The 115,343-nt window shown below is 41.1% G+C and carries 98 protein-coding genes, 1 tRNA gene and 3 pseudogenes (2 of these 102 running past the window's edge); 58 read left to right on the top strand and 44 right to left on the bottom strand.

Annotated elements, in window-relative coordinates; genetic code table 11:
- The 9 genes from NSTC731_RS13195 to NSTC731_RS13155 all read left to right on the top strand — a co-directional run.
- A protein-coding gene (locus tag NSTC731_RS13195; protein ID WP_445631200.1) for a M24 family metallopeptidase crosses the window boundary here: on the top strand, window positions 1-1,052 show its 3' portion. Its footprint begins 37 nt before the window's first position; 1,052 of the gene's 1,089 nt are visible here — the last part of the coding sequence; its start codon lies beyond the left edge, outside the window; its stop codon occupies window positions 1,050-1,052.
- Between the two features lie 5 nt (window positions 1,053-1,057).
- The gene (gene galK, locus NSTC731_RS13190) at window positions 1,058-2,140 is read left to right on the top strand and encodes a galactokinase (protein WP_445631199.1); all 1,083 of its coding nucleotides are present in this window, start codon (window positions 1,058-1,060) and stop codon (window positions 2,138-2,140) included.
- Window positions 2,130-2,516, top strand: coding sequence for a signal peptidase I (locus tag NSTC731_RS13185; RefSeq protein WP_445631198.1), 387 nt, complete (start codon window positions 2,130-2,132; stop codon window positions 2,514-2,516). The genes galK and NSTC731_RS13185 overlap by 11 nt, the downstream gene beginning before the upstream one ends.
- Before the next feature lie 1,102 nt (window positions 2,517-3,618).
- Entirely contained in the window at window positions 3,619-4,809 is a 1,191-nt protein-coding gene (locus NSTC731_RS13180; protein WP_445631197.1) for an efflux RND transporter periplasmic adaptor subunit, read from the top strand.
- A gap of 14 nt (window positions 4,810-4,823) precedes the next feature.
- The gene (locus tag NSTC731_RS13175; RefSeq protein WP_445631196.1) at window positions 4,824-8,117 is read left to right on the top strand and encodes an efflux RND transporter permease subunit; all 3,294 of its coding nucleotides are present in this window, start codon (window positions 4,824-4,826) and stop codon (window positions 8,115-8,117) included.
- A 134-nt stretch (window positions 8,118-8,251) separates the two neighbouring features.
- Complete coding sequence (locus NSTC731_RS13170; protein ID WP_445631195.1) at window positions 8,252-8,416, top strand: hypothetical protein; 165 nt, start codon at window positions 8,252-8,254, stop codon at window positions 8,414-8,416.
- A 783-nt stretch (window positions 8,417-9,199) separates the two neighbouring features.
- Complete coding sequence (locus tag NSTC731_RS13165) at window positions 9,200-9,475, top strand: hypothetical protein (RefSeq protein WP_445631194.1); 276 nt, start codon at window positions 9,200-9,202, stop codon at window positions 9,473-9,475.
- Between the two features lie 436 nt (window positions 9,476-9,911).
- Window positions 9,912-10,721 (top strand): phytanoyl-CoA dioxygenase family protein, encoded by an 810-nt coding sequence (locus NSTC731_RS13160; RefSeq protein ID WP_445631193.1) that lies wholly within the window; start codon window positions 9,912-9,914, stop codon window positions 10,719-10,721.
- 169 nt (window positions 10,722-10,890) lie between these two features.
- Complete coding sequence (locus NSTC731_RS13155; protein ID WP_445631192.1) at window positions 10,891-11,907, top strand: glycoside hydrolase family 43 protein; 1,017 nt, start codon at window positions 10,891-10,893, stop codon at window positions 11,905-11,907.
- Here the strand turns inward: NSTC731_RS13155 and NSTC731_RS13150 are convergent.
- Window positions 11,901-12,221 (bottom strand): annotated as a pseudogene (locus NSTC731_RS13150) (DUF4383 domain-containing protein); the annotation flags it as partial. The gene NSTC731_RS13155 and the pseudogene NSTC731_RS13150 sit on opposite strands and share 7 nt — an antisense overlap.
- A 280-nt stretch (window positions 12,222-12,501) precedes the next feature.
- On the opposite strand from NSTC731_RS13150, the gene NSTC731_RS13145 reads away from it, so the two are divergent.
- The 9 genes from NSTC731_RS13145 to NSTC731_RS13105 all read left to right on the top strand — a co-directional run bounded on the left by NSTC731_RS13145 (window position 12,502) and on the right by NSTC731_RS13105 (window position 24,106).
- A complete protein-coding gene (locus tag NSTC731_RS13145; RefSeq protein WP_445631191.1) occupies window positions 12,502-12,633 on the top strand; it encodes a hypothetical protein in 132 nt (43 codons plus the stop codon).
- A 658-nt stretch (window positions 12,634-13,291) separates the two neighbouring features.
- Window positions 13,292-15,727: a UDP-galactopyranose mutase gene (gene glf / locus NSTC731_RS13140; RefSeq protein WP_445631190.1), complete on the top strand. Its 2,436-nt coding sequence runs from the start codon at window positions 13,292-13,294 to the stop codon at window positions 15,725-15,727.
- 419 nt (window positions 15,728-16,146) lie between these two features.
- On the top strand, window positions 16,147-18,351 hold the full coding sequence (locus NSTC731_RS13135) for a family 1 glycosylhydrolase (protein WP_445631189.1): 2,205 nt from the start codon (window positions 16,147-16,149) through the stop codon (window positions 18,349-18,351).
- A 126-nt stretch (window positions 18,352-18,477) separates the two neighbouring features.
- Window positions 18,478-19,464, top strand: coding sequence for a UDP-glucose 4-epimerase GalE (galE, locus tag NSTC731_RS13130; protein WP_322736221.1), 987 nt, complete (start codon window positions 18,478-18,480; stop codon window positions 19,462-19,464).
- A 119-nt stretch (window positions 19,465-19,583) separates the two neighbouring features.
- Entirely contained in the window at window positions 19,584-20,540 is a 957-nt protein-coding gene (gene uvsE / locus NSTC731_RS13125; RefSeq protein ID WP_445631188.1) for a UV DNA damage repair endonuclease UvsE, read from the top strand.
- Between the two features lie 82 nt (window positions 20,541-20,622).
- A complete protein-coding gene (locus NSTC731_RS13120; protein WP_445631187.1) occupies window positions 20,623-21,495 on the top strand; it encodes an isoaspartyl peptidase/L-asparaginase family protein in 873 nt (290 codons plus the stop codon).
- 251 nt (window positions 21,496-21,746) lie between these two features.
- Window positions 21,747-23,018: an ATP-grasp domain-containing protein gene (locus NSTC731_RS13115; protein ID WP_445631186.1), complete on the top strand. Its 1,272-nt coding sequence runs from the start codon at window positions 21,747-21,749 to the stop codon at window positions 23,016-23,018.
- A gap of 14 nt (window positions 23,019-23,032) precedes the next feature.
- A complete protein-coding gene (locus NSTC731_RS13110; RefSeq protein WP_445631185.1) occupies window positions 23,033-23,239 on the top strand; it encodes a hypothetical protein in 207 nt (68 codons plus the stop codon).
- Between the two features lie 138 nt (window positions 23,240-23,377).
- A complete protein-coding gene (locus tag NSTC731_RS13105) occupies window positions 23,378-24,106 on the top strand; it encodes a DUF72 domain-containing protein (RefSeq protein ID WP_445631184.1) in 729 nt (242 codons plus the stop codon).
- A gap of 20 nt (window positions 24,107-24,126) precedes the next feature.
- Here the strand turns inward: NSTC731_RS13105 and NSTC731_RS13100 are convergent, their stop codons facing one another.
- A complete protein-coding gene (locus NSTC731_RS13100) occupies window positions 24,127-25,590 on the bottom strand; it encodes an MFS transporter (protein ID WP_445631183.1) in 1,464 nt (487 codons plus the stop codon).
- A 922-nt stretch (window positions 25,591-26,512) separates the two neighbouring features.
- On the opposite strand from NSTC731_RS13100, the gene NSTC731_RS13095 reads away from it, so the two are divergent.
- From NSTC731_RS13095 to NSTC731_RS13075, 5 genes are all read left to right on the top strand, one after another.
- On the top strand, window positions 26,513-28,258 hold the full coding sequence (locus tag NSTC731_RS13095; RefSeq protein ID WP_445631182.1) for a KAP family NTPase: 1,746 nt from the start codon (window positions 26,513-26,515) through the stop codon (window positions 28,256-28,258).
- Between the two features lie 224 nt (window positions 28,259-28,482).
- Complete coding sequence (crtO, locus tag NSTC731_RS13090; RefSeq protein ID WP_445631181.1) at window positions 28,483-30,183, top strand: beta-carotene ketolase CrtO; 1,701 nt, start codon at window positions 28,483-28,485, stop codon at window positions 30,181-30,183.
- A gap of 263 nt (window positions 30,184-30,446) precedes the next feature.
- Window positions 30,447-30,653, top strand: coding sequence for a high light inducible protein (locus tag NSTC731_RS13085; RefSeq protein ID WP_445631180.1), 207 nt, complete (start codon window positions 30,447-30,449; stop codon window positions 30,651-30,653).
- A 146-nt stretch (window positions 30,654-30,799) separates the two neighbouring features.
- Entirely contained in the window at window positions 30,800-31,369 is a 570-nt protein-coding gene (locus NSTC731_RS13080; RefSeq protein ID WP_445631179.1) for a hypothetical protein, read from the top strand.
- 1,360 nt (window positions 31,370-32,729) lie between these two features.
- The gene (locus tag NSTC731_RS13075; protein ID WP_445631178.1) at window positions 32,730-33,194 is read left to right on the top strand and encodes a cupin domain-containing protein; all 465 of its coding nucleotides are present in this window, start codon (window positions 32,730-32,732) and stop codon (window positions 33,192-33,194) included.
- A gap of 407 nt (window positions 33,195-33,601) precedes the next feature.
- Here NSTC731_RS13075 and NSTC731_RS13070 read toward each other — a convergent pair whose 3' ends face one another.
- On the bottom strand, window positions 33,602-34,327 hold the full coding sequence (locus NSTC731_RS13070; RefSeq protein ID WP_445632079.1) for a gamma-glutamyl-gamma-aminobutyrate hydrolase family protein: 726 nt from the start codon (window positions 34,325-34,327) through the stop codon (window positions 33,602-33,604).
- The gene (locus NSTC731_RS13065; protein ID WP_445631177.1) at window positions 34,327-36,087 is read right to left on the bottom strand and encodes a Rieske (2Fe-2S) protein; all 1,761 of its coding nucleotides are present in this window, start codon (window positions 36,085-36,087) and stop codon (window positions 34,327-34,329) included. Before NSTC731_RS13065 ends, NSTC731_RS13070 begins: the two co-directional genes overlap by 1 nt.
- A gap of 249 nt (window positions 36,088-36,336) precedes the next feature.
- On the opposite strand from NSTC731_RS13065, the gene NSTC731_RS13060 reads away from it, so the two are divergent.
- Both NSTC731_RS13060 and NSTC731_RS13055 read left to right on the top strand, forming a co-directional pair.
- Window positions 36,337-36,612, top strand: coding sequence for a UBP-type zinc finger domain-containing protein (locus NSTC731_RS13060; RefSeq protein ID WP_322673005.1), 276 nt, complete (start codon window positions 36,337-36,339; stop codon window positions 36,610-36,612).
- Between the two features lie 652 nt (window positions 36,613-37,264).
- Entirely contained in the window at window positions 37,265-37,402 is a 138-nt protein-coding gene (locus tag NSTC731_RS13055) for a hypothetical protein (protein ID WP_445631176.1), read from the top strand.
- Between the two features lie 878 nt (window positions 37,403-38,280).
- Here NSTC731_RS13055 and NSTC731_RS13050 read toward each other — a convergent pair.
- Together NSTC731_RS13050 and NSTC731_RS13045 are read right to left on the bottom strand one after the other, a co-directional pair.
- Entirely contained in the window at window positions 38,281-38,619 is a 339-nt protein-coding gene (locus tag NSTC731_RS13050; RefSeq protein ID WP_445631175.1) for a XisI protein, read from the bottom strand.
- Window positions 38,610-39,020 carry a XisH family protein gene (locus NSTC731_RS13045; protein WP_375476922.1) on the bottom strand — a complete coding sequence of 137 codons (411 nt, stop codon included), beginning with the start codon at window positions 39,018-39,020 and terminating at the stop codon, window positions 38,610-38,612. Before NSTC731_RS13045 ends, NSTC731_RS13050 begins: the two co-directional genes overlap by 10 nt.
- Window positions 39,021-39,423: 403 nt before the next feature.
- Between NSTC731_RS13045 and NSTC731_RS13040 the strand changes: the two genes are divergently transcribed.
- The 4 genes from NSTC731_RS13040 (at window position 39,424) to NSTC731_RS13025 (ending at window position 45,813) form a co-directional block, all read left to right on the top strand.
- On the top strand, window positions 39,424-40,155 hold the full coding sequence (locus NSTC731_RS13040; RefSeq protein WP_445631174.1) for a hypothetical protein: 732 nt from the start codon (window positions 39,424-39,426) through the stop codon (window positions 40,153-40,155).
- Window positions 40,156-40,221: 66 nt separating this feature from the next.
- On the top strand, window positions 40,222-41,160 hold the full coding sequence (locus tag NSTC731_RS13035) for a DUF1822 family protein (RefSeq protein WP_445631173.1): 939 nt from the start codon (window positions 40,222-40,224) through the stop codon (window positions 41,158-41,160).
- Window positions 41,161-41,277: 117 nt separating this feature from the next.
- Complete coding sequence (locus tag NSTC731_RS13030) at window positions 41,278-41,430, top strand: hypothetical protein (RefSeq protein WP_445631172.1); 153 nt, start codon at window positions 41,278-41,280, stop codon at window positions 41,428-41,430.
- A 285-nt stretch (window positions 41,431-41,715) separates the two neighbouring features.
- Window positions 41,716-45,813, top strand: coding sequence for an nSTAND1 domain-containing NTPase (locus NSTC731_RS13025; protein ID WP_445631171.1), 4,098 nt, complete (start codon window positions 41,716-41,718; stop codon window positions 45,811-45,813).
- Here NSTC731_RS13025 and NSTC731_RS13020 read toward each other — a convergent pair.
- Window positions 45,803-46,309 carry a DUF3368 domain-containing protein gene (locus tag NSTC731_RS13020; RefSeq protein WP_445631170.1) on the bottom strand — a complete coding sequence of 169 codons (507 nt, stop codon included), beginning with the start codon at window positions 46,307-46,309 and terminating at the stop codon, window positions 45,803-45,805. The genes NSTC731_RS13025 and NSTC731_RS13020 overlap by 11 nt on opposite strands.
- Complete coding sequence (locus NSTC731_RS13015) at window positions 46,306-46,554, bottom strand: UPF0175 family protein (RefSeq protein WP_445631169.1); 249 nt, start codon at window positions 46,552-46,554, stop codon at window positions 46,306-46,308. The genes NSTC731_RS13020 and NSTC731_RS13015 overlap by 4 nt, the downstream gene beginning before the upstream one ends.
- Before the next feature lie 363 nt (window positions 46,555-46,917).
- Between NSTC731_RS13015 and NSTC731_RS13010 the strand changes: the two are divergent.
- From NSTC731_RS13010 to NSTC731_RS12995, 4 genes and pseudogenes are all read left to right on the top strand, one after another.
- Window positions 46,918-47,334, top strand: a pseudogene (locus NSTC731_RS13010) (XisH family protein).
- Entirely contained in the window at window positions 47,322-47,657 is a 336-nt protein-coding gene (locus NSTC731_RS13005) for a XisI protein (protein WP_445631168.1), read from the top strand. Before NSTC731_RS13010 ends, NSTC731_RS13005 begins: the two are co-directional and overlap by 13 nt.
- Window positions 47,658-48,024: 367 nt before the next feature.
- Window positions 48,025-48,588 carry a hypothetical protein gene (locus NSTC731_RS13000; protein ID WP_445631167.1) on the top strand — a complete coding sequence of 188 codons (564 nt, stop codon included), beginning with the start codon at window positions 48,025-48,027 and terminating at the stop codon, window positions 48,586-48,588.
- A gap of 189 nt (window positions 48,589-48,777) precedes the next feature.
- Window positions 48,778-49,680, top strand: a complete 903-nt coding sequence (locus NSTC731_RS12995) for a M48 family metallopeptidase (RefSeq protein ID WP_445631166.1) — start codon at window positions 48,778-48,780, stop codon at window positions 49,678-49,680.
- A gap of 229 nt (window positions 49,681-49,909) precedes the next feature.
- Here the strand turns inward: NSTC731_RS12995 and NSTC731_RS12990 are convergent.
- The 3 genes and pseudogenes from NSTC731_RS12990 to NSTC731_RS12980 all read right to left on the bottom strand — a co-directional run.
- Window positions 49,910-50,980: pseudogene (locus NSTC731_RS12990) on the bottom strand (transposase); the annotation flags it as partial.
- A 388-nt stretch (window positions 50,981-51,368) separates the two neighbouring features.
- Window positions 51,369-51,439: transfer RNA gene (locus NSTC731_RS12985), tRNA-Cys, on the bottom strand.
- A gap of 557 nt (window positions 51,440-51,996) precedes the next feature.
- Window positions 51,997-52,356, bottom strand: a complete 360-nt coding sequence (locus NSTC731_RS12980) for a helix-turn-helix domain-containing protein (RefSeq protein WP_445631165.1) — start codon at window positions 52,354-52,356, stop codon at window positions 51,997-51,999.
- Between the two features lies 1 nt (window position 52,357).
- On the opposite strand from NSTC731_RS12980, the gene NSTC731_RS12975 reads away from it, so the two are divergent.
- From NSTC731_RS12975 to NSTC731_RS12945, 7 genes are all read left to right on the top strand, one after another.
- Window positions 52,358-52,771 carry a hypothetical protein gene (locus tag NSTC731_RS12975; RefSeq protein WP_445631164.1) on the top strand — a complete coding sequence of 138 codons (414 nt, stop codon included), beginning with the start codon at window positions 52,358-52,360 and terminating at the stop codon, window positions 52,769-52,771.
- 2 nt (window positions 52,772-52,773) lie between these two features.
- A complete protein-coding gene (locus NSTC731_RS12970) occupies window positions 52,774-53,499 on the top strand; it encodes a hypothetical protein (RefSeq protein ID WP_445631163.1) in 726 nt (241 codons plus the stop codon).
- 168 nt (window positions 53,500-53,667) lie between these two features.
- On the top strand, window positions 53,668-54,348 hold the full coding sequence (locus tag NSTC731_RS12965) for a hypothetical protein (protein ID WP_445631162.1): 681 nt from the start codon (window positions 53,668-53,670) through the stop codon (window positions 54,346-54,348).
- A 69-nt stretch (window positions 54,349-54,417) separates the two neighbouring features.
- Window positions 54,418-54,975, top strand: coding sequence for a hypothetical protein (locus NSTC731_RS12960; protein ID WP_445631161.1), 558 nt, complete (start codon window positions 54,418-54,420; stop codon window positions 54,973-54,975).
- Window position 54,976: 1 nt separating this feature from the next.
- Window positions 54,977-55,219, top strand: a complete 243-nt coding sequence (locus NSTC731_RS12955; RefSeq protein WP_445631160.1) for a hypothetical protein — start codon at window positions 54,977-54,979, stop codon at window positions 55,217-55,219.
- A 3-nt stretch (window positions 55,220-55,222) separates the two neighbouring features.
- Window positions 55,223-56,665 (top strand): ATP-binding protein, encoded by a 1,443-nt coding sequence (locus NSTC731_RS12950; protein ID WP_445631159.1) that lies wholly within the window; start codon window positions 55,223-55,225, stop codon window positions 56,663-56,665.
- A 211-nt stretch (window positions 56,666-56,876) separates the two neighbouring features.
- A complete protein-coding gene (locus NSTC731_RS12945) occupies window positions 56,877-57,323 on the top strand; it encodes a hypothetical protein (RefSeq protein ID WP_445631158.1) in 447 nt (148 codons plus the stop codon).
- A gap of 65 nt (window positions 57,324-57,388) precedes the next feature.
- Here NSTC731_RS12945 and NSTC731_RS12940 read toward each other — a convergent pair whose 3' ends face one another.
- Window positions 57,389-58,048: a hypothetical protein gene (locus NSTC731_RS12940; RefSeq protein WP_445631157.1), complete on the bottom strand. Its 660-nt coding sequence runs from the start codon at window positions 58,046-58,048 to the stop codon at window positions 57,389-57,391.
- A 192-nt stretch (window positions 58,049-58,240) separates the two neighbouring features.
- Between NSTC731_RS12940 and NSTC731_RS12935 the strand changes: the two genes are divergently transcribed.
- Window positions 58,241-58,930 (top strand): recombinase family protein, encoded by a 690-nt coding sequence (locus NSTC731_RS12935; RefSeq protein ID WP_445631156.1) that lies wholly within the window; start codon window positions 58,241-58,243, stop codon window positions 58,928-58,930.
- A gap of 172 nt (window positions 58,931-59,102) precedes the next feature.
- Here the strand turns inward: NSTC731_RS12935 and NSTC731_RS12930 are convergent, their stop codons facing one another.
- The 3 genes from NSTC731_RS12930 to NSTC731_RS12920 all read right to left on the bottom strand — a co-directional run bounded on the left by NSTC731_RS12930 (window position 59,103) and on the right by NSTC731_RS12920 (window position 60,433).
- Window positions 59,103-59,525 carry a hypothetical protein gene (locus NSTC731_RS12930; protein WP_445631155.1) on the bottom strand — a complete coding sequence of 141 codons (423 nt, stop codon included), beginning with the start codon at window positions 59,523-59,525 and terminating at the stop codon, window positions 59,103-59,105.
- Between the two features lie 114 nt (window positions 59,526-59,639).
- A complete protein-coding gene (locus NSTC731_RS12925) occupies window positions 59,640-60,008 on the bottom strand; it encodes a hypothetical protein (protein ID WP_445631154.1) in 369 nt (122 codons plus the stop codon).
- Window positions 60,008-60,433, bottom strand: coding sequence for a hypothetical protein (locus NSTC731_RS12920; protein ID WP_445631153.1), 426 nt, complete (start codon window positions 60,431-60,433; stop codon window positions 60,008-60,010). The genes NSTC731_RS12925 and NSTC731_RS12920 overlap by 1 nt, the downstream gene beginning before the upstream one ends.
- Before the next feature lie 200 nt (window positions 60,434-60,633).
- Here NSTC731_RS12920 and NSTC731_RS12915 point away from each other — a divergent pair, with 200 nt between their 5' ends.
- Both NSTC731_RS12915 and NSTC731_RS12910 read left to right on the top strand, forming a co-directional pair.
- A complete protein-coding gene (locus NSTC731_RS12915; protein WP_445631152.1) occupies window positions 60,634-61,512 on the top strand; it encodes an HNH endonuclease in 879 nt (292 codons plus the stop codon).
- A gap of 47 nt (window positions 61,513-61,559) precedes the next feature.
- A complete protein-coding gene (locus NSTC731_RS12910) occupies window positions 61,560-62,231 on the top strand; it encodes a tyrosine-type recombinase/integrase (RefSeq protein ID WP_445631151.1) in 672 nt (223 codons plus the stop codon).
- Between the two features lie 337 nt (window positions 62,232-62,568).
- Here NSTC731_RS12910 and NSTC731_RS12905 read toward each other — a convergent pair whose 3' ends face one another.
- From NSTC731_RS12905 to NSTC731_RS12875, 7 genes are all read right to left on the bottom strand, one after another.
- A complete protein-coding gene (locus tag NSTC731_RS12905; RefSeq protein WP_445631150.1) occupies window positions 62,569-62,874 on the bottom strand; it encodes a GTPase in 306 nt (101 codons plus the stop codon).
- A 189-nt stretch (window positions 62,875-63,063) separates the two neighbouring features.
- Window positions 63,064-63,474: a hypothetical protein gene (locus tag NSTC731_RS12900; protein ID WP_445631149.1), complete on the bottom strand. Its 411-nt coding sequence runs from the start codon at window positions 63,472-63,474 to the stop codon at window positions 63,064-63,066.
- A 105-nt stretch (window positions 63,475-63,579) separates the two neighbouring features.
- Window positions 63,580-67,140: a plasmid replication protein, CyRepA1 family gene (locus NSTC731_RS12895; RefSeq protein WP_445631148.1), complete on the bottom strand. Its 3,561-nt coding sequence runs from the start codon at window positions 67,138-67,140 to the stop codon at window positions 63,580-63,582.
- A 243-nt stretch (window positions 67,141-67,383) separates the two neighbouring features.
- Window positions 67,384-67,557 (bottom strand): hypothetical protein, encoded by a 174-nt coding sequence (locus tag NSTC731_RS12890; RefSeq protein WP_445631147.1) that lies wholly within the window; start codon window positions 67,555-67,557, stop codon window positions 67,384-67,386.
- 405 nt (window positions 67,558-67,962) lie between these two features.
- Window positions 67,963-68,840 (bottom strand): IS630 family transposase gene (locus tag NSTC731_RS12885; RefSeq protein ID WP_445626187.1). Its coding sequence is split into 2 segments (ribosomal slippage): window positions 67,963-68,508 and window positions 68,511-68,840, totalling 876 coding nucleotides; the frame shifts between segments, so codons are not numbered across the junction.
- Window positions 68,841-68,875: 35 nt separating this feature from the next.
- Window positions 68,876-70,009, bottom strand: coding sequence for a site-specific integrase (locus NSTC731_RS12880; RefSeq protein ID WP_445631146.1), 1,134 nt, complete (start codon window positions 70,007-70,009; stop codon window positions 68,876-68,878).
- Window positions 70,010-70,436: 427 nt separating this feature from the next.
- A complete protein-coding gene (locus NSTC731_RS12875) occupies window positions 70,437-71,027 on the bottom strand; it encodes a chromophore lyase CpcT/CpeT (RefSeq protein WP_445631145.1) in 591 nt (196 codons plus the stop codon).
- Window positions 71,028-71,393: 366 nt separating this feature from the next.
- On the opposite strand from NSTC731_RS12875, the gene NSTC731_RS12870 reads away from it, so the two are divergent.
- Window positions 71,394-72,620, top strand: coding sequence for a tetratricopeptide repeat protein (locus NSTC731_RS12870; RefSeq protein WP_445632078.1), 1,227 nt, complete (start codon window positions 71,394-71,396; stop codon window positions 72,618-72,620).
- Window positions 72,621-72,684: 64 nt separating this feature from the next.
- On the top strand, window positions 72,685-73,485 hold the full coding sequence (locus NSTC731_RS12865) for a Uma2 family endonuclease (RefSeq protein ID WP_445631144.1): 801 nt from the start codon (window positions 72,685-72,687) through the stop codon (window positions 73,483-73,485).
- Between the two features lie 515 nt (window positions 73,486-74,000).
- Here the strand turns inward: NSTC731_RS12865 and NSTC731_RS12860 are convergent.
- The gene (locus NSTC731_RS12860) at window positions 74,001-75,008 is read right to left on the bottom strand and encodes an aldo/keto reductase (RefSeq protein ID WP_445631143.1); all 1,008 of its coding nucleotides are present in this window, start codon (window positions 75,006-75,008) and stop codon (window positions 74,001-74,003) included.
- A gap of 299 nt (window positions 75,009-75,307) precedes the next feature.
- The gene (locus tag NSTC731_RS12855; protein ID WP_322705210.1) at window positions 75,308-75,610 is read right to left on the bottom strand and encodes an RNA recognition motif domain-containing protein; all 303 of its coding nucleotides are present in this window, start codon (window positions 75,608-75,610) and stop codon (window positions 75,308-75,310) included.
- 534 nt (window positions 75,611-76,144) lie between these two features.
- Here NSTC731_RS12855 and ilvA point away from each other — a divergent pair.
- Window positions 76,145-77,656, top strand: a complete 1,512-nt coding sequence (gene ilvA, locus NSTC731_RS12850) for a threonine ammonia-lyase, biosynthetic (RefSeq protein WP_445631142.1) — start codon at window positions 76,145-76,147, stop codon at window positions 77,654-77,656.
- Between the two features lie 153 nt (window positions 77,657-77,809).
- Here the strand turns inward: ilvA and NSTC731_RS12845 are convergent, their stop codons facing one another.
- The 3 genes from NSTC731_RS12845 to NSTC731_RS12835 all read right to left on the bottom strand — a co-directional run bounded on the left by NSTC731_RS12845 (window position 77,810) and on the right by NSTC731_RS12835 (window position 81,237).
- The gene (locus NSTC731_RS12845; protein WP_445631141.1) at window positions 77,810-78,847 is read right to left on the bottom strand and encodes a hypothetical protein; all 1,038 of its coding nucleotides are present in this window, start codon (window positions 78,845-78,847) and stop codon (window positions 77,810-77,812) included.
- A 10-nt stretch (window positions 78,848-78,857) separates the two neighbouring features.
- On the bottom strand, window positions 78,858-79,103 hold the full coding sequence (locus NSTC731_RS12840) for a hypothetical protein (RefSeq protein ID WP_099099597.1): 246 nt from the start codon (window positions 79,101-79,103) through the stop codon (window positions 78,858-78,860).
- A gap of 601 nt (window positions 79,104-79,704) precedes the next feature.
- Window positions 79,705-81,237 (bottom strand): TonB family protein, encoded by a 1,533-nt coding sequence (locus NSTC731_RS12835; protein ID WP_445631140.1) that lies wholly within the window; start codon window positions 81,235-81,237, stop codon window positions 79,705-79,707.
- Between the two features lie 342 nt (window positions 81,238-81,579).
- Here NSTC731_RS12835 and NSTC731_RS12830 point away from each other — a divergent pair, with 342 nt between their 5' ends.
- The 3 genes from NSTC731_RS12830 (at window position 81,580) to NSTC731_RS12820 (ending at window position 84,896) form a co-directional block, all read left to right on the top strand.
- On the top strand, window positions 81,580-82,233 hold the full coding sequence (locus tag NSTC731_RS12830) for a MotA/TolQ/ExbB proton channel family protein (protein WP_335197448.1): 654 nt from the start codon (window positions 81,580-81,582) through the stop codon (window positions 82,231-82,233).
- A complete protein-coding gene (locus NSTC731_RS12825; protein ID WP_094352241.1) occupies window positions 82,217-82,621 on the top strand; it encodes an ExbD/TolR family protein in 405 nt (134 codons plus the stop codon). Before NSTC731_RS12830 ends, NSTC731_RS12825 begins: the two co-directional genes overlap by 17 nt.
- Before the next feature lie 340 nt (window positions 82,622-82,961).
- Window positions 82,962-84,896 (top strand): type I restriction enzyme HsdR N-terminal domain-containing protein, encoded by a 1,935-nt coding sequence (locus NSTC731_RS12820; protein ID WP_445631139.1) that lies wholly within the window; start codon window positions 82,962-82,964, stop codon window positions 84,894-84,896.
- A 2-nt stretch (window positions 84,897-84,898) separates the two neighbouring features.
- On the opposite strand, the gene NSTC731_RS12815 is transcribed toward NSTC731_RS12820, so the two are convergent.
- Window positions 84,899-85,486, bottom strand: a complete 588-nt coding sequence (locus NSTC731_RS12815) for a Uma2 family endonuclease (RefSeq protein ID WP_445631138.1) — start codon at window positions 85,484-85,486, stop codon at window positions 84,899-84,901.
- A 154-nt stretch (window positions 85,487-85,640) separates the two neighbouring features.
- Between NSTC731_RS12815 and NSTC731_RS12810 the strand changes: the two genes are divergently transcribed.
- A complete protein-coding gene (locus tag NSTC731_RS12810) occupies window positions 85,641-86,096 on the top strand; it encodes a nuclear transport factor 2 family protein (RefSeq protein ID WP_445631137.1) in 456 nt (151 codons plus the stop codon).
- Window positions 86,097-86,514: 418 nt separating this feature from the next.
- Here the strand turns inward: NSTC731_RS12810 and NSTC731_RS12805 are convergent, their stop codons facing one another.
- The 3 genes from NSTC731_RS12805 to NSTC731_RS12795 all read right to left on the bottom strand — a co-directional run bounded on the left by NSTC731_RS12805 (window position 86,515) and on the right by NSTC731_RS12795 (window position 88,549).
- On the bottom strand, window positions 86,515-87,207 hold the full coding sequence (locus NSTC731_RS12805; RefSeq protein ID WP_445631136.1) for a hypothetical protein: 693 nt from the start codon (window positions 87,205-87,207) through the stop codon (window positions 86,515-86,517).
- Window positions 87,208-87,400: 193 nt separating this feature from the next.
- A complete protein-coding gene (locus tag NSTC731_RS12800) occupies window positions 87,401-87,556 on the bottom strand; it encodes a hypothetical protein (protein WP_445631135.1) in 156 nt (51 codons plus the stop codon).
- Between the two features lie 30 nt (window positions 87,557-87,586).
- Window positions 87,587-88,549 (bottom strand): orange carotenoid protein N-terminal domain-containing protein, encoded by a 963-nt coding sequence (locus tag NSTC731_RS12795; RefSeq protein ID WP_445631134.1) that lies wholly within the window; start codon window positions 88,547-88,549, stop codon window positions 87,587-87,589.
- Window positions 88,550-89,306: 757 nt separating this feature from the next.
- Here NSTC731_RS12795 and NSTC731_RS12790 point away from each other — a divergent pair.
- Together NSTC731_RS12790 and NSTC731_RS12785 are read left to right on the top strand one after the other, a co-directional pair.
- Window positions 89,307-89,519 carry a high light inducible protein gene (locus tag NSTC731_RS12790; RefSeq protein ID WP_445631133.1) on the top strand — a complete coding sequence of 71 codons (213 nt, stop codon included), beginning with the start codon at window positions 89,307-89,309 and terminating at the stop codon, window positions 89,517-89,519.
- A gap of 69 nt (window positions 89,520-89,588) precedes the next feature.
- Window positions 89,589-89,828, top strand: a complete 240-nt coding sequence (locus NSTC731_RS12785; RefSeq protein ID WP_445631132.1) for a hypothetical protein — start codon at window positions 89,589-89,591, stop codon at window positions 89,826-89,828.
- A 489-nt stretch (window positions 89,829-90,317) separates the two neighbouring features.
- Here NSTC731_RS12785 and trpE read toward each other — a convergent pair whose 3' ends face one another.
- From trpE to NSTC731_RS12770, 3 genes are all read right to left on the bottom strand, one after another.
- Window positions 90,318-91,847 carry an anthranilate synthase component I gene (gene trpE, locus NSTC731_RS12780; RefSeq protein ID WP_445631131.1) on the bottom strand — a complete coding sequence of 510 codons (1,530 nt, stop codon included), beginning with the start codon at window positions 91,845-91,847 and terminating at the stop codon, window positions 90,318-90,320.
- Window positions 91,848-91,941: 94 nt separating this feature from the next.
- Complete coding sequence (locus tag NSTC731_RS12775) at window positions 91,942-92,367, bottom strand: photosystem I reaction center subunit II PsaD (protein WP_445631130.1); 426 nt, start codon at window positions 92,365-92,367, stop codon at window positions 91,942-91,944.
- Window positions 92,368-92,613: 246 nt separating this feature from the next.
- On the bottom strand, window positions 92,614-94,623 hold the full coding sequence (locus tag NSTC731_RS12770) for a DICT sensory domain-containing protein (RefSeq protein WP_445631129.1): 2,010 nt from the start codon (window positions 94,621-94,623) through the stop codon (window positions 92,614-92,616).
- Between the two features lie 725 nt (window positions 94,624-95,348).
- Here NSTC731_RS12770 and NSTC731_RS12765 point away from each other — a divergent pair.
- The gene (locus NSTC731_RS12765; RefSeq protein ID WP_445631128.1) at window positions 95,349-97,640 is read left to right on the top strand and encodes an amylo-alpha-1,6-glucosidase; all 2,292 of its coding nucleotides are present in this window, start codon (window positions 95,349-95,351) and stop codon (window positions 97,638-97,640) included.
- A 161-nt stretch (window positions 97,641-97,801) separates the two neighbouring features.
- On the opposite strand, the gene NSTC731_RS12760 is transcribed toward NSTC731_RS12765, so the two are convergent.
- The 5 genes from NSTC731_RS12760 to NSTC731_RS12740 all read right to left on the bottom strand — a co-directional run bounded on the left by NSTC731_RS12760 (window position 97,802) and on the right by NSTC731_RS12740 (window position 100,177).
- The gene (locus NSTC731_RS12760; protein ID WP_445631127.1) at window positions 97,802-98,479 is read right to left on the bottom strand and encodes a DUF1877 family protein; all 678 of its coding nucleotides are present in this window, start codon (window positions 98,477-98,479) and stop codon (window positions 97,802-97,804) included.
- A gap of 117 nt (window positions 98,480-98,596) precedes the next feature.
- Window positions 98,597-98,881 carry a hypothetical protein gene (locus NSTC731_RS12755; protein WP_445631126.1) on the bottom strand — a complete coding sequence of 95 codons (285 nt, stop codon included), beginning with the start codon at window positions 98,879-98,881 and terminating at the stop codon, window positions 98,597-98,599.
- Window positions 98,871-99,005 carry a BrnT family toxin gene (locus NSTC731_RS12750; protein WP_445632077.1) on the bottom strand — a complete coding sequence of 45 codons (135 nt, stop codon included), beginning with the start codon at window positions 99,003-99,005 and terminating at the stop codon, window positions 98,871-98,873. Before NSTC731_RS12750 ends, NSTC731_RS12755 begins: the two co-directional genes overlap by 11 nt.
- A gap of 218 nt (window positions 99,006-99,223) precedes the next feature.
- Window positions 99,224-99,553, bottom strand: a complete 330-nt coding sequence (locus NSTC731_RS12745; RefSeq protein WP_194045128.1) for a DUF2973 domain-containing protein — start codon at window positions 99,551-99,553, stop codon at window positions 99,224-99,226.
- Between the two features lie 306 nt (window positions 99,554-99,859).
- Window positions 99,860-100,177 carry a DUF2605 domain-containing protein gene (locus NSTC731_RS12740; RefSeq protein ID WP_322698212.1) on the bottom strand — a complete coding sequence of 106 codons (318 nt, stop codon included), beginning with the start codon at window positions 100,175-100,177 and terminating at the stop codon, window positions 99,860-99,862.
- A gap of 842 nt (window positions 100,178-101,019) precedes the next feature.
- Here NSTC731_RS12740 and thrS point away from each other — a divergent pair.
- The 3 genes from thrS (at window position 101,020) to NSTC731_RS12725 (ending at window position 104,793) form a co-directional block, all read left to right on the top strand.
- Window positions 101,020-102,855 (top strand): threonine--tRNA ligase, encoded by a 1,836-nt coding sequence (thrS, locus tag NSTC731_RS12735; protein WP_445632076.1) that lies wholly within the window; start codon window positions 101,020-101,022, stop codon window positions 102,853-102,855.
- A gap of 735 nt (window positions 102,856-103,590) precedes the next feature.
- Entirely contained in the window at window positions 103,591-104,130 is a 540-nt protein-coding gene (locus tag NSTC731_RS12730; RefSeq protein WP_445631125.1) for a hypothetical protein, read from the top strand.
- Between the two features lie 420 nt (window positions 104,131-104,550).
- Window positions 104,551-104,793 carry a hypothetical protein gene (locus NSTC731_RS12725; protein ID WP_445631124.1) on the top strand — a complete coding sequence of 81 codons (243 nt, stop codon included), beginning with the start codon at window positions 104,551-104,553 and terminating at the stop codon, window positions 104,791-104,793.
- A 69-nt stretch (window positions 104,794-104,862) separates the two neighbouring features.
- Here NSTC731_RS12725 and NSTC731_RS12720 read toward each other — a convergent pair whose 3' ends face one another.
- On the bottom strand, window positions 104,863-108,072 hold the full coding sequence (locus tag NSTC731_RS12720) for a HEAT repeat domain-containing protein (RefSeq protein WP_445631123.1): 3,210 nt from the start codon (window positions 108,070-108,072) through the stop codon (window positions 104,863-104,865).
- Between the two features lie 359 nt (window positions 108,073-108,431).
- Here NSTC731_RS12720 and NSTC731_RS12715 point away from each other — a divergent pair, with 359 nt between their 5' ends.
- Window positions 108,432-109,289: an Rpn family recombination-promoting nuclease/putative transposase gene (locus NSTC731_RS12715; protein WP_445631122.1), complete on the top strand. Its 858-nt coding sequence runs from the start codon at window positions 108,432-108,434 to the stop codon at window positions 109,287-109,289.
- On the opposite strand, the gene NSTC731_RS12710 is transcribed toward NSTC731_RS12715, so the two are convergent.
- The 4 genes from NSTC731_RS12710 to NSTC731_RS12695 form a co-directional block, all read right to left on the bottom strand.
- Window positions 109,275-109,613 carry a hypothetical protein gene (locus tag NSTC731_RS12710; protein ID WP_445631121.1) on the bottom strand — a complete coding sequence of 113 codons (339 nt, stop codon included), beginning with the start codon at window positions 109,611-109,613 and terminating at the stop codon, window positions 109,275-109,277. The two genes, NSTC731_RS12715 and NSTC731_RS12710, sit on opposite strands and share 15 nt — an antisense overlap.
- 211 nt (window positions 109,614-109,824) lie before the next feature.
- Window positions 109,825-112,350, bottom strand: a complete 2,526-nt coding sequence (locus tag NSTC731_RS12705; RefSeq protein WP_445631120.1) for a cyclic nucleotide-binding domain-containing protein — start codon at window positions 112,348-112,350, stop codon at window positions 109,825-109,827.
- Window positions 112,351-112,839: 489 nt separating this feature from the next.
- Window positions 112,840-113,487, bottom strand: a complete 648-nt coding sequence (locus tag NSTC731_RS12700) for a response regulator transcription factor (RefSeq protein WP_445631119.1) — start codon at window positions 113,485-113,487, stop codon at window positions 112,840-112,842.
- A 3-nt stretch (window positions 113,488-113,490) separates the two neighbouring features.
- The gene (locus NSTC731_RS12695) at window positions 113,491-114,711 is read right to left on the bottom strand and encodes a sensor histidine kinase (RefSeq protein ID WP_445631118.1); all 1,221 of its coding nucleotides are present in this window, start codon (window positions 114,709-114,711) and stop codon (window positions 113,491-113,493) included.
- Between the two features lie 359 nt (window positions 114,712-115,070).
- Between NSTC731_RS12695 and NSTC731_RS12690 the strand changes: the two genes are divergently transcribed.
- Window positions 115,071-115,343: the 5' portion of a hypothetical protein gene (locus tag NSTC731_RS12690; RefSeq protein WP_445631117.1), read on the top strand. Its footprint extends 105 nt past the window's final position; only the first 273 of its 378 coding nucleotides appear in the window; its start codon is at window positions 115,071-115,073; its stop codon lies off the right edge, out of view.

Raw genomic sequence — 115,343 nt, 5'->3', positions numbered from 1 at the left:
GGCAAACCTTGCATGAATCAGAAGTGCAAGGCCTGCGTTTGCGTGGTACAGACTGGTTTGCTTGGGTGACAGCTGGCGCTTCTAATACCGTGCTGCTGACTGCTGAAACTGGCGTAGCAGAAGTATTAGTAACTACTGAAGATGCCTGGGTATTGACGGATGAAATTGAAGCCCAGCGTCTTCAGGATGAAGAACTGCCAGCTAATTTTAAGGTATATGCGAACCCTTGGGCTGATTATGCTGCCCGTGAGTCTTTCGTTCGTGATGTAACTGGCGGCGGGAAAGTAGTTAGCGATCGCCCCATCTCCAATTTAGAACAGCCGTTACCCGTAACTCTGCAAAAACATAAACGGGTAATGATGTCAAGTGAATTAGAGCGATATCGTCAAGTCGGGCAAAAAGCTAGTCAGGCAATGACAGAGGTACTCAAAGCCGCCAAGCCAACTTGGACAGAATATCAATTAGCGGGTGCGGGTGCAGAGGCGTTATGGGCGCAAGGGTTACATCCAGCGCTGACACTAGTAGCGGGTGAGAGGCGTTTACCGCTATACCGTCATGCAACAGCCACCGGAGAACAGATTGGACAGCAAGCGATGCTGGTGTTTTGCGCGAGAGGTTACGGTTTGTATGCAAATCTGACTCGATTTGTTTGTTTTAGTGAGCTTTCAGGCGAACGGGCCGAATTGCATTCCCATGTGCGCGAAATAGAAGCAGTAATTTTGAATTTGTGCCAACCCGGAACCACTCTCGATGCAGTTTATCACGCGCTAGCTCAGGCTTATGAGCAGCATGGATTTCCTAATGCCATCCGCGAACACCACCAGGGAGGAACCACTGGATATTTAGCGCGAGAAATCGTTGCCAATCCAACTACTACTGATGCTTTGACAGAAGGTATTGCTGTCGCTTGGAATCCCAGTTTACCAGGGGCAAAGGTTGAAGATACTTTTGTGATTCTCAAGGATGGAAAGTTAGAAAATCTGACTTTCGATCCAAATTTTCCTAATGTTGAAGTAGAAGGAAGGTTACGCCCTGTACCTTTGTACAATTAAAAATTATGGATTTTCAACAAGTATTCGGTAAACCACCTGAAACTGAAGCCAGTGCGCCAGGAAGAGTAAATTTACTCGGCGAACATACTGACTATAACGATGGCTTCGTTCTGCCAACTGCGATTCCTCAGGGTACGACAGTACAGCTAGGTTTTAGTAGCGATTCCCAGCATCACTTTTACTCGGAAAATTTAAACGAGCAAGTGAGCATTTCAGATATCAATCATACCCCGTCTGGATTTGCTAGTTATATTTTTGGCTGTATTGAGCTTTTGCAAAAAGCAGGATACACAATACCGCCGCTTTGTGTATACGTCAACTCGTCGGTTCCTATGGGTTCGGGTTTGTCTAGCAGCGCGGCTTTGGAAGTAGCAACGCTGCGGGCATTACGCCAACTTCTGAAGCTTCCCATTGATGACGTTGAAATTGCCCAATTTGCCCAGCAAGCAGAAATTCACTATGCTGGCGTGCAGTGCGGCATCATGGATCAGATGGCTTCTAGCTTGGCTGATACTGAGCATATATTGTTTTTAGATACTCGGACTTTAGAACGCCGGGTGATACCTTTGCCTGAGAATGCAGAGATTTTGGTTATTGATAGCGGCGTCCCTCGCACCCTGGCAAGTAGCGGTTATAATCAGCGTCGGGCTGAGTGTGAAGAAGCGGCGCGATCGCTAGGAGTTAAAGCACTACGAGATATTACTGATGTTAACGTAACAGAAAAACTACCCGAACCTCTACGGCGGCGTGCCCGTCATGTGGTTACAGAAGATAACCGCGTCTTGGAAGTATTACAGGGAGTAACATCTGAGCGATTTGGCAAATTGATGAACGCATCCCACGCCAGTTTGAGAGACGATTACGAAGTGTCTGTACCTGCACTAGATACTCTAGTCGAATTATTGCAAAAAACTCCGGGAGTGTTTGGTGCAAGACTGACAGGTGCTGGATTTGGTGGTGCTTGTGTCGCTTTAGTTGTGGCTGGTGAAGCCAGAAGTATTGCAACCCATATCCTTGAACAATATAAGCAAGTCGGTTACAACGGGCAAATTTTGGTTCCTTCTTTGGAGTTAAGTGATGCAGCCTAAAGTTGTTTATGGAAACGCAGGCGTTGAAGGTGTAAATCGTTGGGGATGGTTCATGGGTCACTTTATCACCCCTGAAGACGATCCGCGTTCCACGGAAATGCTAGAAGTAAAATGGGCTGTTCACAAAGCAGGTGACAGTAGAACTGAATGGGCAGTAAATAACCAAGCTGCGACGCTTTCAATTCTCATTCACGGGGAATTTCGCCTGCAATTTGAAGATAGAGAAATTTTATTATCTCGTGAAGGTGATTATGTTCTTTGGTGTGCAGGTGTGTCCCATTGGTGGGTTGCTGAGTCCGACTGCACTATTCTCACTGTCAGATGGCCTTCAAAACCAGGTGATAGTGTTGAATTAGCCGGAGTGTCAAAGACTTAGTTTGCTAAGTAATTGAGCATAATTAATTTTAATTAGGTTTGATGCTCTCTGATTTTTCAGGGCTACTTTGCTTGTCAACATCAGATTTAAGATACAAAGTCAGATACTTAAGTAGGTTGGCTTAAATAATTATCGTTGCGATCGGGTAGAAGCATAAGGAAAGAGGGTTTGAGCCTTGTTTACTTTTCTTTACACAGTTTGCTTTTATTGTGCCGACTTACTTATCATTTTCAAAAATCTTTGATATCTACCCTACAAACTTAATTATCTCTATCTTTGGTATTTTTTTTAATCCGTTGAACTCACGTAGTATGAATCCAGAGATTTTTTGGAGATGAGTTTGCTTGACGTAAAGCCGTGATTCTAATGAAAGATGCATCTAATGCGATCGACAAAATATCTAGACATATAGAAAGTTTATTGCAAATTTCAAGTTAGTGAAGTACACAACCTAAGTCTCAAAGCCAGGTATAAAACTTGTTTTATATCATGTCCGCCAAATTATCCATAATAAAAAACCCCACCCCGCCAAAGCTGTGCTTTGTCTCCCCTCCCGAAGAGCCTACGGTGTACACACAAGTCTGAAACAGTTCACTCATTTGAGTTTAAGCGTAAGTTTTACCCCTCCCTAACCCTCCCCTTGGAAAGGGGAGGGAACTGTATTTCTAGTTTCCCCCCTTTCCAAGGGGGGATTAAGGGGGGTAATTCGACGGAGGGGTTGGAGGCTTTCAAGGGCAGGCTTTTAGGCTTTCGATAAATAGTTGAGAATGTTCTCAATTATTGAACGTAGTTTTAAGTTCTCAGACAATGGTTTTGGTTTTAAAATCCCAAAAATTTGTCTAATCAAAAAAACCTGCCCCAGAAAGGGGGTTGGAGGTGGGGTGATTCGAGTTTAATAAGTAATCAAGCGGACATCATATTACTTCTGAATTCTGCTGTCTTGCAACAAAGCTGGAGGCTTTCTTAATCCCTTGGATTGAGACGTAAAAATTATCCAGTGTATAGATTTAACTAATCAGCATTTTATTTCATGCTAAAACGCGATTATCTACTTAAATACTTAAACTGTTTACTCGCAAATCCAGTATTAGTTATCGTACTAATGCTTACAACATTGACGAGTGGTTGTCAAAAAAACGATCCGGCAGCTAATGCTCAAAGCCCGCCAGCATTGCCAGTAAAACTTCAAAAAATTGACGCAGGCACAATCGAAGAAAGTTCCGAGTTTGTCGGGTCGTTGGAGGCGCAGCAAAAGGTCATATTACAGCCACAAATTCAAGGACGAATCGAATCGATTTTGGTGTCGAGCGGTCAGCGAGTGCAACAGGGTACGCCGATCGCATCTTTGAGTTTAGATCAGGCTCAGGCCAATGTCACCAGTTCGATCGCAGCTGCTAATTCGGTGCAAGCAGCATTGGCTACTGCTCAAGCAGAGCAACAACAAGCCGAAGCCCAACGCACCAAAGCAGCTGCAAATGTTCAACTGCAACGCACACAATTCAATCGTAGCCAACAGTTGGTCAACGAAGGAGCCATAGCAAGACAAGAGTTAGACATTGCTAGAAATAATTTACAAACTGCTCAAGCAGACCTGCAAACATCCGAAAAGCAAGTCGCAGCAGCTAGAGCAGCCGTCCGCCAAGCACAGGCAAATATCCGCCAAGCTCAAGCAAGCACGGCTGCGGCGCGAGTCAGCCTCAATTTTAAGCAGGTGGTAGCACCCATTACTGGCGTAGTCGGTGAATTTCCGGTCAAGGTTGGAGATTATGTCAACATCGGACAAACAATTACCACACTCACACAAAACGATTCACTGGATCTCAATCTTTCTATACCCTCAAATCGGTTGCGCCAATTACGAACGAACTTACCCGTGCAGTTAATCGATCCCACCACCCAGCAAGTAATTGGTACAGGTGCGATTAGCTACATTTCTCCAAATGTAAGTTCTAATCAACAGTCTGTTTTGAGCAAAGCCCGCTTTCGGAATTCACAAGGGCGATTGCGCGATGGACAATACGTTAGAGCTCGCGTGATTTGGAATCGACAACCAGGTATTTTGATTCCCACCGTTGCAATTTCTCGCGTTGGTGGACAAAGTTTTGTGTTTGTCACCGAAAACAAAACCGTCAATGGACAACAGCAGCAAGTTGTGCATCAGCGTTTAGTGCGCCTGGGAGATATTCAAGGGTCCAATTATCAAGTTATCGATGGGCTTAAATCCGGCGAAACGATTGTAACTTCTGGCATTCTCAAACTTAGAGAAGGCGCACCAATCCAACCAGTATCATAAATCCAGGATAATTTATGATTTTTTCGATCGCCAATACCTTCATTAAACGCCCGGTATTAACTACCGTTTGCACTCTACTGATTCTGATTGTCGGTGGGGTGTGTATTCCGTTGTTGCCGCTTAATTACTTGCCAGATATTGCACCGATTCGCGTTCAAGTCTCAGCTTCTTATACTGGGGCGGATGTGGAAACTGTCGAAACTGCGGTGACAACTACGCTGGAGCGACAAATTAACGGTGTAGAGGGAATGCAGTACATGACCTCGAACAGTTCCGCAGGTAGTAGTCAAATTTCGGTATATTTTGGGTCGCAGATAGATAAAAATATTGCTCAAGTTAACGTCCAAAATCGTCTCGCCCGTGCTACACCTCGCCTACCGACAACGGTGCAACAATTCGGCGTGACAGCACAAACATCTTCTACAAGTATTTTGTTAGTTTATGCTCTTTACCCCGAAAATAATGAGTATGACGCGCTGTTTATTAGTAACTATATCGATCTGAATTTGCGAGATCAACTGCTGAGAACGCCGGGAGTTGGAGATTTAACAATTTTTGGTGAAAAGCAATATGCAATGCGGTTGTGGCTCGATCCGAATGCGCTGGCAAGTCGAGGCTTAACTGTAGCAGATGTCTCTACAGCATTGCGATCGCAAAACATTCTCGCCGGAGCCGGAACGTTAGGTCAATCGCCTATCCCTCCAGGTCAAAGTTATGAAATTCCGTTGCGAGTCAATGGGCAATTTAAAGATGCGTCAGAGTTTGAAAATCTAGTTATTCAAGCCGGAAGTAATGGCAGTTTAATTAAACTCCAAGATGTAGGTCGTGCAGAACTTGGCTCGGAGACTTACAGCAGCAATGCGAGAAATAATGGTAAGCCGTCGATTGGGATCGCAATTTATCAATTACCTGGTAGTAACGCCCTGGATGTCTCGAAAAACGTTCAGGCTCAGATGAATGAGTTGATGAAAGACTTTCCACCGGGCTTAAAAGCTGAGATTGTCTACGATACCGTTGGATTTGTGCAAGCGTCACTCGAAGAAGTATTGAAAACACTAGTTGAAGCGATCGCTCTTGTCGTACTGGTGATTTTTCTGTTTCTGCAAAACTGGCGAGCCACAATTATTCCCTTGGTTGCCATTCCCGTTTCACTGATTGGGGCGTTGGCATTTGCTTATGTGTTTAGATTCTCGTTGAATAATTTAACGTTATTTGGCTTAATTTTGGCAACAGGATTAGTGGTAGATGATGCGATTATCGTTGTGGAAGCGATCGCCCGCAAAGTTGAACAGGGAATGCGACCACTGCAAGCATCAGTCGAGGCAATGGATGAACTTACCGGAGCGGTAGTTTCAACGTCGTTGGTATTGATGGCGGTTTTTATCCCGGTGGCATTTTTTCCCGGTTCGACAGGAAAAATGTATCAACAGTTCGCGTTGATTATTGCTTTTTCAATTGCCATCTCAACGTTTAATGCTCTTTCCTTTAGTCCGAGTATATCGGCAATTTTGCTCCGCCCGCCTCGCCCTGCACGCGGCCCCCTTGGTTGGTTTTTTAGTCGTTTCAATCAAATTTTACAATGGATTATTGACAAGTATTTAGCGACGGTGAATTTTCTGATCCGCCTTCGTTATGTGGTAATTGGATTATTTGTGGTTGGTTTAGCTGCCACTTATTTTATGTTTACCCATGTTCCCACCGGATTTGTTCCGAGTGAAGACCAGGGAATTGTCTTAGGTATTATTCAAGGGCCAGATGGAGTTGCCCTCAACTATACCGACCAAGTAATTACAAAACTCGAACAAATTCTCGAAAAAGAACCAGAGGTGAGTAACGTTTTCGCCACTTCGGGATTTGGCTTTGCAGGTAGTGGTTCAAATCGCGGTGTCTTCTTTGCAAAACTCAAGCCGTGGGAGGAGCGCACTCAACCCAATCAAACTGCCTCTGGAATTTTAGCCCGAATCAATAAAGAATTTGCAACGATTCCAGAAGCTATTATTACCGCAGTCAGTCCCCCACCAATTCAAGGCTTTAGTACGTTAGGGGGATTTGAGCTACAGCTAGAAGACCGAACTAACGGAAGATTAACAATCAATGATTTTTATGCGAATGCTCAAGCGGTAATCGCCCAAGCCAATCAAAAACCAGCGCTCAAAGGCGGCGTTTTTACTCAGTTTACTGCTAGTACACCACAGTTTCAAATTGACTTCGATCGCACTCGTTTAGAAGCACTTAACATCGATTTTCAACAAGCTGTCACCACGCTTGGAACTGCAATTGGCTCCCAGTATGTTAACGATTTTACCTTGGGACAGCGTAGCTACCGCGTATATGTTCAGGCAGATGCTAACTATCGGCGATCGCCTGATGATATTCGGCGGCTTTATGTGCGATCGGCAAATAACCAAATGGTTCCATTGAGTGAGGTTGCAAAAATCACACCTACTACAGGCCCATCTGTAATTTCCCATTACAACGGCTTCCGCGCGATCGATTTGCAAGGTAGAGAAGCGTCGGGCTACAGTAGTGGACAGGCAATTCAGGCAATGCAGCAAGCCGTGACTGAAGCAGCAACACCAGGTGTTGGCAGTGATTGGATTGGCACTGCCCGCGAAGAATTAAGTGCAGGTAACTTGGGGATTTTGATTTTTGGCTTCGGGATCATTATGGTATTTCTGACGCTGGCTGCTCAGTATGAAAGTTATATCGATCCGGCGATTATTCTCTTAACTGTACCGTTAGCGTTGTTAGGTGCATTGAGTGCCTTATCTTTGCGCGGTTTGGTTAATGATGTCTACGCAAACGTGGCGTTAGTGATGCTGATTGGATTAGCGTCAAAGAACGCGATTTTGATCGTCGAGTTTGCCAATCAAGCCCTAGAAGAAGGCGCGACAATTCGACAAGCAGCCGTAACCGCAGCGCAAGAAAGATTCCGACCGATTGTGATGACTTCAAGCGCCTCCTTGCTAGGATTTTTCCCCCTGGTAATCGCCACCGGAGCCGGTTCTGCCTCGCGTTGGTCATTAGGAACAGCCTTATTTGGCGGGTTACTCGTAGCAACAATTCTGAGTTTGCTGATTGTTCCAGTCCTGTACGTAATCATCAAAACTTTGGAAGAACGCTTCTTGAAGAAAAAACCTGCTAATCCTTCCCAACCGCCATCTGGGGATGGAAACGAAGATGGAAAATCAAGAGCGATGCCAACTCCAGTCGGAGACGCTGCGCCAGCGACGAACGCTCATCAACATTCATCTGTAATTATCAGGCAGAATGCTGATGATCGCAAACGTAATGATTCGAGTAAGTAATACCAATTTGAAAAAAGAATGCGACAAATAGATCATTTGTAGAGACGCGATTCATCGCGTCTTCAACCAAGGATGTGTTGCAATCATTAATTGAATTGGTATAAAAAAGCAAGAGGGTTAAGGCAAGAAACGCGATGAATCGCCGTCAAGACAAAAGATTGGTTATTGTAGAGACGGCGATTTATCGCGTCTTTGTGATGATTTATCGTATCTTTAGCGATCTAAAATTTTCATTAAAAAAGTTTAACCAAACCGTATTGGGCGTCAGCCTGCCGTTAGGCAAGCGCATAGAGGCTTAGTACAGCATTTCATTAATTCATAGCGAATTAAATTTGGCAATACACGACAATGCTAATGCATCGGCTTGCATTGTTAATACATCGGCGGCCTTGTTAATGCATCGGCTTGCATTGTTAATACATCGGCTTGCATTGTTAATACATCGGCGGCCTTGTTAATGCATCGGCTTGCATTGTTAATACATCGGCTTGCATTGTTAATACATCGGCGGCCTTGTTAATACATCTGACTTTTCACGTTATGTGGAAAAGTCCACCAAAAACCTAACCCCCTAACCCTTTCAAGGGCAGGCTTTTAGGCTTTCGATAAATAGTTGAGAATGTTCTCAATTATTGAACATAGTTTTAAGTTCTCAGACAATGGTTTTGGTTTTAAAATCCCAAAAATTTGTCTAATCAAAAAAACCTGCCCCAGAAAGACCCCCTAACCCCCTTCCCGACACGGGAAGGGGGAAAGTTCAAAGTCTCTCTCCTCTTAGGAGAGAGAAATAGAAGAGAGGTTTTCCAGATGGCGTGAAAAATCAGGTTAATGCATCGGCTTGCATTAAAAACACTACGCTTTTACGCAAAGCTGTACTTAGAAAGCTGGTTTCATTTGTTCTCTGTTTGTATGAAACCACCCTAGAGCGAGGAGGGGGTTGGGGGTAGGGTTCAGTACCAACTCAACCCAGAATCGGTATTATTACAAGAGGTAAAGATTAAGCTGTAACTTTGGGAACCACTGACACAATGTAGAGTATCTCTTAATAATTTAGCAAAGCTATAAGCATTGGAGCAAAGCAAATGAACGCTAAATTAATCGCTTTTTCTGGCTTTGTGACAGCATTTGTAGGTGCAGGAATTGGCTTTATTATTGCTAATTTACTTCCTTGCCCCTACACAAGTCAAATGTATAAAGATTTAGAGCAAAAATATGCGATCGTTGGTGCAGTTGCAGGCTTGCTAATTGGTTCTAGTCAAGAAATGATTCGAGAACTCAAGCAAGAGCGCGATGCAGAAGAAGAATTGCTGCGGGATTTGAACAAAGCTATTCACTCAAGTACAGATCGAGAAAATTGATGACAATTTTTTGACAATAACTAACAGCTATAGCAAAAATTCCGATCGCAATTCTGGAAAACTGCAAAGCAAAACACCATACAAACAAGTGGTAACTCTGGAATTGGGCTAGCAGTCGCACTTCCCCTCGCCCGTAAAGCTGCCGATGTGCTGATGTATGCAGGTGTGTAGATTGGTGGTTTGGTGAGTCCAACTGCACTCTTTTGACTATTAGATGCCTTTTAAACGGCAGGCGATCGCGTTGCATTGTCTGGAGTGTCAAAGAGTTTAGTTATGTTAAGTAATTCGTTATAATTAATATAAATTAATTGTTACAGAGGATTGGCATAAGCCACCAATTTTAAAAATAGTGCGCTACTATCGACAAGCAATAAAAAATCTCCTAGAGGTCTGATATTAATACGCCTCTAGTTATAAGTTGAAGAGGATAAAAAAGATGGTTCAAAGTATAGGCGGTATAGCGAAATATTCAGCTACCGACCTAGACCGATTTGCTCAAAAACTGAATCAAGACGGAATTTGTGTGATTCCCGGTGTTTTTGAGCAAAAATTAATTGACGAGTGGGCACAAGCTTTTGAAAAATTATTTCACGAGCGTCAAAATCAACCGGGTGGGTTGGCTCCTCGTGAAGTTTCCCGCTACTATCTAACCTTGCCTTGGATTTACCCATTTGCGAATGAATTAGTTTTTGCTAACCCAGTAATTATGGGTATCTTAGATCGCGTATTTTACCAAGAATACGTGATGGTTCAGATGGGAGTTGATGTCCCATTCCAGGGTTCAGATTATCAGGAAACCCATCGGGATTTTCGCCCATTATTTAGCGATCGCATAGTTACACCACTGTACGCCCTCGCAGTTAACTTTCCCCTTGTAGAAGTAACCGCAGACAACGGCCCGTTCCAAATGGCACGCGGTACCCATGTTATACCGCGTGAAGAAGGATTAAAAAAGGTTGCCAGTGGTGAAATTCCGATGGAATCTTTTTATATGCAGCCAGGTGACGTAATGGTGCGATCGCCTTTAGCACTACATCGGGGTTCCCCAAATCGGACAAACCACCCAAGACCGATGGTAGTCATGGGCTATGCTATGCATTGGTTGCACACACCAAAGGTAGATTTGACTCTCCCACAAGACTATTATCAAAGCCTCCCAGAAAAACTAAAGCAGATGCTACGGTGTCAGCTAGTAGAAAGCTTACCTAAGAACAAAGTCGAAACTTACGTGAATTTCAAATACTAGTAGTTCGCCAAGCAAACTTGGCGGGGTAAAGGGGAAGGGGGAAGGGGGAAAGAGTTTAAATCCCTTACCCTTTACCCTTTTCCCTTTCCCCAGCCCTCACCCAGCATTTTTGGGTTGCCAGACTACTAGTGGAAGAAAGATTTTTGTCATTATTCGATAGATAATTAAGATGCAAACCTACACTAATCCAGTCTACAAAGGTTATTTTGCCGATCCTTTTGTTTGGCAACACGAAGGCGTATATTATGCGATCGGCACTGGCGCAGCAGAAGCAGAAGGAACGGTAGATGAAATAGCGGACGCACCAAATGTTAACTCCAATAAAAAATCCTGTGTCTTTCCTCTGTTACGCTCTTTCGACTTTGTGAATTGGGATTATGTTGGGAACGCGCTACAGCGGCCAGATCCCGCCCTTGGCGATAATTTTTGGGCCCCCGAAGTTGCTTACTGCAATCGCCAATTTTATCTCTACTATTCTGTAGGGCATGAAGACAAAAATCATCAGTTACGTGTAGCTACAAGCGATACTCCGTTAGGGCCATATCAAGATGTTGGTGAGCCAGTCGTAGATCCAAAATCTTGTCCTTTTGCGATCGATCCGCACCCATTTCAGGATGACGATGGACAGTGGTATTTGTTTTACGCCCGTGATTTTCTGGATACATCCGATGGAGTGCGTGCTGGCACAGCATTAGTTGTAGACAAACTCCAAACCATGACTAAACTTGCTGGTGAAGGGAAAGTGGTTTTACGGGCGCGATCCGATTGGCAACGTTTTTTAGCTAACCGTTTGATGTATGGTGAAATCTATGATTGGCATACTTTAGAAGGTCCCTGCGTTCGTAAGCATGAAGGTAAATACTACTGCTTTTATAGTGGTGGACGCTGGGAAACTGAGAACTACGGCGTAGATTATGGCGTTGCTGACAACGTGATGGGCCCTTACTCTGATGCAGGTAACGAAACCGGGCCACGGGTGCTAAAGTCTGTTCCTAATTTTGTCATCGGGCCGGGACATAATTCTATTGTTCTTGGGCCAGATGGTAAGACTGAGTATGTTGTCTACCATGCTTGGACGAAAAACATGGATATGCGGCAAATCTGCTTAGATATGCTGATATGGAAACCAGAAGGACCATCTTGTAATGGCCCTACCTGGACACCGCAGACTATCAGCAACTATTGAAGATTTTGCGATACATTAACACCGCTAACTTTGGCTGGTATAACAACGCTATAGTAGCCAGCTGCGATCGCTGCTAATGCATTAAGCAAAACATTAGCACCGAACAATGGCATTAAGCCAAAAAATGTCTTACCCAAAGGCAACAATCCAACGATTGCCAGCAAGGCATAAGAAACTGCAAAACCACGATTGAATAGACGCGCAGTGGTAGTATTGTTGTAAGAAGTAATTCCTAACAATCCTACGGCGCAACGTACAATGTTATGCAAAAAGTTGGTAGGAATTGCACCAAAGATATAACCAAAACCCGCAGATACTTGCATTCATTACTCGTAATTCCTTTGACTAATGGAGTGATAACTAAAGTTTTAGCTAATATGAAACTTGCAATTATCTGTCACAGGTTTCAATGTATTCTCTGTCAGTAGATTTAAGATTGAGTTTGAGATTTTACATCTCAATTAATAATTTTAATTAAAAATATAATTACATCATTAATAAAGAAGCGCTCAACTTTTCAATCCAGAAAATTTGCTAGTTAATTTATTAATCTTGAATGCTACTAAAAAGCAACATTATGAGTTTTGAATATCAATGCTTATACTTGCTGCATTACCTATTTTCTTAGAGAAATATTTAGATAAAAGCGATCGCTTCACGGATTGGCATCATTGGAAGCGATCGCGTGAGGTTTATGAATTGAATTACGAGCAATTGTACATATAGCCAAAAAGCTTTTAACCTACCCAAGGCTGAGAGAATATATATATCATCAGGGTGAAATTTATAATACTTGTTTTTCAGAAACCAACAATAAAAGAAATTACTTCATTTACTATAGGTTATAAAATAATTGTTACAACAATATGTATCCTAAATGACAAAATAATGTAGATATTGTAAATAAATATTTTTTTATGTTTAAAAAATAGCTAGTTCGTATATACTGTCATATTCTCCAAATTAATATGAATAACAAAGCAAATTAATAAATAACCAGAGATTATTAATTTTAATACTAGAAATAATTATTTTCATGATGTTGTGTACGAAACCGAACAGACAAACATAATTATATTTGCATAGGTTTATAACTAAAAAAACGTTACATAAATCAATAATCAATGAATTTCAGCTCAAGATATAGTGCTTAAGACTTAATCAAGAAAGTAATTTTATATTTATTTGGATAGATGAAACAATTAGATATAAAACAGTATTTTATTCTTGGTGCAACAAAGTATTGATGAGACCGATTCAATATTGAAAAGCAGCAAAATATGTTGCAAGCTTTTGCCTGGAAGTAAGCTTGGTGTTGCTTTACATAGAAAAGGTATTAGCGTTTAGCTAGTCAGAATTAATAATTTAAATAATGAGACGAACTATGGCAAGTGAAAAATCTCAAGTCAAAAACAACGGTGTCAGCAATGTTATTTCGTCGAAGCAGCGTAAAACAAAGCGATCGCAGCTAGCCCAAACGCAATCATCGAGTACATCACTGCTGAATTTAACTTCGTCTAACAAAAAAGTTCAATCAACAGAAACCTTTAAAGACACGCCTGATATAGTTTGTTTATCTCATTTGCGTTGGAATTTCGTCTATCAAAGACCACAACATCTTCTTAGTCGCTGCGCCCAAGGAAAGCGAGTGTTCTTTATTGAGGAACCAATTTTCTCTGAAGAACCGTTGGCAAGGTTAGATGTAAACCAAGATTCTCATGGAGTAGTTGTGGTTGTACCACAGCTGCAACAAGGTTTAAGCGAAGAAGCAATCAACGCAAATTTACAAGCACTAATTAATAATTTATTTGCAGAGCATAATATCAACAAATACATTTGTTGGTATTACACACCAATGGCGATCGCTTTCACGCGCCACTTGCAACCCCAAGCCGTGGTGTATGATTGCATGGATGAATTGTCTGCATTCCACGGCGCATCACCTACTTTAAAGAATTACGAAGCCGAACTATTCAGCCGTGCAGACTTAGTATTTACAGGGGGACAAAGCCTTTACGAAAGTAAGGTGAACCAGCACCCCAACGTTTATGCCTTTCCCAGCAGTGTAGATGTCCCCCACTTTGGTCAGGCGAGAAATCTTCAAGAACCAGAAGATCAAGCTCATATTCCCCATCCTCGCCTTGGATTCTTTGGCGTAATTGACGAACGGATGGATATTGAACTGCTTGCTGGTATTGCCGAAGCCCGTCCTGACTGGCATCTAGTAATTATTGGGCCAGTTGTCAAAATCGATCCCGCAACTCTGCCACAGCATGAAAATATCCATTATCTCGGTGGCAGAGACTATAAACAGCTACCTGCCTATTTAGCAGGGTGGGACTTGGCAATGTTGCCGTTTGCGCGTAATGAGTCAACACGTTTTATTAGCCCTACCAAAACTCCAGAGTATCTTGCCGCAGGTAGGCCTGTAGTATCTACCTCAATTCGTGATGTAGTGCGTCCTTATGGAGAGTCAAAACTGGTGCGAATTGCAGACACAGTTTCTGAGTTCGTTACCGCCGCAGAACTTGCAATGCAAGAGGATACCCCAACCTCAGAATGGCTGAGTCGAGTAGATGCCTTTTTAGAAAAGATTTCTTGGGATCGCACTTGGGCATCAATGATGAAGCTGATTGACTCTGCCATTGCAGCGCGTAATGGTGAAGACAAAGCTAACTCCACAGGTGCGGCTGGTAAACAAGCACCAAATGTGATTACCAGAGATTTTGTCTTCGATTACTTGGTTGTCGGTGCTGGTTTTTCTGGTAGCGTCATTGCTGAACGTTTGGCAACTCAAGGTAAAAAAGTGCTGGTTGTAGACAAGCGCAACCACATAGGCGGCAATGCCTACGATCGTTATGACGATCATGGCGTTCTCATACACAAATACGGCCCCCACATCTTTCACACCAATTCCCGCGAAGTTTTTGAATACCTCTCGCGGTTTACTAAGTGGCGGTCTTACGAGCATCGCGTCCTTGCCAGTGTAGACGGGCAACTTGTTCCGATTCCGATCAACCTCGACACCATCAACAAGCTGTATGGCATGAATCTCAATTCATTTGAGGTGGAAGAGTTTTACAAATCGCTTGCTGAACCAATGGAATACATCCGCACTAGTGAGGATGTGGTGGTGAGCAAAGTTGGGCGAGAACTGTATGAAAAGTTTTTCCGAAATTATACGCGCAAACAATGGGGACTCGACCCATCGGAACTTGACAAATCAGTAATTGCCAGAATTCCCACCCGTACCAATCGTGACGATCGCTATTTTACCGATAGCTACCAAGCGATGCCGCTACACGGCTTTACCCGGATGTTTGACAATATGCTAAATCATCCGAACATCAAGGTAATGCTAAACACTGATTATCAGGAAATTCAAAAAGCTATACCTTGCCGGGAGATGGTATATTCCGGGCCAGTTGACGAATTCTTTGATTATCGCTACGGCAAACTACCATATCGTTCGCTTGATTTCAAGCATGAGACGCATAATACCTCAGTGTTTCAATCAGCACCAGTCATCAACTATCCCAATGAACAGCTTTATACGCGTGTGACAGAATTTAAATATTTAACTGGTCAGGAACACTCTAAAACAAGTATTGTTTATGAGTTTCCCAAAGCTGAAGGAGACCCTTATTATCCCGTACCGCGTTCTGAGAATCAGGAAATTTACAAGAAATACAAGGTGCTGGCAGATGAAACTCCAGGGATCTATTTTGTGGGGCGGCTAGCAACCTACAAGTACTACAACATGGATCAATGTGTTGCTCAAGCTCTAGCTGTGTACAAACAAATTGCAGTTAAGGCTTGAATAATTTGTAATTCGTAATTGTTATGGACATTAGGGTATGTTTTCAAATTACTCGTTTAGCCTCCTAATTTTTTAGATCCTCCTAAATGCCCCGATAAATTGGGGGACTTTAAGAGATTCTTAGCCCCCCAATTTATCGGGGGTTAGGGGGATCTAAGACTTTGAAAACACGCCCTAGTTCTAACGCACTGAAAATTTAGCATGGTGCGTTAGCCTCCGGCATAACACACCCTACTGGCGTGTCAAGGCTAAATTTGTGCATTAGCAAACTCTTGTGGGGTGGGCATCTTGCCCGCCCGGACGGGTGTCCTCACCCGTCCCACAAGAAAATTTATTGCAACATTTAAGGTTTGCCACGCCACTACAAAACTGAAAAAGAACGCATCAAATAAATAAAATATCAGCTTGAGTTGTAAATTATGGCTTTTGCTTTCAAGACACTCAACACTCCTAAATCAAAACTTGCCCTAGAAGTTTGGGCTGGTGTCGAGTGTACGGTTAATCGTGTGGGTGAAGAGTATTTCGATCAGTTAGAACGCAATGGCCATGCAACCCGCTTGGATGACCTAGATTTATTCGCCCAACTTGGCATACACGCTATCCGCTATCCAGTGCTTTGGGAGAGGATAGCGCCAAATGGTTTAGAGAATGCTGATTGGTCGTGGGCGGATGAACGGCTGGGACGCTTGCGCGAACTCGGCATCCGTCCGATTGTGGGATTAGTGCATCATGGCAGTGGGCCGCGTGATACCAGCTTGGTAGATCCAGAATTTTCTGAGAAACTAGCGGTGTTTGCTCGTGCAGTTGCAGAACGCTATCCTTGGATAACACATTACACACCTGTAAACGAGCCACTGACAACAGCGCGATTCAGTGGGATGTATGGTCACTGGTATCCTCACGGAAAGGACGATTTAACCTTCGCCCGTGCATTGTTAGGAGAGTGTAAAGCGATCGCTCTTTCGATGCAGGCAATCAGAGAAGTCAATCCCAACGCCCAACTCGTACAAACTGAGGATTTGGGTAAAACTCATAGTACGCCAAAGCTGGCTTATCAAGCAGAATTTGAGAATGAACGTCGCTGGTTGAGTTTGGATTTATTATGCGGTCGAATCAACCCAACTCATCCGATGTGGAGTTACTTGCGCGACTGTGGCATCAGCGAGACTGAACTTGAAGAATTTTTGCAATATATCTGTCCACCCGACATTATCGGCATTAACCATTACCTGACAAGCGAACGCTTTTTAGATGAAAACCTAGAAAACTATCCAGCTTGGACGCATGGTGGCAATGGTCGAGACAAGTATGCAGATGTAGAGGCAGTGCGAGTTTGCGCTGAGGGTTTGGCAGGGCCGCGAACATTGCTCAAAGAGACATGGGAACGCTACAAACTACCCTTTGCTGTCACCGAAGTTCACCTGAGTTGCACCCGTGAGGAGCAGCTACGCTGGCTCAATGAAGTGTGGAATGCAGCCCAAGAATTACGAGACCAGGGCGCAGATGTTCGTGCTGTGACTGTTTGGGCACTTTTGGGCAGCTACGATTGGAATAGTTTAGTGACTCGCTCGGCAGGATACTACGAGCCAGGTGTGTTTGATTTGCGCTCGCCACAGCCTAGACAGACAGCGATCGCTAAGATGGTGCAGGATTTAGCCACTGGGCATAAACCCAATCATCCATTACTTGATACACCAGGATGGTGGCATCGACAAGAGCGCCTATTATACCCAGCCGTCAGTTGTCGCATATCTCCCCCATCTCTCCCGTTTTCCTCCCCTGCTTCTCTTCGTCCCTTGGCGATCGTGGGAGCTACAGGAACTCTAGGCAAAGCTTTTGCTCGGTTGTGTGAAGTGCGAGGAATTTCATATTGCCTGCTAAGACGGCAAGATATGGATATTGCCAATCCTGCTTCCGTCAATAAAGTACTTACCGAGTTACAACCGTGGGCAGTTGTGAACGCTGCGGGATACGTGCGCGTGGACGATGCCGAACGCGAACCCGATGTTTGTTTAAAGGTAAACGCTGAAGGGGCAGCGATTTTAGCTGCTGCTTGCGCTCAACATAATGTGGCGCTGCTAACTTTCTCTTCAGATTTGGTATTCGATGGTGCTGAGTCTAATCCTTATGTCGAAACTGATACCGTTGCGCCCCTCAATATATATGGGTGCAGCAAAGTTTTGGCAGAAAAGCTGGTATTGCAGGCTCATCCAGCATCGCTAGTGATTCGCACCAGCGCATTTTTCGGCCCGTGGGATGATTATAACTTTGTGACGATCGCCCTACGACAATTAGCTGCTGGTAATACTTTTGTCGCAGTCGAAGATGCGATCGTCTCGCCTACTTATGTACCCGATCTTGTCCATACCAGCCTTGATTTGCTGATTGATGGCGAGAATGGTTTGTGGCATTTGGCTAACAAAAGTGCTATAGCTTGGTCTGACTTAGCGCGACTGGCGGCGAAAAAAGCAGGTGTGAGTGTCAGCAGTCTAATTGCTCGTCCGACACAAGAACTTGGTTGGATTGCTCCCCGCCCAGCTTACAGCGTTCTTGGCAGCAATCGAGGTGAATTAATGCCACACCTTGATAATGCAATTTCTCGCTACTTGGAAGAAAGAAATTAGTGGTCTGGTTAGCAATCTAATTTTAAGGGTAGACAAGGGGACAAGGGGGAATTATTGAACGAAGTCTCTCCCTTGTCTACCTTGTCTCTTCCCCATTCCCCATTCCCGATTCGCCATCGCAAAATTATGTCAACTATTTTAGTAACGGGAGGAGCCGGATATATTGGCTCCCATGCTGTATTAGCTCTGAAAAACGCAGGTTATGAAGTAATTGTTTTAGATAATCTGTCGAACGGACATCGAGAACTTGTAGAAGAAGTTTTACAGGTAAAATTGATTGTTGGAGATATGAGCGATCGCTCTCTTCTTGATGACATATTTTCAACTCACAATATAACTGCGGTTATGCATTTTGCTGCTTATATCGCAGTGGGTGAATCTGTCACCGATCCAGCCAAATATTACCAAAATAATGTTGCAGGCACTCTGACACTTTTAGAAGCAATGATTGCTGCATCAGTTAATAAATTTATCTTTTCTTCTACTTGCGCTCTTTATGGTGTACCAAAGTTTGTTCCTCTTACCGAAGACCATCCGCAAGATCCCATTAGTCCTTATGCTACTAGCAAGTGGATGGTAGAGCGGATATTATCAGATTTTGATGCAGCCTACAATTTGAAGTCTGTACGTTTTCGCTATTTTAATGCCGCAGGTGCTGACCCTAATGGGTTGCTGGGTGAAGACCACGAACCTGAAACTCATCTCATACCATTAGTACTACTAACTGCTTTTGGTAAGCGTGAATCTATTCTGATTTTCGGTACTGACTACCCTACCCCAGACGGAACTTGTATCCGCGATTATATTCATGTGACTGACTTGGCACAAGCCCATATTTTAGGTTTGGAATATCTACTCAAAGGTGGAGAGAGCGAAGTATTTAATCTAGGAAATGGCAGTGGTTTTTCAGTCAGAGAAGTGATAGAAACTGCTAAAGAGATAACAGGCAAAGAAATTAAAATAGAAGAACGCGATCGCAGGCCAGGGGACCCTCCTATTTTAGTTGGCAGCAGCGACAAAGCAACTAAAATATTGGGTTGGCATCCAGAGTATCCTAATTTGAACGAAATTATCGCCCATGCTTGGCAATGGCATCAACAACGACATAAATAAAGACATTTTAAAACATCCTGTAAGGCTTAGGAATTCATTCTTTCGGTACTCGTAAACCAATGGTAGAACTTGTTTAAATTAAAGAATGGCTTAAAACAAGTATCAGTTAGTATTAGTTAATGAGCGTAATCGAGTTTCAAAATTTACCTAATGCACAGCAGTGTCAAAAAAGTATACTGCCCTCTTTAGGGCTAGTTTGCATCACCTCGGACAAACAAGTGCGCTTTCGGACAATGACACGCACCCGATACTTAAAACTTTCCCTTAGCGATCGCGAAAGTGCCCTGAGTGAACTGTATCGGCATAATTTACAACGCTTACATGATGCTCTCTCCTTTTGTCAGCAGAATAAAATTCAACTTTATCGGATGTCTTCTAATTTATTTCCCCTAAGTGACTTAGAAGACAAAATCGGCGCAAATATATTAGAAGCAATGAGCGCTGATTTAGCAGCAATTGGTCAACGAGCGAATGCATTGGGCATCAGAATGGTGTTGCATCCAGATCAATATGTAGTGCTGAGTTCTGATTCCCCGGAAGTAGTACAGGCAAGTATCAATAATTTAGCAGGACATGCACGTATACTTGACTTACTGGGATTACCGCGATCGCCTTGGTCATTGATGAATATTCATGGTGGCAAATCTCAACGGGCTGAACAACTAGTAAAAGTAATTTCCGAACTACCAGAAAACATCAAAAGTCGCTTGACTTTAGAAAACGATGAATACGCCTATAGTGCCGATGAAATTTTAGCAGTATGTCAGCAAGCTGATGTGCCGATGGTATTTGATGCCCATCACCATATTTGCCACGAAAATTTGGATAGCTACGATCGTCCGAGTGTAGCATCCATGTTTTACGCAGCGCGAGAAACTTGGAAAAATCCAGATTGGCAATTAGTCCATATTTCCAATGGTGAGCAAGCTTTCAATGACCGAAAACACAGCGACTTGATTACCGATATGCCTCACGTCTACTACCAAGCACCGTGGATTGAAGTCGAAGCCAAACAAAAAGAAGAAGCGATCGCACTTTTGCGTTCTGGGTGGCTAACGAACAATAATTGTATGTAAATTTGCGATCGCTACAACTAATTGACGAACCTGTGAAGGCGATTGCAGTCCGACAAAATTCATACTAACAAGAAGAAATTATATGACACCGACCATCATTGTCCACGGTGGAGCAAAAACCATCACAGACGACAAAGTTGCAGCCAATAATGCAGGCTGTACAGCAGCAGTAGAGGCTGGTTGGGCTGTGCTAATTAGTGGGGGTACAGCCGTCGAAGCTGTGGAAGCAGCTACTCGTGTTTTGGAAGCTGACCCGACATTTAACGCTGGTCTTGGCGCAACTCTCAACAGCGACGGAGAAGTGGAGTTAGACGCGGCAATTATGGAAGGCTCTTTAAGTTGGGGAGCAGTTGCAGCAGTTCAAGGTATACGTCATCCCATCTCGGTTGCCCGAAAAATTATGGATGAAAAACCCAGGCTGCTAGTAGCGCGGGGTGGAGAACGTTTCGCCATAGATTGTGGTGCTGAAATGTGTAAAAAAGAAGACTTAATAGCCGAAGAACAATGGCAGCAGTGGAAGGAAGATCGGGAAGTTATCGATCGCCCCAACACCATAGGTTGTGTAGCTTTGGATACTAGCGGCCTCTTAGCTGCTGGTACTTCAACTGGCGGGACTACGAAGCAGCAGCAAGGTCGCGTCGGTGACACTGCGCTTGTTGGCTGTGGCTTGTACGCTGATAATAAATTCGGTGCTTGCTCAACAACAGGCGATGGCGAGTCGATTATCCCCGTGGTTTTGGCTAAAACTGCGATCGATTTTTTGAGTGGCGATCGGCATCCAGATGAAGCCGCACAAATGGCAATTGACGCTTTGGTTTCTAAGGTTAAAGGTGAAGCTGGGTGCATCCTCATAGACCGTCAAGGACGCGTTGGCTGGGCGTATAACTCATCACACATGGCTTGTGCTTATATGACCGCAGGACAAGACAAGGTGGCTGCATTTACTAAGAAATAACTCCTACCAATTCGTAATTCGTAATGACGCTCCTGCATCGCTAACGTAATTCGTAATTGGTAATTTGTAATAGCCTGAGCAAGGTTAATCCTAACGTAATCCGTAATTCAGAAAGTAACATTTGATCTAGATTTTAAAGTTTGAATGTGTAGCTTTATTTTTTGAAATTGATGTTACTCATAAAAAAAAAGGAGACTTGTTTGCTATCAACAACCGCATCCCTCGATGAATGCGGTTTCTCGGAGGACTAGATGAATTCAAAATATAACTTTCAATACTTTCAAGGGAATTCTCTTTCTGACTTGTTTGCTCTTGATATCACAGATGCATCTTATGGGTTTATCCTGAATTACCCTGCAACTGCCAGTTGGGCTGCTTATCCTAACCGAAAAAAATATTTTCTTCAAGATGGCAGTAGTGAAGCCACCAAAACCTCCTTCGACAAGATTTGTCAGAAGGAACCGTGGAAAAATCTGGCTGTATTAGGCGATCGCATTCCTGGAATTGTGATTATTCCACCATCAAAATCTCTGCTTGAATACTGGCAAGAGCATTTTGGCTTCAGCGACTCCAATCGATCGATGATGGATTGCTCAACTTATTTGGATGACCTCAGCCACAGCGAACGCTTTGACAAACTGATCGCGTTATTTCCTTTTGATTGCCTAAAACCTGAAAAACACGCTGTTGATTCAGACACTCATTACCGCTTACTCAGCAAAGTAACTTTAGCCGAATTGGGGGTGCAATGTCCAAAATACGAAAGCTACAATTTACATAAAGTCAATCTCGAAGAGATTCAATTACCACAATTTCCCTACTTAATTAAAACGTCCCACGGACTCTCAGGGGAAGGCACTTATATCGTCAAAAGCCTCAACGATTTGAACTACTGCTTTGAGGAAATCAGGAAATACCTCAATATTAAGTCGCTCGATTGGATTATTGTCTCGGAGTTCGTCAAAAATGAGGTGCAGAATTACTGCGTACAGTTTTATGTCAACAAAGCGGGAGAGATAACCCTCATTGGCACTACCAGCCAACTCGTCACTCCAGAAGGTAACTATTTAGGCGGACTAATTGACTACCGCAACACTGACACGAGCAAGTTCTTTGAGATGATTGCTGCCATTGGTCAGTATGCTTACAAACAAGGTTATTTTGGCGTGATTGGGTTCGATGTGCTAGAAGATCGAGACGGAGAATGTTATGCGATCGATGCCAATTTCCGAGTTAATGGATCGACTCCGTTGTGCTTGCAGCGTCACACCCTACTGGGACTAGGAAAGGAAGTTGCTAAATATTCTAGTAGCTACCGTATGGAAGGTACATTAGATTCAATTTTAGTCACCTTAAAACCAGAACTAGATCGCAAGGACTTAATCGTTCTGTCGGCTTTAGAAAGGGTCAAATACGGAAAAATCTACACCGAAATATATGCGATCGTCACTGGAGAAACTATCCAGGAAATGCAGCATATCGAGCAGAAATTACAGGATAAGGGATTGCGAGCGAATCCTTAAACAGGAGGCGAGACATGAAATTTCAAATAGAATGTAATACAGGCAAAATTAGCAAAAGATGTTTAATTTGTCAGCAAACCTCTCAAGCAGATGAAGCTAGGTTAATTGTATGCAATGACCAAGGCGAAAGCTATGGAGATATATGCCATCAATGTATAGCTCAGGGCGGTAATTGGGTTAAATGTCAACTCCAAAAATTCAGCCAGAAACTACTAGCTTGAAAATTATTTTAAGGATATTAAAGGTTTGTAGTAAGCGGCTGTAGCCTTTAAAATAGGGCTATAGTCGCTTACTACAAGCAAATTTAATTAATTTTACATTCAATAACATTAGGAGAATAATATAACTGAGATAACTAAATGAGTAAACTACAAATCGGTACTAGTGGTTGGGTTTATAAGCATTGGATGGATATTTTCTATCCACCACATTTGGCTAGTGACCAGCAACTATCATTTTACGCCCAACATTTTGCTACTGTAGAAATTAACTTTTCCTTTTATCGTTTGCCAGAACGGTCTGTCTTTGAAACTTGGTGTAGGCAAACACCATCTAACTTTATTTTTGCTGTTAAAGGTAGCCGCTATCTCACCCACATGAAGAAATTAAAAGACCCGATAGAGCCGCTATCTCGCCTAATGGAACGCGCATCTGGATTGCAAGAAAAGCTCGGCCCTATTTTATTTCAATTTCCTCATACTTGGCAGATTAATATTGAACATCTTCAGCCCTTTTTAGAATTACTGCAAACCTACCCTCAACAAAGATTTACAGTTGAATTTCGTCATTCAAGTTGGCTGATTCCACAAATTTATCAACTACTAGAAAGTACAGGTGTAGCTCTTTGTCTACCTATCAGCCCAACAGTTCCTCTTGATATCTGTTTGACTGCCCCTTGGACTTATATCCGTATGCACAGTGGGCAATGGAACGTAGGTTATACCGATGAAGAATTATCTACATGGGTTGAACGTATCCGTTCATTTCTAATCCAAGAAATTGACGTTTACGTGTATTTCAACAACGACCCCGATGGAAACGCTATTCGTGATGCTCAACGACTCTATAGTTTGCTGGGATGTTGTTGAAATACATAATTGAAAACTGATTATTCCACTTCTATCAGATCGGTTGACTGCTTCATTGGGAATAAGAATCGCATTAGCTGGCCTAGTGGTATAGAGCGTTGCTCCTGAACAAAAACTAAGGGTACAAGTGCAGCCATGCGTAGTAAGCCTGAGATAACAAACAACCCCAGCAAACCCGCAACACCGGACAGAGTTGCTAGAAAGCTACCGACAGTAATACCCATTGCTCCAGTGATACCAGCAATTGCAGCTGCGATCGCAAAATAACTCGACTGATGACCCAACGGTGCTATTCCCATCATCAAATTGTTGGTACACAAATCAATTGCTGCCCACGTTGCGCCAGCTAGTATGTGCAACAAGGGTAGCCAGATCCAAAAAGAAATGCGATCGCTTCCAACCAAAAGCCACAGCAGAGGTGTCACCGCCACCAAGACTCCCACTAATAGTAGTAGTGGGCGATTCCCAATCCGGTCGGCCAGTTTACCCCACAAAAGCAGCATTAGCATATTCGCACCAGTTCCTAAGCCGTGATAAATCGTTACTACACTAATATCTATATCCAGGTTATCCAGCATATAGAGGTTAAAGAAAGGATTGCTGATGTTAACAGCAAAGCACCAAATGCTCAGGTAAAGCACAAACTTCAAAAAATTAGCATCTTTAAACAAGCTCAAATCTATTCCTTGGGGCTGTGAGTGTGATGTGTCTGAATCCCCAACTTTTAAAAGCTGCGGGTTTATATCAGTCATCCAGAACTGACAGCCCACACTGATTAGCCCTAATATGATTCCTATAACCAAGACAGTGCCATAACCTTGAAGGGTTCCACCAGGCCAAGCTGATACCGCTAAACCTAGTAGAGGCACACCAACAAGGTTAGTCAAGCCGAGAATACTATTGCGAAAGCCGAAATATCGCCCCCGTAACCGTTGAGGTACTAACACAGCTGACCACCCAAGCCAAGGCGCACGACCAAAAGCTTCGATGATATTAGCTACTAAGAGAATTGCCAATGTCAACTGTACTACTTGGTATCCAGTAATACGAGATGAAGTAACCAACCAAATCGCTGGCAGAAGAACCAACCATAGCAGCCGCGACGGGATGAAAATACACATAAAATACCAACGGAAGCTGGTACTTCGATTTACCAAATACGCTCCCAGTGGTTGGAGCAGATTCACCATCTGAGGGATGGCGGCGAGTAGACCAATTTCGGCTGCCCCAGCGCCTAACTCTAGCAAGAAATTACTGAGCAACGCGCCGCCGATGATACTATAAAGAACCGCAGCAAAGACACTTTCAAAAGTTAACGCCCTGAGACTTTGGCGAATTTCTGGCTTAGGAATTTTTAGAAACAGTTTTGGAGTTGGGAAAAGTACCGTCTCTGTTAATGCCCTATCCTCTGAGATTTCTTGAATAGGGACAGGGGGAAGAGAACTAGCTTCTACTGAAATGTCATCTTCTTGGGGCTGAACCATATTATCTAGTTAATATTTAAAGATTTAAATTGTTATAGCTCTGATTAACCAAAATTAGTAAAACTTATATATGATTTCGTCAATAAGTCTAAGGCATTGCAATTGCTTACTTGTCCAGAAGGCTATAGGACTCATATTTGATTTCTGAAAAAGCTCAGTAGAACTATGAAGCCTTCTTTCCCCTTGCAAGAGTGCCTATTGCCTATTCCCTGTCTACGCAAATCAGTATGCCTACACCACGCTCCGCGAACAGAAATCAAAGCGAATTGCTATAGTTCATAGTAAGTATTGACTATAAATTGCTTTAACAGAAATCACTAACATATAACTGCGGTTTGGCTTCTATAAAATAAGTCAGTTCTTTAACGTATTGCTTACAGATTTCGCTAGAAGCTTTCGGATAAAATAAATTTAGCAGTTAATTAATATTCTCCGAATATAAAATAATAGGATTTTTTCAAAATCATTCTTGAGAATTAATACCTTTATATAGAAATCCTAAGATTTAGCTTATACTAGTACACATAGATAGAAATCATGCTGCATTTATATAGCTAATAGTTGAATTTAAATTGAACTTCTTTAAGTCACGTTCTTAAATGATGTATAGAAAAAATTTACCAGATATGCTATTTATAGCAGTTTCCAGCCAGATAAGGTATAGAAAAAATAATTAACTACAGATGAAAATATATCCTTGTAGGGGTTCATATCTGTGCGCTCCTACCCATATACCTCATTCAAAGGAGAATAGCTATATCTTATGTCTATTTAACCTCCTCACCCCAGCGATGCTAAATATCTAATCTATAACCAATTACATAAGTCTTGATAAAATTATTTCACCGGAAATTTCTATCGTGAGGTATGACTGCTTATCCTTATAAATGTGCCAGGATCGCAACATTAGTCAAATTTTTTTATGGCACAGACAGAAATTAACGACATATCGGCAGATAGCTCCTTAGTCGATCCAGAAAAAGACCTTTTAGGACATGCGAACTTTGCCAAGTATTTAGCGGAAAGTATTTGCAGAATGACCTATCCTGAAGGTTTCGTTATTGCAGTTTACGGTTCTTGGAACTCTGGCAAATCTACACTATTAAACTTTGTAGTTCACTATCTTCAGCAAAAGCCAGAGGAGGAGAAACCAATCATCGTTCCTTTTAATCCCTGGTTATTCTCTGGACACCAAAATATTACAAGGCGCTTTTTTGATCAATTAAAAAATGTTTTAAGCCAACAGTCATCTGTGCCAAAAGGCTTGAGAGAGAGAGTAGCTGATTTTGCCGCTGTTATTTCAGACATTCCTTTACCTTATGCTCAAACAGGCAAAGCATTAGCGGCATTATTGGATGAGAAGGACAAGGAAGCTGGTGAATTAAAAGAAGAAGTAGAAAACACATTAGTACAGCAACAACGGCGAATAGTTGTAACAATTGACGATATCGATCGGTTGGCTGCGGAAGATATTAAGCAGTTATTTCGTATTTTCAAAGCAATGCGGAATTTTACTAATCTTGTCTATCTTATGGTTTTTGATAAAGAAGTTGTAATCAGAAAAATTGCAGATACTAAAGAAATATCTGAAGAAGCATATTTAGAAAAGATTATTCAAGTTAGTTTTGAGTTACCTAATCCTGATAAAATCTCGCTTCGGAGGCTGCTTTTTGAAAAGCTGAATTATATATTTTATCAAACACCAAAACAACAAATTAACCAAACTCGCTGGGGTGATATTTACTTTCAAGGAATAGAACATTTTCTTACTAGTATCCGCGATATTACTCGTTTTATTAACACTTTAACAGTGACGTATCCAGCAGTAAAAGATGAAGTAAACCCTGTTGATTTCCTTGCCATTGAGTCTTTGCGAGTCTTTTGCCCAAAAATTTATAGTATAATCCATCAAAATCCTCATATTTTTGTAGGAGAGGTAAAGCTTTCAATAGACGAACTCAAGAATCTTCTGAATACCTGGATTGCTCAACTGCGAGATGAAGACAAGCAGCCTATTAAAAACCTGCTAATGCACCTTTTTCCTAAGTTAAAATTCATTATGGATAATACTTCTCTAGATGAAAAGCAATTGGAATGGCGCGAACAGCTACGTGTGTGTAGTTTAGAAATATTTCCTATTTACTTTCGTCTGTCGTTATCAGCAAGTGAATTGTCTAATATTCAGATAAAAATTATCCTTGGTTTGGTGGAAAATACAGAAAAACTTAGAAATTATCTGATAAAACTTGCTAAACAAAAACTTCCAAATGGCACAACGCAAGCCAGGGTGTTCATAGAAAATCTAGAAAATTCCACCGAAGAAATTCCTGTGAATTACATCCCTTCAGTTGTAGAAGCTTTGTTTGATCTCAGCGAGCAATTATTATCTCAAGATGATGAATCTCATAGCATTCTTGCTTTTAGCAATGAAGTTATTATTAGTCGTTGTATCTCGCAACTCTTGCGTCAAATCAATGAAATATCCCGGTTTGAGTTGCTCAAAAAAGTAATTATCCAAGGGAAAGCGTTACCAATAATTAATCATGAAATTGCAATACTAAAAGAGCAACAAAGTCAATATGGTACAGATAAATCTAATTATGAAGAAAAATGGCTTGTGAACGCACAGCACCTCAAAGAACTAGAAGAAATAACTAGAAAAATATAGGTAAAAACTGATACCATCTATCAAAAATATAAAATCTGGATTTATTTATAGTGTTTCTTAGTTGGGTACAACATAGTAACAAAAGTGGGTTAAAAATAAATTTCCTTCTTGGCGATCAAAATACTACTACTAGATATATAAATATTCTATAACCCACGAAAGATTTAGATATCTGCAACACTTTCTAATATCAGGGAATATACTTTACTTACCACATTGCAGTCATGGAATCGTATGACGTTGTAATTATTGGCGCTGGTCATAATGGCTTAGTTTGTGCTGGCTACCTGCTAAAAGCTGGTTACAGCGTCCTGTTATTAGAAGGGCGATCGCTCCCTGGTGGCGGTTCTACAACTGAAGAACTTATGCCTGATGAAGCACCTGGTTTTAAATTTAGTCCTTGCGCGATTAACCATCTGTTTATTTTCTTAGGGCCAGTCATCCAAGAGTTGGAACTGCATAAGTACGGCTTGGAATATCTTAGCTGCGATCCAGTTGCCTTTTGCCCTCATCCAGATGGGAAGTATTTCTTAGCTCACAAATCGGTGGAAAAAACTTGTGCCGAAATTGCCCGTTACAGTCAGCGTGATGCTGAAAAATACGCTGAATATGCCGATTTTTGGCAGCGCTTTATCACAGGAATTGCTCCTTTCTTCAATGCACCACCCAAATCAATTGTTGATATTGCTGGTAATTACAATCTCAATAGTCTGCAAGACTTATTTTCCCTTCTAGGTGGCTCTAACACAACCCTTGATTTACTCCGTACCTTACTCAGCAGTGCCACAGATAATATTAACGAGTACTTCGATTCTGAGTTTGTCAAAGCACCTCTGGCTAGACTCTCAGCCGAACTAAGTTCCCCTCCCTCACAAAAAGCTATGTCCTTTGGGGCGATGATGATGATGTTGCGTCATAATCCCGGTATGGCAAGACCGCGTGGTGGTAGTGGTGGACTTGTGGAAGCTTTGGTGAAAATGGTAAAAGCTGAAGGTGGTACGATTCTCACCGACCAAAAGGTAGAAAAAGTATTGGTAGATAATGGTAAAGCAGTTGGTGTGCGGGTTGCTGGTGGCAAAGAATATCGTGCTAACAAAGGTGTAATTTCAAGTATTGATGCCAAGCGCTTATTCTTGCAACTGATGGATAGTAGCGATGTCGATAATAGCGATGGCAACTTGCGCGAAAGGTTAGACCGCCGCATCGTCAACAACAATGAAACCATCCTCAAAATTGATTGTGCTTTATCTGAACCGTTGCGCTTTGTCCACCACAATCATCAAGATAATTATCTAATGGGCTCTATTCTGATTGCTGATTCCGTCAATCATGTAGAACAAGCTCATAGTCTGATTACTCTGGGTAAAATTCCTGATGAAGATCCATCGATGTATGTGGTAATGCCTACCGGACTCGATCCATCGATGGCACCAGAAGGCAAGCATACATTATGGATAGAGTTTTTTGCACCTTATCAAATTGCTGGTGCAGACGGTACAGGTTTAAAAGGTACGGGTTGGACAGATGAACTAAAAAACAAAGTTGCAGACAAAGTGATTAATAAACTGGCGCAATATTCCCCCAATCTGCAACATTCAATCATCGCTCGTCATGTGGAAAGTCCGGCTGAGTTGGGAGAAAGGCTAGGGAGTTACAAAGGTAATTATTACCACATTGATATGACCTTAGAACAAATGCTTTGCTTCCGTCCGTTGCCGGAATTAGCTAACTACAAAACACCAATTGATAACTTGTATCTTACTGGTGCTGGAACTCATCCGGGTGGTTCAATTTCCGGTTTGCCGGGACGTAACTGTGCGCGTGTGTTTTTGCATAATGAGCAACCCATCGCCCAGAAAATCAAGGAAGCCGGAGGTTCCATCAAATCTGCTCTTACATCTGTCTTAAGGAGTGAATCAGACTAAGAGACTGTTTATAAAAAAAGTAAATAGCATTAGGAGATTGCGTCATTTGAAAGTTGATTATGAAGTATTTAAACGGCTACAAATGATGTTTGGTAAGCTTTTTGGAAAAAGTTGCTAATGCTTTTTAGTCGAAACTATCAAAAGTCTAGACAATGCCCTGAGATACTTCCCGTGACGCTTTTAGATTCCCCAATAGACAGAGAACTGCAACCGTAATAGTAACTAAGATGTGGGTGTAGTAGAGTTATTCAGGAATATTTGCAATGGCAGCTGAAACTAACAAAGTGGTTGAATTATCTACTGAAGCTAAAGCCTATAATGGTGTCGATCGCAATGCTTGGATTTTTGGATGGAATCCGCAACAAGAGTTGTGGAATGGGCGTTTAGCGATGATTGGCTTTATTTCTTACGTACTTTGGGATTTAGCTGGCTATAGTTTAGTGCGTGACGTACTCCACTTGGTTCGCTAATTCTTCACTGATGATTTATCCCCCCTTGGGGAAATAATTCAATAAATAACAATTTAGGAGCGTTGTAATAAACTTACTCGTGAATTATAGTCTAATGCCGAGGCTATATATGGACGCACGAATACAATAATCTAAAGGAGAAAAATATGATAACTAAAAACACAATACATGCATTAGGAGTATTTGCGAATTCTCAAGAAATAGAGCAGGCAATTAATGAATTGAAAACTGCAAATTTTCCTATGGAAAAAGTTTCTGTTATTGCTAAAGATGTAGAGCAAGGTGAAAACTTAGGTGAGGCGCAGATAAGCGATCGCATTGGCGATCGAGATGTCGATACAACTGGAGCCGTAGGAGATACGCTGACAGCAACTACTTGGGGTAGCGCGTTACTTGGTTTGAGTAGTTTGGCACTTCCCGGTTTAGGAGCTGTGCTAGCAGCAGGTTCCGTAGGTGTAGCATTGGTTAGTAGCATCGCAGGTGTTGCTGTGGGAGCCGCAGCAAATCAGAATTTACTGAAGGCATTAGGCGATTTAGGTATACCCGAAGACAGAGCCAGAGTTTATAGCGATCGCCTCCAGCAGAGTTATTATTTGCTCATATTAGAAGGCTCAGAAGAAGAAATTCATCGCGTTGAACCCATATTACGCGATCGGGGTATTGATTATTGGGGCGTTTATGATTCCCCGCAGGCTTCAAATGGTGGGGCAAATTAGCGCTTTTTTCAAACAAAATGTTTTTCACAAATGTTGCTATATCTGTGCATTGAATCCGAATTTTTAACAAATTCCAATGACGGTTCTTATGCGGATTATCTTAGAAAAAAGAACGGAGTAAACCTGATGGGTACACAGCAGCATACCTGTGACGACCAACTGCTGAAAACTTTTGTAGTATTTTGATCGAGAATTTGCACATAAGTTTCGTTCAGAATATGTCCAGGTAATTCAAGGGAAATTCTTGAATTAACGTGAGTTCGACGAGTGCTATTTTGACCTCTCCCCCAGCCCCTCTCCTACCAGGAGAGGGGAGCAAAAGTCAGTTTTAATTATATCTAGTTATTTCTATCTTTGTTGTTAATCCTAAAGTTAGATGTAATTTTTCTGGTTAGAGGCAAAATTGTAATAAATAATCAAACAGGATAAAATCATGAAAACTGAGAACATAACTAATTCTAACAACATCGAACGAACAACACTTGAAGGTGGAAGTAAAGAAGCTCTAAATCAAAAAACCTCTATCCAATTTCTACTTAGCATAACTTTGGGAGTATTAACAATTGTTCTAGTTGCTGCAAGTGCTTATTACGGACTTATTCGGTTTTAATCTGATTTATTAAAGTAAGAAGTTTTGGTTTTTTTGAGCGCATTGAATCTTTCAAATATAACAAGATCCTCAGCAAAATGTATGGTAGTGCTTTTAGTTTATCAAAAGCCCTTATTGGGGTAAAAGCACTGCCATACTTTTCTTATGATGGAGGAGCAATTCTAGTTTTGGCAAATAAGCTGTTCCACAAATAACCTTGCATATATTGGGCGGGCGAGACGCCCACCCCACAATAAATGTACAATTTAAGATTATGCAAACTAGATGTGGTTTAGCTTAAAACAGCAGTAAGTAGGTGGACACAATTATTTATAAGACGCATTTCGACTCCGCTCAATGCTCAGTAGCCCGACTAAAAGAGGGTTGAGTTTCGACTACGCGGAAGTTGAGCGTAGTCGAAACTCAACTTCCGCGCAGTCGAAACCCGGTAATTTCAAGTTAGGTTTAATTTAGTCCTTCTACTTAGAACGCTATCAACTCAATCCCATAGCACGGTTAATTGGCGGAGTATGGATTGGAGGAGAAGCTTGGCGGTTCTCTGAAGTTCCTATTTTTGGTAGCGAACAAGCTTTTAAACAAACTCAAAATGAAAACCTACGATTGGATTGTAAAAAACTTACCTATTGAGGGATGTTGAAGTTTATAATGTACAACAGAATAGAAATATAATCTAGTAGCGATCGATTGAAGAAACGCTTAAGCCTTGAAATTAGAGATTTAAAAATAACCTTTTTATAAGTAGGAGTATTGATGAGTTTACCAGTTAAAGAAATTGTGTTAATGCCAGGAGAAGGTAATCATCTAACTACTGGTAATAGCGAAATAACATTTAAAGTAGTTGGTGCAGATACTCATGGTCATTTGGGATTGTTTGAAAACTTAATACAACCAGGTGGAACTGCCCCGGTACTGCATATTCATCGGCAAATGGAAGAAATGTTTTATGTATTAGAAGGAGAAGTAGAAATTCAAGTTGGTAATCAGATAGTGCAGGGGCAACCAGGGGCATTTGTATTAGTTCCACGTAATACGCCTCATACATTCGCTAATCGAGGAACTGTGCCTGCAAAATTATTAATCATGTTTTGTCCAGCAGGAGAACGCGAAAAGTATTTTGAAGGGTTAGCCGAACTGCTCAAGGAAGGACAGACTCAAGACCGAGATGCTCTTGTAGAATTGATGCGAAAATTCGATCAGGAGCCAGTAGAGATTTAATTCTTGACGGTGTTGGTTGAAAGTATCAACCGAAAAGTATCAACTGAGGAAGAACAACACTCAATACGGTTCGGTTAAAGGGGAAAGGTATTGGTTTTGAATATCTTAATGGCATTCGTGTCTTATATGTGCAGCCTGAACGAGAGCTAGAAAAAGTCTTTGATTACTGGGATCGAGAATTGAATGGCACTAAGAAAAGCCCAAAAGCTTGTTTAGACTCGTTCCCAGCCTCCAGGCTGGGAATGTATTCAAAGAGGTTCTACCTCTTGTCAAGCTATGGAGGCGGAGCCTCCCAGAATGAGTTCCCAGCCTGGAGGCTGGGAACCAGTCAACACTCAATACGGTTCGGTTAAAGGGGAAAGAGGAAAGGGGAAAGGGAAAAGGAAAAGGTATTGGTTTTGAATATCTTAGTGGCAATGTGCAGCCTGAACGAGAGCTAGAAAAAGTCTTTGATTACTGGGATCGAGAATTGAAAGCTCAGGATGCCATTGTACACCAATTGCCCAAGGATGATGTTCGTGCTCCACAGCTTCAATGACTCCATCATCCCAGGCATGAGCAACAACCCGCCAACCAGGGGGTACTTTATCTACTGCTTGATGATGCCAAGAAACTACAGATATGCGAGAATTTTGTAAACATTCAGCTAAAAGGCTCTCTCCATCTATCCTGACAAGATGTTCTGTATGTAAACGTCGTCCCGGTTCCGGCTCTAGACGATGTAATGCAGATGTACCGTAAACATCTGGAATGTGAGGAATTAGAGTACCTCCACTAGCAACGATAAGAATTTGTAAACCCCGACAAATACCTAATATCGGCAGATGACGTTCAAGAGCTAACTTGCCAAGCTGCAATTCAAAAGCATCGCGTTCGCGATCGACAGAATAAATAGTCGGATGAGCAAAACCATTGTAGCAAGCAGGATGAATATCTCCACCACCAGAGATGATTAAACCATCCAAAGAATCTAAAAGTATTTCAGGTTCAATTTCTCCTGGTGGTAATAATATGGGAATGCCACCTGCTTTACGGACTGCATCTATATATTCGCTTGGCAGAGAAAATGGTAATGCTGCAAGGCGACCGTAAGTTGTAATCCCAATCAATGGTTTTCGAGATTTTTTACTCATCATTCCTCAAATAAACGATCGCCTTTATGTAAACGATAAGCGATTTGATAGGTTTGTGCTTGCGATCGCATTGTGGGAGAATGGGCTGCTAAATACCGAGCAGCAGCAATTAATACATGAACCCCAGCAGGAGTGTCACCTAATAGGGAATACTGACGAAAAGCGGCTTCTATTTCTTGAATAACATGAAAATCACGGTTTTCTCTGAGCATCATTTTCCCTAGCATCGCCATCAGTCTTTTAGGTTTGCCGCCACTATATAAATAATTAGCCACTAATTGACCTGTCTGGTTAACTTGCTGTTGACGATTTAATAAATCGGGTAGCTGCTGGAGTAATTCTTCGGGATTTGGAACGGAGTCTTTGGGTTCTGGAAGTCGTGCTGGTGGTACATTCAAAAAACGATTCAAATAAACACTCATTGCCGCATCAAATACACCTCTAAGTAGTTCCACTGTTGGCACTCGTCGTAAGCCTTGATGCACAGCGTTCGCAAAAGTGAATGGATGATGTGCGGAATTCCAATCTCCAAAGTCATTGTTAGTATTAAAACGAGCTACACGCAATGCTGCCGTATAAGTAACTACACTTGCTAATTGTTCTTCCGTACAACCAGCTTGTAGGGCATTCAGTAGCGAGTCGGCGATCGCTTGTGGGTCTTCACCTAATAAGATTGGTATTAATTGCTCCGAGTTTGCCCAAGTTCCTCGTTGAGATTTTCCCGCATTTAAAACAGTGGGTAATTGCTCAAAAGCTGACTCTAATATTGCTACCAAATCTATAGGGTAGCGCCAGGAATTAGATTCTTCCATCCGGGATGCACTAGCTAAACCCGAAACTAAGCTAGGTAGAACAGATTCTGCTGCTTGCCAACCAACAACATCAAGTGCTTCCAGTGCTTTGTTAATAAAATCAAGGGTATGCCCAATGTCGAGATAACGATGATCTGTAGCCGATGAAAACAGCATATCCGCAACTTGCTCTAAATTAGCCCCTGAGCGAATCGCAGATACCAGACATCTTTGTGCGGCTTCAGCATCCCGTACCTCAATAAACTGGCAAAACCAGCTTTTAAGAGTTGGAAAATCAACTGTAGAGTTAGGCAATGGCTGAACGACAAACAGAGGCGGCGCGCCTGCACTATCATTAGCGACTGCCGAAAGTCCGTGAAATAAAGCACGAGGTTTGTCTTCCTCATCCAGATAAGGTAAGAGATTGATCGTGCAGGTATGAATAGTTAAACCTGCACTCCAACCTGTTTTGTTGTAACGAGTGCCAAATTGTAGCCCGATTTGAAATGGTTCAGCCGGATTTACTCCTATATCTAACAGTGCGATCGTTGATTTGGCAATCACCAAGGAAATACTTTGCTCTAAACCATCTTCAAGGCGTTGGCGGTGGTGGGCATCAGGATTAACTGGCGGTGCTAAATTTACCCAAACTTCACCATCACGGATTTCTACAGGAAACGCCGGCACATCATCTGCCCAAGAGTCGAAGGTTCCACCACTAGCTAGATCGAAACGGGCATAATGCCAAGGGCAGGTAACAATACCATCTTTGCAAGTGCTACCTTGTAGGGGAAAACCCATGTGGGGACAACGGTTATCAATTGCATAAACTTTATTGTCTGAGTAAAACAAGACGATAGTATGCTTTTCTTTGCGGATTAACAAACTGCCTGCTGCCTGAACATCTGTAAGTTGAGCAACACGGGTATAATTGTCTTTTTTGGTGGTTTCTTTAAATATTTGAGTCATTTAATTTACAGACAAAATATCAAAAGCCTTGCTTCTACTCTGACAAATTTTTTCTTTTTTCGACCATTTGTACAATACTAATTTTTGTTAATATACTCGAAGCGACTGATTACTACTGCGACTACAAAGCGCATGACCGAATCTTGGCTGCTGATGTCGCAGATTGTCAGGTTTATTACTTAACTGACAAAATTAGCTGTGTTTCGCTGCACTAATATATACTCTGATTAACCTCTCATTCAAACCTCTATGAGCTGCGAGCATTTAGATAATCTGACTGCGGAGACTCTGATTTCTAAAGCAAACTACCCAGTATTTCGTTGTGAAGAGTGTATCAAAATAAATAGTCGCTGGGTGCATCTCCGTATTTGTCAAAGTTGCGGTAAGATGCTGTGCTGTGATTCTTCTCTTCATCAACATGCGCGACGGCATTATGAAGAAACTGGACATTCAGTAATTAGCTCGGCTGAGTTAGGAGAACAGTGGTTATGGTGTTTTTTGGATGAGCAGGCAAAAAACTATTAAAGTGAGGCGAATATAGGATCAAAAGAGTGCAGAGGAACTGGAGACGTTTGCAGTTTCGGGAAAAAGTAGCTCTTTCGGTGAGTGTTGAGATGCAGTAAGTAAAGGTGCAATATCCCGCCCAGAACTAAAGTTCCGGGCTGATAGCTAAAGTCCTCTAAAAGAGGACTAAACAATAAATTTAGTTTAGTCCTCTAAAAGAAGCCTTTCGTTATGAGACTCGGAATTTATTTCGAGGCGGGATAGATACACTGCATCAACACTTGTGTGTACACCTTATAAAGGGGAGAGAACTTGATTTTCTGGTTTCCCCCGAAAACATCGGAGGGATTAAGAGGGGGTAATTTGATTTGTGTATACACTGTAGATGTCTGCGAGTGGGTGTTATATCATGTCCGCCTAATTAGTTATGATTCCCGCATCTGTGCAAAAACCAGGAAAACCTCTTTCCCCCTGCCCCCTGCTCCCTGCCCCCTGCGGTCTTAATGATAAGTCTTTAACCGGACATGATATTATAGCTGCAATCATAGCGACAGCTTGAATAATGCACGGGTGACAACATCTAGAGCCATCATACCGGGAATAAGCGATCGCACTCCCGCATAACTAGCAACTTGGGTTATTAATTAATGCATTTGGTACTTTGATGTCTTCAATGTTTGATTTAGTTCTAAATCTTATTCAGAAAAATATTAACCTCCGCCAAACCCACGATTTACTCCTCCCCAAACTCATCTCAGGAGAAATCGATGTAGAACAGCTAGAAATCACCACAAAAGACATAGCAGCATAAATAGACAAGGGGAATAATTAAAAATAAAACTTATAACCTACACATAAAACCACTAAAACGAATCACATTTGACCCAGAAATCATGGACTGACAAACGACTACATTGTTTTCACCCATCACTTAGATTTTGATACACTGCTGGCAATCACTCAAGCTGATGCACCTAGTGTAATTCAAGTGCGATCGCAAATCTTTTGATCTCTATGTCTGAGCGATCGCTTTCAATATTGCGTTAAAAATGGCAATCAAAGGCAATTTGGCATAAGCAACAGATACATAGAAATCATGTTGAGGTACTTAAAAGTCGTTTTGAGGTACCTAAAAGTCGTTTTGAGGTACCTAAAAGTCGTTTTGAGGTACCTAAAAGTCGTTTTGGAGTACTTCAAACTTTGTCGCATTGCGATCGATCTGTGTAGATTGGGTTGAAGCTTTGCAACTGTGTATAAGAAAATCACCTCCTCCATCCCCAACGCCGAACTTTTGAGTTAAAAATGGAGTAAATCGATACTCCATGAGTTATTCTGCTGAATTGTATGAACAGAAATGTCAGCAAGTTTATCAACATATTTATGAGAACTACTCTAGACAAAGGAGTATCTATGATGCTGGTGCGTGAATGCTGCAAAATTTAAATCACTGCTAACCTAACATTGAGATGAGATAGCAGACTCAATACTACCCCTATATTTTAAGGGTTTGAAATTGCGAGCACCTACTACAAAATATGATCGCAGCACAATTAGTGGCTGATGAGGAGGTATGGGTAACTACAATCACCTACACGACTATATCAAAACTAACCCCAATGTCAGTCCAAAAAATAAACATTAAGGAATCAAATGCAACTACAGATAAACGATCGCGATTTATAATATTTATCATGTTCCAAACTCAGTAAACTGACGCACATAAGGTTCGTGAAATGCTAAAATAATATCTTGTTTGGGTACTCCCATCTCAACTAATTGATTGGCAATTCCAATTTCAGTACCATCGTGTTGAATCCAAATTTTCCCATTTTTAATATCGAGATGTAAAATACAGCCAAAATCCCGTTTATTTCCCCGCCAACCGACATAAAGTAATTGATAGTGGTCTTGCTGTTCGTCAAAAATTGTTTGCACTTCATACTCTTCGTAATTGCGTGACATCGAAGCTTGTTTTTGTCGATCAGAAAGAAGGTGTTTAATATATTGTCGATATTGTTCTACAGCCATTGACTAATAACCTCCTCTTCTACATCGTAAATCATCAATCGTAATTGATACTTTTCAACCGCCGATGCAATAAATTTACGTTGAAAAAAAGTTTCGTAAATCGGGACGCGAACAGCTAAATAAAGTCGGCGTTCTGGTTCAATTTTATCTAATGCGTCCCGATAGTTTAAAAACTGTCCCAAAGCTGTATGAAATTCTGAAACATTCGATGGACTAATAAAACTTTTAATTTCTACCGCTATTTTTTGTCCTTCTCGCTCTGCTCCTAAAAGTTCCTCGGCGGCTAAATCAATCTCAAAATCTACATCATCCACATTGATTTCATAAGGATCAGCCGTAATCTTCCAGCCATCTTTTTCTAAAGCATTTCTGACAATATTATGAAATCTATCTTTTGCCATAGGAGTTCATTACACTAAAAATTAGGCTGGTTAAAGGTAGATAATACACAATATTCGCTTTAACTCCCATTTTAACTTAGGGGTTAGTTTGGCAGTAACGTCTAAAGATGTGCAAGCGATACCTACGGCACACCTCGCGATCGCTCCTTTGTGTGTAACATTATAATACAGAACTAATTTCCAAATATTTTTTCAAAACCTGCGTAAAAACTCCCCACCTTGTTCGTAGAAGGGTTTAAAGAGATAGGGGAGGAATTATCATGCATCGATAAAAGTCGAATATATTCCCGCTAAAAGCTCGATACCTGGGATATTTTACCGCGCGGTGTTGCGTTGTTCCCGTCGAAGGTGCAAATTTTCCAAAGCTCAAACAATTATTTACCCTACAGTACTCTATGTATCTATGATGACAACAAATAACCAAACCTTCGAGGTGCAGCAGGAGATTTCGATGGATAATTTAGATTTACAGTTGCGTCAGCTAGTCTACGCAGCACAAAACCATCCCCAAAAAAGTGCAGAACGAAGGAAAATTCTTAATAAATTGATTGTTAAAATTCAAAGTTCGGGAAAATTAAACAAGTTTGTAGAATGGCGGGAAAAATTAACTCATTTTCCAGATATTTATAGCGAAGCAGAAGCAAATACCTATTTGGAAATTTGCAGCAGAATCGATAGTTATCATCCAGAACATCCAGTCATGGCTTGGGTAAATCAAATATTTAATTGGCGATTTCACGATGTTCGGAGGCAATATAGAAGGCGAGCGCAAATATTCTCCCTTGATGATTTAGATAGTTGTAACAGTGATGATGATAAACCTATAAGCAAAGAATTATCGAGGGTTCAACGTGAAATGAACGAGAAATTTATCTCAGAGACGAAGGATGAGTTAGAAATATCAACAACCAAAAATTTCATCGAAAATGACCCAGAAGGAATTTTAAAAACTATTTCTATTGGTAAAGATGAAAATGCCAATTTACAGAAAGTGATATTGATGAGATTAGATGATGAAAAATGGGAAGATATATTTCAAAAATTAGGTCATCCGATATCAAGGCTATCTGAACTATATCAACGCAACATTAAAAAGCGTAAAATCATTGATTATTTTCGTAGATATTTACAGTAAGACGGACATTAAACCGAACATTAATTTTCAATTATTCACTCTTGCACAAACATATTAAGGACAATTATGAACGCTAACCATGAACAAACATCTTTCACTATTCCTCTGAGTCTAGAAGCTCATGAAAAGGCGAATCAACGAAGACAAAGAATATCAAATACTGAGGATGGTAAAAAAATCTATCTCAATACTTTAGCTGTGTATGCGGTCAATTATTATCTTGATTGCATGGGTTTTGAAACTAATTGGGCAAATGCAGATAATAGTAATTTGTGGATGTTAGGTTTAATTGATTTGGCTGATTTGGAAATAAAAAACATTGGCAAAATCGAATGTCGTCCGGTGTTACCAGATGCGGAATATTTGGAAATTCCCACCGAAGTAAGAACAGATAGAACTGCTTATGTCGCAGTGCAGTTTAACCATGCTTTGAGGTCAGCAAAGATTTTAGGCTTCACTACTCAACAACTAGCAAAGATACATTTAAGTCAATTACAACCTGTTGATGATTTGCTCGATTATTTAACAGCAAAAGAAGCAACTGCAAAAGTCAATATTCGAGAATGGATGAAAGGAGTATTTACAGAAGGTTGGTTAAACCTGGAAGAAATCTTTAACCCACGAGAACTGAGTTTTAGATTCGCTAGAAATTTTAGCGTGACAAAGTGCAAAAAAATTGATATCGGTTTGCACTTAAATGGCGAATCTGTGGTTTTGATTGTCAAGTTAAATCCTAAAAATAAAGAGATAGCAGATGAGAAACATCAAAATCAGGGCGAAATTGATATTATCGTACAAGTTCAACCCGACCCAGAAAAAAGTGTTTCTTTACCTCCAGGATTAAAATTAGTTATTAGTGATGAAGATGGTCAAGAAGTAGATTCCGTTATTTCTCGACAGCATGATAATTGGGTGGATATTAAATTAAGTGCAGAGTTAAATGAGGAATTTTGTGTTGAGATAATTTTAGATGAGTCGAAAGTGACTCAGGATTTTGTTGTATGATTTTGTAGGGTGCGTTATTAACGCGCCTAAATATGTCTTTTTGGTGCGTTACGGACATTCGTCTTAACACACCTTACATATATTTTTAATAATTCCATAAATTAGATTGCATCACCTATGAAAAAGCTAGTTATTCTTAAATTTGATGGCAATTTTGAATTAGGATTTCAAGTTAATTTAGAAATAGCAAATGAAAAACAACGCGCTTATCTAACCACCACAACTAATTTACCAGAAAATATTAGTATTCTTCAAATATTAAATAACTGACACGAAATATATTGCAGTCTAGATAGTCAATTTAGGATTAAATCTAGGGGGAGTCGTCGGGTTGATCTGGAGTTTTTAAAGCAAGAATGTACAAGAGAATCTATCAACTTAGTTGCTAGTTTTAATCAATGGCTGAATGCACCATCTTTTACTTATATTGTTAATTCTCTTAAAGAACTAAATCCCCAAGATGAAATTAGAATAATTATTACAACTTCTTGCCATGAATTACGTCAGCTTCCCTGGCATTTGTGGGATGTTTTAACTGAGTTACCATTGGTAGAAGTGGCTTTAAGTTCGCCGAATGCTGAACGTGGGGAAAGACCTTACAGAGAAAAGATTAGAATTTTAATTATTTTAGGCGATCGCACCGAAATTAATATACACCAAGATAAACAATATTTGCAAAGTTTCTGTGGCAATGATGCCGAAATTATTTTATTACAACAACCATCTCGTAAGCAATTAAATCATTACTTGCAAGATAATCTGGGGTGGGATATATTGTTTTTCTCTGGACATTCCCAAACTCAAGGAATGCAGGGAAGGATTTATTTAAATGACAGCGATAGTTTGACGATGGCAGAATTGCGAGATGCTTTGCAAGTAGCAATTCACAGACGATTGCAAATAGCGTTTTTTAATTCTTGTGATGGTTTAGGGATTGCTTACGAATTAGAACAATTGAATATCCCCCAAGTGATCGTCATGCGGGAACCAGTACCTGATAAAGTAGCGCAGGAGTTTTTAAACTATTTCCTACAACAATTTACTAGTGGGAAATCTCTATATATTTCTGTGAGAAATGCGCGGTTGGAGTTACAAAAACTTGAGACAGAATTTCCTTGTGCAAGTTGGCTTCCTGTAATTGTCCAAAATCAAACAGAAACTCCACCAACTTGGCAAAGTTTAGGGATAATTTCTTTCTGTCCTTACCAAGGTTTAGAGAAATTTACGGAAGAAAAGGCAGAGTATTTTTTTGGTAGAGATAAGGCGACTTCTGGATTAGTTGCTGCTGTTAATAATAGACCTTTGGTTGCTGTGATTGGTGCTTCGGGAAGCGGGAAATCATCGCTGGTGTTTGCTGGGTTAATTCCGCAACTGCGTCGGGATACTGTGAATAATTGGGTGATTATAGCGTTTCGTCCGGGGAAAAATCCTTTTGAATCTTTGGCTGTGGCGTTAGTTTCGGCGTTAAATTTACCGGAAGATAAGCGACGTTTGGGAGAATTGGAACTTGATGTGAATTTGAAGCGCGATCGCTCCACGCTGCAAAATTTGATCGCAGACTTAACTGATGGCGATCGCCTTGGTGAAGAGGTGACGCGAGTGCTGTTGATAGCAGACCAATTTGAAGAAATTTATACCCTTTGTACGGAATCTGAATCACGCAAAACTTTCTTAAATAGTTTGCTGCAAGCGGTAAAAAATGCACCGTTTTTTACACTGGTGCTAACCTTGCGGGCAGATTTTTTAAGTAGGGCGCTTGATGATTACGAACCTTTTGGCAGGGCGTTGCAGGAGTATCAACTAGAACCTGTTGTGCGGATGAGTCGTCAGGAGTTGGAGTCAGCCATTACACGTCCTGCAACTCAATTGGGCTTTGAGTTTGAGCGGGGTTTAAGCAACACCATAATTAATGATATCCAAGATGGTGATGGGCGTTTGCCGTTGCTGGAGTTTACCCTGACTCAGTTGTGGAAGCAGCAGCATTCTGGAAGGTTGACGCATCAGGCGTATAAAAATATTGGCGGTGTGGAGAAAGCGCTGGCGAATTACGCTGAAGCGGTTTATGCAGACTTGAGTGAGTCGGAACGAGAAAAAGCGCAACGGGTGTTTATTCAGTTGGTGCAACCGGGGGAAGGAACGGAAGATACTCGGAGGTTGGCGACGAGTGAGGAAGTGGGGGGAGATAATTGGGATTTAGTGACGCACTTGGCGGATAAGCGGTTGGTGGTGACGAACCGCAATGAGTCTACCAATGAGGAAACGGTGGAAGTCGTCCATGAGGCGTTGATTCGTCATTGGGAACGGTTGCGGGGATGGATGCAGGAGAACCGCAAGTTTCGCATTTGGCAACAAGGGTTGATAGTGGCGTTGCAGCAATGGGTGGATAGTAATAAGGATGATGGCGCTTTGTTGCGGAGTACTACTTTGGTTGTGGCTGAGGATTGGTTAAAGCAGCGAGGTAGGGAAGTTAGTAAGGCGCAGCGACGGTTTATTGAGAAGAGTGTGGCGTTGCGGGAGAGGGAGAGGAAGCAGAGGGAGAGGTTGCGACGGAATGTTATTGCTGGGTTGGTTTGTGCTTTGCTGGTGATTTCGGGATTTGCTGCGGTGAGTGAAATTCGTAGGACTGATGCGGAAATTGGTAGATTAAGTAGTAGTACAAAAATATATTTTGCTGAAAATGACCAGGAAGCAGCGTTAACAGAAGTAATCAAAGCTGGAAAAATCCTCAAAGGAAGCATCTGGAAACCTTGGATAGCAGGGAAAACTCAGATGCAAGCTATATCGACATTGCGGGAGGTAGTAGATGAATTTCAAGTTGAAACTCTTAAAGGACATACAGAAGCTGTTTATAGCGTCAGTTTTAGTCCCAATGGCAAAACCCTGGCTTCTGCATCAAAAGATAATACGGTGAAACTGTGGGATATCAACAGTGGTCAGGTTATTAAAACCCTTAAAGGACATATAAGCGGTGTTATTAAAGTCAATTTTAGCCCAGATGGAAAAACTCTTGCTTCTGCATCTGGCGACGGTACGGTGAAACTGTGGGATATCAACAGTGGTCAGGTTATTAAAACCCTTAAAGGAAATACAAGCGGTGTTATTAAAGTCAATTTTAGTCCAGATGGAAAAACTCTTGCTTCTGCATCTGGCGACGGTACGGTGAGACTGTGGGATATCAACAGTGGTCAGGTTATTAAAACCCTTAAAGGACATACAAGCGGTGTTATTAAAGTCAATTTTAGCCGAGATGGCAAAACTCTTGCTTCTGCATCTTATGATAGAACGGTGAAACTGTGGGATATCAACAGTGGTCAGGTCATTAAAACCCTTCAAGGCTTAGTTAATAGCGTCAGCTTTAGCCCAGATGGCAAAGTTCTTGCTTCTGCATCTGATGACAGAACGGTGAAACTATGGAATATCAACAGTGGTCAGGTCATTAAAACCCTTCAAGGGTATACAGACTTTGTTAGCAACGTTAACTTTAGTCCAGATGGCAAAACCCTTGCCGCATCTGGTGACAAAACATTGAAACTGTGGGATATCAATAGTGGTAAGAACATTAAAACTCTTAAAGGACATACAGGCTTAGTTTTAAGCGTCAATTTTAGCCCAGATGGCAAAACCCTTGCTTCCGCATCTTATGACGAAACATTAAAACTGTGGAATATCAATAGTGGTAAGGATATTAAAACCTTTAAAGGGCATACATTATATGTTAAGAGCATCAGCTTTAGCCCAGATGGCAAAACCCTTGCTTCTGCATCTTGGGACAATACGGTGAAACTGTGGGATATCAACAGTGGTAAGGTAATTAAAACCTTTCAAGGGCATACATTCTATGTTAACAGCGTTAGCTTTAGCCCAGATGGCAAAACCCTTGCTTCTGGATCTTATGACAAAACGGTGAAACTATGGGATATCAACAGTGGTAAGGTAATTAAAACCCTTAAAAGACATACAAGCCGTGTTGACAGCGTTAGCTTTAGCCCCGATGGCAAAACTCTTGCTTCCGCCTCAGAAGACAAAACGGTTAACCTGTGGGATATCAATAATGGTAGGGTTATTAAAACCCTGGAAGGGTTTGTTAATGAAGTTAGCTTTAGTCCAGATGGCAAAACCCTTGCTTCCTCATCTTGGGACGAAACATTAAAACTCTGGGATATTAATAGTGGTAGGGTTATTAAAACCCTTAAAGGGCATACAGACTCTGCTAACAGCGTCAGCTTTAGCCCCGATGGCAAAACTCTTGCTTTCGCATCTGGCTACCATACGGTGAAACTGTGGGATATCAATAATGGTAGGGTTATTAAAATCCTTAGAGGGCATATAAACTCTGTTGATAGCGTTAGCTTTAGTCCAAATGGCAAAACTCTTGCTTCCGCATCTTGGGACAAAACGGTGAAACTGTGGGATAGAGAGAGTGATAGGGAAATTACAACCCTTAAAGGGCATAGAGACTCTGTTAATAGTGTCAGGTTTAGTCCCGATGGTAAAACCCTTGCTTCTGCATCTGATGACGGTACTGTGAAACTGTGGAATTTTGATTTAGATGATTTACTGGTAAGAGGTTGTAGCTTAATACGAAAGTACCTGCAAAATAACCCCGATCTCAATGCACAAGATAGGCGTTTGTGTAATGATATCAAGCGTTGAGGTTATTCACTTCCCCCACCATGTGCAAAATACGAGTATACAAAGCATCTGCAACCCTGAACCCTGCTGTTGCAATCAACCCATCCATCACAGGTTTGACAGCGACAATCAATCCTTTTTGTTTCGCTTCAACCAAAACCCCTAACAACCCAGTAATTCGTAATCCTAACCTATCAGCTTCCGCTCTTCCTCGCCGTTCGTCGATAAGTAGTAATTCTGCATTAAGTTCAATTGCTAAAGCTATTGCTTCACATTCACCTTCGTCCAATTGTTGCTCTAACAAAACTGTGATTAGGGAGGGGTTTGTTACCTGTCGTACTTCAATCCAATCAAATCTCCGTACCTCTACAGAACCAGGAACAGGTGTAGATGTACCTGTAAGTTCCCGATAAACAGCTTCTGGAATCAGGATTTTACTATATAACTGTCGGAGTAAATCTAATTCACTAACAGCAGCAAGACTAGTGATTGGTGAAGTATCACTAATAACAATCACAACCTACCCAACTCACGCAAATTTTTCAAATCGAGTTCAAAATCTTCTATTTCATAAGAATACAGAGGAATTTTGCGTTCTTGAAGCAACTGTTGAAACTGTATTTTATCCATTTCTGCCAACTTGCTAGCATATCCAAGGGGAAGTTTTCCCGATGCAAACAGCAATAGAGCAATTTCCTGTTTAAATTCGGCTGCTGTCATTCCACTAGCACACAAAGTATCATCTGATATGATGACGCTCATTTTTCCCTCTTGCTAAAAATTTCAGTGGATTAATAACCTGAGCATTTTCGCTGACGTAATTCAGGTTTGTAAGGATTTTATCTGCATGACTATCTCAATAATAACCCCGATGTCAGCGCAGAAGATAGGCGTTTGTGTGATGATAAGTAGAACAACCTAAATAAATATCAATCGAATACAATTTTTATTGATATTTGGGTGCATAGGTGAGTTCGTTATCTAATGAGGAACTTTACCACGAAATTGGTAAAATAGTTTCAAACTTTGACCGATCGCTTGATAAGTTAGGTAAGAGCTAATAGTACTTTGCACACCTTAACTATGGGGTAGAATGATAATACTCCCAGATCAATAAAGTAAGTTATGTCAGCGAAGGACAAATTTCACGATATTGTGAGATTAGCTTTGGAAAAAGACGGGTGGAATATTACAAACGACCCTCTGTATATTGATTTTGGTCAAGTTCAGATGCGTATCGATTTGGGAGCAGAGAAGTTACTTGCAGCAGAAAAGTCAGGAGAAAAAATCGCTGTTGAAATCAAAAGTTTTCTAAATCCATCAGCTATCACTGATTTTCATGTTGCTCTCGGACAATTTCTTAATTATCGTACTGCTCTGAGAGAGAAAGAACCAGAGCGTCACCTATATTTAGCTGTTGATATAGAAACTTATAATAATTTTTTTACGCTGACATTTATACAGCTTCAAATTCAATAATTTCAATTAAAGCTAGTGATTTACGATACTGAAACTGAGGAGATAGTAAGATGGATAAGTTAGAAAAATATAGGGAATACATTCAGCAAATTTTGACAAAATATGGTAGTTATAAACCTTCTTATGGTGATGTAGAAGTAGAACAAATATTTGATACTGTACGCGACCATTATCAAATTGTTCATGTAGGTTGGGAAAATAAACGTCGTGTATATGGTTGTTCAATACACATAGATATCAAGAATGAAAAAATTTGGATTCAGTGGAATGGAACAGAGATAAATATTGCGGAAGAGCTAGTTTTAATGGGAGTTCCAAAACAAGACATTGTTATCGGATTTCATTCACCTTATAAAAGACAATTTACAGATTTTGCTGTGGGTTAGCAAGTAATGAATAAAAAAGCGATGGGTAAAGTTTTGTGAGGTGCGATAGCAAAAATTGCGCTCGTTAAAATTCTGGGTATCTTTGACGATTTGCTGCGATCGTAGCATTAATATACTACTATAGATTAGATTAATACGGCTGGTGGCAGCAAATTTGATGAGCGCGATCGCGTATTTTTACTACACATATAATCAAAGTTGTCAAATATATTCGCCACATTTATTTTTACCAATACCCAACCTCAAAAAAAAATTTTACCAACTGCGTAATTGCACGTAAATAAATTCGTATCTTCCTATGAAGGGGTTCAAACAATATAACTGACCTCAACAATACCTCGACAATATTCATAGGAGATACATAATTATGAAATCATTGAATTTTACATTGGTAATTCTGATGTTAGGAACTGTAGCTGGCCTTCCCAAAGCACAAGCCATTAACTTATCAAAAACCCAAACTAATCAATCCCAATCGCAATTAGTATTAGCACAAGCCAATACCATTTCTGGATGGAAAAATGTTTCCTCTAATACCTGGAATTTCTTTGGTATCTTACCCGTTGAACCAGGTGTCATGACAATGAAATTAGATAATGAATATATACTTATGGAGGCGCAACTAGCAGAAACCGATGAAAGTAAATATGGGATTTTGTACGGACAGTATCGGATGGATATTAGCCAAGTCGAGCCAAACGAATTATTGACTGCATTTGTCAGCGAGTTTCAAGATAAGTCTCAAAAAATACTGGAAACTCGCAATATCTCATTAGGTCGTTATCCTGGTAAGGAATATACATATCAAGAGGGGCAAAAAATTACCAAACTTAGAGTATTTTTAGCCGATCAACGCATATATGTACTCTTTGTTGAGAACCCTGCTGTTGGTGACGCTAGTAGATTTTTTAATGCTTTTAAAATTTTGTAGTAGCAAAAGTAATTATTTATATAATTGTTGTGTTGAATATTTTTCATTCAAACTTATAGCGCGGGCATCTTGCCCGCTTTTTTAGTAAAAAATATCTTACTATAAAAATGGAAAATGCGTAAATACACCATTGTTTGAGCGTAAACATAATCAAAGGCATTCAAACAAAGCAAATAGGCGTTTACGATTATGACATCCTCATACATTCGCAGCATCTTTTTCACTACGTTAGGTTTTAGCAGTAGCGTTTTATTAAACCTCAATACACCAGGTTTCGCGCAAGCAATAAGTCCATTACCATCACTTTCAACTACTACAAATCCTTCAACTTATCTTCCACGAGTACAACCTAAAAAGACTAACTTACAATGGGTTTACAGTGTAGCGGAAAGAGTGATTCGTGCTAATGGACTTGACGATCATCCCTGGCGTTTACAAATCACTGATGAATATGATATCAATGCCTACGCAGATGAGTTAAACAAAATCGTAATTTATAAAGGCTTGTTAGACCAAATACACGGTGATGATGCAGCTTTAGCTTTTATTATCAGTCATGAATTAGCCCACCATACACAACGGCATTCTGCACAGCAAGAAGAAGCAGAAGCTAGTTTACAAGAAAAATTACTCCAAGAAGCAGAAGCAGAATATAACAATTGGATTGTACAAGAACGGAGAAAATCGAAAACTTCCATATCACCCGCTACAAAAGATGTCATCAAACAACAAATTATTATCCAGAAAAAACAAGAGTTTGAGAGAACCATGCAAGCATTAAGTCGCCAGCATGAATTTCAAGCCGATGAAATTGGTTACACGTATATGGTTAAGGCTGGTTATGATATAAATGGAAGTTTGCGAGTCTTGAACCTGTTTTCGCGTTTACCTTCAGACTACACAGAAATTAGCAGCCATCCACCGACACAACAAAGAATTAATGCTTTAAAGCAGGTAATAAATCAATATTTTTGGTTCGCTTTATTGATAGATGGCTATGAGCGATTAAAAAATAATCCTCAACCACTAAAATTAGATTTATCAGAAGATGGAGTATCTTTGCGAATCAACTCCAGATTTGTTTCACGATAGGCGTTGTTGCACGAATAGAGAGAAACGCTTAGTTTTTAGCTTTCCAGTGGGCGTAATAATCGGATGAGAAAAAACTAATTGGAGACTGCCGTTAGAGTTCTTAATCTGCACTGAACCCCGACGGCAATACTTTGAGGTTTTTGAGATTCCATAAGGATAATTAACTGGGGGTAAAAACCTCTACTCACATCTTGCACCGAGAAATATGAATGTCAAAACCACAACTACGTGTAAGAGGAGTTAGCCGTTTAATATTAAGTAAAAGAAAATACACAACTATTTGAGGAAAAATAGATTCTAAAGCAGTTTGTGCAGCTTGTCCCCAATCAGGTGAAGAAGCTGGCTGAGTATGCAGATAACTCCAATGAGCGATGAGATAAGCAGTCAGAGAAAGAATCAGCCAGCGATACATACCCTTAAGAGTACCTTGACCAAAACGATGTAAACCAAAGCGATGTTTGGCAGTTTTAAACCAACCTTCAATCTGCCAACGACGCTTACCCCACCACCGTAGAGTAGAAGCTTTAATTGGGCGGGTAGACAGAACAAAACGCTTTTCTAACTTGCCATTATCCCGCTTTAAGTAATACCAAGATACTGTAACAGGAAACTTTAAACCTACTAAACGAACCTGTTGACCCTGTTTGTGCAAATGTCGTAAAACTCTACCATCGGTCAATTTACGGCTAATCGCTACACCTGTAACAGCATGATATTTAAGCTGACGTATACCCTGCAAGAATTCGACACTACCAAAAGCTGTATCCGCTAAAATAATTGTTTCAAAGTGTTGAGTTAAAGATTGAGGTAAACGTTTCACTAGAGATAGTCCAAGTTTAGCTGGTGATGGAGTACCCTTACCTCTCCAAACACGGAAATTCCAGGGAATACGCCATTTTCCGATTACCAAATAAACTACTACCAAATGGAGACCACGCTTACCGTTATAGACTTTGATTAACTCACTAAAATCTTTAAATTTGCCACGTTTTTCTAAAGTCGTCAGGTCAATGATTACTTGTAAAAATGGTCTGCGCCCTCTGCCAGATGACGATAATGACTTGACCACTGTTTGTAATACTTGGTGGCGAACTATGCGAATCATTTCCCTTGTTGACCAAGGATTGATATTTAAAAATCGGCTGATTGCGCTGGGGGATTTTGCCTGACTATGTTCAGGTAATGGGTGTCCTTGTGCCTCTAAGAATAACCCCAGCATAGCTTCTAGGTTATCTTTTTGGTACTGCGTCGGCATCAACTTTTTGAGGTTGTAAACTAATTCTTGGGCGTGGGCAAGCATTTTTCTTGCTTTAAAACATTTCGATATTTCACGCCTTTTCTCTCATATTTCGAGATTCAGATGCAATCATCTCTCTATCTCAGGTCAAAAAGTCTCTGCATTCCAGCATCTATTTCTCTCTGTATTAATTGCACTATTTAAGTTATATTTAGCACTTAATCTCCCTGATTGATGATATTTACTTGTTGTATAGTTTTGCACTAGGTTATTTGAACTGTACGGGTGACTACGGTTGATGCAAGATGTGAGTCTACCTCACATTTTTACCCCAGTTTTACCCCAGTTCTTTACCCAAACTACCCAAAATTATTGGAAGGCTCTGGAAACAAGCCCTACAACAACCATTAAAAAAGGGCTTCAAAGCCCTGTAATGCTTATATTTCTATAAAGGCGGCACCCGGATTTGAACCGGGGGTGAAGGTTTTGCAGACCTCTGCCTTACCACTTGGCTATGCCGCCACAGCAAGATTCCCTGACCTACTTTTATATTGCTAAGGTATCTTAGCAGCTATTTAGCAGTCATAGGACACTAGTTAAACCATGATAGCATAGGATTTTGAGGTAGAGATAGTAGGTTAACTGGATGTTTTTGGTAAGCTTTAGGACTAAAAGAGAATTGGCAAAATAGCTGAATGATAGCTGTTGTTTTTAGAATGTTGTTATTTTACCCTAGAAGCAAAAGAAAGGATATAGCAAGGTAATTCTTGGTGTTTACGATTGTGAGTTCCCACCCCTTCTGCAACCACTCCAATAAAAGCGATCGCACTTTGGCATAACTAGCAAAAATCCCCCCATTTTTATCTCAAAAATAACCTTGCAAATATATTTCACAGCCTGAAATGTAATCAGAATAAGGGTCGCAGTTGTCGCAGGACAATTAAGTTTCATAAAAATTGACATAGGCGACACCCTAAACGAGGTGAAAAGGTGCGATCGCACCTCTGGAAGTATTGATTTCTCGTTGTCGCAGGCGCAGCGTTGCAACTTAGGTTTCATAAAAAATCTACATATATATTTCAATCCTCAAAGTTTACGCCAAGGTCAACGCCGAGGGTCGCTTCGATTCTGCGAATCATCTCTTCACTTACAGATGAGTAAATCTGCTCGTTTTCAAGCTGATACCAATAGGGGCGAGAGATGCCAGACTCCCTACATATCTGGGATAGAGAGCGTTTATCTCCCTCCCTGGCTTTTTTAATTTTTTCCCCTAGACCGGGGAAAGTTTTGACCACTTCAACAGTGCGCTTTACCTGCATCAATAGCGACATAATTTTGACCCAATAGTTGATTCTATTGTATGTTGTCGCTATATGGTTGTTTGTTGTCTGCCAATAGTATACAATATTTTTGAGATGAACTTCATCTGTACCAATCAAAATGCAAGCCAAGGAACAGAAAGACTATTACAGACAAGCATTTGAGGCAATTTCAGGTGAACTGTCGCCTAGACGGTGGAGACAAATTAAGGGGGAGATAGAGAATTCTGGGCTGGTTATTAACTTAAAAAATATCCAAACCTATGCAATTCTCAAAGTAAAAAACCCACGAACAGTTATCACTAAGTCAGCACTAAAAACATTTAATCGCTTTCAAGATAACTACTCTAATTGTCAGGATTTGACAGGGGAATTAATTTTATCTATTCTTCGGGAAATTAAACCCCATGTGACAGACAGAATGCTGCTAAATGCTTTCTACAAAGCACGTATCCGATTTTGCAAACACCAAGTTTACACTTTCCAAGAAGCATCCAAAGTTGTTTTTTTAACTGCAATATCAAGGAATAAATAGCCATGAGCAAAGAATTGAAGAACAAAGTCGATTCTATCCGCCGCACCCTGAAGAATAATGCTCTAGAAGTGTCAGGAACAGCTATTGAGATGAAAATTTTAGAGCTGTATCCAAACTACGAAACTGACTGGAACAGCGACACTCGCACAGAAGTAATCAAGGCTATCACTAAAGACCATCAATCAACTGAAATAGTAAATGTGATCATGCCCACCACAGTACAACTAGCTACCCCACATCAAGAGGCTGAAACCAAAACAGAGCAAGAAACAGAGGACGACGGAGTGCAAATGATCGCCCCTCTGGAAGAGGACAATAACAAAGATGCGATCGCATCTGATGAAATTGATTATTCGGATGCAGACAAACGAGCGCTCACAGTACAGAAGTCTCAGAAATTGGGTATAACATTGAGCGATACTGAGATTAATTTAATTGCTGACAGTATTGAGCAATGTGGCGAAAGTTTGGACGAATTACTTAATGGGATTCAATCAGCATTAGTTGCTTATATCAATCATAAAACTAGCCAGAATACTGAAAAGATTGATAGTGCTTTGGATGCTGTAGTTGATTATGCAGAGCAGAAATTCAATGATAATTCACAGCATTTATCTAACAGATTAATCAAGCTAGGTAATGAAATGGAGGCGGTAGCTACACGAAACAAAAGCCAAATCAAAAGCATCTTATCAAGGCTTGCAGTCCCCACCGATAAAGCAGGATAACGTATTAGTAATTTCATTTAATCCTCGTAAAGCTGCATCACTAATCCTCATAGGTGTAATCGTTCTTCTGTCATTCTTAACTTTTGATAATTGGAGATTCAGCCAAGGAAGGTTAAAAGAAAGGCAGTTTAGAGATTTTACTAATCCAGTAGAGAAGGAGTATTTCAAATGGTAAAAGATTCAAGTTCGCTACAGCTAAAAAACCATATCACTCCAAAGACAAGAAAATTAAATCAAGTTTTAAAGACTAAATTTGGTGTGACTTTAGATGATTTTACATCTGCAATGATGGGAGATGTTGTTAAGGTTCAGAAGATTGGAGAATTGGCACGACAAGGCAGGCTATCAGCAGAGTTTGCCCCTAAACTAGCCCAAGCATATCAAGAGATAATCAATGGCTCTACTGCCTACAATAAAGCTATTTCCGAAGTTTTAGTAAATGCTGGCAAGAGTGCTATTGAGATAGATAAAGCTGTGATCAATGCAACCTTAGCTAATACCCAATATGGACACAAACGGAGTGAGTTAGCTGCTGAACTGGTTAATGCTCGAAATGCAGAAAACCAGCGTCATAATTACCAGATGAATTACACCCAAATTAAAGGTTATATCGATGCTTACCTTGTAGGAGTTGAGCAGAGAACAACCATATTAGAGCAGAGTAATCGCCCTCAGCTAAAACAGATAGACGCTGATGAGGCATATCAAACGAAGGTAATTAATCATGTACTCGCTGATGGAGATAACAGCAGAGTTGACTTAATTCCTCAAAAAAACTATCAGCCAAGGACTATCAAACAATTCTTGTTTGACAAGTTCTCAGCCGTACAATCTGCTCTTGGATTCTAAGCATTGAAAAAGCCCAAGTGAACTGCAAGATTCACTTGGGTAACATGATAATCATCTTACTTAAATTATATGCCTGAACAGCTTGATGAATATCTAGATGATGACAACTCTAGTAGTGGGATTGCTCCAGAAACAGCAAGATATTTGGCACACCACGAGCAAAAGCTGTATGAGGAAATCAAAACTCGTAAACGCTTTGAGGCAGGATTATTATTTATCTGCTGTCAGGTTGGGAGTGCTTCTCTAGCTTGGTTACTATTCAGTTTACAAACTACTTTAATAATTATCCAAGTATGCGGATTTGCAACCGCAATGTTACCTGGATTAATTGATTTATCAGATAGTTTTGCTTTTGAATTCTCAAGCGAACGGTGGGAAGTGAAGCAAGCAAAGCCAATGCAGACAATTAGCAAGCTAGCTTTAGGTAGTGCCGTTGGGTGGACTTCTACCAAAAGAATATCGGAAGAAGTATTTAAAACTCACGAACAGATTAAAGCTACTTACACAGAGATTCGGGAATCTCAAAATCCTAAAAATCGCTTTGAGTTAAATCAACAAGACTTTTTAATTATTGGTGCTTTAGCTATTTTTTTAATAATAGGTTTGTTCAGTTTAAATAAAAAATAAAATGCGTAATACTCCTTTGGCGGGAATCCTGGGATTAATCACTTTTATATTTGCTGTTAACTCATTCTTTCTTGATGCTACGTCTACGGCTCAAAATCTAGCTTTATTTTACAAATGGTCAAAAACATCAGGTATTGACCAATCAATAAGCGATTTTCTGACTCAACTTAAATTATTATTTTATGCTTATGGTTTTTATTTTTTGTTAGCAATACTTGCTTTTGTAGTTTATCGAAGAGATTAAGCCATGCAAGAGATAGAGCAGTTCAATCAAAAATTAAAATCACAGCGCAGGACTGCCACATTTTTTGTAGGGAGTTTAGTTGTTGCTGGCTTATCTCTGACTCTGCCACTGTGGAATGATTCAGTAAAATGGGAAGAAACACTATACTGTTTTCAGCAAACTAAAAAACCGTGTAAAGAAGAAAATTTTAAGCGTGGTGTTAGCTGGATAATAGAAAGCGAGAGGCGTAACTTTTTGTTCAACGAGAGTATTAAAATTATTCGCATTCTCCCCCCAGAGGATAACACAGCAATGCTGTATGGAATGCTTGGAACAAGTGCATTACTAGCAGCGTGGGGAGTATCAAAAAACTTAACCAATAAACAGGAAGAGGCAATCCATAGTCAATTCTCAATGCTCAAAATTAAAGCAATTGAGAACGACATTATTGCTGGCAATCATTTGGATTTAACCAAATTCTCAAAAGCCCAACAAAGCGAGATAACCAAAAGTGCGATCGCACGTCACACCAGCGAAACAATTGACCAGATGAAAAGCCCTGGTGAATTGGCTATGGATGAGATAAACGGACGACTGCAAGGGGAAATTGCACTTAAAAGCCATGAGCTAAATTTGAGTGAATTAGATAAACAGATTGCAGATAATCGGCTGACCACTGCCGAAGCGACAAAGAAATTAGACAAACTTCAAGGCGAAAAAGTAAATGATAAATCTGACAGCCACACATCCTCTAGTCAACAATTAAAAAACAATATTGTTGATGCTCTGAAAAATCATGAGGATGGATGGCTATGGAAGGTTATCGACAATCAAAAACCTATTTGGGTACTTGGTGAGGCGGGAAGCGGTAAATCAACTCTAGCAGCGTCTATTGTGATGCTCAGACAATACCTATTTGATATGCCCTTGTACCAACTTATAGACGCTCATGCAGGAGACAATTTAAGGAAGGCATGGAAGTATTTAAATCCCCAGTTTGTTGCTCAGAGCGAAGAAGAAATAAGCGGAGCTTTTGATGATGCACGGGAGCGTTGGCTGGATAGAATTAATAATCAAGTTGACAAGAAACAGCAGCAATTATTAGTTGATGAATTCACCAACTATTCTGATTCTGACATTACAAAACAACCTGCTAGAAAGTTTGTGAAAGCCTCTCTCAGTGACCCCAGGAAGGCAGAGGAACGGCTTGTGTGTATTGCCCACTTTTTCACCAATACTGCAACGGGTGGGGACAGTGGTAGCGCTAAAGGTAGGGCTAGGGGAACAATTCAAATCGACCGCAAAACAGCAGACGGTAAGATACCTCTAGATATGGCAGTAATTAACGGGTTGAACAACTTTGAGGGTGATGCAGAAGTCGACAAGAAAGTAAAAATTCCTGGCTGGTTGGCACCAAAGAATATTAATGACCACTTTAATGGTAAAACTATAAATTTTGATAGTTAGCAGAAGTGCGATCGCGGTTAAGTGCTATCTTCTCCTTAGAGATATATGTGTTAAGTATTTTTAAGCTCATAATTTTATTTGTTATACCCTATTATGATGTAGTCGGATTTGCTTCCTACTTGCTTCGTAAACATTCTTTATTGCGTATTTTCTAGCAATCATGGGAAGGAAGCAGAGTTTAATTTGTTATGCCAAAATCAAGAAGCACAAAATGGAAGATAGATATTTAGAGAGCCTAACTCATTATCTCGATGAAATAAAAGATAGTATTTCTGAGGATTTTGCAACATTAGAGTTTACGGATGGTAGACATCCTAGAGAACAAATAGAATATATTGACTTGAGTGAAATACAACCTGAAATAACTTCTATTGAAATTCATGATGCTTCTGTATTTGCTCATACTAACGACTCAGTTACTTATAATGCAAATGCCATCATATTTTTCAGCATCCCTTTTAGTTCTCCTGACTTAGATACAGGATATTACGATCATGATGCAGGAGAAATTAGATATATAAAGATAAACCGTGGTAAGAGCAAGCCTCAAATTTGTATAATTCCTGTAGAAATTGTTCTTAACTTTGAAGATGGTGAAGTGGTAGAAATAGAATCTGTTAGCCTAGACAATCCTAATGCAATCCCAGTTGATTTTTAGTCAAAAAATGCGATCGCACCCACGCAACATAAGGAAGCTGGCTTGAAGATATGCTAGCTTTTTTATTATTTATGTTCCTTCTCTAAAGCTCGAATTAAATCTCGCCTTGCATCGCTATGTGGAAGCCAATCATTAGGGTTGGGGTACATCTCTAAAATTTTATTTTTTATAATTGTTTGACTGATTTCTATGCCCTTACCTTTAAAAGTATTTTGAATACTGGTTGCGATACTTTTTAGTTTTTTGGGAGATATTTTTTTCCCTGTCGGAGCAGAAACTACATTCTCTTCTGTTGCTTCAGGCGCGATCGCATCTTCTTTGTCCTGGAGCAGAGACAAAACCACATCTTGAGTTGTTACTTCGGCAGTGACCGGGGTGGGGGATTGCTTTTCTTGAGCTTGTTCAATCCCTAGAAGCCTATTTTCATGGTCGCTTAGAGCATTCACCAAGTGATGTATACGTTTGTCTACGATATCGTTTACAAAATCTGAGAGCTGCTCACGAGTGATGATAGCCCCGTTTAGCCTTTCCTCTAAGCTTTCTACTCTATCCTTTATCTCATGAGTGTCTACGGCGTTTACAGTGGTGTCCGGCTGCACTCCTATAAGACTTCTGAGCAGCCTTAGCGCAGTTTGCCCCAGGCTACTATCTTCTGGCTGCTGAAATGATTCTATTGCAGTTATTTCAGCCTCGCTCACCCGGAATGATAATACTTTTTTCTCCATGTTGCTTATTGTCGTATACGGCACGTATACAAATAGTATACGCTATTTTGTTAATAAGCGTATACCCATCTAATAAGTATCTAGACTATGTTTACAGCCGTATACACAGTATACAAAATTCATGAAATCTTGTCTTCTGAGGCTTTTGTAGTGCCCTATAGTGGTCTAAGGGCGTAAGGATACTACAAAAGCATGGCTACAGCAAGAAAATCAAAAGTAATCGATACAAACACGGTGGTAATTTATTGCAGGGTAAGCACTGACCAACAAGAAAAATCAGGGCTAGGATTAGAAGCTCAATTAGACTTGTGCCGTCAAGTAGCCCAACAATTAAATCTAGAAATTATTGGAGAATTTGAGGAGACAGTAAGTGGAAAAGTAGACCCAAAAGAACGCCCTATTTTCTGCCAAGCCGTGACACTAGCACAAATGAATGGATCGAAGATTTTAGTAGCTAAACTAGACCGCTTCAGCCGTGAAATGTATCATGTCAGCGGCTTCACTCAAAAATATATGTGGGGAAAAGAAACGCCAGATTTATTAATAGCTTCATCGCCTAGAATGAGTCAAATGGAAATTTATATTTGGGCAATGCTAGCTGAACAAGAAAGAAAGCAAATAGGTGAGCGTACCCGTGCAGCCTTGGCAGTGAAAAAAGCACAAGGGGCACAACTAGGCAAGGCAGGGAGAACGGCTTCTGTAGCGAAAGCAAGGGCAAATTCAGACAATGCGATCACACTTGCGAAACAACTGCGAAGTGAGGGATTGGGCTATTCCAAAATCGCTGATAGGCTGAACGAATTGGGGCTGACTACCTCAAAGGGTGGTCAATGGTATGCCGCTAACATTCGCCAAAGATTGATGAATATTGGAATTAATTAATAAAAGCAATTAACTACTATAAATATGCGGTCTAAATAAGTGCGATCGCATTTCCTCTTGTTGATAGTTGAGAGGATGCGATCGCACTTTGGGATTTAGGGAATTGCTAGGCTTTTAGACTGGCATGGATGCCAGAATAGACCCGTCAGGATGCCCTAGAATGCCATTGATTTTACTTGGCAGCATGAATCATCGATTGTAAAATCTGCCATGCAGAATTGAAAATTTTTACCTCATAATCATTAGCAGGCTGCCAGAGAATTGGTTGCTTGCCTTTGATTTTTTGGGCATTTTCAAAAATCACTGAATTGATAAATCCGTAAGCCCAAATGTTGCCTGACTTGGAGCAATAATTTAAGTAGCCTCCTCCAATGATGTAGCCGCGTTTCGCATCTTCGGGCGACATATCCAAATATTGAAAAGCATAATCTGATGCTGTTGACAATCCTGAATGAAAAAATACCCATCCACGGTAATTCGTGGATCTACGGCGATATTCTTCGCGTTTCTGACCTAGTGCCAAAGCATAGGCGAAGGGGCTATGACAAGTCATAGCCCTCACAGTTTGAGGGCATTCATTTGATAGAATGGACATGATTTTAATTTTCCAAAAAAAGCATAAGCCAGCGCTGTTACAGAGCGCTGGCTTTTCTAATAATACCATCTTTAAATAGTCTTTACAATGCCTTTAAGTATTGTACCACAAGCCTTACAGCGATTGCAAGGTGTCCTCGTTCTCTGGCTTTACGGTATCATTAATTGCCTCTTTGCGTTCTATGTCTGCTGAGGTCACGGACACTTCTACAGATTCAAGATTGGACGCATTAAACACTTTGGAATAAAGACCGTGCTTAAAAGCATTTCTAGATACTATCTTCTTGCCCAGATTTGTTATCGCTCCCGTCGAATAAAGCCAAGGTTTAGTAGTTTTTATTCGTTGCCTTGCTTCTTCTGCCCTCTCATGATTCCATCCAGTTTTATAGTTTTTTTGTTGATGCTGTGGGGCGACTTCAGGATTAATTAAGTCCCAAAGCTTTTGCAGTTTCTCAGCATCAAATTCTTTTTCATCTTCAGACATTATTCTACTCCTTGGAAACGTAGCAAAATGCTGTCGATGGAGTCGCCTTTTTTTACCATTTTTAGTATCTGTTCGTGCGTTTGGGGTGCTGGTGCTGCTGGTAGCTTTTGAGTTTGGTTTTCGTAGAGTTGACTTGGGAACTGTTTACCCATTTCTTGAATAGTTTCATTCAAAAAATCTTCACCGCGCAAGGCGAATTGTTCCTTAATTTGTTCGGGTGTCAGTTCTTGGGATTGAAACTTAGATATGGCAGCAGGCTGAGAAGTTTCCTGTTGCAATGGTTTTTTAAATTGCTTTTCTGTGTCTTTTTTAAGCCACGCAATATCTGCGTTCATTTGCTCAATGCGGTCAGCAATCTCACGGGATAATTTGTTGATTTCGTAGAAGTTCATAGATGTTTTAAATATTATTTGGGTAGCTACCATTTATAATTCCCTGTTTTGGGGGAACAAACTGATAGAATTGGGGTTTTTATTTATGAGGTTCGTTTCCCGAAGGGGGGGGTCAGCGATAATCATGGGGTTGAAATCCAGAAACGGGGGGTAAACGGGGAGAGATATAGTTGCGTTTATTTTTGGGAAGTATCTATTTACCGACGAATAAGAGAAAAAGGGGAGCGCAACCGATGCAAGAATTTAATCAGCTAAGAGATGCTCATGAACGTTGGACACATGGGACTGGTAAAGCTAAGTTTAATCAAATGTTAAAGAAAAGAAAAAAAGTTATTCTGAAAGATTTCGATGGAGTAGCTGCTTATCAAAAGATCGAACCTCAAGATCATGGTATTAAAAAAGCTTTACTCAAACGACCTCTTCTTGCAGATACGTCAGTAATTCTCCAAAAATTAATAGTAGAAATTCTCCACACAACAACAGAGGAAAATGTAAAAGAACTGATACTCACAGCGATGAAACAAATTCAGTGGGAGACAGAGCTTTTTACCAAACAACTAGAGAGACATATTGTAGAAGCGAAAATAAAAGATTATAGAAAGCTAACCGAAGCAGAAAGGGTAAAAATTAAGCAAAGAGACGGGTATGCTTGCCTATGTTGTGGAGCTAATATCGAAAGTAAATTAGAAATCAGATATATAAAACCGTTGCGTTTGGGGGGTAAAATCTCTATAGAAAACTCACAAACTCTGTGTGTAATTTGCGATAAATATAAGGGCAATAATGAAATTGATTTTCGATGTAATACAACAAAATTGAGGTTGCCAAAAAATATTGATTTATCATTTATCTCTGAAAAGTCAAACTCCATAAGGACTCTAACAAGAGTAGTTAACTCGTTCTACAATTGCAAAGCAGTTTACAAAATTAAAGTTAATTGGAAAATATTCACTTGTACTTACAATATATATTTATACCCTGATAATAATCCTGAATGGTTGCTGCAACATAAAGCGGAACTTTTCAATTTTAGTCGGATTAAGTTTGGTTGTTATATCCACAATATTGAGGTTATTACAATTGATAAATGTAGCGAAAGAAACGATTATTAACCTCGGTCGAGCAATTCTGACTAATAGGTGTAAAATCGTTGTAGGCTGTGGATCACAGGGTCTACAGTCTGGCAACGAAAGTCAATCGGCACGGACGCGCCAAAGTTCTCACACAGTCAGAGATACAGCTAATCTTCAGCGATGGCTTAGACAATAACCGCGATCGCACTTTGTTCGGTGTCTGCCTATTCAGTGCTTGCCGTATCCGTGAATGCTGCACCCTGTTGACTCAAGACATTTACACACCCAAGGGCAATGTCAGACCCCGGCTGATTATCAGAAAAGCAAACACTAAGGGGAAGCTGGCTACTCGCTCCATACCAGTGATTGAAGACCTACGGCAGTTATTGGGTGAATACTACCCACTGGCCGGAAAGAGTTATCTGTTTCCCGGTCGCAGTGATGGACACATCAGCGAAGACTCAGCCGCTAGGATTTTGAGAGGAGCTTGCAAACAAGCTGGGATAATTGGCGTGTCTACCCATAGCTTTAGAAGGTCTGCATTAAGCCAGATGAGTAACGCTGGCATACCTTTGAGAGTTATTCAGGAAATCTCAAGGCATCGGAATTTAGAACAGTTGCAGAGATACTTGGAAGTGAGCGATGAGCAGGTGTTAGGGGCGGCGGCGAGTTTGGCTATGTTATCACCTGTGGCTAGAAGTGGTGTAGAGATAGCAATTGATGAAAAAGTAGAAATTGACGCAGATTATCCCCGTTAGGTGTAGACCGACAGATTATTTATCTTCCTATCTTTGTTAAATTCAAATTCGCAGATTTTGCTAAAGCTTTTAACTATTATTCTGCAAAATAAAAACACTTTACCAAGTCTTTTTTTATTTTTCAATGTAATTACTGAGGATTATAACCCTTTTTGTTAGGATATTTAAATTATAAGAACTCATAGATATACAGTATATTTATGAGTTCTTATAACTGTAAATTTTGGAAAGTTCATTACATTAATGAAAACTTTAGACTTTATACCTGTCGCCAGACCTCCAACAAAAAAAGATTTTTTAAGTAGACAAGACTTTGCTTCTCGTTTGTTAAAACATCTTATAAGTGAGGGACTGTTTCACCGACACCAGGTAAATCAACTAGTTTGATATTTCCTGAACCCAGACGTACTGAATATTCCTGAGCTTTTCGTGTACAACTCTCAACGTGACTGACAGGTGCAACATCTTTTCCAAAAAGAGCATTACAGAGACTTGACTTACCTACACCTGTTTTACCCATAATGCCAATTTTCGGCTCATAATTAAACGTTTCAGAAATAAAAGATTTGATTTTTTCTGCTTGTTCTGGCAGTAGTTGGTTAAGCTGACTGAATGCGCCAAGTAGATTTACCTGCATATTCATGATAAAGTACACCATTTTAGAGAAGGACTAGGTGTAGTATTCCCAAAACCTAGTTCACTATCGAAACCCATACATCTGATAAAAATGTCGGGAAATATGGATTAAACGACATCCAGGTAAAACAGGTACAGGGCAGGGATTAAGAGCGTACTACACGGCTGAAAAAACGACCCTGCACATATTGCAGGATCAATATGCCACTGTGTTGCCTGACTTCTTTTCCTTCCAGCTATCACTCATATCCAGCAAAGAATTAAAATTATTGACCGCGTAGCTGGGAAGCTTAGAGCAACAAAAAGATAATCCTTTTTGACCTCCAGCTATTTTTATCAATCTCCCCAATTGAATCAATCGTTGCCGTGATTTCGCATCTATCCTTGTCGATTTTTTATCTTCTGGATAGATTTCTAAGAGTTCGTCCAGCCAGAAGATTAATGATAAAGCGCTGCCATAGTTGATTCTTAATTTTTGAGCGATATCTTTGGCATATTGAATTGATGATTGGTCATTTGTTAGGACATCTCTCTTTTCAAAAAGTTGCCCCATTTCTTTTACTAATTGTTGCTCTTGCCGTACCAAGATTAATTCATCAGTATCCATTGTTTTTATCCTTTTATTATTATTATTCCTTGGCAGGAAGGCAACAAGAATTAGGGGACACTCCGATCCGAGGAAGTGCGATCGCGTTTTCTGCCCCCTCGGTTGCTAATCATCATCCTGGTAGCTATATATGTCGTGGTAATCGCTATAGTCTTTGTGGTCTTTTTGACGTGCTATTTGATACTCATCCCACCCATCTAAAACTAGTGTTAGTTGCTCGTAATTTTCGCTGTCCACACCCCTTGTATTGCTTGTTTTTTCTTGGGGAAGATTTTCTATCTTAGAATGGCTGTAATTATTACAGCGTAAGGTTTCTAGCATCTGTCCACACCCCCTGCGATAATTACCCTTCACTAGAAGATCAAGGGGGTCTGGACAGATTTGTTTAGTCTCGTTTTTAGCTATTTGATGAGCTACGAATTTCTGTGCAAAATCCCATGATGCTTGCATTATTTTTTTTACTTTTATTCGCTTACCATTTACTGAGGGCTTCTCCTCGTTGAGTTTCAATCCCAGCATTCCATAAAGATAAGCAATCACTTGCCCGTCGCTTGCTTTCTCAAAGTTGTACCCAGTAGCCTGCTTGATTGGCTCAATGTACTTTCTCACCTTATCAATTAGTGGCTGATAGTCTTCTGGATAATATTCTTTGTTAGGGTCAAGGTAGTTTTTGAATTCCAAAAATTCCCACAGCTTACGCTCACGAAGTTGCCATTTTATATCTTTTGGAAAGCGCTCATTACATTCAGGAATGTCAGGGCGTAGTTTCTGCTGCCTATTCTCAATATAAGTATCACTGGAGGCAATATCAGCAGTTTCTTGATAGAAATTTCGATAGAATCTTCTCATCGAATTCTCAAGCCCGTTTCGATGATTCATAAATGCGATCGCATCTAATCCAATTAGCTCCTCACCCGTAGGAATTTTAGTTGATGCCTCAGCTATTAATTCATCTCCAAAAGTATCTCTCAGATGGTGCTTAGTTAATTGCTGCCTCTCCTCCAGTGTCAGATTTTCGCCAGAATTACTCTTATCACTAAGTTGCTGTACTTCGTGAAATGATAAATTTTTCGCATCAGATATTTGCAATATTTCTTGTAGTTTGAGTTGCCCTGCAATTTCTTTCAGAGAATCACTAATACCACTAGCATCTACACCAAAGTTCGTTTCGATTACTTTGTAGCCATCATCAATTAATTTTTGTTTATACCAATACCGTAGCCGTCGCATTTCGAGATTTTTTAGTGCAGAATTCTGGCAGAATAGTTGCCAGTGTGGTGAGTGCCACTCCTGCTTCATGGGATTATATTCAGTCTGATAAGTTAGCAAGATTTTATTTCGTGCGTGGTAATTATCCTGATAATATTTATCTACCTCGCTAGGTGTTACTGCCCTGCTAGCCTCGTAATTCATCCCAGAGCTTGCCACCCATATACTAATGTTTTCAGCCCCACGTACCCGTGCAAATCCTTGTGAGCCATTATTAGGGGTCAATATTCCGTTTATGATGCCGTACACACCCTTATAAAATCTGCCGTTGGTCAGAGAGATTCCAGAAATAATTGAAGGGCTGCAAGAAAGAAGCATTGTGTTAGCTGAATTCTCATTAATTCGCTCTACATAATTTTTAATGTCTTCCTGCTCACTGGTATCGCCGTTGATTTCTACAATATATGGGGCTAAATCTGGTCGCTCTTTGCGAATGAATTCAGCAATTGTTTTGCACCCACGGTAGCTATTCTTAAAATCATCCAGCAGGAAGCAGGGCACACGGTTATCAAGGTCTTTTAATAAATTCTTGATTACACTATCTGGCTTGCCGTCCGTTGAAAATTTCAGCGTACCTTTTTTGGGCTTGTAATCATTCACCACCAATTCAATCTTCGCGTTGGGAGGCGCGATCGCACTGATGTAGTCAATCTCTTTTTGGCTGATATCTGCACTCATGTAGGCAGCAGAGCCATCTGTTAGCGTAGCTGCTAAATGTGCCTTGTGATTAGCTAATATTAGCGGTCTGATGCCGTCTTTGTTGCAAAGTGAGTCAAAAGTATAATCAAAGATTTGGTCGCATTCATCAAATAAAAGCAGTGCGTTATCTTGCAGCACTTTAGGATGGAATTTATAGGCAGAATTGGCACAGAATGAGGCTTTGGTTGCTAGAAGATAATTATCTATTTCATTCTTATAAATTAGTCCTAAGTCGTATGCCATTTTAATGGCTAGAGTTACCCGCGTATGCCATGAATATACAGCCTTGTAGCTTGGTATATAAGGCTGCAATCCCTCTGTTTTACCCGTGCCCTTAGCACTCAATACTATTGATATCTTACCTTTTTCAAGGTTTAAATCCTGTGGGGATAGCTTCTCTTTATTAATGCGAGTAATTGTTATCCCCATTTGGGTTATCTTCTCAAAATCAAACCCTTCTAGTTGCCTGTGGATTATTTTTTCAGCTTCAAATTGTGGATTATCTTGGGCTATCTGTTCAGGTGATTTTTTATTAGGGAATACCACCCCGTTAATTTTAGCTAATTCAATTAGGCTTTTATAAATGTCCTTGTTACAGCAATCATTAAAGCACTGGAATTTACCATTGTGGCGGTTTACTGTTAGCGAGGTTGTGCTACTTCCGTTATGTACTGGGCATTTAGCCTCAAGCCAGTCGTTGTTTTTCTCCCGATACCCTTCACAATATTGAATTAAATTTCGTGCATCATAAGGGTTATTTACATCATCAGATCCTACCGCGTAGCTACCATCATATTGCTTTTCAGTTTTCTGTTTCTTGCTGCTTTCTTCCTGCTCTTTAGCTACTAATTTAGGAAGCAAATCGAGCAACCATTGAGGCGCGATCGCAATCTCTATATCCTCTGGCGAATTAATCCACTGGTAGCTACCCGTTTCAGGATGCCTTGAAGGTGGTAAGCAAGATTGCATCTTGTTGTACCGGAATTCTAATTGCTCACCGGGATTGGATTTTAAATCATCTGTTTGGTTTACTACGGCTCTAGTGAATTGGGTTAAAAATTCTCTATCTTCTTCTGGGATTTGAAAAGCTATTTGATATCGCCCTGGCTTGCCAGATTTCCAGCTAATAGTTTCTGGTAGCTCCCCATTGCTTAATTTTTCTAATATAGGTTGTGCGCTGCTACCATCAATATCAATTGCAATAATCCCACCGGAGATGTCACCCGTTTTTAATCCAAATCCTGAAGCATAAAGCCTGAATGGTCGCCCTGTTTTTTTGCTAATTTTTAATTCGCCTTCTAGAATTTCTTTTTCAATAAAATCTCTGGTTAAGATGTTCTCATCCTGCCAGTTTTTAAGGTATGGGCGCTTATCTCGTAGCGGTGTTATCTCCCAATTTTCAGGAATAATTTCTAATTCTGCTACAATCTCATCAGCATTATGTATTGGGTTAAAAGCTTGCCACTCAGAGACATCAAAATTATCCTCCTCAAGTTCACTGGTAGCTAAAATAAATTGTTGAGGATGAATTGTGAATCCATGAGCTTCCAGTTGAGAAGCCTTGCTAATAATTCTTTTAGCTATCTCTATATCTCTCTGTTTTTCACTTCCAGACTTGCCGTTTGTGGCATCATTATCTATACTTGAATCAGCAGAAAATAGCTGATTAGTTGAAATTATATTTGAAGTTTTTAACATTGCAATGAGCGATAAGTATTGCGGTTTATCGCCTTTTGCTTTTTCAGTTTTACAAGGATTTTTTATTTTCTCTCTCGTTCTCTTTGCAAATAGCTACTTGAATTGTGATACAATAGCTTTAGTTATTTTTCGTTGATTGATTCCTTGAAAAGCCTGTGCAAAAGGCGGTTGGGGTCGGTCAACTTTTTTTTGTGTGTTTGTAACAATAAAAAAGTTGAGTGGGTGTTTTGTGCGATCGCACCTCTAGGAGGCGAGTTGGTTTCGCTCCATATATTCAAGCAAAGCTGCACGCAACAAGCCGTTAATGGTCGTACCTGCTTTTTTTGCAACAGCTTTTACATCAATATTGGCTGGTTGGCGAAAGCTTAATACTTTGCTGAGGTCTGGGTCGTTGATCGGGGCTGACTTCTGTTTCATAAAAAAGCTCCTTTGTCTGTTTCATTTTAATTCTATGTAGTACAGTATGTCCACTATTTACTAATATTATTTTTCTCTTTTATAAGCTAGTAAAAACATTTTTATTTTGTGGTGTAATTGTTTTGCAAGGCTTTTGACCATCAGTTGCTGTTAATAGTTAATCCTTAAAAGTAGCTGTATTCTTCGCCATTATTGAATAATCTTCTATTCATAATTGCATTTTGATGCCTAAAAATAGGCTGTAAATGTTGCATTCTCTTCCGTGGAGGGTGGTAGAGAGGAGGTGCGATCGCATGACTGCAAATGTTCCTCTACATCAAAAATTCAGGGACACTAATATTAGTCAAGACCCCTGCATAATGTTTAAAAATGACTTCTGGAGAATTATAGCTGTTGCCAGTAGAGTTAGGACACAGCAGATTTGAGAACAGATTCCATAGCTGGTCGTAAATCAGAACAAGAGGATAAGATGTGGCGAATACGACATTTAAGCCAAGCCCAACACTTTTCAATGCGGTTGAGGTCTGGAGAATAAGGCGGCAAATATAATAACTGACAACCTGCCTGCTCAATCAATTGGGCAATACGTCCGCCATGATGAAAGGTGGCATTATCAAGAATAATCACTTGTCCTGGTTGGAGTACAGGAATTAAGCAAGTGGAAACCCAAGTTTCAAAAACTATTCGATTACAAGCTCCTTCCACAGTAAATGGTGCCATCAACTGTTGTTGGCAGTAGGCAGCAATCATATTGACCCGACCCGTTCTGCGTCCTGACTTGAGTGCTTCAAACCTTTGACCTCGTTGACACCAGCCATAACCGTAATCATCCCGTGCATCCATTCCTGATTCATCTATATACACTCGTTGTGACTCTGGAATTAAATCTAATTGCTGGATAAAAATGGCACGTTTAGCCTGATCTCGTTCTCGGTATCCATAAGACTTTTTTTTCGAGACCAACCTATTTTTTTCAACCCTCGTGAAATCGTCCTCGGACTGATCTGACCTGACCATAGCTGTGCCATTTGCACTTGTGTCTTGTCCCCGTGCATTTGAGCAAACTGACTAAACTCCTCCCAATCTATAATTTTGGCGTTTGTTTTCTGGGGACGAGTCGGCTTAGGCTGGTAGTCTCCAGTTTCCGCCTGCCTTTGTAGCCATAGATTTATGGTGTTGCGACTGATTTGGAATACTTGCGCCGCCTCAGTTTTGGTCATGCCATCTAATACGATCGCATTGATTACTTTTTGTCTTAAATCATAACTGTAGGGTTTTGGCATCGACTGTATTTAATTTTCTCTTTTACCTTCTCAGTTTACGTCCTAACAGTCTTGTCCGTTGCTATACCAACCCACCGCGCCACTTGTTGTACTGGGACACCACGCTCTAAGCACTCTGTGATGAACGTGTGCCGAGCGTTGTATGGCGGTCGATATCGTGCTATTTTCCCCTCTTCTACAAGCTGACTAATCACACCTTTGTAGATTTTCTTCCCAGACCTACAGCCTCTCCACACCTGGTTTGTGAACTTACTAGCATCTATCAAGCCACCACGCGGAGATGGGAATACAACGCCGTCATGCGCTAGCTCCTTGGGGCGAATATCCAAGAGTAAATTTTTTAACTGTTCGTTACATGGAAATCGCCTAGATTTATGAGTTTTGGTGTCTTTACGAATTTTGAACCGTGTGTCATAACTTTCAACAATTTGAATCTCCGCACAATCAGTTTTAATGTGGTTCCATTGAAGTGCGATCGCTTCACCAGGACGACACCCAGTCAAGAACAGGAATTTTACAAACGAGACATAGTGCTTGTACTGGTTGTGCGCTTCAAATGCCTGGATGATGCTGTTCATCTCATCCTTATTGAAAGGGTCAATGGCACTAGCAGTCTTACTTTTTGACTGCTTAACATCAGCCGCTAGCCCATCAAAAGGATTAGTGGGTAGCAGATGCGATCGCACAGCCCATCGACAGCAGGCGGATATATATGTGAGGACACGCTTAGTTGTCTCTGAAGAGAATTTAGCCAAAAGATAATCTCTTATCTCTATAGCATTCCGAACATCTTTAGTTGGGAGCGCTCTAATATGGTTAGCGAACTTCCGAACGTAATCCTTTTCGTAAGTTGTTTTAGCTAACTGCGATCGCATAAATTCGCAGTACTTACCCCAAAGCTTGTCTAGGTTCCAAACCCAGTCCTGGGCTTGCAATAAAGGAGAACCCCCAGTCTTATATTTGTTCAAAGTCCAATCTAAAACGCCTTTGGCTATATCCTCTTCTATCGCCCATGCAACGACCTGTGCTTTTTTCTGATTTTCTGCCGTTGAAACTAATCCAGTGCTGAAATATCTGGATGCACCTTTAGCTACACAAGAGGGAAGCCTTATGCGAAAAAAACCACGGAAAGATTCAATACCAACTGTGCCCTTTGACACTCTACTCACAGTAAAACCTCGCAAAAATAATGATAGCTAATAGAAGAGAAACAGCTATCATTCTCTAACGAGGATTTGGTATATCCCTGTAAGAATTTATTGAAAAAGCCTATTTTGCCAAGGTTTGGGACTTACCCCTCACTACCTCTTAGAACTTTTGCAGACCTCTGCCTTACCACTTGGCTATGCCGCCACAGCAAGATTCCCTGACCTACTTTTATATTGCTAAGGTATCTTAGCAGCTATTTAGCAGTCATAGGACACTAGTTAAACCATGATAGCATAGGATTTTGAGGTAGAGATAGTAGGTTAACTGGATGTTTTTGGTAAGCTTTAGGCGATCGCGATAAAATTTCGATTGCAGGTCGATCGCAGCACAAACAAATCTTAGCTGATTAAAGAAAGTTGCAACTCCTCACTCCTCACTCCTAGCTTGTTACACTTTTACTTCTTCGGCAAAACTACCCCAGCGGAGAAAGTGAAATGGGCCAGCGATAGAACCCCAGAGACGTTCATCGGTGTCTAAATCTCTTCCTCGGTCGAGGCTGAAAAATTCTTTAGCGTCAATCTCAAATTCGTTATCTAGATAAGTATTTTTGCCGTCACGAACCACTATGCAGCCTTTACCAGGTTCAACTCTGCCTTTGAAGCTTTTACCTGTCCACTCTACAATCATGTTGCAACCTGGCATTTTTTCCAATTGGTCAAGAGACAATTCTTTGAGGCGTTCGGGTTCGCGAGATGCACCGTAAAATTTCTCTTCTTCTTTAACGGTGTAGTGTTCAATCGCAATGTGGTTTTCTGCCGGAATTAACTTCATTACCCGCATTCGGTAGGGTTGATTGAGCAAAAAATCATAAGCTTGTTCGAGAAACAAACTTACCCCTGAGAACAACTCTAAGGGAAGGGGACGGATACAGACGCGGATATGAGCATAAAAAGGCGGATTTTCAAAAGCTTGTTCTTGATTGCTAAAGTCAGCTGCCATCCAACGGGCTAAGGTGGCGATATCAGTAGAATGAGTCATTACAAAACGATTGACTAGTTACTTAAATACGATCTAGGATTATTTTGACACTCCCCTGACTCAAAAATCCTGGTTGCGATCGCAATTTTTAAATTATATCTAGGATAGATGCTCTGATTGGAGAAAATTAGCCGTTTGAGTACACGTGAAACTTTACATCTTGTACCTAACAACTAGAACTCGTTAAGCATTTATTTTGGCAAAATCCCTACACTATCTTTTCTCTGTGTGCTGAAGCCAGATTGCTCTCAGGTAGGCTTTTCTTGTAAAGCTGGAGAAAAGCTGGAGAATAGTTAGTCAATAATAGGCATGGGGATAATTGTTAATTATCTCATGCAAATCACTCAAGGCAAAGTAAAGGAAGGAATGCTCAAGCACTTAATTGCGATCGCTACTGCTACTATACTCTTTAGCAATTCTTTAACACTGGCAGCGAGTAAACCGCCGAAACCACCCGATAAATTTCCTCCCAGCCCTCTAGAGATTACCACACCCGATCCACTGTCACCGCGATCGCCCAAGGATAAACAGCCGTTAACTCTCCAAGAACGGCAAAAGTTAGAACCAGCGTTAGATGCATTAAATCAAGAAGCGGCGGCGAAACTGCAAGCAGGCGAACAGGTGGCGGCGTTTGAAATTTGGAACCGAGAATTACGTTTGCGGCGCTTTTTAGGTTCATTAGCAGAAGTGCAAGCATTATCACGAGTTGGGGCGATCGCTTGGAAGCTAAACGATGGACAAGAAGTACAATATATTACGGAACGATTGCAAGCAATTCAAAAACAAGCCCAATCTCAGAAAAAAGCTGCTCCAATCGATTTAGAATTGTGGCGATCGCTAGGTGAAGCTTACAAAAATGTGCGATTGTCTAAACTAGCCATAGAAGCTTACAACCAAGTTTTGCTAGTAGTGCGACAACAACAAGACCAGACAGCAGTATTAGAAACCCTCAAAACAATTGGAGAACTGCATTTGAGTTGGTTTGATTATCGCAAAGCTGCACCAATCTATGAGGAATTGTTGAGTTTCGCTACATCCCTTGGCGATCGCGTAAACGAGGTAACATATCTGCAACAGCTGGCTTATATTTACGAGCAGACAAACCAACCGCAGCAGTCATTGAATGTACTTAACAAACTAACAGAAATTTATGCCAATGAAAATAATCTTACGGAAATATTAAAATTAAAGCTAGCGATCGCTTCAGATTACGAATCTCTAGCTAAGAAAGATCCTAACTTACTGCTAGAAGCTTTTAATAATTATCAAGAAGCTTATACCACTGCTTGGCAATTAAAGGAGTACGTTCGGGCTGGTGATGCTTTGCAAAAGTTAATTGCGTTGTATCGTTCCCAAGGACAAACACAGGAGGCTTTGCAGGCTAGCGAAATTCTGGTGCAGATACAGGCGCAAGCTGCCAACTTTTACGGAATGATGCAAGCTTATGACCAAATTGGGCAATTGTATCTAGAACGCAAAGAATTTCCTCAAGCATTAACAGCTTTTCAACAAGGGTTAAAACTGGCGCAACAACTCAAACATGAAGAAGCATACTTTACTGGACAAATTGCAAAACTATCGAAAACAAATTAACTGAAATTTCTGCGATCGCTTAACATAAAAATACCCGCCACGCCTAACCACAAGGTGAAAAGCTATGTCAGAAACCACCCTAGCTGCACCAGATATTCAGCTCCCACCCACCCAGGCAGAATTACCATACGATGACGGTATTCCGATGGAAAGCGCACGACACAAAGCCCAGATGGATTTGCTGATAGATGCTTTGATACCTTGGTTGGAAGAACGAGAGGATGGGTTTATCGGTGGTAATATGTTTGTTTACTACAGTCTGGCCCAAGTGCGAAACAAAGACTTTAAAGGGCCAGACTTTTTTGCTGTGTTGGGAGTCCCGAAAGGAGAACGTCGCAGTTGGGTGGTTTGGGAAGAGGAGAAAGCACCAGATGTAGTCATTGAATTGCTTTCTGACAGCACAGCCCAAGCAGACAAAAATGAGAAAAAGCTGATTTATCAAAATCAAATGCGTGTACCAGAATATTTCTGGTATGACCCTTTTAACCCTGATGATTTTGTTGGTTTCTCTAATGAAAAAGGAGCTTATCAACCTATTATATTCAATGCTCAAAATCAGTTAGTGAGTCAATCTTTAGGGTTAGGATTGCAGTTGTGGCAGGGAAGTTATAAAGGTATTGATGCTACTTGGTTACGCTGGGCAAATTTGGCAGGAGAATTACTACCAACTCCTGAAGAAAAGGAACGCCAAAGAGCAGAACAAGAACGTCAAAGAGCAGAACAAGAACGCCAAAGGGCAGACAAAGCAGAATCGCAGTTATTGCAAACTGCACGCAACTTACTTGAATCTGGGATGACAGTAGAACAGGTAGCGAGATTAACAGGTTTGAATGTATCGGAGATAGACACTGAAAAGGATGTATGATTTGTGGGATTTGTTTAAACGATCGCTCCAGCAACGCAATCATACAAGCGATCGCTAATCAATATCAATCCTGTTCTAAAATCCTTTCTATATCTTGTCCAGCATCCAGAATCCGCACAACTTCAATGCTTTCATCTCGCTCAAAGTAAAAAATTAAATATTTTTTATGGTTGCAACACCCGCCTCAGAATGAATTCTAAGGCTAATAGCTAAAGTCTTCTAAAGAAGACTAAGAAAAAAAGTTTTAGTCCACTTGAGTGGACTTTAGCTATTAGCCAGGAAATTTATTTCTGGGCGGGTTAAGGGGCTAATTGAGAATCATCGCTTTAAGTTACTAAAATAACGAGTTTAGTTACTACCACTACGATTTTTGTGACAAACATAATTATTTTCGTTACAATATTACCAATTTGTTAGTGAAATAACGAGTTTAGTTACCACCACTACGATTTTCGTTGATATTCCTGAGCCTATCGTTACATTTAATACTTTTCAAATTCAGCGACGTTGAAATTTCACTTCGTTTGAAAGATATTTTGTATCATTTTTTTGTCTGCATTCGCCGCCGCCTTATCCAACTCTGCAATCTCACCAGCGTTTAATTGCCAACCCAACGCCCCAAGATTCTCCTTCGCTTGTTCGACGCTCTTTGCTCCAGGGATAGGAATAGTTCCTTTACAGATGCACCAATTAATTGCTACTTGTGACATAGTTTTGTTTCTCAATTGTGCCACCTCTTGCAAACATTCCAAAAGCGATTTACCAGCAGAAGCCGCTTTGCCTCTTGCCATTCCTGATAATATTTGCTTAAATAACAAACCTCGAATGCCTTTAGGCAAAGGGCCTTGCTCAGAGTATTTTCCTGTCAGTAGTCCCAAAGCTAGAGGGCTGTAGGCAATCAATTTAATGTCTAACTCATCACAAAGGTCTTTGAGCTTGAGTTGGGTGACAGGATATGTAGACAACAGAGAATATTGAACTTGCAAAGTTGTAATCGGAACGCCTCGTTCGGCGAATTTTTTCTGCACTCGCATCAGCCGTTTTGGTCCATAATTGGATAATCCCACGCCCTTAACCAGTCCTTGCTCATACAAATCGGCAAGACCATCTAAAAGTCCTTCCTCTTGCCAAGGAGCATAGTTTGCTGTTGACCAATGCATCTGTACCAAATCAACATTTTTTCCCAGGCGTTGAGCAGATGACTGGCAAGCCTTTACCATTGATTGACGCGTCCATCTCCACGGATAAGCAGCAAGCTTAGTTGCAATACAAATATTTTCTTTGCCTAAACCTACATATTCTCGGTTGAATCGTCCCAGAAGCAACTCACTGCGACCATTCAATCTCCCCGTTCCGTAAGAATCGCCTGTATCAAATAAAGTTACACCGTTGCTTACACAAAGGTTAAAGACGGCTTGCAACTGCTCATCCATACTTTCGTCATATCCCCAAAGCAGTTGGTTGCCCCAAGCCCAAGTACCGCAGCCCATGCTTGGGAGTGAGAGTTTTTGGAGAGTCTGCATCTTTACTGTTTGTAGATTGCCTTATTAATTATCAGGCATATATAGCAGTTCAAAATCATTCATCAAAGAAAAGCAGGAGGCAGTGTTTCGACTCCCTTTCCTGCGGGACGCTACGCGTAGCTTGCTTCCCCAAAGGGGTACGACTACGCTCAGTGACCACCTGCTCGGTTGGTGAGCGTTTGCGTAGCGTCTCGTAGAGAAGCCAAACCACTGCCTTTGTTCGTTTAACCGAAGTACAAAAAAGGCAGACTCCTTGTCTGCCCCTTAAGACTTAATAGTTAAATTTTTGGTTTTAGACCTTAATAGCGACCACCACCACCACCATAGTTTCCTCGTCTACCACCAGAGGAACCGCCCTCTGTTTTGGGTTTGGCTTTATTAACTTTTAAGCTTCGACCCATCCATTCAGCCTTATCAAGGGCATCAATTGCCGCTTGTTCTTGTGCGTCTGATTCCAATTCCACAAACCCGAAACCTCTCATCCGACCTGTTTCTCGGTCAACAGGCAATTGAACATTTTTTACAGTTCCATATTCTGCAAAGACTTGCCGGAGGTCATCTTCTTTAACCTCATAAGATAGATTGCCGACGTAAATTGACATAGAATGTCTCCAGAATCAGAGGGTGTAGAGATTTAGATCCGGAGAGGTCTGTAATACAAATATATATAAAAACAAACTGTACAGCCGAATTTCATCTTCCATGCATACTTTAACATAAATGGAGATGTTATGTTGTTAAGTAACACTATACTTAATCTGTCGATCTAAGTACTCAGATAGTTGGCAAAACTAGTAGTCTGGCAACCCAAAAATGTTAGGTGGAGGTTGGGTAAAGGGTAAAGGAAAAAGGGTAAGGGATAAAAAATCTTTTCCCTTTCCCCCTTACCCTTTACCCCACTTGCGTTGCCAAGGCGTACTACTAGTTTCAAATCAACCTACCAACGATCGCAGGAAATATGCAGCAATCAAACAATTTTCATCACTGAACTTAATTTATCTTCAAAGAAGATTAATTGGTAATTTTTAGATTCTGTTCAATCAAAGTTTCGAGAGAGAACAAACCAATAAAACCAGTGCGATCGCTTGTAACGTAAAATTAGTTTCCATCCAGCATTTGCTAACAGCTTCACGCCCATGTTTTGCGACTACCTAATCCAAATCCTGACTGCCCGTGTGTATGATGTTGCCCAGGAAACACCACTGGAGTATGCCCCAAATTTGTCTGCACGGCTGAATAATCAACTCCTGTTGAAACGTGAGGATATGCAGTCAGTATTTTCCTTTAAACTGCGGGGTGCTTATAACAAGATGGTGCAACTGCCCCCAGATATATTGGCGCAGGGTGTAATTGCTGCATCTGCGGGGAACCATGCTCAGGGAGTTGCCCTGGCAGCCAATCGTTTGGGAACCAGAGCGATTATCGTCATGCCAGTAACTACACCCCAAGTCAAGGTGGATGCGGTGAGAATGAGGGGCGGAGCAGTGGTGTTACATGGAAACACTTATGACGATGCTTATAGCTATGCCCGTGAATTAGAAATAGAAAAAGGATTGACTTTTATTCATCCCTTTGACGATCCTCATGTAATTGCTGGACAAGGAACAATTGGGATGGAAATTTTACGGCAATATCAGCAACCCATCCATGCAATTTTTGTAGCAATTGGCGGCGGCGGATTAATTTCTGGGATAGGAGCTTATGTAAAACGGTTGCGTCCCGAAATCAAAATTATTGGTGTTGAACCAGTAGATGCTGATGCCATGTCTCAATCACTTAAAGCCGGACATCGGGTGCGCTTGTCTCAAGTCGGGTTATTTGCTGATGGCGTAGCGGTGCGGGAAGTAGGTGAAGAAACCTTCCGTTTATGTCAACAGTATGTAGATGAAATCATTTTGGTGGGTACAGATGATACTTGCGCTGCGATTAAAGACGTATTTGAGGATACGCGATCCATTTTAGAACCAGCTGGTGCATTAGCGATCGCAGCTGCCAAAGCCTACGCCGAAAGAGAACAAATCGAAGGGCAAACCTTAATTGCTGTCGCCTGTGGTGCAAACATGAATTTCGATCGCCTCCGCTTTGTCGCAGAACGCGCAGAATTAGGCGAACGCCGCGAAGCAATCTTTGCAGTCACAATTCCAGAGGAACGCGGAAGTATTCGCCAGTTTTGTGAATGTATCGGCAACCGTAATCTGACGGAGTTTAATTATCGCATTGCCGACGAAAAAACAGCCCATATTTTTGTCGGCGTGCAAATTCAAAACCGTGCTGATGCTGTCAAGATGGTAGAAATCTTTGAAGCTCATGGATTTGAAACCCTTGATTTAACAGACGACGAGCTAACTAAACTACATCTGCGGCACATGGTGGGTGGACACTCTCCCCTAGCTAACAATGAATTACTCTACCGTTTTGAGTTTCCCGAACGTCCCGGCGCATTGATGAAATTTGTGACTTCCATGAGTCCCGACTGGAATATTAGTCTTTTTCACTACCGCAACAACGGCGCAGACTACGGTCGGATCGTTGTTGGTATCCAGGTTCCTCCCCACGAAATGCAAGAGTGGCAAGCTTTTCTCGACCATCTGGGCTATCGCTATTGGGATGAAAACAAGAATCCTGCATACAAGCTGTTTTTGGGATAGGTGGGGAGTGGGTAGTGAAGAAGGGAATAGGTTACAGGGTACAGGGTACAGGTTACAGGTTACAGGGTACAGGGTACAGGGTACAGGTTACAGGTTACAGATTATTCCCTATCACCTATCACTTGTCACCTGTCACCTAATCCCCATGCCAATTTAACGAGAACTCCCTTTCAATATCAGATTTGAGTCCCAAGTATAGAAGCCGATTTGATTAGGAACCCTAGCAAATCTACCTGTGCGATAGCCTCTAGATAGTTCATTCAGCACCTTATTTTTGATCTCTCTAATTTGCTGAGAATCTAGTTCTCCATAAATTCCGGTGATGACTTCAGCCACGCTGAAAACTTTACCTGGATTTTGTTTTAACAGAGAGGTGAGGGCATCAATTAAAAATTGACCCTCAAAAGCCTTGAGCATCGGTACTGTTTTTGTCGGCGGAACGAAAGGCTTCTTATTTTTGTTCTTGATATTCCTAGAAGCACCATTGCGATTATTTGGGGCTACCAAACTTAAATCCAGAGTATAACAACCTGGCTCATCGGGAATAGTTACCCAGTAATTTCTTTCTCTACCTTGGGTGAGGGAAGATTGCACTCTACCTTTAACTACTTTGAATAGATAGGGATCTAACTGTCCATAAAGCGATCGCACGATAAAATCGATATGACAAACAGTACCTATCTGTTCTTGCAATAGCTGTTTTATGGCTTCCATTCGCGAGATAGCGTGCTGATACTGAGGTAGCATCGGAATTTCCACTACCTTCGTTGAACTATCATTGTTGTCTGGAGCGATCTTTGGATCTGTTGATGTCGTTTGAGGTTGACTCTCTTTTGTATCAACAGCAGAAAAAGAATTATTTATCTCAACTCGATCTGAGTCTTTTTCTACTGACTCTAAAGATTCCACCAAGTTGATTTCGCCGATGTCATCAAGAGGTGATAAAAACCGCAGAGAACTTTCTCCAGAATGATTTGAGGTTTCATCAGCCGCCGTTAATCTTGATATCTGCTTGTTGGTATCAGAATAAGACCAGTTAGACAACAACGCTTCTACATGATCGAGCTGCGATCGCGCCTGCACAAAGAGACGTTCATACTCTTCTGTCAGGCGAGCATAATAGTCTCGTAATTCCAACAGTGGTGAGAGAAAGGTGCCCGGAGGCGGTTCTAATTGTCCATTTTGAGTCATAGGGCTTTAATCAATTTAAATCGATGTCACTTTTATAAGACATTGCTCTGGGTTTTGCCTTGTGAGATGCTGGCTGGGATTTCTTAGGCGGTTGGGGAGGGCGACATCTCTCACAATATAAAGGTCGAGGACCGAAAGTCTCGCGTTTTGTCAGATCGTTACACTCTTTACAGACAAACTGGAAAACACGAGTATGAATCTGTCTTTTGTGCGCCCTGACAGTATATTCTCTAACATCAATGAATTTACTTGCCATAATCAGGAATTGTGAATTGCCGACGTTATCAATGTCCTATCAATATAGCTATTCAAGCAAATCAAACTGCATCAGTGTGTGTTTATGTAGAAGTTTTATTCAAATTAGTGAATTTGACATCTAGACATAAAGTGCAGATGAGCAATTTGAGAGTTAGCTGTTGACTATATCTCTCAGCATATAATTGGTGATGAGCAAACACTACTATCATTCTTCAAGCGCAGGCGATTTACATTGCCTTGCTCATAAAAGTTGATAGGAGAAAGTGCAGGATTATTTACTTCCACTACTATTGATTGGCAAATCAAGCGATCGCCAGTGTCTCTAATAGCCCATCATAAAATTACCGCACTCCTAACCCCTCTTCCTCATGCTAGATGGGTAATGCTTAATGAAGCCATTCCTGTGTAAAGAACAACCGCCTCCTAAAACAGGAGGCGGCGATCGTTGTTAATCAAAGTATGATTCCAATAAGTTTGATCCCTCTATTAGTAGTATGTCAAGTCAACTTCACGCGGTCAATAACTTTGTAGTCAGAACTTTAGTCCTTTGTTAAGCGCTCAAGCGCTGATTACTAACCGATAAATTTCAACTTGACAGATTACTGCTGACTGGGAGTAGTAGGTTGTGATTGAGGTTGTTGGCGTAAACTACGCAAAGAGTCCCGCAATTTATTCTGGCTAGTGTTATCTCTTCGCCGCCGCCGATTTATAGTTGTTTGTGGCTTTTGTGATGAATCGGTAGTCGTTTGCTCGCGCTGGATGCCGCGTAGGGACTCTCTTGCAGTTCCTTGAGTAGGAGTTGTTCTAGCTTCAGATGATGAATTTCTTGCAGGACTTTCTGCTCTTTGAGGTTCCAGTCGCCGACTAAATCCAGATATTGCTGGTTTTGATGGGGGTGCCAACTCTCTGCGCCTACGTCTTGGAGTTTCCTGTGTAGAGTTAGCAGCCGTTGTTTGCTGACTTCTTTGTGTCTCTTGTGCTTGTCTTTGTGTTTTCCGTTCTTGAACTTGGCGCGATCGCCGTGAGCCTTTGATAGCATATTCAGTGGCTATAGATACCCCTTGTCTACCACCTTCTGTGGGTTTTAATTTCCAGTCACGCGCTTGTCTGGCGGTTTCTTCATCCAAGTCGCGGTTTCCACTAGAGCGAGCAATCCGCACATTGGTAACATTACCTTCTGCATCAGTATCTACAGCTACTTCTACTCTGCCTTCAACTCCTCGCCGTCTTGCTGCCTCTGGATATTTGGCATTACATTCGCGGCAGGCTGCACGACCATTACTATTACCTGAACTGTTAATTTTTGGAGGTGTAGGCGCTGTTGCTACTCTGGGACGGTTTCCTGTTCCACTACCAATTCCACTGCCGATGCCGCTACCGGTGCCACTACCAATTCCACTACCAATTCCACTGCCGATGCCACTGCCGATGCCACTACCAGTTCCACTACCAGTGCCGCTACCAGTGCCAGTTCCAGTTCCACTGCCAATGCCACCTCCAGTGCCAGTGCCAGTTCCTCCGCCAGGGCCAGTACCGCTATTTGTACCTACAGCAATACCACTACCTGAGCCTAAACCAACACCAGATCCGCCGCCACCGCCACCGCCACCTGCTGAACTTGCTTTGGAATCTTCAGACGGAGCTGATTGGGGAATGGGTGCAGATTTCACAGGTACTTCTGGTACCGCTCGTGGAATGGGTGCAGATTTCACAGGTACTTCTGGTACCGCTCGTGGAATAGGTGCAGATTTCACAGCAACTTCTGGCTCGATCGGAATTGCTTTTGGCGGCGTATCTATCGGCTGTGGCTTCTGAGGGACCGCTGTAATCTGTTCAAATTTTTCTACTGGTGGAGTTTTTATAGGCTGTTTTTGGACGACTTCTGGTTCTTTTTTTATTTCTTTTGGAATCTCTGCAATTGGTTTTTCTGGTTTTGCAGTCGGAGAATCCACGATCGCGATCTCTACTGGTTCTTCTTCTCTTGTGGGCACTCTCGTCAAATAATTACTGATGCCTGAAGACAGTACGCCGATATGCAGCGCCAGTGAACCTATCAGACTGTAAGTCAGAAAAGACTTGAGAGCCTCAACTTCTTTGGAACGTTGCTCGACAGTAATGCCAGAAAAGCTCATAGCTATTGCTACCTATTCTCACTAATTTAGCTATCTTAGAATGCAAGGTTACAAATATCAAGTAAAAAATTAAAATTAATTGCGATCGCTCTACGGAACCTTGCAATAACAAAAATATCTTTTTGAAGTACCAATATCATGCTTTTTGGACAAAATTAATTTTTGTTGCAATTTAATTAAATTAATTTATGTAAAACAAACTAACAATTAAATAAAAATCATCAGCATTACATTTGAAAAAATTATCATTATATTTTATATTTTATTGAGAAAAAGTTTCAGCTTTTCTCTAGATTCTGGTAGTCTGATTTTGTATTGTGGACGACGTTATAGAGGCACTACATGGGAATTCAGAATTTGTTTGCAGCAGGCGGTGTGGTCATGTGGCCCCTGTTGGCGTTTTCGGTATTGGGTGTGGCGCTGATCGTTGAGCGGATCAGGTTTTGGGTAAGGATCAATAAGCGTCAAAACCGGGTGGTGCGAGACGTTTTGAATCTCTACCGTCTCGATAATATTGTCGGTGCAATGGATAAACTTCAGAAAAACGCAGATTTGCCACTGGCTCGGATTTTTCTGGCGGCTTTAGAATTAGAAGAGCCAAATCCAGAGGAATTTCGTTTGGCTTTAGAAAGTGAATCGCAAGCTGAGATACCTGTACTCAAACGTTTCCAAAACATTTTCGAGACAATTATTAGTCTGGCACCACTGTTAGGTCTTCTCGGCACTGTGTTAGGATTGATAGCTTCTTTTGCTTCCCTAAATCTTGGTGACGTGGGAGGTAGTAAAACGGCAAGTGTTACGGCTGGGATTAGTGAGGCTCTAGTATCAACAGCATCAGGATTGATCGTTGCGATATTCATACTCATGTTTGCCAATACCTTCCGGGGATTGTACCAACGGCAAATTGCACTAATTCAGGAGTATGGAGGACAGCTAGAATTACTTTACCGCCGTCGCTATGAACGAGGAGAAAAAACCTATGCGTCTACCAGATGAACCAGAACTTCCACTACAGATCAATATCGTGCCGATGATTGACGTGATTTTTGCAATTTTGACATTTTTCATCATGTCAACTTTGTTTTTAACACGTTCGGAAGGTTTGCCAGTAAATTTACCGAAGGCCGCCACAGCTAAACAACAGCAAGTTCCCACTAAAATTACCATTACGGTAGATGAAAAAGAACAGGTTAGCCTGAACCGTAAACCAATTGCAGTTGATGATTTGACAGCGCAAGTGCGGACTTTAGTTGGTTCTAACCCAGAAGTATTAGTGATTATTAATGCTGATGAAAAAGTTGATTATGGCCGGGTGGTGGCGGTAATGGATCGGGTACGTCAGGTTCCGGGAGCTAAATTAGCGATCGCTACCCAAAGAGAGTAAATAGATATATTAGGCATCAGAAGTTCAGAGAGTCAGGAAAATTCTAGATTCTGACTCCTAACTCCTTTTTGTATCATAGACATCTCCAGCAATTTATTATGCATTGGCCAAAATCCTTGTTATACACAATTCATTAATTTTGCCTACCTGATTTTCACCAGATGTTTAATTCTAAAGGTAGTAACTTTTATTGGTGTAAGTTTTGCCAAGGTTAAGTTTCAGCCAAATGGTTCCATTCTAGTATCTACAATCACGACATAATCCAAACTGACTTGATAAATTGCTAATTACACGAACAAAATAAGGCATAGCAAATTTATACAAGCAGGTAGATTATCTGATGACTATTCCAGAGTCAATTAAAAAATTCATTACATGGATACAAGGTTTTGATCGTCGTGTTTTACAGAATGAAGATGATATCAAAGAAAAGTTGATTTTGCCCATGTTTCACTATCTCTGCTATCCAGAGAGATGTCATCGTGAATACTCTTTGAAAACATATCAATCAGAAATACACACTAAAAATCCAGAAATTGCTCAGATTTATTTTGCCACAGATGATGTTAAGAAACAAAATACAGATACATCACTCATTTTTGTAGAAGTGATAGAACCGCATACAACTAAGTTAAATAGAGCTATTGAGCAAGCTAAATTTTATAGTAATCATTTTAACACACTATTTTTTATTCTCACCAATGGATATGAAATTAAGGTTTTTCAGCGCCTAGATTATAATCAAGAAGAATTAGTATTCGATCTAAATATAGATGCTTTTAAAAATAACGATATTGCCTCCAAGTTTTATAATAAACTCAATTTTGATGTAGTTAAAAATATCGATAAAAATACAGACGATATTTTGACATATTCTAAATATAACTTAATAGAAAAATTAATTATACGCCATCCAGATTTACAGTATTTTTTAGAAAAATCTGATTTTGAGCCTTCTATTACACTAGAAGGCTGCCACTTAGTTGTTGTTAAACCAAAAGTAGCGATCGCCTGTAATTTACCCAAAGCTTTTGGAGAAGGTAATTGTCAAATAGAATTCAGTAGTATTCTTTTTAAAGGTTTAAAAATTCACTTAAATAATCAAGATATTTTAGGTCAATTAATGACGGGATTGCACACTCAACCAGATTGGGGGTGTCGTCGTTTTTTAAAACAGATAGATAAAGATAGTTTTACAGTAAATTTGGGTCAAATAACAGTCATTTTATCAAAGTTAGAAGCAATAGACTTGTGTTTGTGTGTTGATGAAATTTGTCAGAAATATCAAAATTTAATAATGGAATTTGAGAATGCTCTAGAAACATGGGATTTTGAATTTGTAAAGTTCTCAGAAGTTCGCGGTTTTATGCTATTTTCTGTCAGACAAGAGTTATGGGAGTTGATGCAGCAGTTCGCTAAGGAATTTGATTATAAGAAAGGTAAGTCAGAATGGCATCTATTTCATAGAGAAAATATATCAATTAGAGTGAGTCGAGGAATTCGCGATCATACATTTTTCTTCCCAAAATTTAACAGAGATTTATCCTTATTAACAAGCAATCAAATTAATATAATCTACGAACTAAATGATATCAACTTACAATCTATTGAAATAGCTAAATTTGGCTTTTGGCAGCAAGATATTGGAGTACGAGGAACTTGGACAGCTAGATATACCAAACAGTGGTTATTAGATAAATATATTCCCAAAGTTATTAATTATTACTCAAAAAAATCTCAATTATCTGAAGCTGAATTGCTAGCAAAAATAACAAATGACACAAGAGAATGTGCGCTGATTAAAGAAATTGATAATATTATAGATTTAGTACCTTATCTTCGTGACATCCAATCTTGGCTACATATCTATGTGGAAAATATTGCAGCTTCACTATTGAAACCATATTACCAAGCTTATACAAATTTAGTGCGTAACACAGATTCTTCCATAATAGGCATAGACTATATTTTCGGAAATTTGCGGCGAGTTGAGTGGAAAAATTCACCAGAAGAAAATTATAGCAATTCCACAAACTGGAAAAACTTAACTTTTAAATATGCTATAGATTGCTTAGAACGGCAAGTAGTAAGAATAAATAATAGTGAATACGAAAATAGTTTCAAAGCAGATTTAATCACTCGGATATTTATTTGGATTATAGAAAATGGTAAAATATCTTTTTCACAAGCTCAGTTAAGTGCTGCTAAACAAGCTTTAATTCCACTTTGGGAACAAAGTCGTTTTGAAATGCGCTATATCTATCCTAATCAATAAAATTACAAAATTTGCTGTAAATCTAACACAAACCCAGGTAGTACATTTTCTCCTGATAAACTAGTAGGATTGTCTAATATTTCTACATCTTTACCTGGACGATAAATTTCCACTCGCTTGTTTTTCCGATCGATTAACCAGCCTAATTGAGTACCATTTTCGATATACTCCTGCATTTTCTCTTGTAATTCTTTCAAGGAATCAGTACGAGAACGCAACTCTACTACAAAATCAGGACAAATTGGGGCAAATTTTTCTTGTTGTTCTGGGGTTAAAGCATTCCATCGCTCAATTTTCACCCAAGAAACATCAGGAGAACGTTCTGCGCCATTAGGTAGGGTGAAACCAGTTGAAGAGTCAAAACCTTTGCCTAATTTAGTCTGTTTATTCCAGATTCCTAATTCAACAACCATATCAAAGTTACGGTTGCCAGTATCACTACCTGTAGGTGGCATAATTAATATTTCCCCTGATGCTGTGCGCTCAAATCTATAATTACTATTTTTCTGACACATCTGGAAAAATTGCTCATCAGTTAAGTCAATTTTCAATTTGAGTGTAGAAGGGAAAGTGGTTGTCGTGGCGTTCATAGGCTATTCTGAGCATCTTACTTTCTAGTGTAGTGCTGTGTGGGGTGCGATCGCTGCCAAGAGATTATGGAGAGCGATCGCAACGCAAACAACTTCTGGTTAAATTTTAGTAATGCTCTATAAGCTCCATACTTTAGAGGGTAGAAAAATCTAGATGCTTTGGTTATCTCAATGGCTAGTGTTAGGAACTATATTTGTTAGCTTAACTTTTAGCACACCTGTATTTGCCAGTCAGTCTATGAACCAACAAGATATGCAGATATTGATAGAAAAAGCTAGAGATGCATGGATCGCTCAAGATGTCGATGCTCTTGCACAATTGTTTACGATTGATGGAGAATTAATCGTGCCTGGTCAATGCTGGCGGGGACAAGAAAGAATTCGAGAAGGACTTGCCAATTTTAAACAACAGTATTCAGATATTAAAATAGACATCCAACGGATTATTATTGGAGCAAATCAGGCAGCAGTAGAATGGTACTACGAAGATACAGAAAAAGCGACAGGTCGCCGTAATCAAGCTGATGACGTAATTGTTGTAGATTTCAAAGACAGTCAAATTAGTCGTTGGCGTGAATATTTTGACACACAAACGCCAACTAACAGATAGTTACATTAGTCCTGGAACTTCAATATTCTTAATTTATTTTGAATCAAGGATATTAAAGTTTCAGAACTAATTTGTAACGGAAAAAACACAAGACGTTATATCACCTTAGACCGCTCTGATGAAGAATTTCACCTTCCCTTCAGTGATAGTAAAGTGGAGGAAGCGATAAAAACTCCACACCGTCAAGATTTTTATTGATTTACACTGTCCAAACATCTGTCATCGCTCATCTTCGATGTTTGATATTGGGCCACAGCGGCATAACACCCATACAGTGCTGTCTGTTTTCATAAACATAGAATAGCTAACAGTTGAGTGAAAAACTCTCTCTCCCAAGTATAAACACTAGCTAGCCTAGAGATATAGCTATATTGTTTATACAAACTTATCTAAAGCAAGATTTTAATTCTTTATAACTTTAGCTAGTCATTTGACGCCGTTGAGACTGTACTTGGTTAAACTGCTTTTGTTGTGGTGTTAATTGGCTGTAATCACTTGAAGATTGCATATCCCATTGTAATTCTGCTAGTACCAGTAAACTAACGGTCATAATTAGCCCCGTTGAGAGAAACTGCATGACACCGCAGTACGGTAAAACTAAGATTCCCAGCAAATGAATAAATCCCATCAAAATAAATGTGCGCGATCGCATTCCTACCCCAGTGCAAAAGTAGCCGATGGCACTTAATCCTAACCACAGTGGACACAAACGGATCAACACCTCTCCCCATCCCAAAAAAATGCTCAGATCGGTCAAGATTAAACCCATTAAGATTAAAATCGCCCAGCTATAAACAACCCAGCGTAGCTGTTCTACAGTTGCCCAAAACCAAGTTAAACTTACCATCCCAACTGCACCGAATAAGGTAAGCACTGACCACAAAATTGCTTGGCTACTCCAGCTAATGGGCAGAAACTGTGCGGTTACAAAAATTCCAGATGAAATTAGTCCCCAGAGAATAAATGCTTGATCGACGCGAGTATAAAACTTTGAAAAGAGGATGAAATTTCCAAATTGGTAGTTGAGACAGACTAGACCTTGAATATCTTGAAAATCTAGCTCTTGCTGTTTTTCACGCAGGAGCGGCTCAGAGGAATTGAAAAAAGTCATTGATAATCTATTACCCTTGGTAGATGAATAAATTATTACTCTATCCAAAGATATATTGTTATTTAAATATAAACAAGTAAAGAGTTCCCTTTGGTCGCGGTAGGAAACAGTGTTTCGACTCCCAACTCTTGGAGAGGCTGCACTTCGACTACGCTCAGTGACCACGCCAACGACTACGCTCAGGGCAAGTCGCTCAACAACCGGGCAGTTTTGCTCCTGCCCTCTGCCTCCTGCGTTCCTTGATAAAATCGATTGTTTTCAATAGCGATCGCAACATGAAGATACCAAATAAGGCGCTATCAGTTTTTTTGCTTAAGCGTGGTGAGGTAGCGATTGCTCCTTCACTCATCGACGCTTAAGCAGCAACTAATCTAGCCCTCTATTTACGTACTAGGTTCAGCAGTTCTTTTGGAGAAGCCAACAAGTCAATCGCTACAAAGAAGATTTTACCTTGAGGATCTAGCAAAAAGCGCCATGCAATATTCATACCTACGCTGGCACCAAACCAAGGGGTTTGGACTTTGCCTGTAACTTTAACTTGGGTATAGCCATCTTCCACAGGCTCAGATACACCACGCTCTGGAAGCATCTTCAATCCCTGACATTCTTCACGCATATAAGCACGAATTGCGTCTTGACCAACAATTGGTCTTTCAAAGGGAGGTTGCAAAGCACCTTCGGAGGTAAACAGAGAAACCGCAGCATCAAAGTCATTGGCATTCATGTTGTTGATATAGCCAAGTACCGTAGGATTGTCGATGCCCTCAATGGTGACTTTAGTCCGAAATGCTGGTGCAGTGGGAGGAGCTACCGGCTCTAAAACTTTTTTGTAACTACCAGGAGCATTCGGATCGAATCCCATGCTAATTACGGTATTACGTAGGATGGTAATTTGTTGACCCGAATCTGCATTGCGGATGGCTTGTAAGACATTGGCAGCTTTAGAAGAAAGCTTGTAACCTGGTGGGATTGGAGCAACGATTCCCTGAGCCATCCATTCTCCTAACTGATACCAAAAGCCCAACTTGATATTCACGGTGAAGGATGCATAAGAACGGCACAGAGGAGTGTCAGCACGGTTAGCCAAATCGTACATGACTTGCGTTTGAGCCTCAAAAGGCATCTGCTTAATTTGTTCGAGTAAGCCTTGTGCAAGGATCATGTTGGCTGCCCCAGGAGCCGCAACTGTAATACTTCTACCCATCTCGGTATAAGCAAACCAAAGTAATGCTAGTTGATCTTCAGCATTGAGCTTAGAGAATGATTCGACAACGGTTGGAACAACATCAGCAACTAGGGTGCCGGGAAAAATACTTTGAGCCGACTGGATGGTAAAAGACATAGCAGAAATTCCAAAAAGAAAATTACAGTTCTACGAATGTGAAAAATTAAATGCGCAAAGACCGATGAAAAATGCGTTTAATTGTTAATAAAAGCACTCAGTAGTTTTTACATCACTAGAAAGCCTGTTGTAGACATAGATAGCTCTAATAAAGGCATAGTGATGCTGTTGCCGTTGAGTTTAGATACTTGGCAAAGCACTTTGTAGGCTCAACTGCATAGTTATTTAGAAAGCCTTGATTAACGGTGGTTTAACGCATTGCTGGTGTTTATGTTTCTTTATGTAAAGAAAGATAACAAGTTCGTTACAAATAAGCAATACTTTCTCAGCTATCTACTGATAATTTATACTTATTAAAAATATAAATTTTACTGATGTTAATTTAATGCAATTAGTACTTTTGTGTGAATAGGATTTCCATAATCCTTAGCTGAACCTATGCGCTATCGAGCATCACAAGCGTCAATATGGTTCGGTTAAGATTTTTTGATGAAAATTTTGGCTCGCAAAGATGCGATAAATCATTACAAAGACGCGATGAATCGCCGTCTCTACAATAATCGGCGATTCATCGCGTCTCTTGCTTTAACCGAACTGTATTGAGCCGACTGTAGACACGCCTAGTTCTCATATACATCCGAAATACCCTACTCATCTAGTACGGTTATTACTACTTTTATTTTCATGTCAAGCAATTGCCAAAAATATTTACAATATTTAATATTCGTTTACAGAAAGCAAAAACAAACAGTCAAAAATGGCAAGTAAAGGTTTTACCATTAACGAACGCAGTAAACTCAACAGATTTGCATTTGAACCCAAAGTTTATGTTGATGAAATTCCACCGATAGGATTCACAAAATATGCCGAAAAACTCAATGGGCGTTTGGCAATGATTGCTTTTGTTTCACTCATAGCTGTGGAAGTTATCACCGGACACGGTTTGGTTGGATGGCTAACCAGCTTTTGAAGAAGACACTTTGAGATTTCTTAATTTTCTTCACTTGACGAATAAAGCAATTTAGAGGCAAACTTACTTATGAAAACTGATTTTGATTATCCTAAAAAAGATTTAATTGGACTCGTTGTTTTTAGACCTGATTTCAACAACTTTGAGATTATTAATGCAAATCAAGCCTGGTCATTGTTTTTTACTGTCGGTCAAGATGATAAAAGGTTGGGACAAGAAATTGAGTTCGGCAGATTTTTCACTAACCTTTTAATTGCCATTGGAGTAACTGGAATTATTTGGGCGATTTACTTCAGCCAACTAGGATGAGTAAGTTTGTTCATTTCTAATGTATAGTAACTTCAACAGAAGTCTTGGATTTGGATACCAAGACTTCTTTGAAATTTTTAATAAGTTTAAAAAACTCTATTTAGCTTTGGAAAAAGTTTGATGTTGATTGGATTTATAAAGCTTCCCAATTTGTCGCGCTATTGTGGATACGTGGGCTTAGAAGTAGCACAAATTGTTTCCAAACATCTTGCTGTTCAAAGTAAAACCTATGTAATTCAAAATAGAAGGGTATTGGTACATCAACTTTTAAAGTCTGGTCTGGATTCTCATACCGCAGATCGAACTGTTAGTGTACTTGTATCAAGCCCAGTTTTACAATTAAGCAACAAAAACCAGTGTGCAATTAATTGTATGCAAGAGAAACCATACAGGTAGTAAAAAGGATTGGGGTTAGGGGAGAGGTGACAGGTTACAGGAAATAATCTGTACCCTCTAACCTTTACCGTATTTCCTTTTTCAGTCACTACTTCAACGCAAACAACGAATCGCCTCTAATAGACCTCTAGCTTTATTCAGCGTTTCTTCGTATTCTTTTTCTGGTTCAGAATCAGCTACCAAACCTGCACCGGCTTGTACGCTGACAGTACGATCGTGTACTACCATTGTGCGAATTGCGATCGCAGTATTTAATTGTCCTTCAAAATCGTAATACCCATACACGCCGGAATAAACACCACGACGGCTAGACTCTAGCTCGTGGATAATTTCCATCGCCCTAATCTTGGGTGCGCCGCTTACCGTACCTGCGGGGAAGGAAGCTTTTAGTAAATCCCATGCTGTTTTACCAATTGCTAATTTACCCACAACATTGCTAACAATGTGCATTACATGGGAGTAGCGTTCAACCATCATTAATTCATCTACTTTGACGCTACCACTTTGACAAACACGCCCCAAATCATTCCGCCCTAAATCCACAAGCATCACGTGTTCAGCAACTTCCTTGGGGTCTTGGAGTAAATCTTGAGCCAAGGTGGCATCTTCTTTCGTAGTTTTACCTCGCGGACGCGTCCCAGCAATTGGGCGTACCGTTGCTATTACTCCACCATCAGAATCGCTTTCGGCTTTCACCATTACTTCCGGACTAGAACCGATGATTTGCCAATCTTGGAAGTTAAAGTAAGCCATGTAAGGCGAAGGATTTATCTGACGTAGCGACCGATAAAGGGCAAAAGGGTCGCCTGTGTATGTTGTTGATAGTCGCTGGGAAATTACTACTTGAAAAATATCACCTGCTTTAATGTAATCTTTGGCCTTCTCAACGCTGGCACAGAAATCAGGACGGGTAAAATTACTCTGATACTCCTCTGCTCCTCTGCTCCCCTGCTCCCCTGCTCCCTTGCTTCCAGGCGGATTCCATTCCAATCGAGTTTTTTCTGGCGATAGGGGTAGAGATAGTTTTTCGAGCATTTGGGTGACGCGATCGCACGCTTGTTGATATGCTGCTTTTAAATCTACATTCGGGTCGCGTAAATCAGCATAAGCGATCGCCCAAATTTTCCGCTTCACCTGATCAAAAATCAACAAGTGGTCTACTTGCATCCACAATCCATCAGGGATATTCCGCTCATCTGGTGGATAAATAGGCACACGCGGCTCAATCCACTGAATTAATTCATAGCCCCAAAACCCAAACAAACCGCCAATTCCTGGCGGTAGCTGTGGTAATTTTACTGGGTGATAAGGTGCTAAACATTCGGCTAAAGCTGTAAAAGGGTCGCCAGCAAAAACCACCTGCGAACCATCGCGGTTTTTCTGAGTCGTGCGATCGCCCCTTGCTTCCAAAACCCACACCGGATCGCAACCAACTAAACTATAGCGTCCCAGTTTTTCCCCACCTTCGATGGATTCCAACAAAAAGCTATAAGGTTGACCCGCACAGACTTTATACCAAGCAGATACGGGCGTATCTAAGTCCGCTACCCATTCTTGATATACCGGGACGAAGTTGCCTTGTTGCGCTAGGGTGGAAAACTGGGAGAAATCCGGAAAAATCATTATTTTTCAAAAGTAATTGGTAATTGGTAATGGGTAATGGGTTTTTATTTACCAATTACCCATTACTAATTACCCATTAGCGACTAACAGCTAGTTACGGAGCGTCGTAGGTAGTAACACCGCTAAACTTAACTTTAGAGGGGCTGGGGTTTTGTCCGATACGACGGTCTACATAACGCACTTTGTCACGACCTTCAGTTACCTTTTCAGGGAAGTTACCATCAGCTGGGTGAAGTAAGGTAGTTTCTCCGTTGGGTAAAATCCGGTAAACTTTGTAATCTGTGATTTTGAGCTTTCGGAGTTGCTGACCGCCCAAAAAGATGCCATATTCTTTACGAGCTATATACAGCAGGTTTTCACCTTTCCGCATAACAGCAGCACCACCTGTAGGCAATTCAAAAACTTGCTCTTTCGGGCTAGTCCAAGTGATAGCGTACTTTTCTTCGACTGCTGCTTTTGTGAGCAAGCCACCAGTGCTACCAGCAAATAGCGGGGTTTGTCCAGAGAGTGTTTCTGCCATAAAGTCTATTCTCTCAACGTTTTTAGGGAATCCTAACATCGCAACCAGGATCATATTGCGATCGCGTCATAGACTGTAACAGTTTTTAGTCATTTGTCCTTGGTTCTTTGTCATTTGTTAAAAACCAATGCCCCATACTCTTCAGGAGTGCTGAGTTAGGAGTGCTGAGTGCTGAGTTAGGAGTTATTATTTCTCCTCTGCTCCTCTGCTCCTCTGCCCCCTGCCCCCTGCTCCTCTGCCCTCTGCCTATTTACTCTTGACTTTTGTCCGCTTTTCCTCTTGGCTACTCCGAACAATCGGGATGGTGAAGTGAAACTGACTGCCCTGGTCTTTACCAGTTGACTCTGCCCAAATTTGCCCACCCCAGCCATTAACAATTTGACGGCAAATTGCTAAACCAAGTCCAGTTCCGCCGGTGGTGCGGCGCAGCGATCCCTCTTCTTGATAAAAGCGGTCAAAAACTACTTCTAAACGATTTGGTTCAATGCCGCGTCCAGTATCAGCTATAGTCACTTCGACCATTTGACGGCTGTTGTCAATCGCTTTAATCGTGATTTTTCCTTGAGGTGGCGTAAATTTCAAAGCATTGTCTATGAGTTTTGCCAGTACCTCGACTAGCCAATCACCGTCAGCTCTAACTAAAGGTAGATTTTCGGCAATTTGAGTCTTGATTTGGGGCGGCTTTTCCGTTGAGGAACGCGTGCGATTTCGGCTGAGTGCTAAATCCACACATTCTTGTAAGGTGAGGGATTCTGGATGCCATTCCACTCGGCCGCTTTCCAAGTTGGAAAGTGTGAGAAAATCTTGTACCAGTTTTCGCATCCGTTCCGAGTCGGAAAGAGCGGTGTTGAGCATGACCTGCTGCAACTCCAAGGGCATATCTGGTTCTGTAGCGAGACTTTCCAAGCACACTTGAATTGTGGATAGGGGAGTACGCAATTCGTGTCCAGTGATGGCGATGAGGTTGCTGCGGGTGCGGTCTAGGGCTTCTAGTTGCTGGTTAAGTTCTTCTAGGTTAGCGTAAGCTTCCGCTTGGATAAGAGCTGCTCCTACTTGGGTAGCGATCGCTTCTACCAAATCCAATTCTCCAGGTTGGCACTCGTGGGGTGGCATTCGGCAGTAATGTAACTCCACAATCCCCAATAATCGCCCCTGATAGAAAACTGGTTCCATCAGCCAAGAACGAATGGCAAACTTTTTGGCGATGGTAGAAAGTCCTGGCGATTTGGTAACGCGGGGGTCACTCAGCGTATCGCTGACACAAACACCTTCGCCAAGTTCTACGATGTCCCGAAATAGAGAATTTTTCTCTAACTCCCAGGTTTGCCCACAAACAGATAAAATACCAGGGGTCAAAAACTCGTGTTCAATTATCGCTTGGCTATCTGTAGCTTGAGCGCGGTAAATTAAACAGCGACAAGCTTCTAGGTGTTGCCCTAATTCTTGTGCCGCCACCTGGAGAACTTCATGAGGATCGAGCGATCGCCGAATCGCAGTACTAATCGAGTTGACTAATCGCTCTTTTCGTGCTTGGGCAGCAATAGAACGGTAAGCTTTGTGCAATTTGTACTGACTAGCTTGCAAATAAGTTACTAAGCGCTGCACAAAAGGATCTGTATCAATGTCACAGGCATACTCGTTTACCTGTTCGGTTCCAGAGTAGTTTCGCGGTTCGCCAATGCCAAACCTCTGACGTGCCTGTTGAATTTTACTTGTCAGTTCTGGTCTGTAAACCAAAACCCTATTTAACAACAATTCGGCGGCTTTCAGGCTAACTCCCCTTTCTGATGTCCAAATTCCCTCAAATCTTCGGGCTGTGTCTATATCCAAATTAGGGCTTAGTTCCGGTAGTTGGTTGTTTTTGGCAAGAGAACCAAGGTTTTCTCGGCAAACCAAACAAGTAGCATAATTGTCAGCAATCACTACCAAATGCCACTCCTGACTTAAGCCATCCGTTGCCTCAAAAGCCACTTTTTCATAGTGTTCCGAACTGTTGGCAAAATCCGTTTCTGGAGCAGATAATACGTATATTTGATTACTTCGCAAAGCAAGTCGCTGGTAGCGATGAGCTTCTTGGCGGTAGAATCGCTCTCGCTGGAAACTAGCAATTACAAGGGGTTTCGCTAAAGTCGCAGCCAAAACTTGATCTTCCATCGCGTGGGAGAGCGCCGTTAGTGAAGCCTTAAAATATAGCTGGGGCCGCAAGTAGGGTAGGGACTTTAGCAGATCACTCAGCACAGAAGTCGAAATGCTCATGAATTATTGTTAAACGCTCAACCTCGATCAGATCCACGTCACAGCTGCATTGTACAAATTCCAAGGGACTCTCAAGTTAAATAGATAGTTGCAATATGTAAAGAACGCTAAAAAGCGCTTTTCGCCAAAGCTAGTCGCAACACTTTGTTACTAATTAAGGGGCATGGGTACACTTGATTTACTGATTGACAACCTATTACGCCCAATATACATTCAGGTTAACTGATGCTTTTGCTTGTACAGGTAAATTTTTTCGGGAATAAGTACTAAAACATTAATTATTGTATGGTTTTAACTACTGTGTCTGCTAATAACCACCGACGATCGATTTATAGTCCATACGTTGGTAAAATAGCCTGTCGTAGACATTGCCTACTTTGCCGACGTTAATTTCTGCTTGCTAAATAAATTTTCTTAGCCAAAGATCATGACTGCGATATTTACATAACTTAATCACTAATGTTGATTAAACTTAATCAATTAATTATCATAAATTAGTCTAATCAAATATCAAAGATTATTTAAAATTTTGTGTCTCTCTACGATACGCTGTTTTTTGTTTAAACTACGTGTCGAGACACAAATCTTTCTTTTATCGACCTAAATAAATTTAGTTGCTCTGTCTCAAAGCAAAAGGGTATTTATTCTTTCATTCTGCCTCTTGGGTAAGAGACTTATACTCAAAAGACCACAAAAATATAGACCTGTACACGGAACTTTGTCTAATGACACCGGATACGCTAATCACCCCAGAAAAAATTTTTCTGGATGGAAAAACTTTTATTCCTGCCGAACAATTACCGATCCCGGAATGGCCTTGTGTTGTGAGTGAAAGATCGCAACCGACACTAACGGTTAAAGATGATGATTTATTTTTTGTGACAGATACTATCGGGAATATTTCTGGCTGTTCCCTTAACGATGGCAATCCCAGTATGGGACTGTTTTGTTGTGATACGAGATTTCTTAGTCGCTTGGAGGTGCAAATTGAAGGGCGATCGCCTGTACTCCTCAGTAGTACTGCCGAAAAAGGGTTTTCACTCTCAGTTTTGTGTACCAACCCCAGAATTGATGAACGCCTCAAAGCCGAAACTGTAGGAATTCGCCGAGAAATCGTGCTGAATGGAGCATTATTTGAAGAAATAGAAGTATCTAACTACAGCACAACCACTGTCAATTTTGAACTAACCATCAGCTTTGATGCGGATTTTCTTGATTTATTTGAAGTCCGTGGCTATGACAGAGAAAAACGAGGTCGGCTTTTACGCTTAGTAGAACCGACGACTGAGGAAGGAACATCTTCTCATATCGATGGTGTTGCACCAGTACCTAAAGAGCCATCTGCCTATAGAGAAGAATCCTTAACACTCGCCTATCAAGGTTTGGACGGCTCAGTGATGGAATCCCGGATTCTATTTCAGCATCGCCAACCAGACTATTTCAAGGGTTACACTGCGGTTTGGCAGCTAGAGTTGGCTTCTCACGAAACTCAAAAGCTGGGCTACCGAGTGAATATGTTGAGAAACAACCAGTCCAGTTCAACCGTGAGCGCCGCCACCACTTTAGGACAAGCGAAAGCTGCTGAGTGGATGGAGGAGCAACACTGGGTACAACAAATTACTCGCATTAGCTCAGATAAGAGTACCTTCAATCGAGTGATTGAGCGGGCTGAACAAGATATGTATTTGTTGCGCCAGTCTTTTGGGAAGTATAAGACTGTTTCCGCTGGAGTACCTTGGTTTTCGACATTATTTGGGCGAGATTCGCTGATTACAGCTTCTCAAAGCCTGATGTTAAACTCGCAAATCGCCAAAGAAACTCTGATATTACTGGCGACATACCAAGGTAAAATTGACGACGAATGGCGCGAAGAAGAACCGGGTAAGATTTTGCACGAGTTACGTTTGGGAGAAATGGCTCGTTGTCAAGAAATTCCCCATACACCTTACTACGGTACAGTTGATGCCACTCCCTTGTGGCTGATGCTCTATGCCGAACACTATGCTTGGACTCACGATGGAGAACTCTTAGAGCAACTTTGGCCCAATGCTCTAGCGGCAATGGAGTGGATCGATCGCAATACCAAAGAAACCACTTATCTCAGCTATTTCCGTAGATCCAAACGCGGTCTTGTTAACCAAGGTTGGAAAGACTCTGGCGACTGTATTGTAGACCGTAAGGGAGAATTAGCCAACGGCCCAATTGCTCTCTGTGAGGTGCAAGCTTACGTCTATGCTGCAAAAATACGCCTAGCAGAAATAGCTAGGATGAAGAAGCGGCTTGATTTGGCAGATCGTTGGCAAGAAGAGGCGAGAAATCTTAAGGTTCGGTTTAATCAAGATTTTTGGGTAGAAGATCAAGATTTCTGCGCCCTAGCTTTGGATGGAGAAGGTAAGCCAGTAGACAGTATTACCTCAAATCCTGGTCATTGTCTGCATTTGGGACTTTTCACAGACGAAAAAGCTCATAGTGTAGCAGAACGGTTGCGGGCACCAGATATGTTTAATGGTTGGGGCATTCGGACTCTGAGTAGTTTGTCACCCGCTTATAATCCGATGGGTTATCACATTGGTTCGGTTTGGCCCCATGATAACGCTCTGATTGCAATGGGATTGCGATCGCTCGGTCTTATCGATCAAGCCTTAGAAATATTCCAAGGTTTATTTGACATGACTCAGCAGCAACCCTATCAACGTCCTCCCGAACTTTTTTGCGGCTACGAACGAAACGGTGATAATGCTCCTGTGCAGTATCCGGTTGCTTGCACTCCCCAAGCTTGGGCTACAGGTAGTGTTTTCCAACTACTGCAAATGATGGTCAACTTGGTGCCTGACGCTCAAAATAACTGCTTGCGAATCATCGACCCCGCTTTGCCAGAATCGATTAATCGTCTGTCATTTCATAATTTGCGAGTCGGCCCCACTATCCTCGATTTGGAATTCGAGCGTTCTGGGACTACGACTGCTTGTCGCGTTGCGAAAAAACGCGGCAATCTGCGAGTAGTTATTGAAGCTTAGAAAGAGAGTAGGGAGTAGGGAATTAATTTACTACTCCCTATTTTATGATTTAGTGCGATTGCTCAGTGACATAATGTCAAAATTAAGCAGCCGCAGATAACTTTTGCATCAACTCTAGGGTTTCTTTCAGTCCGTTGCAACCGAATTATTAGCCTGCGGCATTAGTCTTGCATTTCCCACATGAAATCAACCCCGTAAAAACAACCGAGGTAGAGCAGCATACCTCTGGTTTCTTCAGCAGCTATCCTGTAGTAATCTGAAATACACTGAAAGATATACCAATATTCATCTACTTCCTCATCCCATAATGTTCTGTAAACATCTGGATTCAGCACACAAGCTTCTTCATATCTCTTAGCAAACTCTTTTTCTGAAATTTGAAGCAGCGCTTCGGAGATTTGCTGAGTTTCTGAGGGAACAAGATATTTTACAGGGCCGAAATCTTTGAAACTACGTTTTGTTCCTTCAATTGAGGTTCTGCCCATCACCGCATTGATTAGCAATCGGTTGTTTTCCTTTTTTCGGGCAACAATAAAAGGTATCTGACATTCTTCCCACGGAGATATGTCCTCAGTTAGCAAGTAGTGAATCGCGTGCCAATATGAATCAATATCTAGTCTTCCAATTTTCCATTGCTCTTCAGCAATAAGAGCGTCTAAGTTATCATTTATTCCTTTTTTTTTAAGTAGGTAGGTAGATGTTGAACTGCTCCGGTTTCTAGGACTTCTTTTGCATGAAGATACAAGTCCAACACATACAAATCTTGTTTCGCTATCTCTAAAAAAGGTGCGGATATTTGTTTTAAGTTTCCCTCTATTCCCATTTGTTATCTGCTCCAAGATATTTCCTATATCTGTTCAAATGAGATGTCATACAGTTATAATTCAGACCTAAATCTTAAGGTGTGCCAGAACCTTGCCTTGTTTAACTGCTGATTGCGACAGAAAAATTGAAAACTACCGCTTAGTAGCTTCGCTGAGTGCTTCACGAATTATCTCATCACTCACACCATGCCGTTTCAAGCTGGCAATCAATGTAGAAACAGTATCACCCTCAAGTCGCTCAAGATCGGCTCGGAGTCCTTGTCCGATGTAAGCGCGAACTAATGGTTGATAACCAGAAAACCCTAACAATGGTGCTACTCGCTTCAAATCCTCAATCACATCTTCGGGAATGCGAATTGTGACTGTCGTCATTGGACGATTTTTATCGAGTCGCTTTTTTAAAACTTCAGCTTTCATAGTATTCACGTTCCTTACGCGTCGCTTTCCGAGCCGAGATGATCCGAATCATGTCATTTTCACGCTCAATGTAGACGACGTACAGAAGATGCTTTCTCCTCGTTCCAAAGGAAGGTGACACCATTAAGCACAAAAAAAACATCCACACCTCATAGTCTAGGCAAGATGTATTTACGTTGTCAATACGATTTGTTCTAAAAACTGTTAACTTACCAGCCTGACGATGCGATCGCCTCAAATTTCCGGATGCTAATAAATTTCTACTAAAAAAAATTAAGGATGTAAAAACAACAATCATTTACACCCAAACTCTTAACAGACGCGATTAATCGCGTCTCTACATTATGCTTCTTCGGAATTATCTCTTTTATGTCCTGGGGATGCTTCGTAAAGTGCATCAAGATGTTGACGCGCATCTTCAACGTTAATCGAACGCATTACCAAAAGTGGCTCTTTAATTAAATTTCCAGCGCTATCTAATAACTCTGGATGGGGTACAAACTGTTTTTTTGATGAATAATAACCATAGTTGCCTTGGTTATTCATTGGCGAGGAATTCGTCGGGTAAGTTCGCTCCCGATCGAAACTGAACATAATCAGGTTACGAATTAAGTTGCCAACAGCTATAAATGCAAGGATTGTAAAAGCAAGAATGTAAAGCAGATGTAACATTGGATTTTCCTCCAGAACAGCAATTTTTAAAACTTTATTTTGTAACGCTTTGTTTCGCCGATACTGTACTCACAGTTAAGACGAATATTCTACGCACTTTTCAGGCGCTTACACTTATATGGAGCTATTTGTCAACCGTTATTCCACTTACGGTAGCATAGGATACATTATTTTGCTAATCTAGTTAATGTTAAGAAATTGTTAAGAATTTTCTACTATCTTTTTAACGACTGATTTACCATCTTGCGTAGACGCTTTCTTGGTAAGTCTTGAGACATCGCTAAGTTGTCTGCCGAAATTTAGCGCTTAGACTTCACGTCCTTGACGAAAGCGCATTGCGACATTCCAGCATTCTGTTACTAATTCATGCCAAGGCATTAAAGTTGCCATATCAATTCCGACTTGTTTATCAGTTGCATTAAATAGCATCTTCGCCGTATTTAGTTCATCCTGGGCTTGCTTAACCCGCAAGAGCAAGTCAGATTGCTCTTGATGACTCATAAATGAGAGTTCCTCAGTTTCGAGTAAATGGCGCGATCGCGTAAACCAATGCTGAAAATCTTCCAGCAGCGGATCTAAAACCGTTTTCAACAACTCAGTCCCTGGTAAATTTGAGTCTGACATAAATAAGAGGAATATTTCAAACTTGCTTACTAATATTAACGTTATTTACGTTTCTTAATACTTTTTAGATTTCTCTCATAATTTCTTGATGTAAAATTTTGTAACAAAGAGCACAAAATTTATTATATAGTCTTGATATCTGGTTTGTACAGTGCCTTTGGACAGGCATCTATAGGTATATATGACATCGAGTTGTAATTCATAAGATAATTTCGCGATGTCTACGACGGGCTACGCCTACGCGGGCAATCCTGAATTTGACATTCAGGTAACAAATCAAAAATTTATCTTTATTTTTGGATTGAAGAATTCACGAGTCAAAATTCAGGACTCATACCGTTTCACTTTAAAAGTGATACAAATAGACGGCAGGGAGCAGGAGGCAGAGAGCAGGGGGAAAGAATTAAAGACGAATCATTTGTATCAAGTATTTTGTGAAATGGTATCAGAATCAAACCGCTACGCAAAGTCATTAGTTATTAGTCATTAGTCTAAGAGAAAGCACGCCCACTCTGTAACATAGTTTGAATTACTCCGATGCAAGAAAAAGTTTTTCTGCCCACCATCAAAGTAAGTTTACGGTGAGCTTTGTTGAACTGCTCATGGCATTGCAAGGGATGGGGTATGCACCAATAACCAATGACAAATGACAAATACTTCGACTACGCTCAGTACAAGTGACAAATGACAAATGACTACTTAACCAAAGTCGTTATAGTTGAATACCAATAACCAATGACAAATGACAAATGACTACTTAACCAAAGTCGTTATAGTTGAATAAGCCTACAGATTCAGATAAATCACCTTTTGTAATCACCTCGCCAACGGTTCAGCAGCCAATGTCGCCAAATTCATCAAATCAGTCACAACAGTTAGAACAAGTTGAAAAAATCTATTTACCGCGTACCAGCGAATCGGAGAACTTAAAAAAGATTCGCCACACTGCTTCCCATGTTATGGCAATGGCGGTACAAAAGCTGTTTCCCAAGGCGCAAGTTACAATCGGCCCTTGGATAGAAAACGGTTTTTACTATGATTTCGACAGTCCAGAACCATTTAGTGAAAACGATCTCAAAGCCATCAAGAAGGAGATGGCGAAGATTATCAATCGCAAATTGCCAGTAATTCGAGAAGAAGTTAGCCGTGAAGAAGCCCAACGCCGGATTCAGGAAATTAAGGAACCTTATAAGTTAGAAATTCTGGAAGATATCAAAAACGAACCAATCACCATTTACCACCTGGGGAATGAATGGTGGGATTTGTGTGCGGGGCCTCATCTGGAAAATATCAGTGAACTAAACCCGAAAGCAATTGAACTAGAAAGCGTTGCTGGCGCTTATTGGCGTGGGGATGAAACTAAAGCCCAATTACAACGCATCTATGCCACCGCTTGGGAAAGTCCAGAACAACTCGCTGAATATAAGCGGCGCAAAGAAGAAGCGCTACGGCGAGATCACCGAAAACTGGGTAAGGAACTGGGATTATTTGTATTTTCCGATCTAGTGGGGCCGGGTTTACCTTTGTGGACACCAAAGGGTACTCTTTTGCGGAGTATTTTAGAAGACTTCCTCAAACAAGAACAGTTAAAGCGGGGTTATCTGCCTGTGGTGACTCCCCATCTTGCTAAAGTCGATTTATTTAAAAAATCTGGACACTGGCAGAAATATAAAGAAGATATGTTCCCTTTGATGGCAGATGACGAGGAAGCAGCTGCCAATGAAGAGGGCTTTGTTATGAAGCCGATGAACTGTCCCTTCCATATCCAAATATATCAAAGTGAGTTACGCTCTTATCGCGAACTACCAATGCGGCTGGCGGAATTTGGTACTGTTTACCGCTACGAACAATCAGGGGAATTGGGCGGTTTAACGCGGGTGCGCGGTTTTACTGTGGATGATTCTCACCTGTTCGTCACTCCAGAACAGCTAGATAGTGAATTCCTTAGTGTAGTGGATTTGATTTTGTCGGTGTTCAATAAGCTGCAACTGAAGAACTTTAAAGCTAGACTGAGTTTCCGCGATCCTGCTAGTGATAAGTACATGGGTTCCGATGAAGTTTGGGATAAAGCCCAAGGCGCAATTCGCCGTGCAGTTGAAACCTTGGGGATGGAACACTTTGAAGGTATTGGAGAAGCAGCTTTTTATGGGCCTAAACTCGACTTTATCTTTAGTGATGCCCTAGAACGGGAGTGGCAATTAGGAACTGTACAAGTAGATTACAACTTGCCAGAACGCTTTGAGTTAGAGTATGTCGCTGAAGATGGTGTTCGCAAACGCCCAGTGATGATTCACCGTGCGCCTTTTGGTTCGCTGGAAAGGTTAATTGGGATCTTAATTGAAGAATATGCAGGTGATTTCCCTTTGTGGTTAGCGCCAGTGCAAGCTAGATTACTCCCAGTGGGGGATACACAGCTAGACTTTGCTAAAGATGTGGTAGCGAAGATGAGAGCCTTGGGCATCCGTGCAGAAGTTGATACCAGTGGCGATCGCTTGGGTAAACAGATTCGCAATGCAGAGAAAGAAAAAATACCTGTGATGGCAGTGGTAGGAGCTAAGGAAGTGGAAACTAATACCTTGAGTATCCGTACCCGCGCTTCTGGGGAATTGGGAGTTATCCCCGTCGATGAGGTGGTGGATAAGATGAAAGATGCGATCGCTAAGTTCGAGAATTTCTAAAATATAACCAAAGACGCACACTAATTATAATTGGTGTGCGTTTTGTCTATTAGATTCAAATCATTGGCTAGGTGGTAAGTATCTAGGCATAAATAAATTTATTGTTTGTAGTAAGGACTTTAGTCCTGATAATCCTTGCTCTGAGCGATAAATCGCTCACTACAAACTAGGAGTTTATTTTATATTTAATTAACGTGAGTTCGACGAGTGCGATTTTGACCTCTCCCCCAGCTTCTCTCCTACCAGGAGAGGGGAGCAAAAACCCTCGTTACTCGTTACTCCTCCCTCTCCTTTTAGGCGAGGAAGGCTGTCCGGGAGAGGTCTGTCGAACTCACGTTTAATTATGTCTATCTACTTAGGTTTTGGCAAAGGTGCGATCGTGTTCTACTTGCAGGCTGAAACCCTAATTTTGCAGTAACCTGTAAACTTTCTGCATAAATTGATTTAAACCTACTGACAATATTAATCAGGTGAATTCATGAGTTTTGAATACTCATTAACGGAGTTCAAAGGTGGATTCATCCAGTTAAAAAAATCATTTTAATTTTAACTTTTCACTAGAATTTGCAGGTCAGAAAGTATCACAGACAACAAAACTTTTATCGATTGCCGCACTTAAGAAAACTTTTCGAGTTATTCAATACTGTTAGGATTAATTTAAAGACTTGTGGAATCTGCTCTTCCTAAACAGACTGGACTTGCATAAATTACTGTCAACAATTTTTGACTTACATCATGAACCGCTTTACCTCTATTTTGCTCGCCGGTTTGATAGCATCTGCTTCAGCTTTGGCTATTTCTCCAAAAGCTGATGCTAATACACCAGCATCTTATTTTGCTGAGTTAGATAACTACAGCTATCAACGCAACGATGAAGGTAACTACGAACTTCATAGTCGTCACTATAGAAATGATGATTATGACCGCGAGAACGACCTTCGCAACATTCGTGATGATCGCCGATACGATCGCGACAATAACCGTCGCTATGAGCGCGATCGTAATCGCCGTTATGAACGCGAAAATAATCGCCGATATGAACGCGAAAATAATCGCCGATATGAGCGTGATAATAATCGCCGTTATGAACGCGAAAATAATCGCCGTTATGAACGCGAAAATAACCGCCGTTATGAGCGCGAAAATAATCGCCGTTATGAACGCGAAAATAATCGCCGATATGAGCGCGAAAATAACCTTCGCAACATTGATAATAACCGTCGCTATGAGCGCGATCGCGGCTGGGAACGTCGAATCATTGTGCCTACGTATTAATCTTAGTTCCAAGTGAACTGAGCATTGATTCTACTTGGCAGTAGGACAGACACAATCTCTTTATTCCAGTCATTCCAATATCTGACTTTTCACTCTTATTTAGAAAACCTCGCTTCTATTCCCTAGTTAATGAAGCTTGCTCAGGGATTAGGTTTAGCGTTAGCTTTTCTATATGATGTGAAAGGTCAGATTTTTATTAAATTAAGAATTTACCCTTAGAGGATGTTTGAAAAGTCCTCTTCTTGGTAGCAAAACGTTCTAGATCCCCCTAAATCCCCCGATAAATTGGGGGACTTTGAAAGGTTTTGCCCCCCTTTTTAAGGGGGGTTGGGGGGATCAATAAGTGCCTAAAATCACAGCCAACCACTTTTCAAACAACCTCTTAGTCTAGACTCATTAATGGAGTTCAGAGGTTCATTAATGGAGCTAAAAGGCTCATTAATGGAGTTCAAAGGCTCATTAATGGAGCTAAAAGGCTCATTAATGGAGTTCAAAGGCTCATTAATGGAGCTAAAAGGCTCATTAATGGAGTTCAAAGGCTCATTAATGGAGATAAAAGGCTCATTAATGGAGCTAAAAGGTTCATTAATGGAGATAAAAGGCTCATTAATGGAGATAAAAGGCTCATTTGAATTAAATCAAAAATTTCGCCTCAGACTATAAGTCTCTTTCTTAAATTACGAATTACGTTAGCGTAGCGGGGCGTAGCCCATTACGAATTACGAATTAATCTCACGTCCTTGGCCGCAACAATTGCACAAAGGTATCACTCACAGTATGGTCTTTGGTATCGGCAGCGTATTGAACTAATTTTTCCTTCAGTTCTGTGGCTGCATCTAACGGGAGTAACGTTGCTAGCAAAAAGTAGACGCCGCGAAAACGGGGGTCATTCATGTGGTCAATGAGACGATTTTTAGCTTCCTCACTCTCGCCGAGAAAGTTCTGCACCAAAAAGAAATCCATAATCTTATCGTGGCGGAAATACCATTCTCTCTTAGCTTCGCCTTTTTCGTCTTGCCACTGACGGCTGACAACCATTTTATATTTATCGTCTGACAATGACTGTAATACCTGATAAAATTCATCCGCAGGTAACGCCTGTTCATCATTCAACCGCATTTGATAGACTGCATCGGAGAATTTTTTCAATGGAAATTCCTGGTTCCATTCTTGCAAATATTCTGCTGCCATCAATTGATATTGATGTTGTTGCAAGTGAAACAAATCGGGGTATTCGCCTTGGGATAGCATCAGGGCTACCACAGTTAAATCCATTGGATTAGAGAGAACCTTCTCAATCGCGCTTAATTCCTCTGGTGATTGCTGATTACTAAGGGCTTTGGTTAAAAAACTAGTAGTGGCTTGCTCATAATTAGTACCTTGAACTTTGGCATTTTTGGGCAGTCGTGGCTGACGGGAAATCAGAAATTGCTGAATTTGTGGTTCTTCAAGGGGCAGCAATTTATATATTTTGGCTGTTGAAGGTGGTGTCCACTCTAGGGGTTGGGTGGTCATGATGATGTTACCCCGGAAATAGCTTTCGGCAAACTGACAGATTTTTGCCCTGGTGTCGGCGCTAACTTCATTGAGTCCGTCAATGCAAATATCTAATGCACCACTGTAAATTAAATTCTTGAGAAAATCAGCATCTTGTGCTTGTCCGTGCAGCTTGGCTTGAATTGCCTCAATTACCCCTTTGTCACACTTGTGTGCAGGTAAATAAACCACAAGCCGCCCAGAAGTTTTTACCAAATAGCGCAGATACATCGACTTACCCAAGCCGGAATCACCTTCTAAAATGACTTGTCCTTTGATGCTAGGTAGCACTTGGGTAATTGGTACGGGTTCATCTACACCCGGAACTTTCACTTTAGAATTTGGGAAGTAAGCTTCGGGGTTAAAATTATCTAAGCCGGCATCGGCTAGTAGAGAAGGCTTGAAGGGTTCAAATAACTTTTCGCGGAAAAAGGGAACCCAGGTGAGAATTAAGCCGACGTAGCCAATACCAAGAATGCGCCTTACCCAAGGGTTCCAGAAGAAGATGGCTTGAACTTGGGGAAATTTGGGATAAGCGAAGATGAGGACAAGCCAAAAGGCAGCGTGAATCAAAATAGTAGTTCTGGCGTTGAACAACCACTGCCAAGTTTTGAGGTTAATTATTACTGATTGCAGCGAATCAGCTTCGTTGTAGCCGGCATTTTTGAGGTTGTTGTAGTGAGTTTCTAAAATAGCAATATCTTGTGGTTGCCAAAAGACTTTTCTGGCAACTATAGCAATTTGCTTTGCTAAGTCTTCCCGTAATCGTGCTAAACCTTGGCTAGGTTCCCAGACTTGGGCAAATATTTTGAGAGTTTTATCACCGCGATCGTGGCTTAATGAAGCAGGAAGCGTTTTAGTCTCAGGAAAACCCAGCCATGTCAGCAGTGTTTTGACTTCATCAGTGCCACCACTCAGAAAATATGTCAAAAACCGCCACCGTGCAAATTCTGGTTGACCTTCGTAATAGACGTTATCCAGAATTACAACAATATTATTCAGGTTGAGTTGTTCTATCTTTGCCAATGGCGATGCTGTAACGTAACGAACATTTGAGTTAACGGTTTTATCCTTGAGTAAGTCGAGGATGTCTTTGAGGTAGGGTTTGGCAACCTCCCCCAGATTTCCCAATGCCACTGCTGCACTGAAACGAACATTTGAGTTAACGGTTTTATCCTTGAGGATATCGAGGATGTCTTTGAGGTAGGGTTTGGCAACCTCCCCCAGATTTCCCAATGCCGATGCTGCATAGTAACTAACAAGTGGGTCAACGGTTTTATCCTTGAGGATGTCAGCGATGTCTTTGACGTAGGGTTTGGCAACCTCCCCCAGATTTCCCAATGCCTCTGCTGCACTGAAACGAACAGACTGGTCAACGGTTTTATCCTTGAGGATGTTAGCGATGTCTTTGACGTAGGGTTTGGCAACCTCCCCCAGATTTCCCAATGCCTCTGCTGCACCGGAACGAACACTTGAGTCTACGTTTTTATCCTTGAGGATGTCAGCGATGTCTTTGACGTAGGGTTTGGCAGTCTCCCCCAGATTTCCCAATGCCACTGCTGCACCGTAACGAACATTTGAGTCAAAGGTTTTATCCTTGAGGATGTCGAGGATGTCTTTGAGGTAGGGTTTGGCTGCCTCCCCCAGATTTCCCAATGCCTCTGCTGCACCGGAACGAACATTTGAGTCAACGGTTTTATCCTTGAGGATGTCGAGGATGTCTTTGACGTAGGGTTTGGCTGCCTCCCCCAGATTTTCCAATGCCACTGCTGCACCGGAACGAACATTTGAGTCAACGGTTTTATCCTTGAGGATATCGAGGATGTCTTTGAGGTAGGGTTTGGCAACCTCCCCCAGATTTCCCAATGCCACTGCTGCACCGGAACGAACATTTGAGTCAACGGTTTTATCCTTGAGGATATCGAGGATGTCTTTGAGGTAGGGTTTGGCAACCTCCCCCAGATTTCCCAATGCCACTGCTGCACCGGAACGAACAGACGGGTCAACGGTTTTATCCTTGAGGATATTGAGGATGTCTTTGAGGTAGGGTTTGGCAACCTCCCCCATATTTCCCAATGCCACTGCTGCACTGAAACGAACAGACGGGTCAACGGTTTTATCCTTGAGGATTTTGGCAGCTTTTTGAGCAATATCTTCTGGTTTCTTCCCCAAAGATTTTAAATCTTTCAGATCGTATTCAGCTAATTTGTTGAATGTATAGCTCTTTACTTCGTCATATCTATCATCAAGGGCAGCAACAATACCGTTAATCTGCCACGCTTCTGGTTCGGGCTTCGGCTGTTCTTTCGCGCTTACCCAAGGCAGGGCGAGGAGGAGTGTCAACAGCAGGGTAAGGGGAAAAATGAAAAAGAGCGACGATCGCTTTTTAATTATGTGCAGATACATTTGTATAATTCGTAATTCGTAATTCGTAATTTCTTTAGTAGAGAAAGAGAAGGGAGTTAGATTTTTTACTAGTAAATCAGGAACCGCTACAGTTATCTTTTTATCGTCTGATAACTCAACCTAGCTAGAAATGGAATATTAATGTAAATACTACAGGTACACGAATTTAAAAAGATACGCCCAAAGTATAGTACTGAGCTTCCTTGAGCGATGGTGCGACGCCGATAGCGAAGCGTTAGCGAGTCTTCGAGCGTCATAGCCCGCACTTCGGCAAGCTCAGTGACCATCGTAGACATCGCCTACTCAAACCACTGCACGAGATAATAACAATACCTCGTTTGATTGTTGGCGATCAGTCAATGTCTTTTGATAACCTCTGCAAACTCCTGTCCGAAAAACATCCTGCTACCTTTGCCAGTTGGGTATTAGGAACACCGCAAACTTCCGTCAAAGTCCTCAAAACCGAATTGAGTATCGAACCAATTCGCGCTGATTATGTCACATTTTTACAGCTACAAGGACGCATTCTCCACCTGGAATTTCAAACCAAACTAGAATCTACACCACCCCTACCCCTGCGGATGCTAGATTATTGGGTACGCTTGTATCGTTTATATCGTCTACCAATAACGCAAGTTGTCGTATTACTGCTTCCCCCTGCACCGGGAACAGTAATTGAAACTGTCTTCTGTGTCGAAACTACTCGTCATGAATATCGCGTGATTCGCTTATGGGAAGAAAATCCTGAACTATTCCTCAATGAGCCAGCTTTGTTACCGTTAGCACCACTAACAGCAACCACGCAACCCCAAGCATTATTGCAACAAGTTGTGGTCAAAGTTAATCAACTTGAGCCAAGACAACGACCAGAAATTTCCGCGTATACCCAAATCTTAGCGGGGTTAAAATACAATCAAGACTTGATTCGACAATTATTTCGGGAGGGTATGATGCGCGAGTCAGTAATTTATCAAGAAATTCTCGCTGAAGGCGAACAACGCGGCGAACAACGCGGACGGGAAGAAGGACGAAAAGCAGAAGGGCAATTGCTCATTCTCCGTCAACTTACACGACGGGTAGGAGAATTACCCCAAGAGATGCTAAACCGGATTGAAACTCTCTCCTTAGAACAATTAGAAAATCTCGGTGAAGCATTGTTGGATTTTCAGGCGATCGCGGATTTAGAAGCCTGGTTTGCTACATTAGAGTTCAATTAACTTGAAGCCCCAAGGTTTGAGAGCCGCTAAAGCTATTTCTTCACTTACACCTTCATAAGCCTCCCATTCCAACGGATGCTCTTTGGGATGTCCGTCGCCGACATTACCTGCAACTTTAATTATCGGACAGTTGGCAATGCGATCGCGCTCCAATCCTCTTGGAACTACTAGTTGGATTTTGTGCCCGATAAACTTCGATGTACTATCATTAGCTACAGATTCACGGATTAAACAAATATCACCAGCAGTCCCCCAAGTCGTTTGGTAAATGTGGAGGAATGATATATAAGTTGCTGGTTTGATGGGTTTTTTTATAACGTGCATTATCTGTAATCCTTACACTATGAGTCAAAAATCATAAATCATATAAGTATTTTCTATCACGTTCGTAGGGAAGAATGTTCTTAACTGACATTTTCCACCTAGCCCAGGGGGGCAGGGGAGCAGGTGGTCACTGAGCGTAGCCGAAGTGGGAGCAGGGGGAGAGTTAGAGACTAATCATTTGTATCTAGCATTTCGTGAAATGGTATAAAGCTCAAAAGACGATAATTGCCCACATACTAACTCCCAAAGCGATCGCTGTTAGGTGTTGCAGTATGAGCGATCGCGCTGGTTGCTTGGCAATTTTTTGCGTTAAAAACATAGTCAGTAACACGGAGAAAATTATTGTTGCACCTTGCAAAAACTCAATCACGGCTGGGTGAGCAACTAATATTGGCAATGGTTCGCCACTCAAACCAAAAGTAGCAAAGGTAACAGGTAAAATCCGCCCGCCTTCGCTTAAGCCCAAACGTAGATAGTGAGCTAAGTTGCCTCCCAATACTAATGGTAGGTAGCCGTAGGCGAGTTCTACAAACGATCGAGGCTTACGGTTAGCGTTGAACACTTGGAACAAGCCATAAGCCCCAAAAATAAAAGCTGCTGGGATAATTAACACTAGCAGCGATAATCCCAAGTGCTGCCAAAAATCAGTTAAATCCAGTTGTAAGCCTAACCAAGATTGCAATTCTGGCAAGCGATGTAAATATATACCACCCAACAGCAATAACAATAATGCTACTTCATAAGTACGGGGTACATGAGTTGTCCACAGTTCAATTCCAGGGGGACGCAAGTTGAACTCAACAGAGCGATGGGGACAAGCTTTCAGGCAAGTCATGCACAGTACGCAATCTCGGTTATCTTCTAATTGGGCTGGATGTGAGTATAAAGGACATCCATTCGTTTCCATACCTTCGCCCTTTTGCGGCCCGCCTTTATAACACTGATAAGTGGTGCAACTGGCAGAACATATCCCTTGCTGTGCCCGGAGTTCGGTCATTGAGAGTTTGGCAAATAAACCATTCATCCCGCCGATGGGACAGAGATAGCGACACCAAAACCGCCGCTCAAAAATAGCCGAGAAAATCATTGCCCCAGCAGTAATTAATAGCAGCAAACAAGCGCTGAGGTAAGCAGTATTTTCTAAATGCCAGAGTTCTTCCCATAAGAAAATTAGGGTAAATAAACCAAAGAGGAACCATCCGCCCCATTTTTCAGCTTGTTCTCTCGGCCAGCGCTTGAGTTTTCGAGGCCACAGCCATAAAGAGAGCTTTTGGGTGATTTCTCCATAAATCATGAAGGGACAAACAGAACACCAGATACGTCCTAAAAAGGGAAAGAGAAATAAGAAGAAAGGCCACCACCAAGCCCAAAATAGATTTAAGACGAAATTGCGATCGCGGGTTTGCGGCCCAATAAATAATATTGCCACAATAATCGCAAAAGCCGTTGCAGTAAAACCATAATTAATGCGATCGGGCCACCAATCACTACGTAAAAACCGCCGCAAATCAGGATAGGCATTTAACAAATTTACTCGAAATCGTTTTTTCTTAGTTTCGGCGGGCCAGAAAATTTCTTCTGTTAATTCATTTGCACCCTCAGCTTGGACAATCGCTCTTTCTACCAGATTTTTCAATTCCCTGAGATTGCCAGGAAAATCATAAGACTGGAGGCGACGCAAAGCTTCTGGGGTAATGTGCGGTTTAGAAATCCCTCGAGAGCGTGTATAAAGACTGGTATAATATTCGACCTGTGTCTGAATATCAGCTTTCCGCACCCGTAGCGGTGGTACTTTAATAATGTGACCAACAGAACGTTCAACTGTCGGCTGAGTTTTTTCTGAAACAATCAGAATTCTGGCTTGACTGGGACGAGGTTTGGGTGTTGAATCTCCAGAACGACTGACGGGGGTATATTTACCAGTTTTGAGCAACTCCGTCACCGCAGGTAATAATTCTTCGGGCAATTCTTGGATATTGTTGAGAACTAGAGTACCTTCTCCCAACCATTCCAACAGCCCTGGTTTGCCGCCAGCACGACCAAATAAATCTGCACCGCTAGTTTGGAGAATACCACAATTTAGTTTAATAATTGGTTCTCGCCGTTTCGGAGAACCAAAGTGGATAAGAGCTGCTATATTGTCTTTTTCTAACCCTGGTTCTCCGAAAATATCTACTGATTTGCGATCGCCAGCTGCTTCTCGAATTTGCTCCCGCAACCGCACAGCATAGCGACTTGTACCAACAATTCCCCGTTGTGCTTTGGTGACTAAATATGGGCGCAAAGCAATAGAACGTTCTTGTTCATAGCCAAGTGCAGATGTTACCTGAGCTAATTCTTGAGCCAATTGACGCGAAAAAGCCTGAGCAATTTCGGGGTATTGAGTGACTAATTCTCGGAATTTAGCAGCAGGTACAACCCACAAGTGACATTCGGTTACTGTCGTAATTGTGAATGGAGTTGATTCATCCAACAGCAATTCTTTGAGTTCAATCACCGCACCGGGGAGAAATCCACAAGCTAAAGCTGGGTTGTTTTGATTGGTACTATTGCTTTCGAGTTGACCTTCTACAAGAATATAAAGGGCTTCTGGAGAATTGCCTTCACTAACTAAGTCAGTTTCGCCGGGTACAACTCGTTCTTCAATTACTTGAGCGATCGCATTTAATACTTCAGGCGAGAGAATTCCTAAACTTGTGCGTTCTTGTAGCCATGTAACCGTTTCTGGAGATGTCATATTTAGTTCTCCCTGTAGGCTGCTGTATAACAAGAATTATCGCTGAAAGAGTATGTCAAAATATCTATATTCAGTTGTTGTGTATTAAGACACAATGTGCATTGACTTCTTGCAAAAGTCATTTTTGCACTCTTGCGGGAAAAGGAACTGATGTTTTTTATTGTTCCTTTCCCCTTTTCCCCAAACCCAATTCCCTACAAATGCCAAGAAGTCTATTGACTTCTTGCCCAAGTAGACTAGTAGTTCGCCAAGTGAACGCAAGCGGGGGAAAGGGGAAAGGGGAAAGGTTTTAAATCCCTTACCCTTTACCCCTTCCCCTTTCCCCAGCCCTCACTCAGCATTTTTGGGTTGGCAGACTACTAGACTTTTTGCATAAGTCGGGAAAAGGAGAAGGGGCAAGGGGAAAAGGCTCTGCAAAAGTCCCCTTCCCCTTTAACCTTTACCCTTTTCCCCAAGAGTGCAAAAAGCACAAATGCCAAGAGGTCTACTCTACTTCAGTCCACTAAACAACGAATGGGCAAACAAAGCGGCTTGAGTGCGATCGCGTAAACTCAAGCGACTGAGAATATTAGTAACATAATTCTTAACAGTGTTTTCTGAAAGAAACAGCGATTCGGCAATTTCTCGGTTATTAGCTCCACTAGCAATTAACCGCAATACATCTAATTCTCTGGCCGTGAGTTGTGCTAATTCTGGAGGGGGTTGCACAGACGTGACAGGTGTGGTAACTGGCGTGAGTGCTTTCTCAAACAATCCCGGCCCGAGTAGGGTTTGTCCTTTGTAGACGGATCGAATTGCTAACATTAATTCATCTGGTTCGGTGTCTTTGAGCAAATAGCCTTTTGCACCCAGCCGCATCGCCTGGAAAACATACTCATCATCATCGAAGGTGGTGAGGACGAGAACTTTAATTTCAGGATATTGTTGAGCGATCGCTTTTGTGGTAGCAACTCCATCCATTACGGGCATCCGAATATCCATTAGTACAATATCGGGTTTCAGTGCGGCAACCTGTTCGAGTGCCCGTTGCCCATTCTCCGCCTCACCGATTACCTGCATCTGGGCATTGGACTCAAGCATACTCTTAAGTCCCTGGCGAATAAGATGCTGATCGTCAACTAATAAAATCCGAATCATAAGCTAAAACACCAATAGCTTTGAGAGTGGCAAAGAAACAGAAATACAGCAACCTGTTCCTAGTTGACTGTGGAGATTTAACTGACCGCCCAGTGCAACCGACCGTTCTCGCATCCCTTGTAATCCAAACCCGGTTGTATTTTGAGTGGGGTTAAAACCTTTTCCATTGTCTTCGATTGACAGATGAATCATCCCAGTGTGAGCCAGAAGTTTAACGGTGACACTCGTCGCCTCGGCGTGTTTGCAAATATTTGTCAGCGATTCTTGCACAATGCGGAATAAAGCCGTGTTTACTTCTGTTGGTAAGGTGTGCGGGAGATCGATTTTACAAGATGGTTCAATACCTGTGGTTTGCTGAAAATCTGTCAGCAGCTTTTCAATAGCTGATTTGAGAGATTGCCCTTGCAAAGGATTTGAACGCAAAACCGAAAGCGATCGCCGAATTTCTAACAGCGCTTCAGCCCCCAGTTCTTTTGCCTGTTTGAGAAATGTTAATGCTTTGTCATTATTTGATTGCCAAAACAACAGAGTATTATTAATCTGAATGGTTTGGGCGGCGAGAGTGTGTCCCAACCCATCATGAATTTCGCGGGCAATTCGGTTGCGTTCTTGCAAGGTTGCTTGATCTTCAATCCGCAAGGCATACTGACACAGTTGTTGATTGATGATCTCTAATTGCTGATGAGCAATTTCTAACTGCTCTCGACTTTGGCGCTCTGCAAGCAGAGCATTAATTAACAATAAAGCGAATACTAAGGTTAAGCTAAACAATAATATATTACTTAATCGCCAATCCCAGGACATGAGGATCAGCTTATCTGGCAGAAAATTCTCAGGTACAATCGGTCTTGATAAAAGCAGCGTTCCATAAGCAAGCAGAGATAAAATCAAGACAGCCAACTGTCCCGATCGCTTAAATATGAGACAACTCCGCATCACCAATACCAGACACAGCAGGAAAACGGAGCGAGTCGATAAAGTATGTTGAGTTGCTGGCAGTAAAATTAAACCAAATTCCAGGGCTGTATAAATTAATTTACTTTCCGGCTTCACCATTGGTAGCCTCAAACCCATCAAGCTGAAAGTTGCGATCGCCATAACTCCTAGCGGCAAAGACCAGGACAACTGAAACGGCAGCAGAACTTCCATGAACGCTGCTGTGGCTAATAACAGCCACTCTAGGTAAAGCAACAGACGAAAAGATGGATAGGTCAAGCTAACCATAGAACTGTTCCAACTCAATGGTCTTTGTAACAAAACCATAGGTATTTTCACTATTTTAGAGGGAAATAGGTGCAGAAGACAGGAAGCTGAGAGATAGGTGCTGTTGAAATTAAACTCTCTTTCTATATAACGAATCTGTTTTTAGTATGGGTAGAGCCGTTCTGACTAATTAATTATTTCTAAATTAGGAAAAAAGTCACAATAATTTGAGTACTTTTTTCCTGGTCAGGTTAGGAATTCTAGCTCATGTGCAAACTCGTTCCAACTTTTAAGATTAGCTGGTGGAAGTAAATCAACAACTTTCATCAACTGAAATTGAGTCAGAACAGTTCTACACACAATAAAAACCAGAGAAATAAATGATTACAAAACAGATAATTTTACCAACCCTGCTACTTGCAACTATCCTAATTGGCGGAATGACAGGTTGCAGTTCTAAATCTCCAGATGTGTCTCAAGGGAATGATTCTGGCACAAAGGTATCTGATACTTCTACGACAAATCCAGCAGCGAATACGCCAGAACGCGCTCATAAGCGTGAAGAAATTCGCAAGCAAGTTGAGGCAGTTCTGACCCCAGATCAGGTAAAGGAATTATCAACGAAATTACAAAAAGGCGAAAAAATGCGTAAA

Source organism: Nostoc sp. DSM 114167 (genome assembly GCF_052692655.1).
This window is presented reverse-complemented; position numbering and strand designations above follow the sequence as displayed.

Bases quoted from the DNA above. Each gene is read 5' to 3' on its own strand.
- galK (WP_445631199.1), top strand. From the start codon at position 1,058: ATGGATTTTCAACAAGTATTCGGTAAACCACCTGAAACTGAAGCCAGT.
- NSTC731_RS13185 (WP_445631198.1), top strand. From the start codon at position 2,130: ATGCAGCCTAAAGTTGTTTATGGAAACGCAGGCGTTGAAGGTGTAAAT.
- NSTC731_RS13180 (WP_445631197.1), top strand. From the start codon at position 3,619: ATGCTTACAACATTGACGAGTGGTTGTCAAAAAAACGATCCGGCAGCT.
- NSTC731_RS13175 (WP_445631196.1), top strand. From the start codon at position 4,824: ATGATTTTTTCGATCGCCAATACCTTCATTAAACGCCCGGTATTAACT.
- NSTC731_RS13170 (WP_445631195.1), top strand. From the start codon at position 8,252: ATGAATCGCCGTCAAGACAAAAGATTGGTTATTGTAGAGACGGCGATT.
- NSTC731_RS13165 (WP_445631194.1), top strand. From the start codon at position 9,200: ATGAACGCTAAATTAATCGCTTTTTCTGGCTTTGTGACAGCATTTGTA.
- NSTC731_RS13160 (WP_445631193.1), top strand. From the start codon at position 9,912: ATGGTTCAAAGTATAGGCGGTATAGCGAAATATTCAGCTACCGACCTA.
- NSTC731_RS13155 (WP_445631192.1), top strand. From the start codon at position 10,891: ATGCAAACCTACACTAATCCAGTCTACAAAGGTTATTTTGCCGATCCT.
- NSTC731_RS13145 (WP_445631191.1), top strand. From the start codon at position 12,502: ATGCTTATACTTGCTGCATTACCTATTTTCTTAGAGAAATATTTAGAT.
- glf (WP_445631190.1), top strand. From the start codon at position 13,292: ATGGCAAGTGAAAAATCTCAAGTCAAAAACAACGGTGTCAGCAATGTT.
- NSTC731_RS13135 (WP_445631189.1), top strand. From the start codon at position 16,147: ATGGCTTTTGCTTTCAAGACACTCAACACTCCTAAATCAAAACTTGCC.
- galE (WP_322736221.1), top strand. From the start codon at position 18,478: ATGTCAACTATTTTAGTAACGGGAGGAGCCGGATATATTGGCTCCCAT.
- uvsE (WP_445631188.1), top strand. From the start codon at position 19,584: ATGAGCGTAATCGAGTTTCAAAATTTACCTAATGCACAGCAGTGTCAA.
- NSTC731_RS13120 (WP_445631187.1), top strand. From the start codon at position 20,623: ATGACACCGACCATCATTGTCCACGGTGGAGCAAAAACCATCACAGAC.
- NSTC731_RS13115 (WP_445631186.1), top strand. From the start codon at position 21,747: ATGAATTCAAAATATAACTTTCAATACTTTCAAGGGAATTCTCTTTCT.
- NSTC731_RS13110 (WP_445631185.1), top strand. From the start codon at position 23,033: ATGAAATTTCAAATAGAATGTAATACAGGCAAAATTAGCAAAAGATGT.
- NSTC731_RS13105 (WP_445631184.1), top strand. From the start codon at position 23,378: ATGAGTAAACTACAAATCGGTACTAGTGGTTGGGTTTATAAGCATTGG.
- NSTC731_RS13100 (WP_445631183.1), bottom strand. From the start codon at position 25,590: ATGGTTCAGCCCCAAGAAGATGACATTTCAGTAGAAGCTAGTTCTCTT.
- NSTC731_RS13095 (WP_445631182.1), top strand. From the start codon at position 26,513: ATGGCACAGACAGAAATTAACGACATATCGGCAGATAGCTCCTTAGTC.
- crtO (WP_445631181.1), top strand. From the start codon at position 28,483: ATGGAATCGTATGACGTTGTAATTATTGGCGCTGGTCATAATGGCTTA.
- NSTC731_RS13085 (WP_445631180.1), top strand. From the start codon at position 30,447: ATGGCAGCTGAAACTAACAAAGTGGTTGAATTATCTACTGAAGCTAAA.
- NSTC731_RS13080 (WP_445631179.1), top strand. From the start codon at position 30,800: ATGATAACTAAAAACACAATACATGCATTAGGAGTATTTGCGAATTCT.
- NSTC731_RS13075 (WP_445631178.1), top strand. From the start codon at position 32,730: ATGAGTTTACCAGTTAAAGAAATTGTGTTAATGCCAGGAGAAGGTAAT.
- NSTC731_RS13070 (WP_445632079.1), bottom strand. From the start codon at position 34,327: ATGAGTAAAAAATCTCGAAAACCATTGATTGGGATTACAACTTACGGT.
- NSTC731_RS13065 (WP_445631177.1), bottom strand. From the start codon at position 36,087: ATGACTCAAATATTTAAAGAAACCACCAAAAAAGACAATTATACCCGT.
- NSTC731_RS13060 (WP_322673005.1), top strand. From the start codon at position 36,337: ATGAGCTGCGAGCATTTAGATAATCTGACTGCGGAGACTCTGATTTCT.
- NSTC731_RS13055 (WP_445631176.1), top strand. From the start codon at position 37,265: ATGTTTGATTTAGTTCTAAATCTTATTCAGAAAAATATTAACCTCCGC.
- NSTC731_RS13050 (WP_445631175.1), bottom strand. From the start codon at position 38,619: ATGGCTGTAGAACAATATCGACAATATATTAAACACCTTCTTTCTGAT.
- NSTC731_RS13045 (WP_375476922.1), bottom strand. From the start codon at position 39,020: ATGGCAAAAGATAGATTTCATAATATTGTCAGAAATGCTTTAGAAAAA.
- NSTC731_RS13040 (WP_445631174.1), top strand. From the start codon at position 39,424: ATGATGACAACAAATAACCAAACCTTCGAGGTGCAGCAGGAGATTTCG.
- NSTC731_RS13035 (WP_445631173.1), top strand. From the start codon at position 40,222: ATGAACGCTAACCATGAACAAACATCTTTCACTATTCCTCTGAGTCTA.
- NSTC731_RS13030 (WP_445631172.1), top strand. From the start codon at position 41,278: ATGAAAAAGCTAGTTATTCTTAAATTTGATGGCAATTTTGAATTAGGA.
- NSTC731_RS13015 (WP_445631169.1), bottom strand. From the start codon at position 46,554: ATGAGCGTCATCATATCAGATGATACTTTGTGTGCTAGTGGAATGACA.
- NSTC731_RS13005 (WP_445631168.1), top strand. From the start codon at position 47,322: ATGGATAAGTTAGAAAAATATAGGGAATACATTCAGCAAATTTTGACA.
- NSTC731_RS13000 (WP_445631167.1), top strand. From the start codon at position 48,025: ATGAAATCATTGAATTTTACATTGGTAATTCTGATGTTAGGAACTGTA.
- NSTC731_RS12995 (WP_445631166.1), top strand. From the start codon at position 48,778: ATGACATCCTCATACATTCGCAGCATCTTTTTCACTACGTTAGGTTTT.
- NSTC731_RS12975 (WP_445631164.1), top strand. From the start codon at position 52,358: ATGCAAGCCAAGGAACAGAAAGACTATTACAGACAAGCATTTGAGGCA.
- NSTC731_RS12970 (WP_445631163.1), top strand. From the start codon at position 52,774: ATGAGCAAAGAATTGAAGAACAAAGTCGATTCTATCCGCCGCACCCTG.
- NSTC731_RS12965 (WP_445631162.1), top strand. From the start codon at position 53,668: ATGGTAAAAGATTCAAGTTCGCTACAGCTAAAAAACCATATCACTCCA.
- NSTC731_RS12960 (WP_445631161.1), top strand. From the start codon at position 54,418: ATGCCTGAACAGCTTGATGAATATCTAGATGATGACAACTCTAGTAGT.
- NSTC731_RS12955 (WP_445631160.1), top strand. From the start codon at position 54,977: ATGCGTAATACTCCTTTGGCGGGAATCCTGGGATTAATCACTTTTATA.
- NSTC731_RS12950 (WP_445631159.1), top strand. From the start codon at position 55,223: ATGCAAGAGATAGAGCAGTTCAATCAAAAATTAAAATCACAGCGCAGG.
- NSTC731_RS12945 (WP_445631158.1), top strand. From the start codon at position 56,877: ATGGAAGATAGATATTTAGAGAGCCTAACTCATTATCTCGATGAAATA.
- NSTC731_RS12940 (WP_445631157.1), bottom strand. From the start codon at position 58,048: ATGGAGAAAAAAGTATTATCATTCCGGGTGAGCGAGGCTGAAATAACT.
- NSTC731_RS12935 (WP_445631156.1), top strand. From the start codon at position 58,241: ATGGCTACAGCAAGAAAATCAAAAGTAATCGATACAAACACGGTGGTA.
- NSTC731_RS12930 (WP_445631155.1), bottom strand. From the start codon at position 59,525: ATGTCCATTCTATCAAATGAATGCCCTCAAACTGTGAGGGCTATGACT.
- NSTC731_RS12925 (WP_445631154.1), bottom strand. From the start codon at position 60,008: ATGTCTGAAGATGAAAAAGAATTTGATGCTGAGAAACTGCAAAAGCTT.
- NSTC731_RS12920 (WP_445631153.1), bottom strand. From the start codon at position 60,433: ATGGTAGCTACCCAAATAATATTTAAAACATCTATGAACTTCTACGAA.
- NSTC731_RS12915 (WP_445631152.1), top strand. From the start codon at position 60,634: ATGCAAGAATTTAATCAGCTAAGAGATGCTCATGAACGTTGGACACAT.
- NSTC731_RS12905 (WP_445631150.1), bottom strand. From the start codon at position 62,874: ATGAATATGCAGGTAAATCTACTTGGCGCATTCAGTCAGCTTAACCAA.
- NSTC731_RS12900 (WP_445631149.1), bottom strand. From the start codon at position 63,474: ATGGATACTGATGAATTAATCTTGGTACGGCAAGAGCAACAATTAGTA.
- NSTC731_RS12895 (WP_445631148.1), bottom strand. From the start codon at position 67,140: ATGTTAAAAACTTCAAATATAATTTCAACTAATCAGCTATTTTCTGCT.
- NSTC731_RS12890 (WP_445631147.1), bottom strand. From the start codon at position 67,557: ATGAAACAGAAGTCAGCCCCGATCAACGACCCAGACCTCAGCAAAGTA.
- NSTC731_RS12875 (WP_445631145.1), bottom strand. From the start codon at position 71,027: ATGACTCATTCTACTGATATCGCCACCTTAGCCCGTTGGATGGCAGCT.
- NSTC731_RS12870 (WP_445632078.1), top strand. From the start codon at position 71,394: ATGCTCAAGCACTTAATTGCGATCGCTACTGCTACTATACTCTTTAGC.
- NSTC731_RS12865 (WP_445631144.1), top strand. From the start codon at position 72,685: ATGTCAGAAACCACCCTAGCTGCACCAGATATTCAGCTCCCACCCACC.
- NSTC731_RS12860 (WP_445631143.1), bottom strand. From the start codon at position 75,008: ATGCAGACTCTCCAAAAACTCTCACTCCCAAGCATGGGCTGCGGTACT.
- NSTC731_RS12855 (WP_322705210.1), bottom strand. From the start codon at position 75,610: ATGTCAATTTACGTCGGCAATCTATCTTATGAGGTTAAAGAAGATGAC.
- ilvA (WP_445631142.1), top strand. From the start codon at position 76,145: ATGTTTTGCGACTACCTAATCCAAATCCTGACTGCCCGTGTGTATGAT.
- NSTC731_RS12845 (WP_445631141.1), bottom strand. From the start codon at position 78,847: ATGACTCAAAATGGACAATTAGAACCGCCTCCGGGCACCTTTCTCTCA.
- NSTC731_RS12840 (WP_099099597.1), bottom strand. From the start codon at position 79,103: ATGGCAAGTAAATTCATTGATGTTAGAGAATATACTGTCAGGGCGCAC.
- NSTC731_RS12835 (WP_445631140.1), bottom strand. From the start codon at position 81,237: ATGAGCTTTTCTGGCATTACTGTCGAGCAACGTTCCAAAGAAGTTGAG.
- NSTC731_RS12830 (WP_335197448.1), top strand. From the start codon at position 81,580: ATGGGAATTCAGAATTTGTTTGCAGCAGGCGGTGTGGTCATGTGGCCC.
- NSTC731_RS12825 (WP_094352241.1), top strand. From the start codon at position 82,217: ATGCGTCTACCAGATGAACCAGAACTTCCACTACAGATCAATATCGTG.
- NSTC731_RS12820 (WP_445631139.1), top strand. From the start codon at position 82,962: ATGACTATTCCAGAGTCAATTAAAAAATTCATTACATGGATACAAGGT.
- NSTC731_RS12815 (WP_445631138.1), bottom strand. From the start codon at position 85,486: ATGAACGCCACGACAACCACTTTCCCTTCTACACTCAAATTGAAAATT.
- NSTC731_RS12810 (WP_445631137.1), top strand. From the start codon at position 85,641: ATGCTTTGGTTATCTCAATGGCTAGTGTTAGGAACTATATTTGTTAGC.
- NSTC731_RS12805 (WP_445631136.1), bottom strand. From the start codon at position 87,207: ATGACTTTTTTCAATTCCTCTGAGCCGCTCCTGCGTGAAAAACAGCAA.
- NSTC731_RS12800 (WP_445631135.1), bottom strand. From the start codon at position 87,556: ATGAGTGAAGGAGCAATCGCTACCTCACCACGCTTAAGCAAAAAAACT.
- NSTC731_RS12795 (WP_445631134.1), bottom strand. From the start codon at position 88,549: ATGTCTTTTACCATCCAGTCGGCTCAAAGTATTTTTCCCGGCACCCTA.
- NSTC731_RS12790 (WP_445631133.1), top strand. From the start codon at position 89,307: ATGGCAAGTAAAGGTTTTACCATTAACGAACGCAGTAAACTCAACAGA.
- NSTC731_RS12785 (WP_445631132.1), top strand. From the start codon at position 89,589: ATGAAAACTGATTTTGATTATCCTAAAAAAGATTTAATTGGACTCGTT.
- trpE (WP_445631131.1), bottom strand. From the start codon at position 91,847: ATGATTTTTCCGGATTTCTCCCAGTTTTCCACCCTAGCGCAACAAGGC.
- NSTC731_RS12775 (WP_445631130.1), bottom strand. From the start codon at position 92,367: ATGGCAGAAACACTCTCTGGACAAACCCCGCTATTTGCTGGTAGCACT.
- NSTC731_RS12770 (WP_445631129.1), bottom strand. From the start codon at position 94,623: ATGAGCATTTCGACTTCTGTGCTGAGTGATCTGCTAAAGTCCCTACCC.
- NSTC731_RS12765 (WP_445631128.1), top strand. From the start codon at position 95,349: ATGACACCGGATACGCTAATCACCCCAGAAAAAATTTTTCTGGATGGA.
- NSTC731_RS12755 (WP_445631126.1), bottom strand. From the start codon at position 98,881: ATGAAAGCTGAAGTTTTAAAAAAGCGACTCGATAAAAATCGTCCAATG.
- NSTC731_RS12750 (WP_445632077.1), bottom strand. From the start codon at position 99,005: ATGGTGTCACCTTCCTTTGGAACGAGGAGAAAGCATCTTCTGTACGTC.
- NSTC731_RS12745 (WP_194045128.1), bottom strand. From the start codon at position 99,553: ATGTTACATCTGCTTTACATTCTTGCTTTTACAATCCTTGCATTTATA.
- NSTC731_RS12740 (WP_322698212.1), bottom strand. From the start codon at position 100,177: ATGTCAGACTCAAATTTACCAGGGACTGAGTTGTTGAAAACGGTTTTA.
- thrS (WP_445632076.1), top strand. From the start codon at position 101,020: ATGTCGCCAAATTCATCAAATCAGTCACAACAGTTAGAACAAGTTGAA.
- NSTC731_RS12730 (WP_445631125.1), top strand. From the start codon at position 103,591: ATGAACCGCTTTACCTCTATTTTGCTCGCCGGTTTGATAGCATCTGCT.
- NSTC731_RS12725 (WP_445631124.1), top strand. From the start codon at position 104,551: ATGGAGCTAAAAGGCTCATTAATGGAGTTCAAAGGCTCATTAATGGAG.
- NSTC731_RS12720 (WP_445631123.1), bottom strand. From the start codon at position 108,072: ATGTATCTGCACATAATTAAAAAGCGATCGTCGCTCTTTTTCATTTTT.
- NSTC731_RS12715 (WP_445631122.1), top strand. From the start codon at position 108,432: ATGTCTTTTGATAACCTCTGCAAACTCCTGTCCGAAAAACATCCTGCT.
- NSTC731_RS12710 (WP_445631121.1), bottom strand. From the start codon at position 109,613: ATGCACGTTATAAAAAAACCCATCAAACCAGCAACTTATATATCATTC.
- NSTC731_RS12705 (WP_445631120.1), bottom strand. From the start codon at position 112,350: ATGACATCTCCAGAAACGGTTACATGGCTACAAGAACGCACAAGTTTA.
- NSTC731_RS12700 (WP_445631119.1), bottom strand. From the start codon at position 113,487: ATGATTCGGATTTTATTAGTTGACGATCAGCATCTTATTCGCCAGGGA.
- NSTC731_RS12695 (WP_445631118.1), bottom strand. From the start codon at position 114,711: ATGGTTAGCTTGACCTATCCATCTTTTCGTCTGTTGCTTTACCTAGAG.